Source organism: Reinekea blandensis MED297 (assembly GCF_000153185.1).
In the GTDB taxonomy this organism is placed as follows: Bacteria; Pseudomonadota; Gammaproteobacteria; order Pseudomonadales; family Natronospirillaceae; genus Reinekea; species Reinekea blandensis.
This window is the reverse complement of record NZ_CH724150.1, coordinates 1-80769: the sequence shown is the minus strand read 5'-3', so window position 1 is coordinate 80769 and position 80769 is coordinate 1. Positions and strand designations below refer to the sequence as shown.

Genomic DNA, 80769 nt, shown 5'->3' with positions numbered 1-80769 from the left:
GAAAAAAGAACCACGCTAAACCAAAATCTAAACTCAGCCAACTAAACACTCGTGAACTTGCTAGAAAAGCTATCACTAGCAAAAACACTGAGACTACAACCGAGATTAGAAGGCTGCCCTTCAATAAAGTAGTTGCTTCTTGATTTGTACTTGGCAATGGTATTGCGAGCGGTAAGGAAAGAGCGGCCAACGGAAACAATACAAGCGCAATAGAAGAAAAGGTACTGAAATTTCCATATACTTCTGGTGAAAACAGTCTCGTTATAATTGGGGAGCTTAGCAATGTTATTATCTGAGCAAATGCGCTACCTGAAGCCAGTTTCATTATGCTTTTAATAAACACACTCTTGATTTCCATTCACTAAGACCCTTCCGTTGGAAAACAACCTTCACTACTCAAGCTCATTTGCTTCACTTGTTAATTTTATGTTAGCCCGTCACTTTTGAAGCTAATTGTCGAAACCCAGCTTTAGAAAAATCTCATATATACGATCAATCGCAGGTATTTGAGTTTCTGGAACTCACAAAATCCGGGAATATAATCAAGAAAAAATCTATATCTGAAACCCAGAAATGGTAATTAGATGGAGCTTACAAGAATTTCACACAGGAACTTTGAGACCCACTAAGCAGCCGCATGCAGTGTAATTGGGAGCTCTAATGATGGCAATACCGGTTGATTAAAGGTCACAATTTCTAGCTCAACGAAACACTGCAAAAGACTACGTTCAATGTTGCTACCTTTTGACCTCAGGCTAATGGATGCTTAGTTCACGATGAGTTTTACTTGATGATGCTGGAAAAATTGTCATCTTTATCGAGATTTAATGTATTTACCGCAGTTCTTTCCGCCGGAGATACCATTGCCAACTCGAGTGAGTAAAGAGATTAACACTGTGAAATCGCCCCCATAGAACGCCAGACCATCTGGTCTACTCTCTATGAGGTAGGAGGTAAAACACCGGTTTACTCTACTTTGAGTTACTTGAACACCAGTCTTTACTTGATAACAATGTCAGTAAGACCATGTCTCTTGGGTTTACTTACTCATGTGACGGGTTCAAGCGGTTTTTAATAACCACGCCTGTAGTTTTTTACGGGTTGCCTCAATGTAGGGGTGGTAGCCTAATGACTCTTGATTAGTTCAGTTGATGGGCGAGCAGGGTTTATAGATCGGCGTTTGCGTTTTAACGGCAGGCACGACTTGTAGTATCGGTAACCATGAAAACGGTCCCTGTAGGCGACCCTAGCTTCTACTTCGGCATTTTGGGAGTTAAGTATAGATTGAGCCGCCTAATGGGTTACCATAAGTATACTTAGATAATTTAAATTCCAAATATCGAGTCCTATTAATAACCTTCCTGCCCTTTAAAAGTAGTATGCGTGTTTATCGTGAGTTTCTCGACATTCATTTATACTTACAAAGGAAGAAAAGGTGTATAAGGATCTGGCTTCTACTCAACTGGCCTAGTGACACTCCCCTACCCGTTATTCTAGATTCTCCCTTGGCAGCCGAACTCACGTCTGCGTATCGATCATTGAATGCCTATTGGCCGGAATGGCTGCAGCATCGCAAAGCGAAAGGTCGGCTGCCCTTAGCTTTCGATTCGTTAATCACGGTAACCGATCATCGCGAGCATATACGCTTGGTGAAACGTTTAGCACAGAAAGCTCAACCCGACATTGTCATCGCTGCCAATGGGATGTGTCAGGGTGGGCGGATAGTGAATTATCTGCAGACGTTAGCGCCATTACCGACAACCGATGTTCTGTTTGTGGGGCATCAGGCTCGGGGAACGCTAGGGCGGCTTTGCAGCAGCGGGATGCGGTGGCAACAGGGATTAATGATTTAAAAGCGCAGGTTCATACAGTGTCCGGGTTTTCGGCACTTGTCGATCAGGAGGATTTGTTAGCGTTTGTTGCGGGTATTGAATCGAAGCCCGGTGAGGTTCGACTGGTGCATGGCGATGCATCAGCGAAGCGGGCTTTGCAGCAGGAGTTGATGTCTCAGCTGGCGTTGGAGCGGGTTTTGGTGGTTAAGTGATCAGGTTGGTAGGCTAGGCGCTATTAATGCCACCTTCGCGCAGGGTTAGCGCTTGGTACGAGAACCGGCTAGCCGGTTTGTCGCGACTCCGCTGTGCTTCGTCACTCCTACGCAGTGGCTGGAACGACTCTTGTGGAGGTATCGCAGCGGAGCAAGGACGACTAACCGCCAGTATTGCCCGGCAGATATTTGTCAAACAATGGCTTTAATTGCGGATCTTCTTTCAGATTTGTCACCGGCTTCATTCGTTTTTCTTTCCAACCGGTGGTGGTGCCATGGCAATGCAGGTAATGAAAGTCGTCCGTCTCTGTCATTAAGAAAAAGCCACCGCCAAACCGGTGAACGGCCCAGCCAAAGCGATTCATAAATCCGTTTGTGTCCACGCACCATTTGGTGTTACCGGGTTTAAAATCGGCCTTTTTCATAATATGCGCCTGATGCGGATAAGGGGTACCCAACCGGCCCTCCGGGAAAACCCGGTGCTCCCGAAAGGAAAGACACCCGAGCCGAGAGTAAACGGCCGCATCAAAAATCGACTCGGCCCTGCCACTGACCACCAGTTCATCTATATCGACACTCAAGGTTGCTCTCGCCTGTCGGAATGCATCCTGCCGTGCCAAATTAAACATAGATGTCTGTAAGAAACGCGGACTGATGATGGCTTTGCCGCTGTTATCGACCGGCCCATAGGGAAAGCCGGCTTCAATCACCAGAATGGCTTCCAGTCCATTGACGGTTTGCAACGTCGCCTCGATGTCCTCCGGACGATAGTCGGTAGAGCCGTTATCAAAAATCACCACGCCCTGGAGGCCATGCGCGTTTACGTGGTACTGAGCCCAGTCGCGAATCCATTCCAGTTTATTATTTTTGTTCATGGCATGAGCAGTATTCATGCCTTTGAACCGATCCTGTTCGCTATGGCGCACTGGCACTGTGGCCTGAAAATCATCATGTTTGATTTCCAACGTGGCGCCTGCGGGAGCTTTCAGAACCGTCTGTTCGGAACGCTGCCAAACCATGCGTTTAAGACGACCCGTGTGTTTTTTGCCATTCACATAGAGGTGCCGACGCATCAAAAACCACAGATTTAATGAGCGCGGCCCGGTGAAAACATACTCCTGCGTATCGGGGCGAAAGAAGCAATCGTAAATCAGCGTTTTGCGATCGTACCGTTCCAGGTAATGCTGAGTCAGACGTTTCCCTTTACGGACGTGACGACGCTTTAAATCACAGCTGTCCGGAATGACGACGCCTTCCAGTTTAACAATCTGACTGTTCATATTGCCCTTAACTTAACGGTTATAATAACTGCGGTACCATTGCACAACGGAATTAACGCCATCTTGAATGGCGGTGTTGGGCTGATAACCCGTTTTCTGTTGCAGCAATGAAGTATCGGCATAAGTCACCGGGACATCGCCCGGCTGCATGTCCATAAACACTTTTTCGGCGGTTTTGCCGGAGGCGTTTTCGATGGCTTCGATAAAATCCATCAGTTTTACCGGTTCTGAATTACCGATATTAAGTACTTGGTAAGGTGCATCGCTGTCAGCCGGCGTATCTGTTTTTGGCTTGTCGGTTTTCACCGGCGGCACTTGGGAGCTTTTGATCACGCCGTCAACAATGTCGTCGATGTAGGTGAAATCACGCATCATATTGCCGTGGTTAAACACCTTGATCGGGCGACCGGCTAATATGGCATCGGTGAACAGGAACGGCGCCATATCCGGGCGCCCCCAGGGGCCATAAACGGTAAAAAAGCGCAGACCGGTCGTTGGAATGCTATAAAGGTGACTGTACGAATGCGCCATCACTTCATTGGATTTTTTCGTTGCGGCATACAGTGAAACCGGGTGATCAACGGGGTCGTCCTCACTGAACGGTTGCTTTTCGTTTTCACCGTAAACAGAACTGGAAGACGCATAAATCAGGTGTTGAACGGTTTGCTGGCGTGCCAGTTCCAAGATATTCCCGAAGCCAACGAGGTTGGAGTCAATGTAGGCGTTGGGGTTTTCCAGTGAATAACGGACACCGGCTTGGGCGGCCATGTGGAAGATTTGATCGAAGGTGTGCTGGCTTGCCAAATCAGCCATGGCCTGACGATCTTCGACGCCCATTTTAATAAAGGTAAAGCGTGGGTTATTGTCGAGTCGTTTGAGCCGGTCTTTTTTTAGCTGTACGTCGTAATAGTCGTTGAGGTTATCGATGCCGATGACGTCGTGGCCGGCATCGGTCAGTTTCAGGGCCAGCTCATTGCCGATAAAGCCGGCCGCGCCGGTAACGAGTAATTTCATATGTGTTCCTGTTTATCAAGTCCGTTTGATTCAGTTTGTTACGGTTTCGCTTGCAGGCAAGCTCTTACAAAAGTGGTGCCCTGTATAAACGAACCTTCTCGGGTGCTTTTATAGCCAAAACCAGAAGACGAAGATGCAGAGATCTACTCACCCCCGGGATCGCGAGCAGGCTCGCTCCTGCAGATACGTGGGTACTTTAATCACTGCCGAAAAGATCGCGCGTATAGACTTTATCCATCACATCGGCTAGCTCGTCCGATGGCCGGTTGGCCACAATTACATCCGATACTTGCTTGAATTTTTCCAGATCATTGATCACCAGCGACCGGAAGAACTCATGCTCAGTCAGCACTGGTTCATAAACTACGACCTCAATACCCTTCGCTTTCAGTCTTTTCATGATGCCCTGAATAGCGGACGCGCGGAAATTGTCGGAGCCAGACTTCATAACCAAGCGATAGATGCCAACGCGTTTCGGGCCGCGTTTGATGATTGAGTCTGCAATGAAGTCTTTGCGCGTGGTATTGGCATCGACAATCGCTTTAATCAGATTGTTCGGCACTTCTTCGAAGTTTGCCAGCAGTTGCTTGGTATCTTTTGGCAAGCAGTAACCGCCATAACCAAAACTTGGGTTGTTGTAGTGGTTACCAATGCGCGGATCGAGCCCAACCCCTTCAATAATCTGGCGGGTATTCAAGTCATGTGTTTCGGCATAAGTGTCCAGTTCGTTGAAGTACGCCACCCGCATCGCCAGGTAGGTGTTGGCAAACAGTTTAATCGCTTCAGCTTCGGTGGCGTCGACGAACAGCGTCGGGACGTCTTTCTTGACCGCGCCTTCCTGCAGCAGGGCGGCGAAACGTTCAGCTCGCTCACTGCGCTCGCCCACGATGATCCGGCTGGGGTACAGGTTGTCATACAGCGCCTTGCCTTCACGCAGAAACTCAGGGCTGAAGATGAGGTTATCGGTGCCCATTTCCGCTTTCAACTTAGCGGTATAGCCTACCGGGATGGTTGATTTAATGACCATCACCGCTTCTGGGTTCACCGCCATCACCTGCTTGATCACGGCTTCCACGCTGCCGGTATTAAAGTAATTGGTGTCCGGGTCGTAATCGGTCGGGGTCGCAATGATGACAAACTCAGCACCCTGATAGGCCGCTTCGGCATCCAGCGTCGCACTGAAGTTCAGGGTTTTATTGGCCAGAAAATCTTCAATCTCCGTATCTTCAATCGGAGACTGTCCCTGATTTAACTGTTCAACTTTTTCCGGAACGATATCAACGGCTACGACCTCATGGTTCTGCGCCAACAACATGGCATTAGAAAGGCCAACGTATCCAGTACCGGCAACGGCTATTTTCATCTGTGTTTCCCTTGTACAAATGGAGGACCTGCTGAGTACTGGCAAGCCCTGGAAAATTCAAAGGCGGAAGTGTACCCCCCGCACTGAAAGGCCGCAATAAGAGGGGCCTTGATACCGGTCAGCGAAACAACTCGCGAGACTGGGATCGTCGTCCCAGCCACCAGCGCATCCCACTGATAGGCAAACCTAAAAGATAGGCCAACGCAAAGGGTAAGCCAACGAGATACAACCAGCTGTTATAGGTACCATAAATATTAAATGCCAGGGCGATAGCAACGACCAGCATCAGCACAGCCCCAGCCAAGGAACGAAACATCAACGCGATCACAAAAAACAGGGCCAGAACGACCATCGAGATGGCTTCTTGCCCCCAAAGGTAGACCACTTCCCAACCAGAAAACCAGAACGCTAACTGAACACAGGAAACTAAACCGCCCAGATGCCACAGGGCTCTTAAACTCGAATCGGCCGGCCAGAACAGACGACTCATCAACAAACCAACAAATAAGACCGATGGTAAGTCAGCCACACCAAAGGCCCAGGATGCCAGGCTTGCGCCCTGCCAAACTGGGACAGACACCACCACAATGCTAATTAACAGCACCAACGTCATTAGTCCGGGTGACTTGAATAGCTGTCGACTTACCCAGGCAACGGGATATGCCAACAGCAATGCCCAACTAAACAGTCCTAACAACTCGGGACTGATCATTCACCCACCTCCCCGTTCAACAGTTCTGCCAGCGAGGTTCGCAACCATTGCACCCGATTGCCGCCTTCAATCCAAATGAGATGTATTACCCCATCGGCCGACAGACTCATGTGTGGCGGAGATACCGGCAATTGGCTCACATCGAGGGCTCTGACAGTCCGCCCCTCCAATGCCTGCGGTTCGCTATTAAGCATGAGCCTCATTATCTCCTGTGTTTGATCGACCTGTGTTGTGAGCCAGACATCTTGGGCGACTTGCAAGGCATTGCCGGTTAAAGTTGATGGTGCGGCTCCCATGGACAATCTCGAAACCCGGATGATTTCTCCCTGAGTATTAACTTCAGCACGAAGCGCCAAATAGCCAATCTGATCATGAGAAATCATAAACTCAGATCCGCTATTTTGGCTGATCGGGGCCCCCTGAGCGCGTGCACCTAGGTTAAGAACCGGGTTCGTTCGCAGAGTCGACAGATGTTCGAAAGACAGCCCTTCATCATCAGAAACTAAAAGATCGACTCGACTAGCATCCGCTATTGTCGAAGACGATACCGCCATGAACAACTGGTCACCCTGAGTCCAGCTCACCAAACTCTGCAGATTCAGAGTCTTTCGCCCGGTCATTTTGCTGAGCGCGTCAGGCGTCAGGACGGTCACGGGCTCATAGGAAAGTCCCTCCTCAGTAAGAACGGCACGTTTCAGGACAGGAGATAAGCCGGCACTTGGTGCTTCAATCCAAAAAAGGATTGGTGCCTGAGATACAAGCTCGACCAGGAATGGCGACGTCACGAAGCGACTCTCGGCTTCGTAAACAGTAGAAAGCGTCCATAAAGGATCTGTTTCGATGATGGGCAGTTCTTGAAAGGCGGAGTCTTCGGTTCGCTGCGGCCATTGCAACCAGGCAAACCCAAGGGCGGAAATGAACAGAAAGGTTAAGAAGAGTTTCTCGGTTGCCTGTCTCACAGCTACGGGAAAGTCATGGATTTAACACCATGGTAAAGAACTCCGACGGGCTTGACCATGGTGGGCGGTTTTTCTTAGGAACGACGTCGCATGGCATGCAGCAGGGATAGATCAGCACTGTGCATGTGTAAGCCGATTTGCGTCGGGTGAGTTTCTGGTCGCCTGCAGGCAGGCTCCTACAACAGCGGCTCCCTGTAGGAGCGAGCCTGCTCGCGACCATCATACTCTGCCAATGGTACTCCAAGTTGCTTCATGGCTCGCACCGCGGCTCAGCCTGCAATAGTCAACTAAAACTGAGGGTCGGCCCGTCGCCACCCTGTTCTTCTACTCTGGTTACCACGCCATTTGCTAACGCTTCGTAACTGGCCGTCAAGGAATTTTGGGCATCGCCGACCATGGTCGGCTGACCGCCATCCGTCCCTTCGCGAATCGCCATGTCTAAAGGCAGGCTGGCGAGAATGTCGACATGGTATTGTTCAGCGAGTCGCTGACCGCCCTTTTCGCCAAAAATGTGTTCTTCGTGACCGCAGTTCGAACAAACATGAACCGCCATGTTTTCGACCACACCCAACACCGGTACATTGACCTTCTGGAACATTTCAATGCCTTTTTTCGCATCCAGTAACGCCAGATCCTGCGGTGTGGTCACAATCACGGCACCATCGATGTTGGCTTTTTGCGCCAAGGTCAGCTGGATATCACCAGTGCCCGGTGGCATGTCGACAACCAGGTAATCGAGCTTATCCCAAAGCGTCTGCGTGAGAATCTGTTGCAGCGCACCGGATGCCATTGGGCCGCGCCAAACCATAGGCGTCTTATCGGTGACCAGGTAGGCCATGCTCATGGTTTGCAGGCCGTGCGCCAGAATCGGGACAAAGCTGTTACCGTCTTTGACCTCCGGCTTGGTGCCTTCTTTAACCCCCAGCATCAAACCAACCGAGGGCCCATAGATATCGGCATCTAACAAACCGACATTGTGCCCCAGACGCTTAAGTGCCAATGCCAGATTGACGGCGGTGGTGGACTTGCCGACGCCGCCTTTACCGGAAGCGACCGCGATGATTTTTTTCACGTTATCCATGATGGACTCTTTAAAGAAGGGTTTGACGGGTTATATGGGGATGGATTTGGGGGAGTCAATTATAAAGAAGGATTCAACTCCCCTCTGATGAGGGGAGTAACAGTTCACTGAGCGCCGCCCTTCGTTATGGAAGGCAAAGTGATGGGGTCACCCCTTAAGAACGCCCATAGCGGTCGGTAAACCGGACGATGTCGTCTTCACCCAGATAAGAACCCGTCTGGACTTCAATCAGTTCCAGCGGGATTTTGCCGGGGTTTTCAAGCGCGTGTACTTCGCCTAACGGGATGTACACCGATTCGTTCTCACCCACCAGCTGCGTTGTTTCACCAATGGTCACATTGGCCGTGCCGGATACCACAATCCAATGTTCCGCTCGGTGGTGATGCATCTGAACTGACAGCTTTTCACCCGGTTTCACCATAATGTTTTTCACCTGGTGCCGCTTACCGTGATCCACCCCTTCGTAAGCGCCCCACGGCCGATACACTTTAGTGTGCACCTCATGCTCCGTCCGCCCCAATGCTTTTAACTGGTTGACGATGAACTTCACATCCTGGGCACGTTCTCTCGGTACCACGACTACGGCGTCTTTGGTCTCCACAATGGCCAGGTTATCCACACCAACTGCGGCGACCAGCCGGCTCTCGGACCGGATAAAGTTATCTTTCGCATCATGAACCAGCACATCGCCCTGGTGGACATTGCCGTTTTCATCTTTGTCGTTCAGGTCATACAGGGCAGCCCAGGCACCAATGTCGTTCCAGTCACCCGCATATGGCACCATCACGGCCTTACCGGTTTTCTCCATGATCGCGTAATCGATGGAGTCAGAGGGTGATTCAGCAAAAGCCGCCGTATCCACACGTATAAAGTCTAAATCCGTCGATACCCCAGCCATCGCCGCGCGAACCGCTTCGTACATCGCCGGTTGCAGTGCCTTGAGCTCATCAAGGTACGTTTGGGCTCTGAACACGAACATACCACTGTTCCAGTAGTAGCCACCGTCTTTGACGTATTTTTCAGCCGTTGCCAAATCAGGCTTTTCTTTGAAAGACTGAATAGGCAACGCCTCGCCTTCATCGGAAGCGGTCTGAATATAGCCATAGCCGGTTTCGGGATACCCGGGTTGAATACCGAAGGTCACAATCCGCCCGGACTCGGCCTGTTTGACGGCCGTTGCCACGGCTTTGGCAAAGCGGTCATGATCCTGAATAACGTGATCGGCCGGTAACACAACTAAAACCGCGTTTTCATCACGACTGATTGCCTGAAACGCCGCCAATGCGATGGCCGGTGCGGTATTGCGACCTTCCGGTTCCAGAATGATATCGGCCTGAACGCCAGACTCTGCCATCTGTTGGGCGATCAGGAAGCGATGTTCATCGTTACAGACCACAATGGGCGACTCGGTCATCCCGGCAGCCTGGCTGCGTTCAGCTGTCTGCTGAATCAGGCTTTTCTCAGCATCCACCAAATTGATGCATTGTTTGGGGTACAGTTCACGAGACATGGGCCACAGACGCGATCCTACGCCACCAGCCAGCAAAACGGGAATGATCAAAATTCGCTCCTTGATTGACTACATACAGACAGTGAAATTACCGCGCATTGTCGTTCAATGCCCTGTTGAACACAAGACGGCAACCTTGACCTCCGACAACCTGTATGCCCGTAAAAGAAGCTTGCCCCGCTCCGCGCAAATAGAGACAATTACCCGTTCAGGTTGCGAATCATCGGCGACTGCCGTGAACCGCGTTCTACATCCGTCACCATCGATTTAAAGGAACGAGTTACCCTATGTCTGCGAAACGCAAAATTCTTGTCACCAGCGCGCTGCCCTATGCCAACGGCCAATTGCACCTTGGGCACCTGATGGAACAGATCCAAACCGACATCTGGGTTCGCTTCCAAAAAAGCATGGGACACGAGTGCATGTATGTGTGCGCAGACGACACACATGGTACCGCCGTTATGCTGCGTGCCGAGAAAGAAGGTAAATCGCCCGAAGCCTGGATCGAGAAAATGAATGCCGATCACAAGGCGGACTCCGAAGGCTTCCTGATCGGACACGACAACTACTACAGCACGCATTCCAATGAAAACCAGCATTACGCGGAGTTAATCTATTCCCGCCTGAAAGAAAACGGCCACATTAAGGTCAAAACCATTCGGCAGCTGTACGATCCGGAAAAAGAGATCTTTCTGGCGGATCGCTTTGTTAAAGGCACCTGCCCTAAGTGCAAATCTGAAGATCAGTACGGCGATGCCTGTGAAGTCTGTTCAGCGACCTACGAGCCTAACGAGCTGATCAACCCCAAATCGGCTTACACCGGTGCCACCCCGATTGAGAAAGAGTCTGAGCACTTTTTCTTCGACCTGCCACAGTTCCAAACCATGCTGCAGGAGTGGACACGTTCCGGCACTCTGCAAGACAGTGTCGCTAACAAACTGTCTGAATGGCTCGACTCCGGGTTGCAAGCCTGGGACATTTCCCGTGATGCCCCTTACTTTGGTTTTGAAATCCCTGGCGCACCAGGTAAGTACTTCTATGTCTGGCTGGATGCTCCGATCGGCTACATGGCCAGTTTTAAGAATCTGTGCGATCGCACTGACGGTCTGAACTTTGACGATTATTGGTCGAAGGACTCAGACGCCGAGCTCTATCACTTCATCGGTAAAGACATCATCAACTTCCACGCGTTGTTCTGGCCAGCCATGCTGACCAGCGCCGAGTTCAAAACACCCGATGGCGTTTTTGCCCACGGCTACATCACCGTCAATGGTGAAAAAATGTCCAAGTCGCGCGGCACCTTTATTATGGCCAGTACCTATCTTAAACACCTGAGCCCGGAATACCTGCGTTACTACTACGCGGCCAAGCTGGGCTATGGCGTTGAAGACATCGACCTGAACCTCACCGATTTTGCGCAGCGCGTGAATACCGATCTGGTGAACAAGTTTGTCAACATCGCCAGTCGTTGCGCCGGCTTCATCAAGAAAGGTGGCGGCAAACTGTCAGATAACATTGCTGAACCTGAGCTGCTAGACGAAGTGCTGGGATCGAAAAATCTGATTGCCAGCCTCTATGAGTCTCGCGAGTTCAGTAAAGCCGTCCGTGAAATCATGCGCCTAGTCGACAAGGCTAATGAATATATTCAGGCCAAAGAACCCTGGGCACTGGCGAAAGATGAAAGCAAAGCCCAAGAGGTACAGGACATTTGCTCCATGGGGATTCACCTGTTCCGCGCCCTGTCGATTTACCTCGGTCCTGTACTGCCAGCACTGAACGAAAAAGTTCGGGCATTCCTGAATGTCGACAGCCTGGACTTTACCGATCTGGACACCACGCTGACCGGTCACGCCATCAACAAGTTTAAGCCGTTGCTCACGCGCATCGACATGAAACAGATCGACGCTCTGTTAGAAGAAAGCAAAGGCGACGCGGCGCGTGAGAGCGGCAAAAAGGCGCCCGCGGCTAAACCCGAAAAGCCGTCAAAGTCAGCTAAAACGACAAAGTCGGAATCAGAAACCATCGAATTTGGCGACTTCGCCAAGGTTGATTTACGGATCGCTCGCGTGATCAAAGCCGATCACGTCGAAGGCGCGGATAAACTACTGCAACTTCAACTGGATGTCGGCAATGGCGAAACCCGCCAGGTGTTCAGTGGCATTAAAAGCCACTACCAACCGGAAGACCTGATCGGTAAAAACCTGGTTCTGGTATACAATCTGGCGCCGCGCAAGATGCGCTTTGGGCTTTCCGAAGGCATGGTGTTAGCCGCGGGCGAAGGTAAAAACCTGTGGATCATGGAAGGCGCCGACGACATTCCGCCGGGTACAAAGATCAGTTAAGACTGCCTGACCAAAAGCCAACTTCGCGACCTCGCTCCTGCAAACATCAGCTATTTGTCGGAGCGAGTTAGCTGGCAATTGTTAAGTTGAAACCGATCTTTATCGCTTGCAGGCAAGCTCTTACAACCAAGCTTCCGGTACAAACGAGCCTGCTCGCGACTGCCAAACCAACCCATTCAACCTAAAGATTCCCAAACCAAACACACTCCATAGTCATCAAACACCGGTATCCATTCCAAAAGGCAATAAAAATCTTCGCTCTATCACCTTGTTAGCTATAACAAAACTCACGATAATACCGCCTCAGTTTTCTGGCCCTGTGTTTTATTCATGAGCGAATACATTCTGCTGCTGATCGGCACCGTTTTAGTCAATAACTTTGTGCTCGTGCAGTTTTTGGGTTTATGCCCGTTTATGGGCGTGTCGAATAAGCTTGAAACTGCGGTCGGTATGTCCGCGGCGACCACCTTTGTTTTGACCATTTCTTCCGTGGCCAGTTATGTGGTTTACAGTTTTCTGCTGGAACCGTTGGGCCTGACGTATCTGAAGACAATCAGCTTCATTCTGGTCATCGCGTTTGTCGTTCAGTTCACCGAGATGCTGGTGCGCAAAACCAGCCCGCTGCTTTACCGGGTACTGGGTATTTTTCTCCCGCTGATTACCACCAACTGCGCCGTTCTCGGGGTCGCCTTGCTGAACATCAGTCGCCAAAACACCCTGATTGAAAGTTTTCTGTTCGGTTTTGGCGCCGCGATCGGTTTCTCTTTGGTTTTGGTTTTGTTTGCAGCCATGCGTGAACGGATCAACCTTGCGGATGTCCCTAAGCCCTTTAAAGGCGCCGCCATCGGCCTGATCGCCGCGGGCATTATGTCGTTGGCCTTTATGGGTTTTTCAGGTCTGGTTTCGGTATAAGGACACCTCATGATCACCGCCATTCTTACTCTGCTTGTTCTTGCGGCAATCTTCGGGGCTTTACTCGGCTTCGCATCGATCCGTTTCAAACCCGAGGGCAACCCGATTGTCGAGGACATCAATAACATCCTGCCGCAAACCCAATGCGGTCAGTGTGGCCATCCCGGTTGCCGGCCTTATGCCCAGGCTATTGCGGACGGGGAAGACATCAATAAGTGCCCTCCCGGCGGCGAAGCCACCATTCAGGCACTGGCCGATTTACTGGATGTGGAACCAAAGCCGCTGGACGCGGAGCATGGCGAAGAAAAAACACCGCAGGTAGCCATCATCCGCGAAGATGAATGCATTGGCTGCACAAAATGCATCCAGGCCTGTCCGGTCGATGCCATTCTCGGCGCCGCGAAACAGATGCACACGGTCATAGAATCCGAATGCACAGGGTGTGACCTCTGTGTCGAACCCTGCCCGGTCGATTGCATTGATATGGTGCCCATTGAAGACACGCTGGCCACCTGGCATCAGAACCGCCCGCTCAGCAATATTGAGCTGATCGCAACGGACCGGCCAACACCTGCCGTCAATAAAGAGGACGCGGCATGACTGTAGCTTCATCCCTGATCACCCGATCTCGTGTCTGGTCTATTTCCGGCGGCATTCATCCCGCTGAGCACAAACAGGAATCGAACACCGCACCGATCGAAGCCATCCCGTTACCATCGACGTTATGGCTGCCTCTGAACATGCACATCGGCGCGCCAGCCACGCCCGTGGTGTCGGTGGGCCAGATGGTCCGAAAAGGGCAGATCATTGCACAGTCTGGCGGCGGAATTTCAGCATCGGTCCACGCGCCGACTTCCGGTCGTATTACTGCGATTGAAGACCATGCCTACGCTCACGAGTCCGGCCTGAAACAGCCCGCCATTGCGATTGAAGCGGACGGTCTGGACGATTGGCGCAAACAGACGCCCTGGGAAGACTGGGCGTCCAAAACCCATGAAGAGCTGCTGCAACGAATCCACGATGGCGGCATCACCGGTTTGGGTGGCGCCGGGTTCCCAACCGATATCAAATACCGAAACCGACATGCGCCGATCGATACGCTGCTCATCAATGCGGCCGAATGCGAACCTTACATTACCGCTGACGATCGGCTGATGCGCGAACGCGCGGAAGATATACTGCGCGGCGCACAGATTTGTTTGCACCTGCTGGGTGCCCGTCGAATTCTGATCGGCATTGAAGATAACAAGCCGGAAGCGGCCACGGCTCTGGAACAGGCCGCCGAGACACTGCAACAGCGCATTGAGCTGGCCGTCGTCCCCACCAAATACCCTTCTGGTGGCGAAAAGCAGTTGATCCAGCTAGTCACCGGAAAAGAAGTACCGAAAGGCGGATTACCCAGCGATCTCGGCATCGTCTGCCAGAACGTGGGCACCCTGTATCAGATATATCGAACCGTGGTTCACGATGAACCACTGATCAGCCGGATCACAACGGTCACCGGTGCGGCGGTCAGCAACCCGGGCAACTATGAGGTGCTGATCGGCACCAGCATGGAAACCGTACTCAACCATGCCGGTGCGCACCTTAAAAAAGCGGATCGGGTCATTATGGGTGGCCCGATGATGGGCTTTGCCGTGCCTGACATCGCCGCTCCGATCATGAAATCAACCAACTGTCTGTTGGCACCGACCAAGAAAGAGCTGCCTCCGGCCATCGAAGACAGCCCCTGTATTCGTTGTGGTTTGTGTGAACAGGCTTGCCCGGTCGACTTATTACCTCAGCAGATGCATTGGGCGTCCAAGCACCGGGAGCTGGAGTCCGCAGAGCTGCACAGTCTTGAAGACTGCATTGAATGCGGCGCCTGTGCTTATGTCTGCCCGAGCCGAATCCCGCTGGTTCAATATTTCCGATATGCCAAAGGTGAGCTCAAACAGGAACGTCAACAGCACGAAGAGTCCGAACGCGCCCGCATTCGTTTCGAAAACCGCCAGGCTCGGCTAGAGAGGGAAAAACAGGAAAAAGAAGCTCGACGTAAAGCTCGGGCAGAAGCGGCCGCCAAAGCCCAGGCAGAGAAAAAGGCCCGAGAAGGCGCACCTTCTTCAGGCAGCAACGACGATGACCCAGTTAAGGCTGCACTTGCTCGTGCAGCCGCAAAAAAACAAGCCAGAGCAGAGTCGGCCGCCGCTGTTGAACAGTCTCCCGCGGAACTGAAAGAAGCGCTAGACAAAGCCAAAGCCAAGTTTGACAAGGCATCGACCCGGTTGCAGGAAGCCGAAGCGAATGGTGATGCCATGGTCGCCGCGCTGAAAAAAGCGGCTGATAAACTGGAAGAAAAGTACCTGAGTGCCGAAAAAGCTTATCAGGCCGCGACCCAATCGCAGGAAACCGACCCATCATGATGACTCTTTCCTCCCCGCACACAACCGGTAGCAATACGGTCAGCCGCTTGATGCTGACCCTCTGTGCTGCCCTCATACCCGGCCTGCTGGCGTTAATCGTGTTTTTCAGCTGGGGTTACCTGATCAATGCCATACTTGCCACCGTCACCGCTCTGGCAGTGGAGGCCCTGATACTGAAGATCCGCAAGCGACCGGTCCTCTTTTTCCTGAAAGACGGATCCGCCTTGGTCACCGCCTTATTGCTCGCCTGTGCCCTGCCCCCGTTGGCGCCCTGGTGGCTGATCGTGCTCGGGACGACCCTGGCCATCCTGTTCGGAAAGCATCTGTTTGGCGGTCTGGGACAAAACCCTTTTAATCCGGCGATGGTGGCCTATGCGCTTCTGCTGGTGTCGTTGCCGCTGTTGATGACCACCCGCTGGGCTGCCGTCGATCAATCCGCTGATTTCGGGCAAACCGTGACCATCATTTTTCAGGGAGGACAAACGGTCCTTGACGGCCTCACCGGTGCCACGCCGTTGGATGATTACAAACAAAGCATCAGCCGCCTGACGGCCGAGGATGTTCTGGTCAATCCGATCTATCAGACGATTGGTGCGGTGGGTTGGACTCCGGTTAACCTGGCGTTTTTGCTCGGTGGATTGGTATTGCTGGGACTGCGCATCATCACCTGGCACATCCCGGTATCGCTGCTCGGCAGCTTAGCCCTCCTGTCCATCCTGATCGGTTCTGACGCTGATGCCTTTGTACCGCTCTCGCTCCATCTGTTATCGGGTTCAACCATGTTGGCCGCATTTTTTATTGCCACAGACCCGGTTTCAGCGGCGACCAGCAATCGCGGAAAGCTGATCTACGGCGCGGGTATCGGCGCTCTCATCTATATCATTCGAACCTGGGGTAACTACCCGGATGCGACCGCTTTTGCGGTTCTGTTGATGAACTTTGCAGCGCCATTGATCGATCACTACACCCGGCCACGAGTCTACGGCCATAAGGCGGCCGTTAAAGGATACAAAAATGAGCAAGACTGAGCAGCCGAATGTGACGCTTCCTGAGGCGATTCGTCGGTCGGCCATCGGCCTGGCGATCTTTGCGTTCTTCACCGCCGGCATCATCGCCGTCACGCAAACCTTGACCCGGGATACCATTACCCAGAACGAAGCCGCCTTTGAGGCTCGTCAGTTACTGTCCATTCTGCCTTCAGATTATACGGCAGATGATATTCTGGCCGGCGAAACTCGTTTTGACGCGCAAGCGTTAGTTGGGTTAGACCGACTCAACCTGTCTTCGGATACTCAGCACTTTTATCGAGTGCTCACCGCCGACGGACAAACAGAAGCTGTCATCCTTCCCGTTGTCGCGCCGCAAGGCTATACGGAAGCTATTCGCCTGATCGTCGGCATCAAAGCCAACGGTCAAATCCTTGGGGTTCGCGTAACGCGACACAAAGAAACCCCGGGCCTTGGCGACCAGGTTGAAACGTCCAAGTCGGATTGGATTTATGTCTTTAATGATCGCTCCCTGATGAATCCCCAACCCGATGATTGGGCCGTGGTAAAAGACGGCGGTGCCTTTGATCAACTGACCGGTGCGACCATCACCCCCCGGGCCATCGTCGGTGCCGTCAAAAACAGCCTGCTCTTCTTTGAAGATAACCAGGATGCCCTGTTAAATGAACCAGACTCCGTGGAGGACGGATCATGAGTGAGACCAAAACCCTGATTAACAATGGACTGTGGTCCAACAATGCGGCGCTGGTCCAATTGCTTGGCCTCTGCCCGATGCTGGCGGTCACCGGTACCGTGGTGAATGCCCTGGGACTGGGACTGGCCACTATGGTTGTTTTGGTCGGTTCAAACCTGGCCGTTTCTCTGATCCGCAACTACGTCTCAGACGCCATTCGCCTGCCCGCGTTTGTCATGATCATCGCCTCCTTTACCACCTGTGCTGAACTGCTGATGCAGGCCTATACCTTCGAGCTGTATCAGGTGTTGGGAATCTTTATTCCGTTGATTGTGACCAACTGTACGATTCTGGGTCGCGCCGATGCTTTCGCACGGAAAAACCCGGTCATCCCGTCCATCATCGATGGGGTGTTCATGTCGCTTGGTTTTCTCGCAGTCCTGCTCATTCTCGGCGCGCTGCGCGAACTCATTGGTCAGGGTACACTGTTCACGAACATGCACTTGATCTTTGGTGAGTCCGCCCGTCAATGGGAGTGGCAGGTCTTCAAGGATTACCCTGACTTTTTATTCGCCGTTCTCCCTCCGGGGGCTTTTGTCGGTCTGGGACTTCTGATTGCGCTGAAAAACAGCATTGATGACCGTCTAGAACAAGCCAAAGCGCGTAACACCGAAGCTGTGAAAGCCGGTGGAAAGCGAGTTCGGGTCACCGGCAATATCAGTTAACGAACCTGGCGAAGGCGGCGGACCATCCGTCGCCAACGCTCGATTTTAACGTTGAGACGCCCTACTATGGCGGCTTTGACTGACCAGTTGACCAGCCCTGATGAATAAAGAGAAACGCATCGAAATCTTCTCCCGTTTGCGCGCGGAGAACCCACACCCGGAAACCGAACTGAACTACAGCACGCCATTTGAGTTATTAGTTGCCGTTGTACTCTCCGCTCAAGCAACCGACAAAGGTGTCAACAAAGCCACTGACAAGCTGTTTCCAGTCGCAAACACGCCTGAAGCGATTTATGCACTGGGTGTCGATGGTCTGAAGGATTACATCAAGACCATCGGGCTGTTTAACTCAAAAGCTGAGAATGTCATCAAACTGTGCCGAATGCTCATCGATCAGCACAACAGCCAGGTTCCGCAGACCCGAGAAGCGCTCGAAGCCTTGCCCGGCGTAGGTCGAAAAACCGCGAACGTGGTCCTGAACACGGCCTTCGGCCAACCGACGATGGCCGTAGACACTCATATTTTCAGAGTCAGTAACCGAACCCGTATCGCTCCGGGAAAAGATGTTCTGGAAGTCGAGAAACGACTGCTTCGTCTGGTGCCCAAGGAGTTCTTACTGGACGCGCATCACTGGCTGATTCTGCATGGTCGATATACCTGTGTGGCACGCAAACCCAAGTGCGGTGCCTGCCTCATTGAAGACCTGTGTGAGTATCGACAGAAAACATCCTAGGCATGTTAGAGCGGTCTAATCTTGTTCAAAAACCGTTCGCGCTCTACACTGACCGTCCGCCCATACAGAATGAAGAACCTCGATGCGCATCGGCCTGGTCGTTGACTCAACCTGCGATATTCCAGAATCGTTTCTGAAAAGGAATCACGTACAGATCCTTCCATTAACGATGACTGGCACAAGCAGCGAAAGGCCATTGATCGACCAGCGACATAAAAGCGATGCGCTCAGTTTTTATCAGCATTGGGCAAATCAAAAAGGATTCAAACCCAAACTGTCGTCTCTGGCGGTCGATGACGTGGAAAAGGTTTTAACGGACCGGTGGATTTACGACTATGACCACCTGCTGATCATTGCCCCACACCAAAAGCTCAGTTCTACATTGCAGTCAGTTCGGGAAGCCCTGGTCACTCAACACCCCAACATAGATTTACTTCGGCAAAAAGCTCGCTTGACCATTCCCTTTAAAGTCAGGGTCATCGAATCTAATAGTGGTCTGGCCGGTTACGGGCTGACGCTATATGAAGCCTTTCGGCTGATTGGTGAAAAAGCCCGTTCGATCGATCAACTGAAGTCGCCGATACAATCGTTCAGTCATAGCCTGGAAACGTTTGTCCTGCCAGGCAACTCAGCCCAACAGCTGAAATCGCCCCCGTTTGACTTAGGCTGGTTAGCCGGTCAACAGTACCACCTAAAACGTCAAATGCCGATTTATCATATCAGCCCCGATGGCGTGACAACGATACGAAAATGCCATCAACCAACACGACTGTCCGAGTTTATCGGTCTGGTGACTCAGAGACTCGGCCATGCACAACTGCATAATCGGCTGGTCTCGATCAGTTACGCCGGGAATCCAGCCGACATTCGGGTCAACTCGGATTTCCGGGCTCTCCAGCGGGATATTGATGGTAAACAGGGGCGTTTGATTTCGTCCATTATGAGCCCGTCATCGGGCGCTTTACTGGGTCCAGGTGCGGTGTCTGTTGCATTCGCGCATCAACAAGCAAAGTGATCCGCAAGAATCAGTGCGATTCTGATAACTCGAGGGCTGTCTGCTCGCCGGATGGGGTAAGAAACCATCGGCCATGATCATCAAAAGCTATGGCATTGAGGGCGCGAAGGCGAATTTTCAGTTCATCAAAACTGCCTTGCTGGACTTTAATATCGGAAACCGCATGACTGCCCGGCCAGCGTGATTTTGCCTCTGCTAACACCGCCTCCTGTATACGGATAGCGATCACCGCGCGCAATCGGGCTTCGGTAACCGGTGACAGCAAAGTGGGAGCCAACCAATCGAACAACGCCTGTAGAGGCAAGCCCAACTGGCCATCAAGCTGCTTTAACCGCCCTTCACGAAACGCATTGCATTGGTATTTCAGGTTCAGAAGTCGCTGATCTTTGCTGAAGTCGACTTTCTCGGCTTTGCCATGCCCGGGCAAGCTTTGAACCTTGTGGGTCAGGTGCTGCACCTGCGTTTTTAACTTCTGTATGAGACTTTGATCATCAGCACTCACCGAAGCGACTAAGGGTTGCAAATCAGCCTTTATCCAACCGGTTGATGGATGATGCTCGAAAATAAACTCAAGACCACGTTCGGCACTGTCTCTGAGGCTGTCATCATCATGCCAGTAAAAGACACATCCGGTCTTCAGCTGTTCAACAAAGCCTTTGAGACGTTTTTGATCGAAGCTGTCGGTTGGCTGTGCCGCCTCGCCTTCGTATATCAGGCTCAGGATCGGTTTTCTGGCGGCCTGCGCCGCGGCAAAGGTTGCATGAACATAGCCGACACCCTTATCGGTCAAGGCACCGTATTCTGAGCCGATCAACAACACAACGTAATCGGCGTCATTGAGCGCTTGTTGATTCAGTTTATAGATGTAATTGGCGGGTATCGGGGGATAAGCCAGCCCGACCGGAATTGAGTTTTGGCCTGCGATGGCTTCCGTCAGAATTTTACGTTCTTTACTCAGGTGCCGCTCAAGCGAGGCCACCATAACCATCATACGACTATCAGACATGAACAATGACTTTCCGTAGCCCTCAGGCATGTTCCAACACAACTTCACTGTAACACAGCGGTGCATTATGAACCATATCTTATAGCCCCACGATTACGGCGTTTCCCCCGGTCGAGTCGCCAGCGTGAAGTCCGGCGTCGGCCAATCTGTTCCCTCAATCAGGTTGATTAACTCCAGCAGGATCATGGCGGTCATGCCCCATATATGGTGTCCTTCATAATGAAAATGCGGGATATGAAAAGACATGCCATGCCGGTCAATGGCTTGCAACTCAGGAGCCTGAGAGGCGAAAAACTGCCAGGGAACGTGAAAAATTTCGGCAATTTCATCGGGGCTGGCAACGCTCTGATACGGATCGGAGACGATTCCGACAAAGGGATAAACCAGAACTCCATCTTTGGAATAAGCGGTCGACAACTCGCCAATCACGTCGATTCCAGACGGTGATAAACCAACCTCTTCTTCCGTTTCGCGTAATGCGGTGTGCGCCAGGTTCGGGTCAATCGGCTCCATCATACCGCCGGGAAACGACACCTGTCCGGGGTGACTGTTCAGATGGCTGGCTCGAACAGTGAGCAACACAGACGGTTCTGGATCGGTATGAATAGGCACCAAGACGGCGGCTTTGGGTCGATCCAGTGAGAGTTTTTTTGGCTGATAAGTAACGAGCGCATGTCGCATGGCTGCGGTTAACGATGGTTCGATCATAGGGCCCCTGTCATTGTTTCCTGCGTTTAAGCATGGCACAGAATTCGAGTTGGGTCGCTTTCTTTGCACGATTTTGAATCTCAACACCCTTGCTTCAATGCCTTCTGGCTCTGTGTCTCCCGATTGCGGTACGAAGGTTACCTCGGGTAAAGAGTGTTCATCCCAGGCTTGTCTCTGGTAATCTACGCGGAGATTAAACTCATAAACAAACAACGTTGGTTTTTCCACACAGATGAACTTTTGCAGCGAATGTGGCCACCCGGTCACGGTAAAAACACCGCCAGGCGACCACCTCCCCCGCTTTGTCTGTGAGCATTGCGATGCCATCCATTACCGTAACCCCCGCATCATCACTGGCACGGTCCCCGTCGCACCGGACGGTCGCATCCTGCTCTGCCGGCGCAATATTGAGCCACGCAAAAACTTCTGGACACTGCCTGCGGGCTTTATGGAAAACGGAGAAACGACGGTTCAGGGCGCTCTTCGGGAAACCGATGAGGAGTCGATGGTGCGCGGTGAAAACCCTGTATTGATCAGTGTCATCAGCCTGCCGGCTTTCGATCAGGTGCATATGTTTTACCGAGTCGACATGCCTGATTTCAACTATGGGACCACCGCTGAAAGCAATGCCGTCGATCTCTATCACCTCGACGACATCCCCTGGCCAGACATCGCATTTCGGACGGTTGAACGGACGTTAAAACACTATCTCGAGCTTCAGACTCAACCCTTCTATGTATTGAACGATCACATTGACATCTGAGCGCCAGAATAATCATTACTGTTGATCTGGCGCAGTGGACAACGGCCCAGCTTTGACCACACTGAAAGCTACTTATTCAGAGCTGGCCGCCTTGTAAGCCAGGTTGGCTCACGGCTAAGGTGCGTTGATTTTATGGATAATTCAAGCCACCACACTCAATCCGACAGCCATCAACAAACCTTGATGGCGGGCGTCGACCATGCCTGGCTACGAATGGACTCTCCGGTCAACCCGATGGTCATCAACGCGGTCATGACTTTTCAATCGGCCATCCCTGAGTCCGTCGTTCACGAACGATTGCTTACTCAATTTGCTTCAATTAAACGCTTTCAATGCCGGCCATCTCCGGCACTGGTATCCGAGGCCTGGCAGGTTGCGCCGGTAGATCTAGATTATCACTTACCCACGGCGCAACAGTCGCCCGAGACGGATGCTGAACTGCAGCAGCTGGCAACCGATTTCATCAACTCGCCACTAGATACATCCCGCCCGTTATGGCGTATGTTGTTTGTCCCTCGATTCCGACACGGCTGCGCCATCATCATCCGGATTCATCATGCCTATGCAGATGGGATGGCACTGATGAAGGTGCTGTTGTCACTCATGGACGAAGGTGCTTCGATGCCACCGCTGGCGGCGTCTATACCGACACCGCACCCACCCTCACCTTCTCGCTGGTTAAAGCGCTTACAACCCTTTGTTCCTGGTCAGGGCAAATGGTCGGAAACGCTGATGCTGGTCGAAGAACTCACTACTGAACTGCTTAAGATGGGGCTCAGTCCGGGCGAGGCCAATATTTTCAAAACGCCGGGGTTGTGCGGTAAAAAACAGCTTGTCTGGAGCCAGCCTTTAGACCTGATGGAAGTAAAAACCATCGCGCAGACTCATCAAGCCAAGATCAACGACATTTTGTTGAGTTCAGCCGCCGGCGCATTTCGCCGGTACTTAAAGGATCTGAACCAACTCACCTCCTGGTCTGAAATGAGGACCGTCGTTCCTGTGGATTTGAGACCATTGCTGAAAGCACCGGAGTTGGGCAACTATTTTGGGATGGTATTTTTGTCACTGCCCTTGGGGATTGAAGACCCTATTGAAAGGGCTCAGGCCCTGCATCAGCGAATGGGCGCCTTAAAACAGAGCAAGCAGGCTTGGCTGGTCTTTCAGATTCTGCAGTTGGCGGGATACCTACCGGACATCGCCGAAAAAGAACTGGTGCGATTGTTCAGCAGTAAGGCCTCGGCCGTGATGACCAATGTTCCCGGCCCTGGCTTTCCTTTGCATTTTGCCGGGAGCGAGCTGGACCAGGTGCTGTTTTGGGTTCCACAATCCGGCAGTATTGGTACCGGAGTCAGCATTCTCACCTACAACAATCGCGTTCAGTTTGGTCTGATGACCGACCAGCAGCTGATTTCCAACCCTCAGGACATCATCGATTGTTTCAATGCGGAGTTTGAGTCGTTGCTTTTGGAAACCTTAATGACAGTCCCGTGGCCGTCTGGCTGAGAGTGTTCTTCGGTTATCCAGTCCAGCAATCGCTGATGCAATGACCCATCCAAAGAAGCACTTAAATGGCCTTGGCCGGATTGCGCCCAGTTATCGAAAGGTGCCCGACTGCGAATCGGCGGTATAACAATGGTATCGTGCCGGGTCCAAACGCCCAGCATCCGACGGAAAGCAATAGGATGACGTTTCAAGCCCGACAGCCATGGGTTGCCCGGACACATCTGGCGACCATTTGTGGCGCCTACCCACCGCGGAACATAGGCCATCAGAGTCCCGTAATGCGGAGTATAAAGAGTGATCAGTTCGCAACGCTGCTGCTGTTTACGCGGTAAACAACGCGCTGCCAATCCACCCATACTGAACCCGACCAGAGTAATGACGGCATCGGGGTTGATTGAACTGACACGTTCTATTTCAGCGCTAAGGCGCTGCTGAAACTCCTCTATGCTGGCGAAGGCACCGGGCATTTCAACTGATGAAACACTTAAACCCGCTTGACGAAGGCGAGGCACAAAACGCCACCAAAACCCGTCATTGCAGAGGAATCCGTGCGCCAGAATCACATGGTGGTTGGTTACCGGGTCATTGGGTTGCACCCAGCGCCGCGGCAGAGCCTGCATCACACTGTACAGAGATACAAAAGCCACGAACTCTTGCACCCAGTAGCGAACCCAACGCCAAGGCGATAGCGACTGATGGCTGAACTGTACCGTCACCACGATACAAATCACGCCGATCAACAGCGCCCGTAACGCAAGCATGGTCACGAAAGCTGCGAACAGACTCAGAAGAATCGGGCTGGATGACAGCCACTGCCAGAGCCCGAAAATCACCAGCAACTCGAGGCTTTGCCACCCCCATATGAACTGTCGTACGGTCATTACCTACCAGTGCACTCCTCTCATTAGCGTGGCAAACAGCACCTGTGCCGGTGAAACAGGCGGCGGTGCTTCGGTCTCCCCTTGCGGGTTCGCGGTATCGGCACGAGCTTGTTCCGGAAACAATCGAAACGCCGTGTTCAGGATCTGTCGCTGCAACGTCGGAGACAGAGCATGAACAATATCGGCAAACTTGCCAAGTTTAGTGGACAAGCGTTCCGGGCGTTTCAAAATTGCCTCACAAACCAACTCGGCCGCATCATCCGGCGTTAACGTCGGCACATGATCGTAAAGTGGTGTCGGCGCGATCATGGGGGTTCGCACCAGCGGCATATTGATGTTCGTGAAATAAATTTTGTGGTCAGCCATCTCGGCGGCGGCACAACGACTGAAAGCCTCAAGGGCGGCTTTCGAGGCCACATAGGCTGAGAACCGGGGCGAGTTACTCAGCACCCCAATGGATGAAATATTGATGACGTGCCCCTCCCGGCGACGGTCCATCATCGGTAATGCTTTCAAGGTAATGGCAACAGACGCCAGATAGTTCAGCTCAATGGTTCGTTGAAAATCATGCAAGCGATCTAACGATTGCATCACTGAGCGACGAATCGAATGCCCGGCATTATTGATCAGGATATCCAGACCGGCAAACTCCCGTTCAATCATGCCAAACAGACGATCGACGTCATCAGGCTGTGTAATATCCGCCTGATGACTGACCACCGTACCACCTGTTGACTCAATATCCAGATGAGCACGACGCAGCTTTTCAGCATCCCGGGCACAGATGATGACGGTCGCACCGGCTTTGCTTAAGCGCATGGCCGTTGCTTTGCCGATACCGGATGAGCCTCCGGTAATCAGGACCACCTTGCCATTCAGTCTTTCTTCCAGATTTTTTGCCACGAACAGAGCCGGATCCAGATGTCTTTCCCAGTAATCCCATAGGCGATCCGCGTAACTGGTTAATGGCGGTGGCCGGATGCCAGCTTCGTTTAACAGAGCCTCAGCCTTGCGATTATCGTAACGGGTTGGCCAGTTAATGAAGGCAAAAAAATCTTTAGGAATGCCAAGGCTTTGAATCAGTTCATCCACGATGTCGGCCACCCCTGGGGTAGCCATGACGCCATTTTTTAATACAGGCGGAACTAACTGAAATAACCGGGCATTCACCCGCATTTCAAACTCAGGAGCATGTGCCGCTCGGGCAAAGAGGTTTAAGAGATCACCAAACTTCCAATGCTCCATATCGGTCAGATGAAAAGTCTGGCCATCCTGTTCGGGTAAAAACGCCAAGTATGCGATGGCCTCTACGACGAAGTTGACCGGAACCAGATTAAACCGCCCTCCCTCAATACCCATCAATGGCACCCAGGGTGGTAAAGCTTCACGAATGGCTTTAATGAGATGAAACAGATAATAAGGCCCGTCGGTTTTATCCATCTCACCGGTTCTTGAGTCCCCAACTACAAAGGATGGCCGGTAGATCCGGTAAGAAGGTCCCCAGAGCTCGCGTACCAGACGTTCCGATTCGTGTTTGGTCGAAAAATAAGGATGACTGAGGTTCGTCGCTTCCGCGAACATATCCTCACGGAACACGCCGGGGTAAAGACCTGCTGCCGCAATCGAACTCATCAGATGAAAAGTCTGTACCTGTAATTGCTGGGCGAGCTGCACGGCAAACCGCGTTCCCTGCACGTTTACAGCCAGTTGCGCTTCCCGATCGGCGTTTAAGTCATAAATTGCCGCCAGATGAAAAAAGTGTTCGACCTTCCCGGTTAATGCCCCCACATCATCATCCGACAACCCCAAATCCGACTCGCGCAAATTCCCTGAAATGAACACCAATCGTTCACGATAACGACTGTCATTCATCTCGGCGGCAAATCGCTCATGCGCTTTTGGGAGGGAGGTTTCCCGTACGAGGAGATAGATATGTTGAATGGCTGTGTTCAATAAAAGCTGTTTGACTAACCGGGACCCGATGAACCCCGTACCACCAGTGACAAAAACGTTCATGTTCATGCCCTCTGACTGTTTTTTGTGCAGTCCAGATTGTCATTGCCGACCGGTCACTGTGCTGATCTGCATCAGTCCCTGACACCATTGTTGCGTTTTAATAGACTGAACTGAGCCGGACGCAGGAGGCGTTATGACTCACGCTCACGAATATCACAACCTTATCCTCAGTCATTTAGAAAAAGTCAAAAGAACCCGCCCGACTCCAGAGTTTAAAGCGCTGCAAGCTTGGCAGGCCAATCGCCTGTTGAACACGCATATGGCGTTATATGAGCAACCACGCTTTCGTCCGGCCATGGACTTTTTTAAGGATGAACTCTATAGCGCGGAACATTTTCATCGCCGAAATGATCAGCTTATCCGGGCACTTCCCCTGATGTGCCGAACGATGCCAGCGTCGGTACTGGACGTCGTTGTCAGTGCTGCAGAGTTGCACGGTTTGAGTTTGGAGCTGGACGCTTTGCTACTGCATTACCTTGGCAATGAGCCGAATCTGAATGAGCTGAGTTTGAAAAGCTGGGTTGCCGCCTATCGTGCCTGCCAAAACCCGGTCGACCGGGCCCGACAACTGGATCTGATCGAGCTGTTGGGAACTGAACTCAAAACCATCGTCCGTAAACCCATGATCCGTTCGCTGCTCAGTTGGGCCACCGTACCGGCTCGACTGGCTGGATATGACGACATTCATCAGTTTGTCTGTCGTGGCTATGACGCTTTTGATCAGCTGGACAATCCGGATGATTTTCTGATCCCGGTACTGACCGTCGAACGGCAGCTTTCGGACGAATGGTTCTCAGCGTCGACGTAGACCGTTTACAGACCGTCCAGTTCAGCCTTAGCCAACCTGAAGTCCAGCGCTTCCAAAGCATCCGCTGGAGTCACCGATACGGCCTCTTGATACAAAGAAATAGCCTGCTGACGTTGCTTTTTACCCGCCATCGACAGTAACCCATCGGCGTATTCGGTTTTGGCACTGACAGAATAAGGAGCCAGTTCAATCGCCAGCTGATAATGCTTAACAGCATCATCTACGCTCGCACCATAGGTCAGTCGAGCCGCCATTTTCCCGAGTTTGCCGATCAACTCGGCCTGATAAGTTGCAAACGCCGTATGGGCATCCGCGTGTTGAGGGTCCAGCTCAAGACAACGCTCCAAAGAAGCGGCAATCTGGCCGGCCAACCCTTCTGATAAGGCCCGGGTGATGGAAACACACTGACTGTAACGGCCCAGGCTGTAGGCAAGCTGATAATGCAGGTTCAAGGCATCGGGCTGAGTTTTCAGACCTTCCTTAGCTTCGCTGATGACCGACTGAAACATAGCCAGGCGTTGGGATTCATCGCTTTCCATATAGTGGGCATAGGTCGATAGCGACTTTAACCGAAGGCTTAACAGTGCTTCATCGCTCAACGCCTCGTCTGCGGCCTCCAAAAACCGCCCGGTATGAAACAACCACCAGCCATGCCGCGCGGTTTCGCTGTTCGGTAAAGGCTCGCGATCACCCGCATGTAATCGTTCCCACTGTTCCGGTATATCGGATACGTCCAGAGGTGAAAATAAGGTTGCCAGTGTCTGAATATTGATCTGTGTCATTTGAATCACCCACCCTGTTTCAGGATTAGTGTGTTTACTCTAAACCCCGGTCGTACAGTAAACATGGTGCTAAATCAATTAGCCCGCAACTTGGAGGAGAAGCCATGAGCAAACTATCCCAATCTCAATCAAAGTTCAGTGCGGCGACGCAAACCACGGTTGATACCGCACGTCAGATGTGGATGGCAGGACTGGGGGCATTCGTTAAAACCGGCCAGGAAGGTGGTCGGCTGTTTTCCAGCCTGGTCGAAGAAGGTGAAAAGTTTCAGGACAAAGTCTCTGAAAAAACCACCAATCAGGTGAATGATTCGGTCGATTCAGTGATGAATCGCGCCTCTAGTCAATGGGATAAACTTGAAGCCATTCTGGAAGATCGCGTCATTAAAGTTCTGGATAAACTGGGCGTTCCAACCAAAGACGATGTATCGCAATTGATTGAAAAAATCGATGCGCTGCAAGCGGCCGTTGAAGCCTCTGCTCAGAAACCAGCACCAAAAGCGGCCACCACTAAAGCCGCTCCGGCGAAAACGAAAAAGAGTGAAACCACCGCCTGACGTTCATCATGACGGTAATGGAGGTGTCTCATGGGTGTTCAACATCACATAGGCCAACCCACCATCGCGCTTGCTCTTGCCGGTGGTGGTCCCATGGGCGGGCTGTACGAGCTTGGTGCGCTGTTAGCGTTGCAACAGGCCCTGCCGAGTATTCGACTGCATCATTTACCGATGTATGTTGGAGTCAGTGCTGGGTCGGTCATCGCTTCGGCGCTTGCCAACCAGTTCAGCATCAGAGAAATTGCTGACAACTTGCTGCGGCCAGACGACGTTGAACACCCGATTCACCCGTCTCTGTTCTATTCCCCTGCGTGGGGAGAATATCGACACCGGATAACCAGCATTCCGGGACTGACCTGGCAAGCCATCTATGATTACCTGCGAAACCCGCGTGATGAGTCTCTGCTTGAGAGTTTTACACGGCTGAAACAGGTTCTGCCGGCCGGTTTTTTTGATAATCGACCGATCGAACGCTATTTGAGAAAACTCTTTCAGCAATACGGCATTACTAATGATTTCCGCAAGCTCGATACCCAACTGATGATCGTCGCTGCAGATCTGGACTGTGGCCGCTCCGTGGTCTTTGGTCATCCCGAGTGGGATGATGTGCCCATTTCCACGGCGGTTCAGGCATCCACCTGTGTTCCGGGCCTGTATGTTCCGGTGCGCATTCATGACCATTATTTTGTTGATGGGATTTTGTATAAAACCGTCCATGCTTCGGCCGCTCTGGACGCCGGCGCAGACCTGGTGTTCTGCTTCAATCCGATCGTTCCTTACTGCAACCGTCAGTTTCTTCCGGATGCACCCGAGCAAACATCGATCATACGCGAGGGTTCGGTCGGCATAATCAGTCAGGCCATTCGCGCGATGGTCCATTCCCGATCCGTTACCGGATTCCGTCAGTACCAACGCGATTACCCGGACAAAGATATCATTCTGTTTGAACCCAAACCCGATGACGCGGTCTGGTTTTTTGCCAACGAGTTCAGCTTCCGTAATCGGGTTCAGATGGTCGACAGTGCTTACCGTGCAACACTGGCTGACATTAGCCAGCGACAGGATGAGTTAAATGGCATGCTCGCGCCCTATGGTTTAGCTATTCAGCCCGAACACCTTAACGATGGCCCTTCTTTACCAGAATCCATCCGACAACGGCGACGTCTGAGCCCGCACATGAAACGTCTGAGAACGTCACTGGATCGACTGGAAAATCAGTATATGGACTGATTCGAGCCTTTACCTGTCTGGACGAATTCGATTTTGCAGTACCTGGTCAGCGTCCTTGATCAATTGTTCGAACTGCATCTGAGCGGACACACGCAAATAAGGTAACAACAGGCCCAGCATCTGCTTCAGGGCACTGCTCCATATTGAGCAATCCTGGACGGACTCTGGCCGGGGTTGCTTAAGCAGATAAAAATCAGGCCAAAACACCGCAATGAAGGTCATTTCGCAGCCCAGCCGCTGAAGGTCATCCTGTGTGGCGACTAATTGCCGGACTTCTTTAAGCTCGTCCAACATGCGTTTCTGAGCTTTTTCGATTTGTCCGGCCCATTGGTGATAATGAAATCGCAAATGCGAGTTGCTGGTCTGCAAATAATGTTGGTCATGAAACAGAAACGAGTAGGCCTGAACATGATCAAACCACTGAAGCCACCATTGCACCCAATCGTCTAATCCGGCCACTTTGGAATCTGAGGATAACAGAGGTTCGATAATGCCCTCGAACTGACGAAACAAGGCCAGCAAGACATCGTCTTTGTTCCGGAAATGATAGTAGAGATTGCCAACACTGATCCCAGCCTCATCCGCCATCGCATTGGTCGTCAACCGCGCTGCACCAGACTCATTCGCCAGTACCAGTGCGGCCTGTAAAATCCGTTCTACGGTTGCCATTCACGTCGCCTTCCGGTGCTGTTACAAGGGCCTAAATCATGCTGACACGAGCCCAGAGGTTAATTATTGATCAGAATCAAACCATTCTCCGGTCATCGGACTAGGCTGATATCAGAGCGTTCTCTCTGGAGGAAGACGGCATGGATACCCATTTACCCAGAACGATATGGCTGGCCGGCCTTGGTGCCCTTCATCGGGTCGAGACTGAAGGCGACGCATGGCTAACCCAGTTGATGCACGACGGTGAACACTATGAACAGGCGCATCAGGAGGAGCTGAATGAGTTGTTATCATCGCTCCACCCTGCTCAGTCGGATCAGACTTCTCATCATCGACATCGGTTCACCAATATAGAGGCAGCTTTTGAAGAAAAGGTAGCGCAGGCGCTTGGTCGATTAGGCATTGTCTCCAAATCTCAGTTGAAAGCTCTGGAAAGCCGATTGGGCGAGCTCGAAGCGGAGTTTTTTCGGGATGAATAGGCCCTGATTAAAGGTTCAGGAACCTTAGAAGCGGCCGATACAGTCTCCAGTTATGCGCGTTGAGCCGACACACTAAACCTTGGCTCGGTTCGAAAACGGCCCTAAACTGTTTAAAAGACTCGAGATTTCTGACTGTATGGACGCGAACACCACACTTTTTTCCGTAATCGGCGTTGCGGCTTTGGCCGCTATGATTATCGGTATGTTGGTGACGCAGAGCCGCCACAAGGCTCTGGAAGCCAGAAACAATCAAATTCGACTACTGACCCTGCAGCAGAAACGACTGAACAACCTTCTGCGAACATTACCCTCGAGTTACCTATCCGTTGAACTCAGGGATTTTCTCTATCAGGCCATGCTGCAAAACCTGAAAACGCACATTGATCTGGTGCCCGATAAAAACGACCTGCTCAAAGAAGATTATCAACAGCTCATGCAGGAGCGCGAAAATGCGCGCGCCAATCCGCCTAAACCCAGTAAGGACATGTTGACCGCAGATCAGGCCAGCATCTATCGGGGGCTGCTTAAATCACTATACGAGTTTATTAAGCGTAACTATGAAACCGGGCGGATGAAAAAGGAACACGCTGAAAAACTGTTAAAACAGGTTCAGATCAAACTCATTGAAACGGCCGTTGATTACTTTACGTTAATCGCTGACGAGAACCGCCGTCAGGATAACTTTCGCCAAACGCGAAATGCCTACCAAAAAGCATTGGATACCATCGCAGAGTCGCCCTATGAAAGTCAGTTTCGCCAGGAAACGGTCAATATTCGTTCAAAACTGAATCAGGTTGTCGAGGACTGGCGCCAAAGCCGAGAAAGCTTGAGCAAGGCGGCCTCGGAAAAACTGGCAGGAGAGATGGAAAGCCTGGTCGATGATCAGGAAAGCTGGAAGAAGAAGCAGACTTACGAATAGGCCTGCTTCAGTTTCAAACCCGCTGGAGCAACGATTTATTTACGCTCATTGCGTGGCTGTAACGAGAACGATAAAGGAGCCGACAATGACATGGTTACCTGAACATCGCCATCCACTGACCAGCTCGTACAGTCATCCACACAGGCACCAAAGGGCTCGATAACACCTTGCGGTGTGGCCTCCAAAACTTCCTGTTGCGGACCAACGCAGATCATTTTTCCAGGTTTAAGGTCCACAGGATCGGTCCCCGGCGTGACAATCACTGACCACAGGCACTGATTCAGCACCCCGACGTCACCGGTTGCCGTTGTCGACAACTGCGGTTTAACGGTCACAGCCGTCGATTCCGTCAGTACTTGTTCAAACAGCGTTAATCCATTTAATTCGGCAGATTCAATCTGATACAGGGTTTCCGCTGCTGCAGCACCTGACAGCAACGCGATCAACGACACACCGGTAGCCAGCCGGGACACGACCTTCATACTCTTCTCCTGAAAATGGATAGTTGAAATATACAATAGATTAGATAAGTCTAAACGACATTGGCCCGAATCCCAATGCTTTTGTGCTCTGATCCTGAAATGCCCGAGCTCCCTTTTACCCGATTGCACAAGGGCAATCCTTTTCAATCAGAACACTGAACGGTATGCTTAGAAGAACCGTTCAGGACGACACTGTAAGTGGTGATATGTCTGACTCTGACTACAGCCGGTGAACTGATTTCATGAATACCCGATTCTTACTGTTTCTGCTCATTGTTGTTGCCATCGTTGCGTTGCTGGTAATCATTGAACGGAACCGAGCCAATCCCTGGGATTCCGATGTCTTTTTCGGACAGCAGGATTCGTTTGCTCCTGCTCCCACCGTATTAGTTAGCAAAACCCATGATGAATACGACCAATGGACCGGGGAGGCAGCCCTGTACGGTCTGAACACCCAGCTCTGAAACGCCTATGATGTCTTGGCAGCGCCGTCACAGCTTTGAACTATGCTGACAAAGATCAGCAAAAAGAAAACAACGATCACTGACAATTCAACGCTCAACCAGACAAAACAATAAAGGTATACAGATATGTCCGGAATACTCTCCATGATTCTGGCCGGCGGCGAAGGAACACGCCTGGCGCCCTTGACGTCCGTACGAGCCAAGCCTGCAGTACCCTTTGGTGGCAACTATCGTATCATCGACTTTGTTCTGAACAATTTCGTCAACTCCGATCTGCTGCAAATCTTTGTGCTGACCCAGTTCAAGTCACATTCTTTGAACAAACACATGAGCCGGCGCTGGCAAATATCCGGTTTGACCAATCGCTTTATCGATACCATCCCTGCGCAAATGCAAATGGGAAAACACTGGTATCAGGGCACCGCTGACGCTATCTATCAGAATATTTCATTGGTTGAGGGGCTCGACCCGGAGATAGTCTGCGTCTTTGGCGGCGATCACATCTATAAGATGGATGTCCGCCAGATGATCGAATTTCATCGCAGTTACCGGGGTGCCAAATTAACCGTTGCGGCCATTCCGGTGCCCGTCGATCAGGCCGATCAATTCGGCATCATTGAAATCGATGAAAACAATCGGATGATCGGCTTCCAGGAAAAACCCAAAAAAGACGTAAAAACCATACCGGGCCGCCCGGACTATGTTCTGGCGTCTATGGGGAACTATGTGTTCACCGCCAGTACCCTGGTTGAGAGTCTCAAGGTTGACGCCGAAGAGCGCGATTCGCTGCACGATTTTGGACACAACATCATTCCGAAGCTTTATCCAACCGGTGATGTCTACGTCTACGACTTCTCAACCAATGCAATTCGTGGTGAGCCTGAAGGCACAAACGGTTATTGGCGTGATGTGGGCACCATCGATTCACTCTATGATGCGAACATGGACCTGTTGGAAGTAATTCCGCCGATTGATCTGTACAACCGCCATTGGCCAATGCGAAGTTACCACCCGGCTGTACCTCCGGCAAAATTCGTCCATGATCAGGAAAACCGAAAAGGACAGGCCATCGGGTCGATCGTGTCCGCTGGCTCCATTGTGTCCGGCAGTGGTGTGTACCACTCCATTCTGGGTTACAACAGCCATGTGCACAGCCACGCCCACATTGAAAACAGTGTGCTGTTGGGCAATGTCGATATCGGGCGCGGAAGCCGCATCCACAAGGCCATCATCGACAAAGATGTAACCATTGCGCCAGGCACTGTCATCGGTGAAGACCTGGAGAAAGACAAAGAACGCTTCCATGTTTCACCTGGTGGGATTGTAGTCATCCCGAAAGGTGCCCATGTCGGCTTTGACTGAGAACCTCTATGAAATTGTTGTTTATTGCCTCTGAAGTTGATGGGCTGGTAAAAACCGGCGGCTTAGCCGATGTCGCTTACGCGCTGCCTAAAGCGCTCCAGGAAATGGGCCATGATGTCCGTATCGTCATGCCCGCCTATCGGCAGATACAGGATCTCTGGCAGGAATGGCCAGCGCAGTCTTTAGACTGCAAACTCAGCTTTTTTAATACGGTCACCGTACATTGTCGACGCGGAAGTCACGAGTCCTTACCTGTCATTGCCGTTGAACACCCTGCGAGTTTTGATCGTCCGGGAATCTACGACGACGGCAACTTTGCCTACCCGGATAACGCCCTGCGTTTTGGCATTCTCTCAAAAGCAGCCCTTGACTGGTGCCAACAGGAAGGCTGGGTACCCGACATCGTTCACGGCAATGATTGGCAATCCGCCCTGACCGGCTTTTATCTTGCTGAACACTTCGGACAAGATCCGTTTTTTGAAAAAACCCGATCCGTACTGTCGATTCACAACGGCGCGTATCAGATGCATTGTGATGCCGGCTGGCTGGCACAACTTGGCATCGACCAGCGCTTCTATCGTCCAGCCGATTTTGAAGATTCGGGACATTTAAACCTGCTCAAGGGCAGCCTGGGTTTCGCCGACGGTGTCACAACCGTCAGTCCGGGATATGCCTCAGAACTGATCACCCCGATGGGCGGCCATGGCCTGGACCATAAGTACAGAGCGCTGCCAGAACCTCTGGTCGGCATTCTCAACGGCTGCGACTACGACCAATGGAACCCGGAAACGGATCCGTGGATAGCGGCGAAGTACGCCACAATCGAGGAAGACGGCAAAGCAAAATGCAAGCAATCATTGCAGAAAGAACTGAACCTGGAACCGAACCCGGACACACCGTTACTGGGCAGTATCTGTCGCCTGGTCGATCAGAAAGGTATTCACCTGATGATCCCGGTGATCCTGAAACTCATGCAATCGCACGACTGCCAATTTGTCATGCTTGGCTCGGGCGATGAGAATCTGGCCAATCAACTGACCTACATACAGCGCCAATACCCACACCGTTTCCATTTCTTTAACGGGTACGATATCGGCCTGTCTCATCGTATTGAAGCCGGGCTGGATGCCTTCCTGATGCCTTCGGTGTTTGAACCTTGCGGTTTGAATCAAATCTACAGCTTGCGTTATGGAACACTGCCTCTGGTTCGGGAAGTGGGTGGATTGCAGGACACGGTGGTCCGTTTGAGCCAGTCTCAACGCAACCTGAAAACTGCAACCGGGTTTATGTTTCAGGAACTGACGGAAGAGGCGTTATTGGCCGAAACAGAACGCTTACTGGATGTCTATAAAAACAAACCGAGCCAGTGGCGAAGCATGCAACACAATGCCATGCAACAGCGGTTCAGTTGGAAAAAATCGGCCACGGCGTATGAACGCTTTTATCGTCGATTGTTGAAATCAGCCCCGAACCAGCATCCTCTGCTCACGCGAATGGCCACTGAGGCCGAAGCAACTGGCTAGCCGGTACTGGCAGTGTGCCGATTACTCCTGCTTAAGAGTGATCGGCCTCCGCCGCTTCCAAGGGTTCGCGAAAACCAAACAGCGCAATCAGTAAGGCCAGCAGTGACCAACCGGCCGCCTGGAGAAAAACCAAACCGCTGCCATCCCAGAGAACACCAGCCAACAGATTGCCGACCAACAGGCCCAGACCCATACCCAGTGCCACATAAAGTCCCTGACCAAAACTGGCCCGGCGTTCGGGGAACAATCTTCCTATACGATGTACAGCGACGGAATGCACGACACCAAAAGTGGCTGCGTGGAGACTCTGAGTAAACAGAACCAACCAGAATGAATCAGCAAATGCATTCAAAAGCAGCCAACGCCCGACGGTCAATGCCAAAGCAGCGACAATCAGGAAGCGTTCGCTGTAGCGTCGGAACAGCGCGGCGACAGCAACAAAAACAGCGACTTCAGCCAGCGCACCAAAGCTGATCAGAAACCCGTTTGTGGATGCTGAAAAACCCTGCTCCCGAAGATATAAATCGAAGAAGGTATTGTATGGAGCCATACTAAACTGCCAAAACAAAACGACCACCAATAACACGCTGATCTGCCCCCAGGGCAGCGCCCTGATGGGTTCACCCGATCCCTCAACGGTAGTTTCGGCCGCTGCCGAATTTGAACGCGACTGTTCCGGGATTAAAAACGTCGAAGCAAACATCAACAGCGAGAGAATGACACCCATAACCGGCAGGATGTTCACACTGAAATAATCAAGCAGGATACCGACAATCCAAACGACTACGACAAAGCCAACGGATCCCCATAAACGAACCTGGCCATATCGAGACTTTTCCTTACCAAGTACGTGCAATGTTACGGTTTCCATCTGCGGTAACACCGCAGACAAAAAGACCCCAAACAGACCAAAAACCGTCAGATAAAACCAAAAACCGCTGCCAAACAAACTCAGACAGTAAAAGAAACCAATCGCCAGATAACCAGCGCGGATAAAACGCATCCGCTGACCACTTCGATCCGCCAGATAGCTGAACAAAAACGGCGCAAACATGTTCACACCATTCACAATCGCTACGATAACACTCGCTTCTTGTGCGCTCAGGCCATTTTCAGTCAGAAAACGGGCAATATAGGGCACGAACACGCCAAAGAGCGTGAAGTAAACCAGATACATTGGAGACAATCGCATCGCTTTCTGAGCGAAGGTCATGTGAGACATTGGCATGAAGTCACCCTTACGGACAGAGTTGTTTTTTTAAGGCTTTCTGACGCAATCGCCGCTCGCGAAAGAAGCGACTCATCGTACCGGAACAATCTTCAGCAAGAACTCCGGAACGGATTTCAAACTCATGGTTAAAGTGTGCTTGTTCATGGACACAACTTGCTGAACGGATCGCGCCGGCTTTGGGTTCAGGAGCGCCAAAAACCAGACAATCAATACGACTGTGCACAAGCAAACCGACGCACATAGTACAGGGTTCGATGGTGACATATAGCGTGCACCCTACCAGTCGATAGTTTCCGATCGCCTGAGCGGCCGCTCGAATGGCGAGCATTTCAGCATGCGCGCTCGGATCTAACTGAGTGATCGTCTGGTTATACCCTTCACCGATGATGCGGTCCTGATAAGTCACAACCGCACCGATCGGTACTTCACCGGCACGATAAGCCTGTTCAGCCTGTTGTAAGGCCGCTCGCATATAATCTTCGTCGCTCCTGATCATGCCCGGCACCTCTTAAAAAATCTGCAACAAGCCTACGGCGACAAACGCCGTCGCAGCCAACCAGCGGGTTACATTCAGCGGGATTCGATTCATCAGATGATGACCGGCAAAGACCACCGGGATATTCGCAATCAACATGCCGAGCGTGGTCCCAGCGGTCACCCATAAAACACTTTCAAACTGAGCGCCTAAAAGTACGGTTGCGATCTGGGTTTTATCGCCGATTTCTGCCAGGAAAAACAATACAACCGACGCCGTAAAAGCACCAAACTGCAGAAACCGGGAATCGTCACTGTCGTCTTTATCAGGAATCAGCAACCATAAGCCCAGAGCTATGAAACTGCCCCCGATGAGCCACTGTCCAAGCTGGCTGGTTAAGAACTGACCCAGCCAATCACCCAACCAGGCAGACACGGCATGGTTAGCCAAAGTTGCCACTAAAATGCCGGCCACAATCCCCCACTTATTACGGAATCGTGCCGCCAAAAACAAAGATAATAATTGAGTTTTGTCGCCGATCTCGGCTAGGGCCACCGTCAACGTCGAGGTAAAAAAAGCATCCATCATCGTATTTTTTCCGGCGGGATGAGTGAAAGACTCAGGCAATACGACACCCTCCCGCCATTGGAGAGCCGCATTGCCTCAGGTCTTGTCACTACGGCGAAACGCTGCAGGAAACTGCCATGAACCATTGTGGGTTCAAGTATGTTGACAGTTTCTCTCAGAAATCAGAGAAGACTACTCCCCTAAGGGCTCGCGCATATTACTCAAAACCACGGCCGCATTCAATTCTGAAATCCAACACTGACATACACCACAAATAAAACAATGGTTTATTTTTATAAAATACTTGTTTCATTTAATTGACTCTGCATTTAATCACTTTATAGTTACTGAGCTACGACTGGCTTTTGCGACGACTGAAATGGCCACGGTCCTTCCGACTACGCCATTTCCCTGGAACGGTTCAGATGTTTAGAGACTCGTTAATACTCAGCGAGCCATCAGCGCGAAAACCAGAACGCACAATAAAAACAACAAAACTAGGTTGAACGATGATTCTGCGAAAACTGAAACATTTTGTGCTTTTGGGTACCTTATCTCTGTGCGTCACCCATACTCACGCTGCCACCATTGAGGTCCTGCATTCTTGGACAACCAGTTCCGATCTGAATGCTATCGAGCTGCTCGAAAAGCGGATGCTCGAGGAAGGGGTTACGTGGCTACCAACGCCGCCGTACTCGACATCAGACTTTGAATCGCTCAATACCCGGGTCTTCCATGGTGACGCACCGGCCGCCGTTGAGGTGAAAGACCTGGATTATAAACAATGGGCTCGACTCGGTTTCCTCGCGAACTTGAATGCCATTGCGGCCGCTCAGGAATGGGACCTAAAGATCCCACAAGCCGTTGCCGATGTAGCGCGCTACGACGGCAAATATGTTTCTGTCCCGGTCAGCATTCACCGGACGAACTGGATGTGGGTCAATCCATTCATTTTAAAACGCATCAATCAACCCGTGCCACGCACCTGGGCAGACTTTGACCGCGTCGCGGGCGCGCTGAAGGCCGCCAATTATCCGGTGATCAGCTTGTCCCGGGATCCTGAAAAATTGGCCCAACTGTTCGAAGCCGTGGTTTTGTCCATTGGCGGGCAAACGCTGTATCAAGACGTCTTTGTTCATCATGATGTGTCCGCTTTCAAACAAGAAGCCTTTAAACAGGCGGTCAGGCGCTTCTATACCCTGCTCTCTTTGAGCGAAGACAACACCGGAATTGACTTCTTAGCAACGGAATCCGCCTTTGTCTTCGCCGGCGATTGGCTCTCGCAAACCATTGATGATTCTGGCCAGCCCTTTCATCAAACGTATCAATGTGAACCCATGCCCGGTGCACCTGCTCAGTTTATTTTTAAGTCGGACAGTTTCGTCTTCTTTAACCTGCCTAACATTTTTGAAATGGTTAATGCTCAAACGTTGTTGGCCGAACAGATGTTGGATGAGCGTTTCCAGCGGGCATTGAACATTCCACGGGGCTCCATTTCTGTTCGAACGGACGCTTCACCGAATGGTTATGATCGCTGCGCAAGAAAAGCCATGGCCGAACTTGCCATTGCCAGCGATCGCAACACCTTACTGCCGAGTGTTGTGCATGGCATGGCGACCAATGCCAGCGTCACCGACCGATTCATTGAACAGATACAGGCGTTAGCCAATAATCCAATGTCAGTTGATGAATCTGCGAAAGCCTTATCGCGCAGTATTCGTCTAGGTAACTACCTGCTCCGATAACCCCGATTCTATGTCGCGTGTTCGCGAAACTGAACACCCGCCAGACAAAAAAAGCCCGGCAAGTTGCCGGGCTCGTTGAGTAATTTTAACTCACTCCCACTCGATGGTGGCCGGAGGCTTCCCGGATATATCGTACACAACCCGGGAGACACCACTGATTTCATTAATAATACGGTTACTGACTTTACCCAGTAACTCATACGGCAAATGCGCCCAGTGAGCTGTCATGAAGTCGACCGTTTCAACAGCACGAATAGAAATAACCCACTCGTAGCGACGTCCATCACCAACGACCCCAACCGATTTTACCGGCAGGAAAACCGCAAAGGCTTGAGAAGTTTTGTGGTACCAGTCTGCTTTGCGTAACTCTTCGATAAAGATGGCATCGGCTTCACGTAAAATGTCTGCGTATTCTTTTTTCACTTCACCGAGAATCCGCACACCCAAGCCCGGCCCCGGGAAAGGATGACGATAAACCATGTCATAAGGCAGACCCAGCTCCAAACCAATCTTGCGAACTTCGTCCTTAAACAGTTCCCGCAACGGCTCAACGAGGGATAACTTCATTTCTTCAGGTAAGCCACCTACATTGTGGTGCGACTTAATAACATGAGCTTTTCCGGTTTTTGATGCGGCTGACTCAATCACATCGGGGTAAATGGTTCCCTGTGCCAGGAAATCCACGTCTTGAATACTGTGGGCTTGCTCATCGAACACTTCGATAAACTGATGACCGATAATTTTTCGTTTTTCTTCTGGATCAGAGACGCCTTTCAATGCGTTTAAAAAACGATCTTCCGCATCGGCGCGGATCACCCGGACGCCCATGTTTTCGGCAAACATAGCCATCACCTGATCGCCTTCGTCTTTGCGCAGCAAGCCGTTGTCTACGAAGACGCAGGTTAACTGATCGCCAATGGCTTTGTGCAGCAAAGCAGCCACTACGGAAGAGTCCACCCCACCGGAAAGCCCCAACAACACATTGCGATCTCCGACTTGTTCACGAACACGGTCGACCTGATCGTCAATGATGTTTTCCGGTGTCCATAAAGCCTCACAGTTCGCCATCGTGCGTACAAAACGCTCGAGCAGATCCAGCCCTTTCAGCGTGTGAGTGACTTCCGGGTGGAACTGAATACCGTATAATTTCTTGTCGTCGTTAGCCATGGCCGCAATGGGACAGCTTGGTGTTGACCCCATCAGCGTGAACCCTTCCGGAAGCCGGCTGACTTTATCGCCGTGGCTCATCCACACTTCCAACAGGTCACCTTCCGCGGTGGATCGATCTGCCAGTCCGTTCAACAGCGCACCATCGCCTTCAACCTTCACTTCGGCGTAGCCAAACTCCTGTTCTTTTGAGGCCGAAACGTCACCACCAAACTGAACGGCCATGGTTTGCATGCCATAGCAAATACCCAGTACAGGGATATCCAGATTAAAGACAACTTCGGGCGCCCGGGGACTGTTGGCCGCGGTGACCGATTCTGGCCCACCCGACAGAATGATACCGTTCGGTGAAAACTCACGAACCTCGTCTTCGGTCATATCGAAAGCACGGATTTCACAGTACACGCCAAGCTCCCGGACGCGTCGGGCAATTAACTGAGTATATTGTGATCCGAAATCCAAGATCAGGATCTTGTGACTGTGAATATTTACATGGGACATAGTTGTGTCTGCTCTTCCAATTAGGATCAAATGAGCGCTCTGTGTGAGCGCTCGATGGTCAATGGCAAGTCGATTCTGACGGTTTAAGACAGAACCGCTACAGCCACACTTAGCTCAGGCGATAGTTCGGTGCTTCTTTGGTGATCTGCACGTCATGCACGTGAGACTCTTTAATACCCGCCCCGGTGATTTGTACGAACTGAGGCTTGGTACGCATTTCGTCGATGGTTTTACAACCGGTGTAACCCATCGCCGCGCGAACCCCACCCATCAGCTGATGAACAACGGCAGACATCGGTCCCTTCACGGCAATCCGGCCTTCAATACCTTCTGGCACCAGTTTTTCGACACCGCTTTCGACGGTCTGGAAATAACGATCACTGGAGCCTTGGGATTGAGACATCGCACCCAGCGAGCCCATGCCACGGTAACTTTTATAAGCACGACCTTGGAACAGTTCAATTTCACCCGGCGATTCATCGGTACCGGCAAACATGCTACCCGCCATAATAACCGATGCTCCAGCAGCAATAGCTTTTGCTACATCACCGGAAAAACGAATACCGCCATCGGCAATCAACGGAATGTCGAGATCTTTCAGCGCTTCGGCGACATTCGCCACCGCGCTGACCTGAGGCACACCCACACCAGCGACGATTCGAGTGGTACAGATCGACCCCGGACCAATACCGACTTTCACACCGTCGGCACCGGCTTCGGCCAAATCGCGGGCGGCTTCCGCGGTGGCAATGTTACCGCCAACCACATCCACTTCGGGGAAGTTCTGTTTTACCCAGCGAACGCGTTCGATAACGCCTTTGCTGTGCCCATGGGCAGTGTCCACAATAATGACATCCACTCCGGCTTTAACCAGCGCTTCAACACGGTCCGGGGTATCTGCCCCAGTACCAACGGCAGCCCCCACACGCAACCGCCCTTCGGCATCTTTGGCTGCATTCGGATAGGATTTAGCCTTTTCGATGTCTTTAACGGTCATCATTCCGGTCAAACGGAAATCAGCATCAACAACCAATACTTTCTCAATTCGATGGACGTGCAGCAGTTCACGAACCTTATCCTTGGACTCACCTTCATTCACGGTGACCAGTTTTTCACGAGGGGTCATGATGGCGGAGACTTTGGCATTTTGATTGGTTTCGAAACGCACATCCCGGCTGGTGACAATACCGACAAGGTCACCACCATCGAGCACCGGTACTCCGGAAATACTGTTTTCACTGGTCAGTGCGATCAGCTCGGCCACGGTTGCATCGGCATCGATGGTAATCGGGTTCCGTACCACACCCGACTCATATTTTTTCACTTTACGAACTTCGCGGGCTTGCTCTTCAATAGTCAGGTTTTTATGAACGATACCGATGCCACCTTCCTGTGCCATCGCAATGGCCAGACGGGCTTCAGTTACGGTATCCATCGCAGCTGAAACCAGCGGGATGTTCAGTTCTATGTTGCGGGAAATCCGGGTTTTCAGCGACACTTCTTTAGGAAGAACTTCAGAGTGGCCGGGGACAAGCAATACATCATCGAAAGTGAGGGCGGTTTGAGCAATGCGCAACATAGTCAATTTCCTTCGTAAGTGGCGTGGAAAATGAAGAAACCGACTGGGAGTATAGCTTCCCACCCGGGATCGAGTTGCGGCGGCATTATAACCAGATTTGCTAAAAGTCAAAGCTTTATGGCAAAATTCGGTTTTCGTATAAGTTGCCTTTTTGCGGGTCAGAATTAGGCCCGCCCCGCCTGATAAGAAGATTCATGCAGACTCTACAGCCCAAGGCACCTCTCACGGTGTCCCAACTGAACCGTCAGGTCAAACAGCTCCTCGAAACCCAATATCCAGCGGTCCCTGTGCAAGGGGAAATATCAACGCTGAGTCGACCAGCGTCCGGACATCTGTATTTCACCCTGAAAGACGCCCAGGGCCAATTGCGCTGTGCCATGTTTAAAGGTTCGCTGGCTAAAAATGCCTACAAACCGAAACAAGGTGACGAGGTCATCGCTTACGGTCGCGTCAGCTTGTACGAAGGACGCGGTGACTACCAACTGATTGTGAACCAGATGCAGCCGGTCGGTGAAGGTGAGCTGCAGGCTGCGTTTTTTCGTCTGAAAGAAAAACTGGCCGCCGAAGGGCTTTTCTCTGAAGAGCATAAAAAATCCCTACCCGACCCGATTCAAACCATCGGCATCGTAACCTCTTCGACCGGGGCGGCATTGCACGATATTCTGACCGTGTTAAACCGACGGTTTCCGGCCACCCGAGTCATCCTTTACCCGACTCAGGTTCAGGGGAACGAGGCGACCGCGACCATTGTGAATGCCATTACCACGGCAAATCGTCGACGGGAAGTGGATGCATTAATCGTCGGCCGGGGCGGCGGATCACTAGAAGATCTCTGGTGTTTCAACACTGAGCCTGTCGCCCGGGCGATTTACGCGTCCGAAATCCCTGTCATTTCCGCCGTGGGTCATGAAGTGGATGTGTCCATATCCGACTTTGTCGCTGACCTTCGCGCAGCTACGCCCTCACAGGCCGCGGAAATGATCAGTCCAGATCAGTTTGAACTGATGCAGCGCTTTGACGTCGCCGAAAAGCAGCTGCTCCGAAGCATACAACAGACGTTAAAGCGATCGCACACCACATTAACTCACCTAAAACAGCGATTGCGCAGTCCCGACGCCATTGTTCAGCAATGGCATCAACAATTACGACAGCTGCGAACCCGATTTACTCAGGCAACTCAACGCCAATTAAAAATGCCTTCCGATCGACTGCAGCAGCTGTCGAATCGATTATTGCAGCGCAGCCCACAACGCCAACTGGCCCAGGATCGCACCCAAATTGAAAAACTAGAAGCTCGACTGCAACGTGCAAAACTGGCGTTATTGCATCGCAAACGTGAGCATTTCCAGGGACAGGTGGCAACGCTGAACGCCCTGTCCCCTCTGGGCACACTGCAACGCGGATACTCAATCTCGCGAACTGAGGACGGCACCGTTTTGCAATCTGCCGATCAGATGAAACCAGGCGATCGGCTCATCACCTTGCTTCGTCATGGTCAGCTCTCCTCGCGTATCGAAACGGTTTCTGTTCCAGATGACGATGCTGATTAAAGCCACTACAGAAGTATAAAACAGACACAAAAAAGCCCGGATAACCGGGCTTTTTCAGTTCTAACGGCGATTTCCGCGCCGATCTTTGGGTTTGTTAGAACGGCGACCCTTCGCGGCATCATCATAAGGGTTGTCACCGGTCCGGAACTCAAAACGAATAGGCGTACCACGCACACCCATCGCTTTACGAAATGCGTTTTCCAGATACCGCTTGTAACTGCCCGGCAGTTTATTCAACTGGTTACCATGTATCACGACGATAGGCGGATTTGAGCCGCCCTGGTGCGCATAGCGCAACTTAATGCGTCGACCGCCGACCATCGGTGGCTGGTGCATTTCGACCACACCCTGCATCAGGTTCGTCAGATGGTTGGTGCTCCATTTGCTGCGCGCACCGTCATAAGCTTCTTCAACGGACTCATACAGGTGACCCACATTGGTACCGTGCAGCGCTGAGATAAAATGCATGTCAGCCCAATCCAGAAACGGCATTCGGCGGTCAATGGCCGTTTTAATGCTGTCTTTCTTTTCTTCTGACAGGCCGTCCCATTTATTGATGGCAATAACCAACGCCCGGCCCGATTCCAACGCAAAACCCAGCATATGCATGTCCTGATCGACCAGTCCATCCTGGGCGTCGATGACTAAAACCACAACATTGGCGTCCTGAATGGCCTGAAGCGTTTTCACGATCGAGAACTTTTCGACGGCTTCGGTGATGTTCTTACGACGTCGGACACCCGCCGTATCAATCAGGGTGTAAGCTTTGCCGTGGCGTTCGTAAGGAATGTAAATACTGTCCATGGTGGTACCGGGATGGTCATAAACCACGACCCGATCTTCTCCGAGCATTCGATTGACCAAGGTCGACTTACCCACATTAGGCCGACCAATAATCGCCAGACGAATGGAATCGTCTTCCATTGGGTCGATCTGTTCAATAGGCTCAGGGAACTGCTCTAACACATCTTCCAGCAGCGAGCGGACACCACGATTCTGAGAAGCAGCAATGGCGACGGGTTCACCCAGACCAAGCTCATAAAAGTCAGCGACAGCAACATCGGGGTCTCGACCATCGGTTTTGTTCACCACCAGAGTGACCGACTTTTGCGTTTTTCGCAGATGTTCAGCTAAGAACGAGTCAGCCGACGTAATACCACTTTGCCCATCAACCAAAAACAGCACCGCATCCGCTTCATCAATGGCGGCAAAACTCTGACGCGCCATGGCTTCATCAAGCCCTTCTTCAAAGCCACTGACACCACCGGTATCAATCACAATAAAAGGACGCTCGCCAAGCTTGCCATCACCGTACTTTCGATCCCGGGTGAGACCAGACCAATCAGCCACCAGCGCGTCTCGCGTGCGGGTAAAACGATTGAAGAGTGTTGATTTGCCCACATTTGGGCGCCCGACCAGGGCAATTACCGGTGTCATAGTCTGGAACGTTTCCCGTGATTAATGCATTCAGTGTAGCTGGATTTTAAATTGAGTGGTTTCTTCCACCTGCCCCGGTCCAGTTCCAAACCGGGGCAGATGATCAGCGAATTTTGATAAACTTGAGACGGGTACTGTCGCCCTGTACCAGGACACCGTCGGAGAATGGCACTGGCTCCCGCTGAACCCCTTGCCAATCGATGTGTCTAGCCCCGAGATAGTCCCCACTGTGCACATCAAGCACATGCAACCAGCCTTCCCGGTCAGTCATCACCAGCACGTCACCGAGACGCACCAGTTCACTGACCTGACGAAACTCAAGGTCATCATTGACCCAGCGCTCTTCGAGCGTCGCCGGATCCATCGCCACAACATGTGAGTTCGCTTTGACGCCAAACCAGACCTCGTCTTCGGCCAGAATGGACCGATAGGTAGAAAACGGTCTCGCCTGAAGTACCCGTCCAGTCGCAGCATCGATCACGACCAGGTCACCCTGGTAACTGGATGCGATTAAACGGCTACCCAAAAGTGTGGTTTGTGCGTCGACATCGACCAACCGGCTGACTTCGGTCTTGCCGCTTGCTCGGGTAATGCGGTATTCCCAGATAACGGAACCATCGACGACACTGATGGCCACCAGCTTGCCATTCGCCAGTCCGGAGACCAAAGCATCGCCCTGAGCTGTGGACACCAACACCGGGCGACTGGTTCCGGTCAGGGTCAAGTCCGGCTCAGCATCCTGAAAGCTCCACAATAAACGTCCGGTAATACGCTCAATGGCACTGATGCGCCCATCAATCGATTGCACAAACACACGTTCATCTGTGACCAGCGGCGCTTCAGTGACCAGAGCATTCAAGGCCAGGGTCCATACCGGGGTCAGATCTTCGGTGACGACACGCACATTCCCCTGTTCATCGGCCAGGATCAGTTGATTACTGTCGAGTGTCACCGGCGAAGTAATGCTGACACCGAGATCTCCAAGCCGAGTCACTTTTCCTTGCGCATCAATCGCCAACAGCTCACCACTCGCTAACGCGGTGATTATACGATCACCGGATTCTGCGACGGTGGGTTTCAAACCGGCAATGGATTTATCGGCGTACTGGTCACCCAGAATGTGCCACCACTCGATAGCTACCTCAGCCTCTTGCGGCAACGGGTCCGGCAAGGCTTTCGGCGTCTCACGCAGACCACCGCTGGCGCAGGCCGTCAGCCAGACAGACAGCGCAACTGTTATAGCGCGAGCCACAGGAGATTTATTCAGCAACGGCCAGGTCATCCAGTTTAATCTTCAGGTAAGGGTTATTAATGCTTTGATCCGAGCTCAGATCCAGTGCCGCCTGATACGCCGACCGGGCATCATCGATATTTCCCTGAGCCAACAAGATGTCGCCTTTCAGTTCAAAGGTTACAGCCTGATGGCCTTCGCCTTTGATCTTATCCAAAGTGGCCAGCGCGGTATCCAATTGGTCGAGCTGGTATTGAACCATCGCGGTACGATAGTGAATCACCGGTAACAAAGCGCTGTCGGCATGGTCAGCCGCCCAGTTCAACTCAGTCAACGCGGCGTCATAATCTTCTGATTCCACAGCAGCTTCCGCCGCCAGCAGTGCCGCCATCGAGGCATAACTGAGATCGCTGTAATCGGTTTTCAGCAAACGAGTCAGACGATCCTGCTCCTCTGAGTTGCCCTGTTCCGCCGTGACCGCTTCCAACAGCTGCTCATAAGTCGTTGAAGCCTCCAGTCGGTGCTGTTCCGTTGATGAAACATACCAGTTGTAACCGACATAGCTGGCGAAGAACAACACGATCGCGCCAATAACCCAATTTGCATTCTGACTCCACCAACGCTTAATGGCTTCAATCTGTTCCTGATCGGTATCGTACACGCTTTGTTACTCCCAATAACACAGTGGACCGTCAATCGCGGTCTGATTCAATTTCCGACAGGCCAATAGTGGCCTAACGTCTTGATTATCAACAGTTTCGATCGCCGATTATAAACCCAGCCGGGTTAAAACTTCAGCCACCTCAGCCCAGCTAACCGACTGTTGCTCGTGATTTCCTTGTAAATCTTTGATCTGAACGCGGGATTCGGCCGCTTCATCATCACCTAAAATCAGGGCGAAACGGGCACCTGACTTATCAGCCTTTTTCATCTGGCTTTTAAAGCTGCCACCGCCGCAGTTCAACTGCAGCCGGACACCTTCACAGTCCGTGCGTACCTGTTCAGCCAGGGCCATCGCTTTACGGGTCGCCAGTTCCCCGGCGGCAACCAGATAAACATCGACCGTCTGATAAATACTCTCCGGAATCACATCCAACGTCTGCAACAATAGCAACAGCCGCTCCATGCCCATGGCAAATCCGGACGCGGGTGTCTCTTTGCCGCCCAGCATCGGCACCAGACCATCATAACGACCACCGCCACACACGGTCCCCTGCGCACCCAGTGCATCCGTCATCCATTCGAAGACCGTTTTTGTGTAATAGTCCAAGCCTCGGACCAAGCGAGGATTGACCACATAAGGCAATCCGTTTTCATCCAGCAATCGGCACAGTTCCTCGAAATGAGCTTTAGACTCATTATCGATGTAGTCTTCAAAACGAGGCGCATCGTTCAACAACGCCTGAGTCGATGCCGACTTACTGTCCAGAATGCGTAACGGATTGACGTATAGACGACGCTGACTGTCTTCGTCCAACTGATCTTTAACGCCCTCGAGATAGTCGACCAATGCTTTGCGATATCGCGAACGCGCTTCTGCGCTGCCCAACGTATTCAAATGCAGAGTCAGAGAGTCAGAAATTCCCAACTGACGGAACAATCGATGCGTGAGCAAAATCAGTTCAGCGTCGATATCGGCGCCTGCCATGCCAAAAGTTTCCACGCCGATTTGGTAAAACTGACGATAACGGCCTTTCTGAGGTCGTTCATATCGGAACATCGGACCCTGATACCAAAGCCGCTGTACCTGATTGTGAAGCAAGCCGTGCTGAAGAGCCGCCCGGACACACCCGGCCGTACCTTCCGGACGCAGCGTCAGGCTGTCGTCGTTACGGTCGCGAAAGGTATACATTTCTTTTTCGACAATGTCAGTATGTTCCCCCACACCGCGGGCAAACAGTTCCGTCACTTCAACAATCGGCATACGGACTTCACGATATCCGTACTGATTTAAAACGGCCTTTACCTGAGATTCCAGATACTGCCACATTGGGCTATCGGACGGCAGAATGTCATTCATGCCGCGGATGGATTGCAGAGTTGACAACCGATGGTCTCCTTAGTCCTTTGCAATAATTGCTTGATCTTGTTCAGCTTTCTCTTTGACTTTCTCGCGGATCAGCTTCTCGAAATGATCCACCAACGCCTCATTGTCCACTTTATGGTCCGGAGCACCGCCAACATACACCAGATTATTTGGGCTACCGCCGGTAATGCCAAGGTCGGCTTCTTTCGCTTCACCCGGACCGTTGACCACACAGCCAATGACAGCGACATCCAGTGGTGTCAGTACATCATCCAGCCGACCTTCAAGTTGGTTCATGGTGTTAATGACATCGAAATTCTGTCGCGAGCAACTCGGACAGGCGATGAAGTTAATCCCTTTATTGCGCAGGCGAAGACTTTTGAGGATGTCGAAACCAACTTTGATTTCTTCGACCGGATCTGCCGCTAACGATACCCGGATCGTGTCACCGATGCCGTCCATCAGCAACATTCCCAAGCCGACTGACGATTTGACCGTACCACTGCGCAAGCCGCCGGCTTCGGTAATCCCCAAATGCAGTGGTTGCTCAATCTGGTCGGCGATCAGACGATAGGCTGCAACGGTCATAAAGACGTCCGAGGCCTTCAGGCTCAGTTTAAAGTTTGGGTAATCCAGGCGATCGAGAATATCGATGTGACGCATGGCCGACTCGACCAATGCTTCGGGCGTCGGTTCGCCATATTTTTTTTGCAGATCTTTTTCCAGTGAACCGGCATTGACTCCGATACGAATCGGGATATTTTTATCTCGTGCGGCATCTACGACTGCCCGGACGCGGTCTTCACGGCCGATGTTGCCCGGATTAATACGCAGACAATCCACGCCGAGCTCTGCCACCCGCAAGGCAATGCGATAATCAAAATGAATGTCGGAGATCAGCGGAATATTCACCTGCGACCGAATCTTACCAAAGGCTTCAGCGGCTTCCATGGTCGGCACGGAAACGCGTACCAAATCTGCACCTGCTTTTTCCAGTGCCTGGATCTGAGCGACGGTCGCTGCTACATCCGTGGTTTCGGTGTTGGTCATAGATTGTACGGATATCGGCGCATCACCACCGACGGGAACGTCCCCAACCCAAATCTTACGAGACTTTCGTCGTTTAATCGGGCTCTCGTGCTGTTTATTCATGCCGCATCCTGTTCGGCTTTCCAGGCCTGATAAAGCTGATACTCATTAGAGTCGGAAAAGCGGTTTCGCAACTGCAACTCAAGTGATGACAAGACATTGGCATCCCCCAACTCAGAAGCGAGTTGAATGCCTAACCAGAGGCTGGCGGCGTTATGACGCGACAGCTGCGACCGCACCAGATCAAGAAAACCCGTGTAATAATTATACGCCAACCGATAATCATCCCGGTTGTGGTAAATGCGCGCTAATCCCAGATAACTGTTTGACATCATCTTGTTCAGAGCGATGGCGCGTTGATAGTACTCGATCGCTTCTTCGGTTTTCGCCAGCCGTGCTGAGACCACCGCCTGGTATTCAAAGGCCTGTGCCCGACGAACATAGAGGGTATCTTTCAGCACATCGCGGAACTGACGATAAGAATCTTTGTATTCACCTCGGTTATAAAGATAGACGCCGTACTGGAACATAATTTCAGTATCGTCTGAGTAACGCAGGGCCTTGCCGAAATGATCATCCGCCAGATCGTACTCCAGCTCCCGTTCAAAGACCCGGGCCAGCCCCAGATGCGCACCCGATGAGCGGCTGTTCAAATCCAGCGCCCGGGTCAGTGCCTTTTTGGCCTCAAGCATGTTGCCTTTCTGGAAATAGTCATAGCCAATCTGGATGTAGGTCTGCTCGGCTTTTTCCAGATCTTTTTTATCGTCATAAGGGCTGATCGTTGTTGTGATACAGCCGGTAAGTACCGTGGTCAGCAACACCACCAGCCCAAAGAGTCTGACACCTGAACGCATTACGAAAGTCTCCGTTGATTTTTCGTTGAGGCAACAACAGCAGCCGTCTGGCCCAGTTCAACGGCTTCAATGAACCGCACGGATCGTCGGGTTTTGTCCGCCACCTGTCCGACTAACTGCCCGCAGGCGGCATCAATATCATCACCCCGGGTTTTACGAACTGTTACATTGTATCCAGCCTGATGCAAAATGTCCTTAAACCGGTGAATACGATTGTTACTGGGGCGCTCATAGCCTGAGTTCGGGAACGGATTAAACGGAATGAGGTTGATTTTACAAGGTGTTTCACGGAGCAAATCCACCAGCTCGTGTGCATGTTCAGGCTTATCATTCACCTCATTAATCAAGGTATACTCAATGGTCGGAACTCGCTTATCCGGCAATCGCGCGAAATAGGTGTTCACTGCGTCAAGTGTTTGCTTCAAACCGTAGCGTTTGTTCAGCGGCACCAGCTCGTTACGCAGGGCATCGTTAGGTGCATGCAGTGACAGTGCCATTGAAACATCGGTTTCTTCGGCCAGATCCAGAATTCTCGGCACGACGCCTGACGTTGACAGCGTCACCCGGCGCTTGGACAAGCCATAGGCATTATCTTCCATCATCAGGTTCATGGCTTCGACGACGTTATCGTAATTCAACAGCGGTTCGCCCATGCCCATCATGACAACGTTCGTCACATGACGCTCGCGCTTTTTCCCCGGCTCATCCCAGGACCGCGCAGCAACCCACAGCTGGCCGATAATCTCGGCAGCACTGAGGTCCCGGTTAAAGCCCTGTTTACCCGTTGAGCAAAAAGAGCAATCCAAAGCGCAACCAATCTGCGAGGAAACACACAGCGTGCCGCGATCATCTTCCGGGATATAGACGGTTTCAACCGCACTGCCGCCGGGCATTTTCATAACCCATTTCCGGGTGCCGTCTTTTGAAAACTTTTTAAAGGTGACTTCCGGCGCATCAATGACAGCAACGGCTTTCAGTTTTTCGCGCAATGACTTACTGACATCCGTCATATCGTCGAAATCATCCACGCCACGCTGATGAATCCACTTCAGCACCTGAGTCGCGCGGAAACGTTTCTCACCCAGTTCTTCTGTGAAAAAGCGTTCCATCGCGGCCATGCCCATGCCGAGCAGATTCACTTTCGCCGTTGATTCGGTCATACCTGTATACCTGATTTGTTGCATTGTCGGCCGCTGATAAGCGATTCAACCGCCGGTTCCAAGACTCAAAAGGGAGGCCTGTGTCATCACGGGCCTCCCTTTCTGAATCAAGCTGAGGCAGCCATGGTGGCTGCCGGTACTTTAGCGCGAGAAAATCTCACTTTCTTCGAAAAAGTACGCAATTTCACGAGCGGCAGACGCTGGCGCATCCGAGCCATGAACGGAGTTCGCATCAATGCTCTTGGCAAAATCGTGACGGATCGTTCCCGCTGCGGCTTCTGCAGGGTTGGTCGCGCCCATAATTTCACGGTTTTTAGCAATCGCATTGTCGCCTTCAAGCACCTGCACCATCACCGGGCCTGAAGTCATGAATTCTACCAGATTCGGGAAGAAAGGGCGCTCTTTGTGCTCGCCATAGAAGCCTTCCGCCTGTTCTTTGGTCATGTGAATCATTTTAGATGCCACGATCTTCAGACCGGCAGATTCAAAGCGTGAGTACACTTTGCCAATCAGATCACGGGCTACGGCATCGGGTTTTACAATTGAAAATGTACGTTCAATCGCCATTCGGGTCCTCTCTGGATAGTCTTTGTTCTAGTCGGGCGCGGATTATACGCACAGAGCACCAAGGATGCCATCGTCGCACCGCCGGGTTTTTACGACTTCGCGACCAATTTCCACCATTTACAGGAACAATAAGGGAACACTACCGCAAAGATGTCATGCTACTGCGCGTCAGGAAAGCTCATCCCAGATTGATTCACTCAGATTCAATAACCCGGACTGACTGAGAAAACGAGCTTCAGCCTCCCGGGCAGACACCGGCTTACTGTAGTAATAGCCCTGAAGCGCATCCGCAGAGAGTTCACGCAGAACATGAACCTGTTGCGGTGTCTCGACGCCTTCAACGACCACTTCCATAGACAAACGGTGAGCGATCGAAATGATGGCCATTACCATGGCCTGATCCTTGTCGTTGTTTTCGAGACCATCAACAAAGGACTTGTCGATTTTCAACACGTCAAACGGCAGCTGATTCAGGTATGACAAAGATGAGAAACCGGTACCGAAGTCGTCCAGAGCTAACCGGATACCCGACGACTTCAGTAGTCGAATATTGTTCAGCGTACGCTCAGAAGCGCTCAAAAAGAGCCCTTCCGTCACCTCTAGCTGTAACGACGCCGGAGGCAAACCTGTCTTACTGATCACCCCTTTTACGGCCGGAAGGATAGATTCATCATGAAACTGTCTCGGTGACACATTAATGGACATCACAATGGCCTGATCATACCTGGACTGCCAAAGCTTCAACTGCTCAGCAGATTCCCTCAGCACCCACAACCCGATTTCAGAGATCAGTCCGATTTGCTCAGCAATCGGAATAAAGACGGAGGGTGACACCTGACCCAGCTCAGGACTGCTCCAGCGAATCAGGGCCTCAAACCCCTTCAGTCGCGTCCCCTGCTCGCTGACAATGGCCTGATAGACGATTGAAAACTCGTTGCGCTCTAATGCACCACGTAGCAACTGGTCCATTTTCAGCCGCTCGGACGCTGACTGATTCAGACTCTGACTGTAAAACGAGTAAGCATTACGGCCTTTGGATTTACTGTCTTTCAAAGCGCTTTCAGCACGTCGCAACAGCGACTCACTGTCAGTAGCATCGACCGGTCCCATGGCGATGCCGATACTGAGGGACACCTGAAGCTGATGATGGTCAATCAAGATCGGATTCGTCATGGCATTAAAAATACGACGCGCGACCATTTCTGCGGCCATCATGTCGTGTAAAACCGGCAGCACAATGATGAACTCGTCACCGCCGTAGTAACCCAGTAAATCGCCCTTCTTGAGCAGTGAATTAAGTCGCTGCGCCATTTGAGTCAATATGCGGTTGCCCAGCGTATGGCCCAGAGCTTCATTGAACTCTTTAAAGTAATCGATATCGAGGTAAAGCACGGCCAGAGAATGGCCTCGATTGGTAGCTACAGACAGCAGCTCATCCAGTCGCTCCCGAACATAATGGCGACTGTTAAGACCGGTGAGAGGGTCTTTATTGGCACTCAGCCGAACGTTCTGAATTTCTCGCCGGGCTTCGACGGCGTCGTGCTCAGCGACTCTCCGAGCACTGACACTCTGTTCATAGAGCTTCCGGGTCAGGAAAAACACCAGCACAGGCGTCAACAACAGAGGCAGCACCATAACCGGGGACAGCCCGCTCAAAACCAAGCCTGCACCGATAATGCCCTGAGCGATCAAGGCGAGAATGAATATTCCGACTGGCGTAATCACCGTTGAACCCTGCTCCCCCTTCGCAATGGGCTTCTGCTCAGGATTGAGACTGCGCCGCCGTATCCCGAATGGTCTGAACCATGGCACGCAAACCGTTGCCACGAGTTGGACTTAAATGTCGAATCAGATCGAGTTGAGAGAAGTAAGCGTCAACGTCGAAGTCCAAAATGTCCTGAGGCAGCTTACCATTAAAAGCGGCCATGACGACAGCAAGCAGCCCTTTAACAATATGCGCATCCGAGTCTACCTGAAAATAAAGCCGACCATCGGACGGTTCTGATGCCAACCAGACCTGACTCTGACAGCCTCTGACCAGTCGATCATCGGTCTTCAGGGCGGCATCCATCGCCGGCAACTCTTTACCCAGATCGATGATGTATTTATAGCGATCTTCCCAGGAATCAAAAAAAGACAATGTTTCCAGGATATCGTCTGTGGTTAAGTCTACTCCGAACGTCTGACTCATAGGTAACCTCAGAAAACCGAACCGATCCCCCGGCCCGGGTAAGCAATTAAAAAAACAGCCCGGTTTCCAATTGGGCCTCTTCGGACATTTTATCCCGAGTCCAGGGAGGGTCAAAGACCAGCTCAACGTGCACGTCGGTAACGTTTGGCACCATGGCAACGCGATAACGAACATCGTCAACCAGCACCGGCCCCATACCGCATCCAGGGGCCGTTAACGTCATCTTAATTGATACAACCGAGCCGGAAATGGATACGTCATATACCAATCCAAGCGCTACGATACTGACGGGAATTTCCGGGTCGAAAATGGTGTCCAGCGCCTGCCAAACCTGATGTTCAAGAACAGCGTCGCCATCCGGCTCGTCAAACGAGAGCTGCAATGGTTCCATACCCAGCGCATCGGCATCGGTGCCATCGATTCTGGCCATATTTCCTTGGTAAACGACGGTATAGTTACCGCCTAATGACTGGGTTAAGGTGACAAAGGTGTCTGCCGGAATCGACATTGGCGTACCCACAGGGACTAGCCGCGCTTCCACATCACGGGTTGTCACGACGACGCGTCGCTCCATCAATCGTTCTCCACTACGAAACTTTCGCCACAACCACACTCAGCAGTTACATTCGGATTGTTAAACTTAATCAGCTCATTCAACCCATCTTTTTTAAAGTCGATCTCAGTACCCTGAATAATCGCCCGTGCATCATCGGCCACAAACAACGTCAGGTCATCACGAACCGGGACCGTGACATCGCCTGGTGAAGCTTCGTCCACGAGTTCGACCCGATACATGTATCCGGAACAGCCGCTTTCTTCCAAAAAAAGGCGCACGGATGAAAGGCCGGCGGTTTGCAGCTGTTTTTGAAAATGGCGAACCGCAGCATCCGTCATCGTTACGTTAAGATCACTCAATGCGCTTTGCGGATCAAACGAGTTCACAGTCATAGTGTCACCTCAGACGTTTACCTGATGTTCTGCTGATCAGTACAGAAACATCTTAACTTTTTCCAGAGCCGTGAACAGAGCGTCCACATCCTCTTTCGTGTTGTACAGTGCAAAGCTGGCTCGAACCGTCCCGGGAACACCATAGCGATCCATAATCGGCATTGCACAATGATTTCCAGTCCGAACGGCGACACCCTGCTGGTCAAGCAACGTGCCGACATCGTTCGGGTGTGTGCCTTCGAGGACGAAACTGATCACACCGGCACGGTGGTCGGATTGCCCGATAAGTCGCAATCCTTCAACCGCTTTTGCGCGCTCAACCGCATATGCCAATACCGATTCTTCATGGGCTTGAATGTCAGCACGTTCAAATTGCGACAGGTACCGGATGGCCGCCGCCAAACCAATCACACCGGCAATATTGGGGGTGCCGGGTTCAAATTTATAGGGCAACCGATTGTAAGTTGTTTTTTCGAACGCCACGGTTTCGATCATTTCACCTCCACCCATGAATGGCGTCATGCCCTGCAGTAGGGATTGGCGACCATAGAGCACACCGATCCCCGTTGGCCCATAGAGCTTATGACCGGAAAACACATAAAAATCGCAATCAAGCGCCTGCACGTCTACCGCCCAATGCGCCACGGCTTGAGCGCCATCAATGAGGACTCGAGCCCCGACGGAATGAGCCTTACGAATCACCTCTTCAATCGGGTTAACGGTTCCCAGCGCATTCGACACATGCGCCATGCTGACAAACTTTACCCGCTCGTCCAACAACGCATCAAACGCGGTCATGTCGACGTCACCCAGTTCAGTCACAGGTACCGGAACCAGCTCGGCACCGGTGCGTTGGCACACCATCTGCCACGGAACGATATTCGCATGATGCTCCATGTGACTGACCAGAACCCGGTCACCAGCCGACAGGTTTTCCAACCCCCAGCTAAAGGCGACCAGATTGACGCCTTCGGTTGTACCTTTGGTCCAGATGATTTCCTCAGTCAACGAGGCGTTGATAAACTCACGCACCGTTTCCCGAGCCTGTTCAAACTGACCGGTCGCGCGATCACTGAGCGTATGCGCGCCACGATGAACATTTGAGTTGTCATGGCGGTAATAGTCCGCAATGGCATTAATAACCATCTCAGGCTTCTGAGTAGTTGCTCCATTGTCCAAATACACCAACGGCTTGTCATTTACCTGCTGATGCAAAATCGGAAAATCCTGACGGATTTTTTGAATGTCCAACGTCATAGCAGGTGTCTCGTCAGTTCAGATCGCTGATGCGCAAACAGCGTCGCCAACAGAGGACGCAACAGATTTTGTACGGCTTCATCCTGCAGACTGTCGAGCAACTCATTGATAAATCCGAAGCTCAGCATCACCTCAGCTTCCGCCCGGCTGATGCCGCGTGCCTGAAAATAAAACAGCTGTGTATCGTCCAATCGCGCGATAGTCGCACCGTGCGCGCACTTCACATCATCGGCATAAATTTCCAGTTCCGGCTTAGTGTCGATTTCAGCCTGGTCACTCAATAGCAGGTTTCGGTTATTCATCTCCGCCAAAGACTTCTGCGCATCTTTGTGAATATGAATGCGACCGTTAAACACGGCCTTGGCCGAATCACTGATAATGCCCCGGAAAATCTCTTCGGAGGTGCAATGAGGCACTTCATGTTCAATGCAGGTGTGATAATCGATAATTTCAGCGCCTTTGGGCAGATAGACGCCGTTCAACCGAAGCTCCGCCCCTTCACCACAATGACGCACCCGAATGTCTTTTCGCTTTAACACCCCACCGATACCCACATGGAATGAGTCTAGATAGGCGCTTCGTTGTAACTCAGCGGTTACCCGGCCTATATGGTGCGCATCGCCTTCTTCCAGCATCAGATGGTAATGCGTCATCCGAGCGTTATCCGCCAGCGTGATCGCCGTGTTTGCATTAACCAGGCAACGCCCTTGCTCACCAGCGCTGAACGTTTCAACGACGGTAACTTGTGCGCCCACGCCAAGATTAATCCAGATCTGACTACTGCTTAAAACATCGTCGCCGTCGGTGACATAGTTCAGGTGCAACGCTTGTTGTACTTGGGTATTAGGGTCGACGTTCAGCCAATACGCATCTTGTATGAACGCCTGATTAGCGGTATCAAACAAAAAGTCGTTCCGTGAGGCTTCCAATGCAGCCAGAAAACGCTCGGCCTGCTCCTGGTTACATTCACTCAGACGAACTAACGATACCCCTGTTGGCAGGTCGCCTGGGTTTTGCAGTTCGCCATTAACGATGTTGAGCCGGATAGCATTCCAGTCGTCAAACCGGATGCCATCAGCCACGCTCGTTTTCGGCTCAGGCAACGACCAATCTATACCCGTCAACGACTTCAGCGGCGTATATTTCCAGTGCTCAGTTTTCCGAGTCGGCCAGGGCGTCTCACGAAACCGATCCAAGCCAGCCTGCTGCCATTGTTGCAACCATTGCGGGCGAGACCAGGCTTCCTGTTTCGAGACAGCCTTAGCAATGTTCATTGCATCAGACACTTAAGCACTCTCCCCGGCTATCCAGCGATAACCGTCCTTTTCCAGTTCCAGTGCTAACTCTTTGCCACCAGACTTCACAATTTTGCCATCAGCAAGGACGTGCACGTAATCCGGCACAATGTAATCGAGCAAGCGCTGATAATGGGTGACAACGATGAACGAACGCTCTGGACTGCGTAACGCATTCACGCCATCGGCAACGACCTGAAGGGCGTCAATATCCAAACCGGAGTCCGTTTCATCTAAAATGCACAACGTCGGTTCCAACAGCATCATTTGCAGCAACTCGTTGCGCTTCTTTTCACCGCCGGAAAAACCTTCATTAACACCGCGCTTCAAGAAGTCTGCAGGCAAGTTCACGGCTTTACACTTTTCCCGCGCCAGCTTAATAAAATCGACCGAGCTGTATGGCTCTTGCCCGTTCGCCTCACGCACCGCATCAACAGAAGCCTTCAAAAACTCCATGTTCGACACACCGGGAATTTCCACCGGGTACTGGAATGCCAGAAACAACCCTTTGCGAGCGCGCTCTTCCGCATCCAGATCAAGCAGCGCCTCATTATTAAACTGAACGCTTCCGCCGGTGACGCTGTAGCCCTCTCGGCCAGCCAGCACATTACCCAACGTACTTTTACCAGCTCCGTTAGGACCCATAATGGCGTGTACCTCGCCTGGCTTAATATCAAGCGATAAGCCTTTGAGGATGCTTTTTTCCTCGACGTTAGCGTGTAAATCTTTAATGCTTAGCATGTGCAGATGAACCTTTTGTTCAATTCCTGATTCGTTTAACCGGTGCGACCTGATATCAGCCGACCGCACCCTCTAAGGAAACCTCAAGCAGCTTCCCGGCTTCGACTGCAAACTCCATTGGCAGCTCTTTAAACACCTCTTTGCAGAAACCGTTCACAATCATTGAAACTGCCTTTTCCGGGTCAATCCCCCGCTGCTGACAGAGAAACATCTGATCATCACTGACTTTTGAGGTCGTGGCTTCATGCTCAACAACGGCACTCGGGTTTTTGCTTTCGATATATGGGAAGGTATGAGCACCACTCTGATCTCCGATCAGCAATGAGTCGCATTGGGTGAAGTTGCGCGCGCCGGAAGCACCCGGGTTCATCCTGACCAGTCCGCGATAGGTGTTTTCGCTTTTCATGGCACTGATCCCTTTGGAGATGATGGTTGAGCGCGTATTCTTCCCCAGATGAATCATCTTTGTGCCGGTATCAGCTTGCTGGTGATTACTGGTCAATGCGACCGAGTAAAATTCACCAATGCTGTCGTCCCCTTTTAAAATGCAAGACGGATACTTCCAGGTTACCGCAGATCCGGTTTCGACCTGAGTCCAACTGATTTTTGACCGGGTGTGCGCAATGCCACGCTTGGTCACAAAATTATAGATACCGCCTTTGCCTTCAGCATCGCCCGGATACCAGTTCTGAACAGTGGAATATTTAATTTCAGCGTCGTCCAAAGCCACCAGTTCGACGACCGCCGCATGCAACTGGTTTTCATCACGCATTGGCGCTGTACAGCCTTCCAGATAGCTGACGTGACTGCTTTCATCAGCGATGATCAGAGTGCGTTCGAACTGCCCGGTTTTCGCCTCGTTAATCCGAAAATAAGTCGACAACTCCATAGGACAACGAACGCCTTTCGGAATGTAAACAAAGGAACCATCCGAGAACACAGCAGAGTTTAAGGCCGCATAATAATTATCGCGCTGAGGGACTACGGAACCCAGATACTTCTTAACCAGCTCCGGGTATTCGTGAACCGCTTCGGAGATCGGGCAGAAAATAACGCCGGCGTCTTTCAGCTTTTGGCGAAAGGTGGTGCCAACCGATACAGAGTCAAAAACCATGTCGACGGCCACACCGGCGAGCACTTCCTGTTCATGCACCGGAATACCGAGTTTTTCATAAGTCGCCAACAACTCAGGGTCCACCTCATCAAGCGACTTGGGACGATTCTCCTCCATGCTTTTTGGCGAGGAGTAATAGGACAGCGCCTGAAAATCCGGCTTTGGATAAGTCACGTGAGCCCAATCAGGTTCTTCCATCTGCTCCCACGCGCGATAGGCTTTGAGACGCCATTCCAGCAGCCATTCCGGCTCCTGTTTTTTGGCAGAGATGAGACGGATAACGTCTTCATTCAAGCCCGGTGGGATGGTGGCTGATTCCACATTCGTGGTAAAGCCGGCTTCGTACTCCGACTTAATGTACTGTTTGACTTCTTCACTCATTGGTTTAACCCCGTTGCTGTTCCGGTGCGCTTCGCAAACCGGTCACAGCCTCTGTAAAACTACTGATTGCGCGTTCAATATCGTCTTCTGTGGTATATCGACCCAGACTGATACGCAATGAACTGTGTGCATCCTGATCACTGAGCCCCATAGACTTCAGTACAAAAGAGGGTTCAACCGTGGCCGAAGTGCAGGCTGAACCACTGGAAATGGCCAGGTTACGGACAGCCATCATCAAGGCTTCTCCGTCAACATGATGAAAACAAACATTCAGATGACTGGGGGAGCGATGTGTCGGATCGCCATTCAGGCTGACTTCGCCAATACGCTCTAAACCCAGCCAGAGATGATCACGCAATCTGCCAATACGTGTCGTTTCTTCGTCAAAGTTCTGACCAACCAATCGAGCCGCTTCGCCCATACCAACTAACTGGTGGGCGGCTAATGTACCGGAGCGCATGCCCCGTTCGTGGCCTCCACCGTGAATCTGCGCTTTAAGCTGCAGCGGACTGCGTCGACGTACATAGAGCGCGCCAACACCTTTTGGCCCATAAAACTTATGGGCAGACAACGACACCAGTGTCGCCTGCCAATCATTGATATCCACATGGATTTTGCCGATTGCCTGCGCGGCATCGACATGAAAATAGACATTCCGCTCCGCGCACAACGCACCAACCTCGGCGACCGGATGACAGACGCCGGTCTCGTTATTAACCGCCATTAAGCTGACCAGACGGGTTTTCTCGGTCATCGCATCGGCGACTTGTGCCCGGGTGATACGACCATCACGCCCCGGCTGCAAAATGGTAACCAAATAACCTTTACTTTTCAGGTAAGCCACCGGGTCAAGGACCGCCTTATGTTCAGTAGCGCCGGTGATAATGTGGCAATCCTCAGGGGCATAATTTTCAGCCACGCCCTTAATGGCCAGATTATTCGATTCAGTAGCACCACTGGTCCAGACGATTTCTCTGCTGTCTGCCCCGATCAAATCAGCAACATCATTACGCGCTTCTTCAGCCGCCTCTTCAGCCAACCAACCGAGCATGTGAGACCGCGACGCTGGGTTTCCGTAGTCGCCATCCACCGTCAGGTAGTCAGCCATTTTTTTAGCGACCTGCCGATCAACCGGTGTTGTCGCTGCATAATCCAGATAAATAGGACGCATATCGGGTTCAGATAACCTGTTTGGTTTCGATGGTTAAATTCGGGTCTTGGTTCATTTCTGCCAGTTGTCGATTCTGACGGTCATTAACCGAGCGTATTTCACTGCGATCAACCAGATCCTGCAAACTGATGTCTTCGAGAAAATCATGGATCTGTTCACTGAGGTCCTGCCACAAATGATGAGTCAGGCAAATCTCACCCCCCTGACACCCCGACTTACCCTGGCATTTCGTTGCATCCATCGACTCAGACACCGCATCGACCACGGCCGCAACGCTGATTGCTGATCGCTCATCGCCAAGACGATAGCCGCCTCCCGGGCCCCGAACTGAAGACACCAGCCCCTGCTTACGCAGCTTGGAAAACAGCTGTTCCAGATACGACAGAGAAATTCCCTGACGATGCGATATATCCGCCAGATTGATGGGGCCACTCTGTTCATTCAATGCTAAATCCAGCATTGCAGTGACCGCGTATCGCCCTTTTGTGGTCAGTTTCATACCCAGATGCCCGGAGTTTCCCGTGAATTGACGGCGATTATAAATACCTGAGCAAAACAGTCAACTATATACCTGAGCAGAGTGTAGGGTTTTTATTCACAGTCCCCAAACGCAAAAAGCCCCGGCATTATCCGGGGCTTGTTCATTGAGTCAACCGGGTATCACCTAGATGGCTTCATGATCCGGCTGATGGGCTTTCGCTGACTGACTGGCGAACAACCGACCAACCCGCTTGCCGAAGCTGTCGACATAGGTCAACACCACCGGCACCACAATCAGCGTCAACAGCGTGGAGCTGATCAACCCGCCAATAACAGCATGCGCCATCGGAGCGTTTTCTCCGGACCCACCGTGAAGGTTAAGGGCCATCGGTAACATACCGAAGATCATGGCCAATGTTGTCATGATAATCGGGCGGAAACGGGTCTGCCCGGCCACGACGAGAGCGTCGAACAGGTGCATACCCCGCTCTCTCTGCTGCTGATTGGCATTATCCACCAACAAAATGGCGTTCTTAACCACCAAGCCCATCAACATGATAAATCCGATCATCGAATACATGTTCAACGTGCTGCCACCAACCAACAGACCGAGCATGACACCGATGACCGCCATGGGTAGTGCGACCATGATCGCCAGCGGCTGCAGGAAACTGCCAAACTGGGAGGCCAGAACCAGGTAGATGAAAATCACCGCCAGCAACAATGCATTACCTGCTGCTGCAGCGGTTTCCGCCAACTGTTCGGAGTCCGCGCCCATCTGAACCCGGTAGCCAACCGGCAGGTCCAGTTGATCAATGACCGTCTGCAGTTGCGACATCACCGGTCTTAAGCCGACACCGTCCAGGTTTGCCGAGACACTGACCTGACGATCGAGATCCACCCGATCAATCTGGGAAGGCCCGAATGACTCAACAATATCTGCGACCTGATCAAGACGCACGGTCGCCGCACTGCCGGTCACGCCGGACTGACTGATCGGAAGCTGTCGAAGCTGCTCGACCGTTGCCCGCGAGTCAGCATCCAGCCGGACATTGACATTAAAGGTTTCGCCATCAGCACTGGTCCATTCGGCAACATTCTCGCCACTGACCATGGGCCGAACCGCGGCTGCAATCTGCATCATCGAGACGCCAAGTTCATTTGCAGCGTCCGAGTTCACTTCGATCCCGATCACCGGCGTGGCGGCTTCATAGCTGGACTCAATGTCCGTCAACCCGTCAATATCAGACATCTCCGACATCAGCACCTGAGCCAGACGGTTGAGCGTCCGGAAATCTTCACCATAAAGATTCAGCTGCACCGGCTTGGATATCTGACCAACGCCGTCGGCCTGACCAATGTTGTACTCAATACCCGGTATGCGTTGCAGATCATCCCGGATTTCACTGACAAACTCCTGTGTGCTGAGTGGTCGGTTTTGCGGCGAGACCAAAGACACGACCATGGTCGCCGTATTCTGCGCCCCGCTGTTAACCCCCTGGCCACCACCAACGGTTGAGTAGGTACTGACCACTTCCGGATACTCGCGCATCAACGCATCGACCTGGCGTGCTTTTGTCAGGGTATAGTCCAGCGCTGAACCTTCCGGGGTCTCCAGGCTGATCTGAAACTCACTGTTATCGACGGCCGGTACAAACTCCGCGCCGATTCTGGGCACCAACGCCAGACAACCCACCAGCGACAGCAGCGCAATCATCAAGGTAGTTTTACGATGACGCAGACACCACTTGAGCAGGTTTTGATAAACACCCGATAACCAAACGAAGAAACGATCGAATCGTTCTACCTGACGGCCAAGGAAGCCACGCTTAGCATTCTCAGCAGCCGACGGGTCATACCAGACGCTCGACAACATCGGGTCCAGTGTGAAGGCCACAAACAGGGATATCAGCACTGCTACCGAGACGGTGACGCCAAACTGCAGGAAAAAACGACCGATTATGCCTTCCATAAAGGCGACCGGCAGGAATACCGCCACAATGGACAAGGTAGTGGCCAGTACCGCCAGCCCGATCTCATTAGTACCATCAAACGCGGCCTGAATGTGGCCTTTACCCATTTGCAGGTGCCGCATAATGTTTTCACGCACTACGATCGCATCGTCGATGAGCAGACCTACCGCCAATGACAAAGCCATTAACGACATCATGTTCAGGGTAAAGCCCAGTGCGTAAAGCGCGATCATGGTACCGATGATTGAAATCGGCAACGTCAGACCGGTAATGACGGTTGATCGCCAGGAGTTCAAAAACAGGAAGACAATCAGCACGGTCAGCATCGCCCCTTCGATCAGCATATTAATGACCGAATCAAACGAATGCTGAACTTCACGCGCCATGTTTCTGACCACATCGATCTGAACATGATCAGGCAGCTCTTGCGCCATCAGCTTGTCGATCTCAGCTTGAATGTCGTCGACGACACCCACGGTGTTAGCGCCCTGCACTTTAATAATATCGACCGCTAATGCCGACTGACCATTCAGCAGTGCGGCACTTGCCGGCTCCGCTTCGCCATCGGCCAGAGTCGCTACATCTCGCACGAACACTGGTTGCCCACCCTGATAGGCCACAATCACATCCAGAAACTCTTCCGGATGGGCGAACTCACCATTGATCTGCAAGGTCTGCTTAGAATAGCTGTCCGTTAATGCACCGGCTGGCAGGTTCTGATTCACCTGAGACAGTGCATTAATCACCTGACCCATGCTGACGTTGTAGGCAATGAGACGCTCAGGAACGACGTTAAGATTGTACTGACGCGGAATGCCGCCAACGGCTGTTGCGCTGCCGACACCCTGAATAATCGAAAGGCGCTTAACAATGACGTCTTCTGTCAACTGTGTCAGTTCTCGCGTTGAGAGTTCATCTGAACTTACCGCTAATGACAGCACCGGAAACTGGTTCGGGTCGAAACGCAGAATCATCGGATCGTTTGCGCCATCCGGCAACGCTCCGGACAGCGTGGAGATGCGATCACGAACGTCCTGAACAGCGACATCCGACTGCACATCCATATCAAATAACAGGATGACCATAGCCTGATTGGCCTGGGCGATAGACTGGATTGAATCGATACCGGAAATGGTATTCACCGAGTTTTCAATCGGCTCAATCACCCCATTTTCCACCGCCTCCGGAGATGCACCCGGATAGGATACGACAACGGCGACAACCGGCAGGTCAACATTGGGAATGCTTTCAATCGGTAAGCGCTGGTAGGAGTAAAGACCAATGACCAGGATGGCCACCATGATCATGGTGGCGAATACCGGTTGTTTAATACTGATTCGGGTCAGAAACATCTCAACCTCCGATCAATGAAATGGTATCGCCGTCGCTGAGCCCATCCAGCGGTAACCGTACAATGACGTCACCGGAGTTCAGACCGGACACCACTTCCCGAACCTGACCGCTTTGCCAGACAGCCCCAAGCTCAACCGGCTGTCGGATCACCTGATCGTCGCTCACCGTTAACACATAAGGCTGTTCTGATTGCGCGTCGTGTATGGCATTTACCGGCACACCGATCCGGTCATCGACCTGAGCCAAGGTCAGCTCCGCACGGGCAAAAACGCCGGCACGAAGCGCGCCATCGCTGTTATCTAATGAGATGAACACCGGAATGGTTTGCGTCCCCTGAGAAACCACTGGGCTGATACGCTCAACCTGACCATTAAAGACGCGCTCATGGCCGTCAACAAAGACCTGGACTTTCATTCCCGGCTGCAAGGCCGGTGCCTTCGCCGCAGGTAAGCTGGCCTGCATTTCCAACCGGTTCAGACTGACAATCTCAAACATCGGGGTTCCTGCTGAGACAAACTGTCCAGAGTCCACATTGCGCGCAGAGACTTCGCCCGATATCGGTGAGTTAACCACCGCGTCGCTGAGTTGCTGCTCGACCAACTTAAGCTGCCCTTGCTGGGCTTTTAGGTTCGCCTGCATCGCTTTCACACTGCTTTGTTGCTGTTCTAACTGCGTTGTCGGAGCGATGCCTTTGGCAACCAGGTCATCGGTTCGCCGTAACTGGCTTTCAGCCAGCTCAAGGTTAGCCTGAGTCGCTTCAATGCTGCTGATTTGTTGATTGCGCTGCAGCTCCAGCGTCGTGGTATCCATCCGAACCAGTTCACTGCCTCGAGTCACGGAATCACCGATACGAACATTCACCTGAAGCAAGGGAGCAGACACCAGTGAAGGTACCTGCTCCTTTACGACGGGCTGCAACGTACCGGTTAAGCGCACGGTTTCACGCAACGTCTGTTCGGTTACTGTCAGCAGCTCATTGGCCGATACGTACTTTGACGATGCTCGGGTTTCCACCGGCGTCGACGCCTCCGGCAATGTTGGTGGCGTCTGCATAGCCCGGACGCCCAGGAACAATCCGATCCCGATGACGGTCCCGATAGCAATAAAAAGAGGAGCCTTTGAACGCTTTTCTCCCCGTTCACGACGCAGGTCAGCCTTCGTCTTAGCCCAATCCGGTTTACCAGGGGCCTGTTCTGCATTACTCATATCGTTCCTCAAATTCTTAAAGTCGCTCATTAACCTGATTTACTTGCGAAGTTTGTTGGCAATGTCACCTAAGACTTCTGCACTGATCCGATAAAACTCTTCCAGCCGCTCAACCCGCTCGATGATGACGGAATCCTCACCCTCCAGTTGTTCACGGGCCTCAGCAATCTGCCCCGCCATATCCAACATATCCTTTCGGATCAGGTCGTACATCTGGTCGTAAGGGGACGAGACGAGCTCGTAGTAATCCTGACGATCTCCCGGGGAGGATGTCAGTCGGATCAACCCTTTTTCTTTTAGATGCCGGGCATTGGTGCTGACACTTGCCTTACTAACCTGTAGCCGATCAGCCATTTGCTGGAGGGAAAGTCCCTTCTTCTCCATCAAAAGCAGCCCAAAAAGTCGGCCATGAATGCGAGATTGACCATCGTGTTGATGGATTCTTCCCATGAGTTCAATAAAGTTTTCCCGACTGTCTGACATGCGCAATCCATTCATAATGTAATTATTGTTCAATACATATTGAACGATAAAAATAAAAAATCCAGCGACCGCCTAAAAGTCATGACTAATGGCCAATCCGGATCAGATTAAGAAAAGCCGGAACAGAGTGGTTCCGGCCAGAGGGGGTTGAAAAGGTTAACGCAGCAGCAGTAACGGCTTCTGCGTATTGCTCAGCATTTTGACGGTAAAACTGCCGAACACCATTTCACGAAGACGATTGTGGCTGAAAGCACCCATGACGGTGAGATCGATATCCTGATCCTGCTGGTACCGACACAGCATTTCAGAAGGTTCACCGGTCAACACCTTTGTTTGTACCTGCCGGTTCGCCGCTTCCAGTTCGGCTTTCGCCTCTGCAACCAGGGCTTCACCTTGTTCGGCCTCTTTGGCCACGTGAACGACATGTACGGGGATCTGCTCAAACAACGGACTGGTTTTGACCATCTCAAGCGCTTTGCGGCAACAGCTGCTGCCATCGTAGGCCAGCATCGCCGTTTGAGGCTTGGAAAACTCACTGTTGACGACAAAAATTGGTCGCTGCACAGCTCGCACCAGGGATTCCAGATGAGTACCGATGTGCGATTGATCGTTATCGTCGTGTGCTTCTCCGCGAATGCCCATCACGACGACACGCGCTTCAGACTCCAGCTCAATTAACGACTCGACCAGCGTTCCGTGTCTCTGCACGGTCACAGGATGCTCAATGCCAGCTTCCAGAGCCCGGCCTTTAACGGCTTCGAGCATCTGACGACCTTTCTGGATCTCCAGCCGATTTCGCTGTTGTTCCAACTCGGTAAGTTCCGATAACAGGTGCTCCTGCGCGCCCAGTCCGATTGCGCCGGTCAAATCGGCAACCGCCGCGCCAGTAGTATGCTCAATCGCATGCAACGCTTTAAATGGCGATGCCAACACCTGACTGAGCCATACGGAATAGTCACACACCGCCGATGAATACTTTGAACCATCGATGCAGGCTATGGTCCAGACTCGCTGGTTGTTATTGTTGTTCTCTTGCTCTGCCATTAATGGCCTCCCAGTACTTTTTCAATCTCTTCGGGCTTATCGTGCTTACCAAATCGGTCCACAATGGTCTCGCTGGCGTCATTAAGACCCACAACGTTGACATCGGTACCCTCGCGCCGGAATTTTATGACGACTTTATCCAACGCTTCAACGGCGGTAATGTCCCAGAAATGTGCCCGGGACAGGTCAATATCGACACGACTGAGCGCTTCTTTGAAATCAAAAGCCGCCGTGAACTTATCCGCTGAATTAAAAAAGACCTGACCGACAACCCGGTATTGACGAACATCGGCATCATCGTCTTTTTCTGACTCAACGTACATGAAGTGACTGATTTTGTTGGCAAAAAACAAAGCCGCCAACAACACCCCGGCAAAAACACCATAGGCCAGGTTATGTGTCCAGACCACCACGACCACGGTGACTATCATGACCAGATTTGTCGACAATGGGTATTGTTTCAGGTCACGGATACTGGCCCAATTGAACGTACCGATCGAGACCATGATCATGACGGCGACCAGAGCTGCCATTGGAATCTGAGCCACCCAATCGCTCAGAAACACAACCATGATCAACAGAACCGCACCGGCGATAAAGGTCGACAAGCGCCCGCGACCACCGGATTTCACGTTTATAACCGACTGACCGATCATGGCACAACCGGCCATACCGCCCATCAGGCCGGCACCGATGTTGGCGATACCCTGCCCCTTACATTCCCGGTTTTTATCACTCGGGGTATCGGTGAGATCGTCAACAATGGTCGCGGTCATCAAGGATTCAAGCAGACCCACAACCGCCAGCGGTGCGGCGTACGGTAAGATAATCTTCAAGGTCTCCAGGTTGAATGGAACCTCTGGCCACAGGAAAACAGGCAACGTATCCGGCAATTCGCCCATATCACCAACGGTCCGGATATCCAGACCCAAAACCATGGAAACGGCGGTCAACAATAAAATACAGACCAGAGGCGAAGGAATGGTTTTGTTGAGCAACGGGAACAGATAAATAATGCCCAACCCAGCGGCGGTCATGGCGTAAACAACCCACGTCACATCGGTGAGCTCCGGTAACTGAGCCATAAAGATCAGTATCGCCAGCGCATTAACGAAGCCGGTGACGACAGAACGTGAGACAAAACGCATCAGCTCGCCGAGCTTCAGATAACCGGCAATCAACTGCAGGACACCGGTCAGTAAGGTGGCAGCCAGGAGATACTCCAGACCATGGTTTTTCACCAGCGTCACCATTAATAACGCCATGGCCCCGGTCGCAGCAGAAATCATACCGGGCCTTCCGCCGACAAACGCGATAATCACCGCAATGCAGAAGGAGGCATAAAGCCCTACTTTAGGGTCGACACCGGCAATAATGGAAAAGGCAATCGCCTCGGGAATCAGAGCCAGCGCGACCACCAGCCCGGCCAAGACATCCCCGCGCACATTACCCAACCAATCGGCTTTTTTCTGAGCCAGAATCATTTATAAAACCCTCATTTTCCGTGCAACAGCACACGCCAACCAAAAAGCGCGCGAGCATACACACTGCTTACGGACAATTCAATTGCGCTGGCGAATGGATGAGATTTGAACAATTTTGAGCAGGAATCATTGACTGGATGGTCAAATCATTGTCATAGTCTTTTGTTACAAGCATCACACAGATGATGCCGGCAGCCGTATCGTCGATCATAACTGGAGCAGTCGATCCTGCCCTACGAGAGTACAGGGTCAGTCCATTGGAAGGTAACTACAACTGAGGGAATCTCAAATGTCCAAGTATCACCTATTGGTGGCCGGACTGACGCTCGCCGTCAGCCAGGCGTCCGCCGATATCCTGTTTTCCGAATACATCGAAGGCTCAAGCAACAACAAAGCTATCGAACTGTTAAACACCGGATCAAGCGCTGTTGATCTGTCTACCATCACCATTGAACTCTACAGCAACGGCAATCTGACCGTTCAGAATCAACAAACCCTGTCGGGATCTCTGCCAGCCGGAGAGGTATACGTCATCGCCAACAGCGGCGCTGCCGGTGACATCCTGGCTGTCGCTGACATCACGTCATCGGTCACATATTTCAATGGCAATGATGTTCTGCTGCTTCGTCAAAACGGTCAGGTTGTTGATCGACTGGGCGAACTCGGCAATGACGAATACTGGGGTGGCGAAGTCACGCTGGTCCGTCATGACGACATCGTCAGCGGCGACCCGGCCTTTGACTCACCGTTTGATCCGTCGACCGAATGGACAGCTTATGATCGCGACACCTTTACCTATCTTGGTAATGGCGATTCGGACGGGGGTGACGATCCGACCCCACCTACCGACCTCACTTGTCTGAACCCTGCAACGCTGATCTCAAGCGTTCAAGGCTCCGGCAGCAGTTCAGACATGGAAGGCCAAGCGGTCATCGTTGAAGGTATTGTCGTCGCAGATCTGCAGGACAACAGTCAGATGAGCGGCTTCTTCCTGCAGGAAGAAGATTCCGATGCAGACAACAACCCGATGACGTCTGAAGGCATCTTCGTCTACCACACCGATGATGACGTCAATGTCGGCGACCAGGTTCGTTTGCTCGGTACCGTCGATGAATACTACAGCCTGACTCAGATTAATCAGGTGCAGGACCTTGTCATCTGTAATCAGGGCGTTGCATTGCCGACCGCAGCACCCGCCAATCTTCCGCTTGGTGAAGGTGAAAGCTTTGAAGCCGTCGAAGGTATGCACATCCACTTCGCCGACACACTCACCGTCAATGAGGTCTACAATCTCGGTCGTTATGGCGAGTTTATGGTCGCGGACGGACGGCGTGCGATTCCAACCGACGTCGCGGCACCGGGTCCTGAAGCCGATGCGGTGCGGGCCGCCAATGACCGCAATGTTCTGATCGTCGAAGACGGCATCCGTTACCAAAACCCAGATCCGATGCCTTTCCCTGCGCCGGGATTGTCAGCAGACAATACTTTGCGGGTGGGTTATGAACTGACCGGACTGACCGGGGTCGTAAACTATGCGTATGGCGCCTATAAGCTGATTCCAACCGTTACGCCCGTTTTTGAGCCCGCTAATCCACGCACAGAAGCACCTGAAGCTGTAGCTGAGAGTGAGTTACGTGTCGCCAGTTTCAATGTTCTGAACTTCTTCAATGGCGACGGCCAGGGCGGTGACTTCCCAACACCTCGTGGTGCCAATGACGTTTACGAACTGGAAAGACAGACTGCCAAGCTGGTTTCAGCCATCACCGCCATTAATGCCGACGTGATCGGGCTCATGGAAATCGAAAACGATGGTTTTGGTGAGCTCAGCGCCATTGCCGAACTGACTGCGGCGATCAATGCGGAACTGCCCGTCGAAGACGCTTACCAGTACGTCATTCCCAATGTGGATCTGATCGGTGACGATGACATCGCCGTAGGCATGCTCTATCGCCCATCGGTGGTTTCACCGGTCGGTCAGGCGACCATTCTCGACTCTCAATCGTCACCATTGGACGATCAGGGTGAACCGCTGTTCATTGACGATCTGAATCGCCCTGCACTGGCACAAAGCGTCCAGCTGACTAACAGCGATACAGTGATGACTGTTGTCGTTAACCACTTCAAATCGAAGGGTAACAGCAACTGCGACGACTATAGCGACTGCGATCAGGGACAGGGTGCCTACAACGTGGCACGAACCAAAGCAGCCCAGGCGTTGGCACAGTGGCTCGCTTCCGGCCCGACCGGTGTCGAAACCGACCACGTCATGATCCTTGGCGATCTGAATGCCTACAGTCAGGAAGATCCGCTGACCACTCTGATGGAGAACGGTTATCAGCGTCTGCAAACTGAAGACGGTTATACTTATGTGTACAGCGGTGAAACCGGAACACTGGATCACGCTCTGGCAACCGGACCGCTAAGCAGCAATGTCGTCGGAGTTCAGCAGTGGCACATCAATACCGATGAGCCACGCGTTTTGGACTACAACACGGAGTACAAAACCGAATCGCAGATCCTAGGCTTCTATGCGCCAGACGCCTATCGCTCTTCTGATCACGATCCGGTGATCGTCGACTTTGCCTTCAACCAGGCTCCTGTCGCTCGCATCGGGTCGTTCCCATTGCTGTTTTGGTATGTATTTTACAGTAACAGCTATGACCCGGATGGTTACCTGACCTATCAGGAATGGACCGTTGATGATGATCGCTACGTATCACCATGGCTGTTCATACCGCGCTGGGAAATCCGTCGCGGCGACATCAGCTCCATTACGCTGACTGTCGAAGATGATCAGGGTGCAACGGACAGTACGACTCAGCATTTTAAGCGCGGTCGTCGATAAGTCGTAAATAGCACTGCCGTCCGATCTTCCGGACGAGTTACCGACGGTTGAACTGTTCAGCCGTCGGCTTTTCTTTCTCACTACAGGGCACCTCGGCTTGTCATAATTATTTCACTCTCGTTTCATGCCGCTGTCACAAGACAACCCTACTTTCAAGGGCATATCCAGCTCATTGAGTGAGACCCGTCATGCAGAAACGTAAGGTTCGTTCCCTGTTTTTATCCGACATCCATTTGGCTAATCCCAACAGTCAGGTTCGCCGGCTCAGTGAGTTTCTCGATCACATTGAAGCCGATCATATTTTTCTGCTTGGGGACATTGTCGATCTCTGGAAACTCAGCAATCGTAAAGGCCGTTGGTACAAAGCCCATGAAGCTGTACTGCAAAAAATCATTCAGCGAGCAAACACCGGTACCCGTGTTGTCTATGTGCCAGGCAACCATGATCCGTTTTTCCGACACTTCAGTGGCCGAGCCCTGGGCCCGGTTGAGGTTCATCACGAACACCTCCACACGCTGGCGAATGGCGATACCTTTTTGTTAATGCACGGTGACCGGTTTGACGACGAGTTACACGTCGGCGCCTTATTGCACAATATTGCCGATACCCTGTACGAGAGCATCGTGGCGGCCAATCGTCATTTAAATCAGGTACGGAGCTGGCTCGGAAAACCTTACTGGTCACTCTCCGTCGCCCTGAAGATGACCAGCAAGAAAGCCCGCGCTTACATTGAAGCCTTTGAGCATCTTGCTGTGGACTATGCTCGGCAACAGGGTGCTAAGGGTGTTATTTGCGGACACATCCATCAGGCTAAACTGACGACGGTAGACGGCATCGTCTATGCAAACGACGGCGACTGGGTCGAATCTTGCACTGCGTTAATCGAAACACAGGATGGTCAACTGGAAATCCTGAATGCTCAAGGGGAAACCCAGACAACGGTTGACGAAGTGGAGGCATCAGCAGCCCCCGTACTGATTCGAAACAGTGCATCGTCATAAAAATGAGTGATCAGTCGGAAAGGAGATGACGATCTGATCACAGTCTAAACAACTGCCACTGGCGCATCGCCACACACTGTCCAAAATAGGCCTACCTGTCTGATGGAGAGACTGATATGGCTTGGATGCTAACGGTGTTAACGACGGTCTTTGTAGTGTATTTAATCGGGTTCTGGTCGACCCGAAGTTTTCCAACTCTGCGCCCCTACCGATTCAATCAAAGCTCGGATGTTCAATTACCCGAGGCACGTCAAACCACACTGCATACGACCTTTGCCTCACGTAATGGACTGAATGCTGTGGTCGCTTCAGCCCTGTCAGAAGCCGATCGTATTGAAGCACTGCTGGCCTGGGCTCATGCGCTCTGGACGCCACTGCCGGGTCGGCACGCGAACAGCACGAACCCTCAGACCATTGTCAGTCGGGCTCTGAACGGGGAGCGTTTCTCACGCTCGGACTTCAATACCGTACTAGCACATGCCATGATGGCCGTCGGCATCCCTACCCGTCTGGTCACACTCAAAACCCGTGACTGCACCTGGCGACCTTTGGCCAGCCATTATACGGGTATTGAGTACTTCGATCAGGATCACTTCAAGTGGGTTTGGCTCGATGGCAGCCTCGGTGTGCGACTGCTGGATGATTTCCTGCCACTGAATGCCTTGGAGATTAAGAATGCGCTGCTTGATCAGAAACTGCTGATAACGTCGCCGGACCGAGCGAATGTTGATGTCGATGACTATCTGGAAGGGTTGAGCCCCTATCTCGACATCGTGGTTGCCCAACCTATTGGCCAAAGCCGGCACTATGCGCTCATACCACCACAACTGAAATTGCACCGTCGCAAATGGTTTATCGGTGCACGTCAGTATGACGTCAGCTGTTATTCGGCTCAGGCTTTTTACGCAAGTCATCCGGTCCATCAACTGACGCACCCGGAACGCACGCGAGCCATTCCGATACAACGGGTTCGCACGGTTTCCGGGCAGCCGGTCAGCCTGGCAAACAGATCAAGCTGAGTTCTGTTGATCGGACTCCTCAATCGGAGCGAAATCCTCTTCTTTTAATTCGGGGATATCGAGCGATTTAAAGGTTTTATCAATCTTCTGCAGGGCACCGCACATGCGTTCCATGCGCTGATCCTGAGCGTTAACATGATCGAGCAGAGCTTTAATGGCGTGAGCGGTAACGTCTGGCATTTCCGCCACACCATAGGCGTCGAACCCCATCTTCTTCGCCAGTTCCTGTTGCTGATCACTGAAGGGTAAAACCCGTTCACCATTCTGTCGCACAACTCGACCCGGAATACCAACCACAGTAGCGCCTTCCGGTACTTCTTTGGTGACCACCGCATTAGAACCGACACGAGCATTTTTACCCACCGTAAACGGTCCCAGAACCTTGGCCCCGGCACCGACAATGACGCCATCTTCCAGCGTTGGATGTCGTTTGCCTTTTTTCCAGCTGGTTCCGCCCAACGTCACGCCCTGATAAATCGTGACATCATCGCCGATTTCTGCGGTTTCACCGATCACAACGCCCATACCATGATCGATAAAAAACCGACGACCGATGGTCGCGCCAGGATGAATTTCGATGCCGGTCAGCCACCGCGAGATCTGCGACACCCAACGCGCCAGAACTTTCAGGTTCCAGCGCCAAAGACGATGTGACAACCGATGGGTAATCACTGCATGCAGCCCCGGGTAGTTCAACAGTACTTCAAACCAGGTTCGTGCAGCCGGGTCGCGATCGAATACGCTGCGAATGTCTTCTTTGATGCCTGCGAACATATCAGGGTTTCCTCAGGTGCTTCTGCACATGGCTGAGCATACCCCGCAGGATATTTGCCTCAACCTCGTCCGGTTGAGCCTTTGCCATGAGCCGACGTATTTTACTCATCAGTGTACGCGGGTTAGTGGGGTCGAGAAAGTCGATATCAACCAGAACCCGCTCCCAGTGTGCAAACAGGCTCTCCATTGCCCCGGCGGTTGCCGGCGGCTGATCCCATTCCACGCCCCACAGGGGTGTCTCTTCTCCGGTTGACAGCACAGCCGACATGCGCAGCTCATAACAGAGGACCTGCACCGCAGCAGCCACATTGAGAGAACTGTAATCCGGGTTCGCCGGGATATTCACGTGGCAATGACAGCGAGCCAGTTCATCATTGGTCAACCCGCTGCGCTCACGCCCGAGAACCAGAGCAACGCGTGTGTTATCTGGTAAAGCCAATGCCTGTTCCGCCATTTGCCGGGGGTGTACCAGTGGCCAGGGTAAGTTCCGTGACCGGGCTGAGGCACCGACGACAAACCCACAGTCTGCAACAGCTTCTTCCAGAGTTTCCACCACGACAGCCTGCTCAAGGATATCGGTGGCGCCGGAGGCCATCGCAATCGCGTCGTCACTGGGGAAAGTTTTCGGCGCTACCAATACCAGATTATGAAATCCCATGGTTTTCATTGCCCGAGCGGCCGAACCAATGTTTCCGGAATGAGAAGTATGGACTAAGACAACTTTGGTCTGAGCGATGTCGTCAGGTAAAACGTAGTTTTCGAACAATGATCTGGCCTTTTCAAGTCACGGGCAATGGCGGCATTTTACGTGCACCGGGTCGACAGTACCAATCCTGCGTGGGACATCCGTATTCTGTTCGGCGAACTGAACAGAAATTAACCTTTCTTTCTGTGACGTCTTTCGTGTATCATCCGCGCCCGATCGGAATCCAGCCCTACTGCCGTGATTCCTGCAAACCTCGCCAACAGCTGCGTGGTTGAAGTGTTGTTTAACAAGTCCCTGTGGACATACGTTCCTGTGATCCGGCGCGCCGGATCTGTGTGATATTCCTGTGTGAGAGAAACCATGCAACCAATTCTGACCATTGCCCTACGTGCGGCACAAAGTGCGGCCGACAAACTGAATTACACCGTCACCAATATCGCCCAGCTGACTGCTGAAGGAGCGTCCCGCAAGGACGTGTTTGACAAAGCGATTGAAGATGCCGCCTGGCGCGCTCGCAAAACCATTCGTACCGCACATACCCGCCACCACATTGATTCCGTACAAATCGGCATGGACGAAAGCCGCGAATGGGACGGTCAGTCCAGTTGGATGATCGATGTCGCTGTGGGTGAAACCAACCTGCGTAACGGCTATCCAATATTTTTGGTGAACGTTTCACTGTACACCAAAGGCAAGATCGACTGTGCGGTTGTCGTCAATCCCATGACTGAAGAGTTTCTGACTGCATCTAAAGGCCGCGGCGTCCAGCTTGGCACTCGTCGGGTTCGCACCGAATACACACCATTGACCCATGCTGTCGCCGGCGTCGAAAGTACCGAAACCGAAGTTGTCACCCATTGGCTGGAAAAAGCCGGCGGCCTGCGTATGACCGGCTGCTCCCTGCAGGCATTTGTTGACCTCGCGGCTGGTCGGGTTAATATCGCCGTTGCTGACGAACTGTCTGAATCCGATATGCACACCGCCATGCTGATTGCACAGGAAAGTGGCGCTCTGACCGGAGATCTGAACGCTCGTCCGGTTAAAATTTCTCAGGGTGCGCTACTGGCAGCACCACCAAAACTGTTCAAACAATTACTTAGTCGTTAAGGACACTCGATGCGCCCGATTCAGATATTTGCCGGCGAACATGCCCTGTCTCACATCAAGCGACATGGCCTGAAACCGACGGATATCCGAGTCATTATGGGCGCATCAGGCGGCCCTAAGTGGTTTGTACTCAGCCACCTGGACAGATACCTGGTACAACATTGGCTTCCGGAAGCGACCCATCAGGTCGATCTGATCGGCAGCTCGATCGGCGCCTGGCGAATGTCGGCTTATGCCGGTGCAGACCCGTTGAAAGCGATCGAACACCTGGAAGATCATTATCTGAACCAACGCTACGATGGTAAGCCCACGGTTCGGGAAGTCTCTCAGTCAGTACACGACGTGCTTGATGGTTTCATGCGCCTGGACGACATTGAGCATCATGCTCAACGCAAACTGCACATCGTGTCCGCGCGTTCAAAAGGACCGTCTGCACTTGAACAGAAACATATGCAAACCGCCGTGTTCACCGCCGTTGCAACCGGAAACCTAATATCCCGACACTCGTTACCACTGTGGTTTGACCGCACCATCTTTCATTCAGACGGTGGTCAACTCCCCGTTGCAAACTGGGATAGGTTCCGAACTCATCAGGTGACGTTAACCCGCGAGAACTATCGCGATGCACTGCTGTCGAGCGGTGCGATACCTGTTGTCATTGAAGGGGTGCGCTCGCCTGCCGGAGCACCCTCAGGGTTATACCGAGACGGCGGCATGGTCGACTATCACTTCGACCTGCCTATAAAACCGGACAATGGTTTGGTGCTGTACCCGCACTTTATGCCTATGTTGAAGCCTGGCTGGTTTGACAAACCGCTCTCCTGGCGCAAAGTTTCGGCGGATCATTATTCTCACACCGTGGTGGTGACCCCCAGCCGCGAGTTTGTCGACGCGCTGCCCTATCATAAAATCCCGGACCGGAAGGATTTTGAAAAACTGGATAACGACACGCGTATCCGCTACTGGCGCACCGTCATTGATCGCAACCAGGCCATTGCCGATGCGTTTCACGATTGGACCAGTCAGGGCGCTCCGATCGATGACGTCGAGCCGATAACGGCCATCGCACGATAACCATTCAGATTCCATTCAGTCACCGTGGTGCATAGTAATCCCATACAAGGAGATTGCTATGAACACTTTGACTGAACGCCGCTCATCCCTGACTCGCCTTTTCGCGTCACCCGTTGTGATTGCGACGACACTTGTTCTGTCGGGTTGCTACGTTGACATCAGTCATGAGCTGGAGGCCGGAGGCGACACGGACAGTCACACTTACGCAGAGCTCGACGACTATTCCACGCGCTTTCTGGTTGACGCGGCCATTGTACCCGTTGCGCTCTCAACCGAAAGTGGCGGCATGGTCAGCGACCCGGATCAATACACCACTCCGCAAAACCGAATTGCGACACGGGCTGTGATCATTGAAACCACCTACGCCTATTTGTTTGAAGACCGCGCCTGCGATCTGGGTGGCGTCACCGAAACCGAAGCCCAGGCCGATACCACCAGCTACAGCGATGGCTACACCTATGTTGACCTGTGGTTAAACGCCTCGGCATACCAGTGCGAAACGGTTTCACAGGGCACCGTTCATCGCATCAACAGTGATCTGTCTTACGATGTAACAGGATGGTATGACGACTGGGGACACCAGATCAGTTCGCTGGATGCCGATCTCAACGGTTGGGTCAATGTTCACTTTAACGGTCGTTTTATCGAACATAAGAATCTCACCATGCAGACCTACAGTGTGAATGGTGACGATCTGGCCAGCCGGGGATCATCCCGAATCGAACTGGACGATGGCTACCGAGCCATGACCGCCTATTTTCAAACAGAAACCGACGTACATCTGCGACTCGGTGAAACCTTACCGCATGCCGGTACCGTTGAGTTCCGAAACTCAAGAGGCTGGGTTGAACTGACGTTTGAATCAGATGGTGTCTGGCGCCGGGACAGCTTGGGTCGAGACCGTTTCATTTATTGGTCAACCCTTTATTGAGCGAAACGTTACTGACAAACGCAAAAAGCCCGGAACCAGTCCGGGCTTTATAACCTGCTTACGTCCAGGGGTAATGCTGGGCTTTTTATCGCCCGTTTCGAGGTCCAGCCAATCCCAGAAACTAATCAGTGATTGACCGGTTACCTCAAACCTTAAAGCGCGTTTAACGGAACCTTGATATATGACGTTCCGTTGTCCTCTTTCGGAGGCATCTCACCTGCGCGCATATTCACCTGTACCGATGGCAAAATCAATACAGGCATATCCAGAGTGGCATCACGCTCGCTGCGCATCTGCACAAACTCATCGACGCTCACGCCTTCATTGACATGAATGTTGCGTTCGCGCTCTTCTTTTACGGTCGTCAGGTACTGGTAGTCGCGACCATTCGGACCGTAGTCATGACACATGTACAGTTTAGTCGAATCCGGAAGACTCAGGATACGTTTTACAGAATTAAACAATACGGTTGCATCTCCACCTGGGAAATCGCAACGCGCGGTTCCCTGATCGGGCATAAAGATCGTGTCGCCAACAAAGGCGTGTTCTTCATCGATCACATAGGTTGAACAGGCTGGCGTATGTCCGGGTGTATGCATCACATAACCGTTCAGCTCACCGACCTGGAAGGTATCACCTTCGTCAAACTGAATGTCAAACTGAGAACCATCGGTTTTAAACGTGTCTTCCGCATTAAAAATGGACTTAAACACCTTCTGTACCGTACCTATTTGTTTGCCGATGCCGGTCTTGCCGCCCAGGTGAGATTTCAGATAAGGGGCAGCAGACAGGTGATCTGCATGGACATGAGTTTCCAGGATCCACTCAACTTTCAGATCCTCAGCTTTAACGTAGGCAATCACCTCATCTGCCGACGCCGTCGACGTACGGCCGGACTTCGGATCGTAATCGAGGACAGAATCGATAATTGCGGTGGCTTTGGTCGCCGGATCAGTCACGACATGCGTGTATGTGAAAGTTGCCGGGTCAAAGAAGGTTTTAACCTGTGCTGTTGAAGCCATAATTTTCTCTCCGTTTCCGATACTTAATTTATATTAGCATCTTCTAATTTAGATTTGCCTAGCATATAA

Annotated in this window: 74 protein-coding genes and 1 pseudogene; 29 read left to right on the top strand and 46 right to left on the bottom strand. The window is 52.0% G+C overall.

Annotated features, from left to right (window positions below; translation table 11 throughout):
* Positions 1 to 358, bottom strand: a pseudogene (locus tag MED297_RS22495) (lipopolysaccharide biosynthesis protein); the annotation flags it as partial.
* Positions 359 to 1379: 1021 nt separating this feature from the next.
* On the opposite strand from MED297_RS22495, the gene MED297_RS21775 reads away from it, so the two are divergent.
* Both MED297_RS21775 and MED297_RS22280 read left to right on the top strand, forming a co-directional pair.
* Positions 1380 to 1853 carry a hypothetical protein gene (locus tag MED297_RS21775; RefSeq protein WP_083779356.1) on the top strand — a complete coding sequence of 158 codons (474 nt, stop codon included), beginning with the start codon at positions 1380 to 1382 and terminating at the stop codon, positions 1851 to 1853.
* Complete coding sequence (locus MED297_RS22280) at positions 1829 to 2044, top strand: MBL fold metallo-hydrolase RNA specificity domain-containing protein (protein WP_161599274.1); 216 nt, start codon at positions 1829 to 1831, stop codon at positions 2042 to 2044. Before MED297_RS21775 ends, MED297_RS22280 begins: the two co-directional genes overlap by 25 nt.
* Before the next feature lie 161 nt (positions 2045 to 2205).
* Here MED297_RS22280 and MED297_RS05760 read toward each other — a convergent pair whose 3' ends face one another.
* From MED297_RS05760 to MED297_RS05730, 7 genes are all read right to left on the bottom strand, one after another.
* Complete coding sequence (locus MED297_RS05760; protein WP_008043138.1) at positions 2206 to 3324, bottom strand: hypothetical protein; 1119 nt, start codon at positions 3322 to 3324, stop codon at positions 2206 to 2208.
* A gap of 12 nt (positions 3325 to 3336) precedes the next feature.
* Positions 3337 to 4338: an NAD-dependent epimerase gene (locus MED297_RS05755; protein ID WP_008043136.1), complete on the bottom strand. Its 1002-nt coding sequence runs from the start codon at positions 4336 to 4338 to the stop codon at positions 3337 to 3339.
* A 196-nt stretch (positions 4339 to 4534) separates the two neighbouring features.
* Positions 4535 to 5701, bottom strand: coding sequence for a nucleotide sugar dehydrogenase (locus MED297_RS05750; RefSeq protein WP_008043134.1), 1167 nt, complete (start codon positions 5699 to 5701; stop codon positions 4535 to 4537).
* A gap of 118 nt (positions 5702 to 5819) precedes the next feature.
* The gene (locus tag MED297_RS05745; RefSeq protein ID WP_008043133.1) at positions 5820 to 6413 is read right to left on the bottom strand and encodes a hypothetical protein; all 594 of its coding nucleotides are present in this window, start codon (positions 6411 to 6413) and stop codon (positions 5820 to 5822) included.
* Entirely contained in the window at positions 6410 to 7306 is an 897-nt protein-coding gene (locus MED297_RS05740) for a hypothetical protein (RefSeq protein ID WP_154650856.1), read from the bottom strand. Before MED297_RS05740 ends, MED297_RS05745 begins: the two co-directional genes overlap by 4 nt.
* 349 nt (positions 7307 to 7655) lie before the next feature.
* Positions 7656 to 8453 (bottom strand): iron-sulfur cluster carrier protein ApbC, encoded by a 798-nt coding sequence (gene apbC, locus MED297_RS05735; protein WP_008043130.1) that lies wholly within the window; start codon positions 8451 to 8453, stop codon positions 7656 to 7658.
* 154 nt (positions 8454 to 8607) lie between these two features.
* Positions 8608 to 10014, bottom strand: coding sequence for a mannose-1-phosphate guanylyltransferase/mannose-6-phosphate isomerase (locus MED297_RS05730; RefSeq protein ID WP_008043128.1), 1407 nt, complete (start codon positions 10012 to 10014; stop codon positions 8608 to 8610).
* 236 nt (positions 10015 to 10250) lie between these two features.
* Between MED297_RS05730 and metG the strand changes: the two genes are divergently transcribed.
* The 9 genes from metG (at position 10251) to MED297_RS05685 (ending at position 19772) form a co-directional block, all read left to right on the top strand.
* Positions 10251 to 12305, top strand: coding sequence for a methionine--tRNA ligase (gene metG / locus MED297_RS05725; protein ID WP_008043127.1), 2055 nt, complete (start codon positions 10251 to 10253; stop codon positions 12303 to 12305).
* A 330-nt stretch (positions 12306 to 12635) separates the two neighbouring features.
* Positions 12636 to 13217, top strand: a complete 582-nt coding sequence (gene rsxA / locus MED297_RS05720) for an electron transport complex subunit RsxA (protein WP_008043126.1) — start codon at positions 12636 to 12638, stop codon at positions 13215 to 13217.
* 9 nt (positions 13218 to 13226) lie between these two features.
* Positions 13227 to 13817 carry an electron transport complex subunit RsxB gene (gene rsxB, locus MED297_RS05715; protein ID WP_008043125.1) on the top strand — a complete coding sequence of 197 codons (591 nt, stop codon included), beginning with the start codon at positions 13227 to 13229 and terminating at the stop codon, positions 13815 to 13817.
* The gene (rsxC, locus tag MED297_RS05710) at positions 13814 to 15619 is read left to right on the top strand and encodes an electron transport complex subunit RsxC (RefSeq protein ID WP_008043123.1); all 1806 of its coding nucleotides are present in this window, start codon (positions 13814 to 13816) and stop codon (positions 15617 to 15619) included. Before rsxB ends, rsxC begins: the two co-directional genes overlap by 4 nt.
* A complete protein-coding gene (gene rsxD, locus MED297_RS05705) occupies positions 15616 to 16647 on the top strand; it encodes an electron transport complex subunit RsxD (protein ID WP_008043121.1) in 1032 nt (343 codons plus the stop codon). The genes rsxC and rsxD overlap by 4 nt, the downstream gene beginning before the upstream one ends.
* Positions 16634 to 17320: an electron transport complex subunit RsxG gene (gene rsxG / locus MED297_RS05700; protein WP_008043117.1), complete on the top strand. Its 687-nt coding sequence runs from the start codon at positions 16634 to 16636 to the stop codon at positions 17318 to 17320. Before rsxD ends, rsxG begins: the two co-directional genes overlap by 14 nt.
* Positions 17317 to 18024 carry an electron transport complex subunit E gene (locus tag MED297_RS05695; protein WP_008043115.1) on the top strand — a complete coding sequence of 236 codons (708 nt, stop codon included), beginning with the start codon at positions 17317 to 17319 and terminating at the stop codon, positions 18022 to 18024. The genes rsxG and MED297_RS05695 overlap by 4 nt, the downstream gene beginning before the upstream one ends.
* 100 nt (positions 18025 to 18124) lie before the next feature.
* A complete protein-coding gene (nth, locus tag MED297_RS05690) occupies positions 18125 to 18757 on the top strand; it encodes an endonuclease III (protein WP_008043113.1) in 633 nt (210 codons plus the stop codon).
* An 82-nt stretch (positions 18758 to 18839) separates the two neighbouring features.
* Complete coding sequence (locus tag MED297_RS05685) at positions 18840 to 19772, top strand: DegV family protein (RefSeq protein ID WP_008043111.1); 933 nt, start codon at positions 18840 to 18842, stop codon at positions 19770 to 19772.
* A gap of 10 nt (positions 19773 to 19782) precedes the next feature.
* On the opposite strand, the gene MED297_RS05680 is transcribed toward MED297_RS05685, so the two are convergent.
* Together MED297_RS05680 and MED297_RS05675 are read right to left on the bottom strand one after the other, a co-directional pair.
* A complete protein-coding gene (locus tag MED297_RS05680; protein WP_161599273.1) occupies positions 19783 to 20778 on the bottom strand; it encodes a DUF4062 domain-containing protein in 996 nt (331 codons plus the stop codon).
* 93 nt (positions 20779 to 20871) lie between these two features.
* Positions 20872 to 21486, bottom strand: coding sequence for a CoA pyrophosphatase (locus tag MED297_RS05675; RefSeq protein WP_008043109.1), 615 nt, complete (start codon positions 21484 to 21486; stop codon positions 20872 to 20874).
* A gap of 232 nt (positions 21487 to 21718) precedes the next feature.
* Here MED297_RS05675 and MED297_RS05670 point away from each other — a divergent pair, with 232 nt between their 5' ends.
* The gene (locus MED297_RS05670; protein WP_008043108.1) at positions 21719 to 22249 is read left to right on the top strand and encodes an NUDIX hydrolase; all 531 of its coding nucleotides are present in this window, start codon (positions 21719 to 21721) and stop codon (positions 22247 to 22249) included.
* A 132-nt stretch (positions 22250 to 22381) separates the two neighbouring features.
* Positions 22382 to 23752: a WS/DGAT domain-containing protein gene (locus tag MED297_RS05665; RefSeq protein ID WP_040556688.1), complete on the top strand. Its 1371-nt coding sequence runs from the start codon at positions 22382 to 22384 to the stop codon at positions 23750 to 23752.
* Here the strand turns inward: MED297_RS05665 and MED297_RS05660 are convergent.
* Both MED297_RS05660 and MED297_RS05655 read right to left on the bottom strand, forming a co-directional pair.
* Positions 23668 to 24633 (bottom strand): alpha/beta fold hydrolase, encoded by a 966-nt coding sequence (locus MED297_RS05660; RefSeq protein WP_040556687.1) that lies wholly within the window; start codon positions 24631 to 24633, stop codon positions 23668 to 23670. The two genes, MED297_RS05665 and MED297_RS05660, sit on opposite strands and share 85 nt — an antisense overlap.
* 3 nt (positions 24634 to 24636) lie before the next feature.
* Positions 24637 to 26655, bottom strand: a complete 2019-nt coding sequence (locus tag MED297_RS05655) for an SDR family oxidoreductase (protein ID WP_008043105.1) — start codon at positions 26653 to 26655, stop codon at positions 24637 to 24639.
* 127 nt (positions 26656 to 26782) lie between these two features.
* Here MED297_RS05655 and MED297_RS05650 point away from each other — a divergent pair, with 127 nt between their 5' ends.
* A complete protein-coding gene (locus tag MED297_RS05650; RefSeq protein WP_008043104.1) occupies positions 26783 to 27457 on the top strand; it encodes an FFLEELY motif protein in 675 nt (224 codons plus the stop codon).
* Positions 27458 to 27462: 5 nt separating this feature from the next.
* On the opposite strand, the gene MED297_RS05645 is transcribed toward MED297_RS05650, so the two are convergent.
* Positions 27463 to 28239 (bottom strand): tetratricopeptide repeat protein, encoded by a 777-nt coding sequence (locus MED297_RS05645; protein ID WP_008043102.1) that lies wholly within the window; start codon positions 28237 to 28239, stop codon positions 27463 to 27465.
* A 104-nt stretch (positions 28240 to 28343) separates the two neighbouring features.
* On the opposite strand from MED297_RS05645, the gene MED297_RS05640 reads away from it, so the two are divergent.
* Together MED297_RS05640 and MED297_RS05635 are read left to right on the top strand one after the other, a co-directional pair.
* A complete protein-coding gene (locus MED297_RS05640; protein ID WP_008043093.1) occupies positions 28344 to 28793 on the top strand; it encodes a phasin family protein in 450 nt (149 codons plus the stop codon).
* A 30-nt stretch (positions 28794 to 28823) separates the two neighbouring features.
* Positions 28824 to 30023, top strand: a complete 1200-nt coding sequence (locus MED297_RS05635) for a patatin-like phospholipase family protein (protein ID WP_008043092.1) — start codon at positions 28824 to 28826, stop codon at positions 30021 to 30023.
* Positions 30024 to 30032: 9 nt separating this feature from the next.
* On the opposite strand, the gene MED297_RS05630 is transcribed toward MED297_RS05635, so the two are convergent.
* A complete protein-coding gene (locus MED297_RS05630; protein WP_008043091.1) occupies positions 30033 to 30692 on the bottom strand; it encodes a TetR/AcrR family transcriptional regulator in 660 nt (219 codons plus the stop codon).
* Positions 30693 to 30832: 140 nt separating this feature from the next.
* Here MED297_RS05630 and MED297_RS05625 point away from each other — a divergent pair, with 140 nt between their 5' ends.
* Together MED297_RS05625 and MED297_RS05620 are read left to right on the top strand one after the other, a co-directional pair.
* Complete coding sequence (locus tag MED297_RS05625) at positions 30833 to 31171, top strand: phasin family protein (protein ID WP_008043090.1); 339 nt, start codon at positions 30833 to 30835, stop codon at positions 31169 to 31171.
* A gap of 136 nt (positions 31172 to 31307) precedes the next feature.
* Positions 31308 to 32090, top strand: a complete 783-nt coding sequence (locus MED297_RS05620; protein WP_008043089.1) for a hypothetical protein — start codon at positions 31308 to 31310, stop codon at positions 32088 to 32090.
* A gap of 35 nt (positions 32091 to 32125) precedes the next feature.
* Here MED297_RS05620 and MED297_RS05615 read toward each other — a convergent pair whose 3' ends face one another.
* Positions 32126 to 32572, bottom strand: a complete 447-nt coding sequence (locus MED297_RS05615; RefSeq protein ID WP_008043088.1) for a hypothetical protein — start codon at positions 32570 to 32572, stop codon at positions 32126 to 32128.
* Between the two features lie 242 nt (positions 32573 to 32814).
* Here MED297_RS05615 and MED297_RS05610 point away from each other — a divergent pair, with 242 nt between their 5' ends.
* The 3 genes from MED297_RS05610 (at position 32815) to MED297_RS05600 (ending at position 35921) form a co-directional block, all read left to right on the top strand.
* Positions 32815 to 33036: a hypothetical protein gene (locus tag MED297_RS05610; RefSeq protein ID WP_008043087.1), complete on the top strand. Its 222-nt coding sequence runs from the start codon at positions 32815 to 32817 to the stop codon at positions 33034 to 33036.
* A 126-nt stretch (positions 33037 to 33162) separates the two neighbouring features.
* Positions 33163 to 34398 (top strand): glucose-1-phosphate adenylyltransferase, encoded by a 1236-nt coding sequence (glgC, locus tag MED297_RS05605; RefSeq protein ID WP_040556686.1) that lies wholly within the window; start codon positions 33163 to 33165, stop codon positions 34396 to 34398.
* 8 nt (positions 34399 to 34406) lie between these two features.
* Positions 34407 to 35921, top strand: a complete 1515-nt coding sequence (locus MED297_RS05600) for a glycogen synthase (RefSeq protein ID WP_008043083.1) — start codon at positions 34407 to 34409, stop codon at positions 35919 to 35921.
* A gap of 31 nt (positions 35922 to 35952) precedes the next feature.
* On the opposite strand, the gene MED297_RS05595 is transcribed toward MED297_RS05600, so the two are convergent.
* Genes MED297_RS05595 through MED297_RS05585 form a run of 3 tightly spaced genes read right to left on the bottom strand, consistent with a single transcriptional unit; the run spans position 35953 to position 38212 of the window.
* Positions 35953 to 37149, bottom strand: a complete 1197-nt coding sequence (locus MED297_RS05595) for an MFS transporter (protein WP_050762878.1) — start codon at positions 37147 to 37149, stop codon at positions 35953 to 35955.
* Positions 37150 to 37159: 10 nt separating this feature from the next.
* Positions 37160 to 37648, bottom strand: a complete 489-nt coding sequence (tadA, locus tag MED297_RS05590; protein ID WP_008043080.1) for a tRNA adenosine(34) deaminase TadA — start codon at positions 37646 to 37648, stop codon at positions 37160 to 37162.
* 12 nt (positions 37649 to 37660) lie between these two features.
* Positions 37661 to 38212, bottom strand: coding sequence for a TMEM165/GDT1 family protein (locus MED297_RS05585; RefSeq protein ID WP_008043079.1), 552 nt, complete (start codon positions 38210 to 38212; stop codon positions 37661 to 37663).
* Positions 38213 to 38703: 491 nt separating this feature from the next.
* Here MED297_RS05585 and MED297_RS05580 point away from each other — a divergent pair, with 491 nt between their 5' ends.
* The gene (locus tag MED297_RS05580; protein WP_008043077.1) at positions 38704 to 39939 is read left to right on the top strand and encodes an ABC transporter substrate-binding protein; all 1236 of its coding nucleotides are present in this window, start codon (positions 38704 to 38706) and stop codon (positions 39937 to 39939) included.
* A gap of 90 nt (positions 39940 to 40029) precedes the next feature.
* Here MED297_RS05580 and guaA read toward each other — a convergent pair whose 3' ends face one another.
* Both guaA and guaB read right to left on the bottom strand, forming a co-directional pair.
* The gene (guaA, locus tag MED297_RS05575; RefSeq protein WP_008043076.1) at positions 40030 to 41607 is read right to left on the bottom strand and encodes a glutamine-hydrolyzing GMP synthase; all 1578 of its coding nucleotides are present in this window, start codon (positions 41605 to 41607) and stop codon (positions 40030 to 40032) included.
* 109 nt (positions 41608 to 41716) lie between these two features.
* Positions 41717 to 43186, bottom strand: a complete 1470-nt coding sequence (gene guaB / locus MED297_RS05570; RefSeq protein WP_008043074.1) for an IMP dehydrogenase — start codon at positions 43184 to 43186, stop codon at positions 41717 to 41719.
* Between the two features lie 194 nt (positions 43187 to 43380).
* On the opposite strand from guaB, the gene xseA reads away from it, so the two are divergent.
* The gene (gene xseA / locus MED297_RS05565) at positions 43381 to 44736 is read left to right on the top strand and encodes an exodeoxyribonuclease VII large subunit (RefSeq protein WP_008043072.1); all 1356 of its coding nucleotides are present in this window, start codon (positions 43381 to 43383) and stop codon (positions 44734 to 44736) included.
* Between the two features lie 60 nt (positions 44737 to 44796).
* Here xseA and der read toward each other — a convergent pair whose 3' ends face one another.
* The 23 genes from der to MED297_RS05450 all read right to left on the bottom strand — a co-directional run bounded on the left by der (position 44797) and on the right by MED297_RS05450 (position 70221).
* A complete protein-coding gene (gene der, locus MED297_RS05560; protein ID WP_008043071.1) occupies positions 44797 to 46173 on the bottom strand; it encodes a ribosome biogenesis GTPase Der in 1377 nt (458 codons plus the stop codon).
* Positions 46174 to 46276: 103 nt separating this feature from the next.
* Positions 46277 to 47455: an outer membrane protein assembly factor BamB gene (locus MED297_RS05555; protein ID WP_008043070.1), complete on the bottom strand. Its 1179-nt coding sequence runs from the start codon at positions 47453 to 47455 to the stop codon at positions 46277 to 46279.
* A complete protein-coding gene (locus MED297_RS05550; RefSeq protein WP_008043069.1) occupies positions 47433 to 48065 on the bottom strand; it encodes a YfgM family protein in 633 nt (210 codons plus the stop codon). The genes MED297_RS05555 and MED297_RS05550 overlap by 23 nt, the downstream gene beginning before the upstream one ends.
* A 108-nt stretch (positions 48066 to 48173) precedes the next feature.
* Positions 48174 to 49451, bottom strand: a complete 1278-nt coding sequence (gene hisS / locus MED297_RS05545) for a histidine--tRNA ligase (protein WP_083779353.1) — start codon at positions 49449 to 49451, stop codon at positions 48174 to 48176.
* Between the two features lie 12 nt (positions 49452 to 49463).
* On the bottom strand, positions 49464 to 50582 hold the full coding sequence (gene ispG, locus MED297_RS05540) for a flavodoxin-dependent (E)-4-hydroxy-3-methylbut-2-enyl-diphosphate synthase (RefSeq protein WP_008043067.1): 1119 nt from the start codon (positions 50580 to 50582) through the stop codon (positions 49464 to 49466).
* Positions 50579 to 51373 carry a type IV pilus biogenesis/stability protein PilW gene (gene pilW / locus MED297_RS05535; RefSeq protein ID WP_008043066.1) on the bottom strand — a complete coding sequence of 265 codons (795 nt, stop codon included), beginning with the start codon at positions 51371 to 51373 and terminating at the stop codon, positions 50579 to 50581. Before pilW ends, ispG begins: the two co-directional genes overlap by 4 nt.
* Positions 51373 to 52533 (bottom strand): dual-specificity RNA methyltransferase RlmN, encoded by a 1161-nt coding sequence (gene rlmN, locus MED297_RS05530; RefSeq protein ID WP_008043065.1) that lies wholly within the window; start codon positions 52531 to 52533, stop codon positions 51373 to 51375. Before rlmN ends, pilW begins: the two co-directional genes overlap by 1 nt.
* 141 nt (positions 52534 to 52674) lie before the next feature.
* The gene (gene ndk / locus MED297_RS05525; RefSeq protein WP_008043064.1) at positions 52675 to 53100 is read right to left on the bottom strand and encodes a nucleoside-diphosphate kinase; all 426 of its coding nucleotides are present in this window, start codon (positions 53098 to 53100) and stop codon (positions 52675 to 52677) included.
* Between the two features lie 168 nt (positions 53101 to 53268).
* Positions 53269 to 54825: a putative bifunctional diguanylate cyclase/phosphodiesterase gene (locus MED297_RS05520; protein WP_008043063.1), complete on the bottom strand. Its 1557-nt coding sequence runs from the start codon at positions 54823 to 54825 to the stop codon at positions 53269 to 53271.
* 37 nt (positions 54826 to 54862) lie between these two features.
* Complete coding sequence (locus MED297_RS05515) at positions 54863 to 55291, bottom strand: SufE family protein (RefSeq protein WP_008043062.1); 429 nt, start codon at positions 55289 to 55291, stop codon at positions 54863 to 54865.
* 46 nt (positions 55292 to 55337) lie between these two features.
* Positions 55338 to 55865: a putative Fe-S cluster assembly protein SufT gene (gene sufT, locus MED297_RS05510; RefSeq protein ID WP_008043061.1), complete on the bottom strand. Its 528-nt coding sequence runs from the start codon at positions 55863 to 55865 to the stop codon at positions 55338 to 55340.
* On the bottom strand, positions 55865 to 56239 hold the full coding sequence (locus MED297_RS05505) for a HesB/IscA family protein (protein WP_008043060.1): 375 nt from the start codon (positions 56237 to 56239) through the stop codon (positions 55865 to 55867). The genes sufT and MED297_RS05505 overlap by 1 nt, the downstream gene beginning before the upstream one ends.
* A gap of 36 nt (positions 56240 to 56275) precedes the next feature.
* On the bottom strand, positions 56276 to 57496 hold the full coding sequence (locus MED297_RS05500; RefSeq protein ID WP_008043059.1) for an aminotransferase class V-fold PLP-dependent enzyme: 1221 nt from the start codon (positions 57494 to 57496) through the stop codon (positions 56276 to 56278).
* Entirely contained in the window at positions 57493 to 58782 is a 1290-nt protein-coding gene (sufD, locus tag MED297_RS05495) for a Fe-S cluster assembly protein SufD (RefSeq protein WP_008043058.1), read from the bottom strand. Before sufD ends, MED297_RS05500 begins: the two co-directional genes overlap by 4 nt.
* Positions 58783 to 59532, bottom strand: coding sequence for a Fe-S cluster assembly ATPase SufC (gene sufC / locus MED297_RS05490; RefSeq protein WP_008043057.1), 750 nt, complete (start codon positions 59530 to 59532; stop codon positions 58783 to 58785). It abuts the gene before it with no gap.
* Between the two features lie 55 nt (positions 59533 to 59587).
* A complete protein-coding gene (gene sufB / locus MED297_RS05485) occupies positions 59588 to 61027 on the bottom strand; it encodes a Fe-S cluster assembly protein SufB (RefSeq protein ID WP_008043056.1) in 1440 nt (479 codons plus the stop codon).
* A gap of 4 nt (positions 61028 to 61031) precedes the next feature.
* Entirely contained in the window at positions 61032 to 62198 is a 1167-nt protein-coding gene (locus tag MED297_RS05480) for an aminotransferase class V-fold PLP-dependent enzyme (RefSeq protein WP_008043055.1), read from the bottom strand.
* Positions 62199 to 62205: 7 nt separating this feature from the next.
* Positions 62206 to 62697: a Fe-S cluster assembly transcriptional regulator IscR gene (gene iscR, locus MED297_RS05475; protein ID WP_040556684.1), complete on the bottom strand. Its 492-nt coding sequence runs from the start codon at positions 62695 to 62697 to the stop codon at positions 62206 to 62208.
* A gap of 165 nt (positions 62698 to 62862) precedes the next feature.
* Complete coding sequence (locus MED297_RS05470; RefSeq protein WP_008043053.1) at positions 62863 to 66003, bottom strand: efflux RND transporter permease subunit; 3141 nt, start codon at positions 66001 to 66003, stop codon at positions 62863 to 62865.
* Position 66004: 1 nt separating this feature from the next.
* Complete coding sequence (locus MED297_RS05465) at positions 66005 to 67210, bottom strand: efflux RND transporter periplasmic adaptor subunit (RefSeq protein ID WP_008043052.1); 1206 nt, start codon at positions 67208 to 67210, stop codon at positions 66005 to 66007.
* Positions 67211 to 67249: 39 nt separating this feature from the next.
* On the bottom strand, positions 67250 to 67693 hold the full coding sequence (locus tag MED297_RS21080; protein ID WP_050762877.1) for a GbsR/MarR family transcriptional regulator: 444 nt from the start codon (positions 67691 to 67693) through the stop codon (positions 67250 to 67252).
* A gap of 156 nt (positions 67694 to 67849) precedes the next feature.
* A complete protein-coding gene (locus MED297_RS05455; protein WP_008043050.1) occupies positions 67850 to 68737 on the bottom strand; it encodes a universal stress protein in 888 nt (295 codons plus the stop codon).
* A complete protein-coding gene (locus MED297_RS05450; RefSeq protein WP_008043049.1) occupies positions 68737 to 70221 on the bottom strand; it encodes a SulP family inorganic anion transporter in 1485 nt (494 codons plus the stop codon). Before MED297_RS05450 ends, MED297_RS05455 begins: the two co-directional genes overlap by 1 nt.
* A gap of 289 nt (positions 70222 to 70510) precedes the next feature.
* Between MED297_RS05450 and MED297_RS05445 the strand changes: the two genes are divergently transcribed.
* The 3 genes from MED297_RS05445 to MED297_RS05435 all read left to right on the top strand — a co-directional run bounded on the left by MED297_RS05445 (position 70511) and on the right by MED297_RS05435 (position 75086).
* Entirely contained in the window at positions 70511 to 73066 is a 2556-nt protein-coding gene (locus MED297_RS05445; protein ID WP_008043048.1) for an ExeM/NucH family extracellular endonuclease, read from the top strand.
* A gap of 188 nt (positions 73067 to 73254) precedes the next feature.
* Positions 73255 to 74067: a UDP-2,3-diacylglucosamine diphosphatase gene (locus MED297_RS05440; protein ID WP_008043047.1), complete on the top strand. Its 813-nt coding sequence runs from the start codon at positions 73255 to 73257 to the stop codon at positions 74065 to 74067.
* 116 nt (positions 74068 to 74183) lie between these two features.
* A complete protein-coding gene (locus MED297_RS05435) occupies positions 74184 to 75086 on the top strand; it encodes a hypothetical protein (protein ID WP_008043046.1) in 903 nt (300 codons plus the stop codon).
* On the opposite strand, the gene cysE is transcribed toward MED297_RS05435, so the two are convergent.
* Together cysE and MED297_RS05425 are read right to left on the bottom strand one after the other, a co-directional pair.
* Entirely contained in the window at positions 75078 to 75860 is a 783-nt protein-coding gene (cysE, locus tag MED297_RS05430; protein ID WP_008043045.1) for a serine O-acetyltransferase, read from the bottom strand. The two genes, MED297_RS05435 and cysE, sit on opposite strands and share 9 nt — an antisense overlap.
* 1 nt (position 75861) lies before the next feature.
* Positions 75862 to 76626 (bottom strand): RNA methyltransferase, encoded by a 765-nt coding sequence (locus tag MED297_RS05425; protein WP_008043044.1) that lies wholly within the window; start codon positions 76624 to 76626, stop codon positions 75862 to 75864.
* A 300-nt stretch (positions 76627 to 76926) separates the two neighbouring features.
* Between MED297_RS05425 and MED297_RS05415 the strand changes: the two genes are divergently transcribed.
* Genes MED297_RS05415 through MED297_RS05405 form a run of 3 tightly spaced genes read left to right on the top strand, consistent with a single transcriptional unit; the run spans position 76927 to position 79678 of the window.
* A complete protein-coding gene (locus MED297_RS05415) occupies positions 76927 to 77673 on the top strand; it encodes an inositol monophosphatase family protein (RefSeq protein ID WP_008043043.1) in 747 nt (248 codons plus the stop codon).
* A gap of 9 nt (positions 77674 to 77682) precedes the next feature.
* Positions 77683 to 78747, top strand: a complete 1065-nt coding sequence (locus tag MED297_RS05410; protein ID WP_008043042.1) for a hypothetical protein — start codon at positions 77683 to 77685, stop codon at positions 78745 to 78747.
* Positions 78748 to 78805: 58 nt separating this feature from the next.
* Positions 78806 to 79678, top strand: coding sequence for a hypothetical protein (locus tag MED297_RS05405; protein WP_008043041.1), 873 nt, complete (start codon positions 78806 to 78808; stop codon positions 79676 to 79678).
* A gap of 152 nt (positions 79679 to 79830) precedes the next feature.
* On the opposite strand, the gene MED297_RS05400 is transcribed toward MED297_RS05405, so the two are convergent.
* Complete coding sequence (locus MED297_RS05400; RefSeq protein ID WP_008043040.1) at positions 79831 to 80700, bottom strand: MBL fold metallo-hydrolase; 870 nt, start codon at positions 80698 to 80700, stop codon at positions 79831 to 79833.
* Positions 80701 to 80769: the final 69 nt, after the last annotated feature.

Bases quoted from the DNA above. Each gene is read 5' to 3' on its own strand.
- MED297_RS21775 (WP_083779356.1), top strand. From the start codon at position 1,380: ATGCGTGTTTATCGTGAGTTTCTCGACATTCATTTATACTTACAAAGG.
- MED297_RS05760 (WP_008043138.1), bottom strand. From the start codon at position 3,324: ATGAACAGTCAGATTGTTAAACTGGAAGGCGTCGTCATTCCGGACAGC.
- MED297_RS05755 (WP_008043136.1), bottom strand. From the start codon at position 4,338: ATGAAATTACTCGTTACCGGCGCGGCCGGCTTTATCGGCAATGAGCTG.
- MED297_RS05750 (WP_008043134.1), bottom strand. From the start codon at position 5,701: ATGAAAATAGCCGTTGCCGGTACTGGATACGTTGGCCTTTCTAATGCC.
- MED297_RS05745 (WP_008043133.1), bottom strand. From the start codon at position 6,413: ATGATCAGTCCCGAGTTGTTAGGACTGTTTAGTTGGGCATTGCTGTTG.
- apbC (WP_008043130.1), bottom strand. From the start codon at position 8,453: ATGGATAACGTGAAAAAAATCATCGCGGTCGCTTCCGGTAAAGGCGGC.
- metG (WP_008043127.1), top strand. From the start codon at position 10,251: ATGTCTGCGAAACGCAAAATTCTTGTCACCAGCGCGCTGCCCTATGCC.
- rsxA (WP_008043126.1), top strand. From the start codon at position 12,636: ATGAGCGAATACATTCTGCTGCTGATCGGCACCGTTTTAGTCAATAAC.
- rsxB (WP_008043125.1), top strand. From the start codon at position 13,227: ATGATCACCGCCATTCTTACTCTGCTTGTTCTTGCGGCAATCTTCGGG.
- rsxC (WP_008043123.1), top strand. From the start codon at position 13,814: ATGACTGTAGCTTCATCCCTGATCACCCGATCTCGTGTCTGGTCTATT.
- rsxD (WP_008043121.1), top strand. From the start codon at position 15,616: ATGATGACTCTTTCCTCCCCGCACACAACCGGTAGCAATACGGTCAGC.
- rsxG (WP_008043117.1), top strand. From the start codon at position 16,634: ATGAGCAAGACTGAGCAGCCGAATGTGACGCTTCCTGAGGCGATTCGT.
- MED297_RS05695 (WP_008043115.1), top strand. From the start codon at position 17,317: ATGAGTGAGACCAAAACCCTGATTAACAATGGACTGTGGTCCAACAAT.
- nth (WP_008043113.1), top strand. From the start codon at position 18,125: ATGAATAAAGAGAAACGCATCGAAATCTTCTCCCGTTTGCGCGCGGAG.
- MED297_RS05685 (WP_008043111.1), top strand. From the start codon at position 18,840: ATGCGCATCGGCCTGGTCGTTGACTCAACCTGCGATATTCCAGAATCG.
- MED297_RS05680 (WP_161599273.1), bottom strand. From the start codon at position 20,778: ATGTCTGATAGTCGTATGATGGTTATGGTGGCCTCGCTTGAGCGGCAC.
- MED297_RS05675 (WP_008043109.1), bottom strand. From the start codon at position 21,486: ATGATCGAACCATCGTTAACCGCAGCCATGCGACATGCGCTCGTTACT.
- MED297_RS05670 (WP_008043108.1), top strand. From the start codon at position 21,719: ATGAACTTTTGCAGCGAATGTGGCCACCCGGTCACGGTAAAAACACCG.
- MED297_RS05665 (WP_040556688.1), top strand. From the start codon at position 22,382: ATGGATAATTCAAGCCACCACACTCAATCCGACAGCCATCAACAAACC.
- MED297_RS05660 (WP_040556687.1), bottom strand. From the start codon at position 24,633: ATGACCGTACGACAGTTCATATGGGGGTGGCAAAGCCTCGAGTTGCTG.
- MED297_RS05655 (WP_008043105.1), bottom strand. From the start codon at position 26,655: ATGAACATGAACGTTTTTGTCACTGGTGGTACGGGGTTCATCGGGTCC.
- MED297_RS05650 (WP_008043104.1), top strand. From the start codon at position 26,783: ATGACTCACGCTCACGAATATCACAACCTTATCCTCAGTCATTTAGAA.
- MED297_RS05645 (WP_008043102.1), bottom strand. From the start codon at position 28,239: ATGACACAGATCAATATTCAGACACTGGCAACCTTATTTTCACCTCTG.
- MED297_RS05640 (WP_008043093.1), top strand. From the start codon at position 28,344: ATGAGCAAACTATCCCAATCTCAATCAAAGTTCAGTGCGGCGACGCAA.
- MED297_RS05635 (WP_008043092.1), top strand. From the start codon at position 28,824: ATGGGTGTTCAACATCACATAGGCCAACCCACCATCGCGCTTGCTCTT.
- MED297_RS05630 (WP_008043091.1), bottom strand. From the start codon at position 30,692: ATGGCAACCGTAGAACGGATTTTACAGGCCGCACTGGTACTGGCGAAT.
- MED297_RS05625 (WP_008043090.1), top strand. From the start codon at position 30,833: ATGGATACCCATTTACCCAGAACGATATGGCTGGCCGGCCTTGGTGCC.
- MED297_RS05620 (WP_008043089.1), top strand. From the start codon at position 31,308: ATGGACGCGAACACCACACTTTTTTCCGTAATCGGCGTTGCGGCTTTG.
- MED297_RS05615 (WP_008043088.1), bottom strand. From the start codon at position 32,572: ATGAAGGTCGTGTCCCGGCTGGCTACCGGTGTGTCGTTGATCGCGTTG.
- MED297_RS05610 (WP_008043087.1), top strand. From the start codon at position 32,815: ATGAATACCCGATTCTTACTGTTTCTGCTCATTGTTGTTGCCATCGTT.
- glgC (WP_040556686.1), top strand. From the start codon at position 33,163: ATGTCCGGAATACTCTCCATGATTCTGGCCGGCGGCGAAGGAACACGC.
- MED297_RS05600 (WP_008043083.1), top strand. From the start codon at position 34,407: ATGAAATTGTTGTTTATTGCCTCTGAAGTTGATGGGCTGGTAAAAACC.
- MED297_RS05595 (WP_050762878.1), bottom strand. From the start codon at position 37,149: ATGCCAATGTCTCACATGACCTTCGCTCAGAAAGCGATGCGATTGTCT.
- tadA (WP_008043080.1), bottom strand. From the start codon at position 37,648: ATGATCAGGAGCGACGAAGATTATATGCGAGCGGCCTTACAACAGGCT.
- MED297_RS05585 (WP_008043079.1), bottom strand. From the start codon at position 38,212: ATGGATGCTTTTTTTACCTCGACGTTGACGGTGGCCCTAGCCGAGATC.
- MED297_RS05580 (WP_008043077.1), top strand. From the start codon at position 38,704: ATGATTCTGCGAAAACTGAAACATTTTGTGCTTTTGGGTACCTTATCT.
- guaA (WP_008043076.1), bottom strand. From the start codon at position 41,607: ATGTCCCATGTAAATATTCACAGTCACAAGATCCTGATCTTGGATTTC.
- guaB (WP_008043074.1), bottom strand. From the start codon at position 43,186: ATGTTGCGCATTGCTCAAACCGCCCTCACTTTCGATGATGTATTGCTT.
- xseA (WP_008043072.1), top strand. From the start codon at position 43,381: ATGCAGACTCTACAGCCCAAGGCACCTCTCACGGTGTCCCAACTGAAC.
- der (WP_008043071.1), bottom strand. From the start codon at position 46,173: ATGACACCGGTAATTGCCCTGGTCGGGCGCCCAAATGTGGGCAAATCA.
- MED297_RS05555 (WP_008043070.1), bottom strand. From the start codon at position 47,455: ATGACCTGGCCGTTGCTGAATAAATCTCCTGTGGCTCGCGCTATAACA.
- ispG (WP_008043067.1), bottom strand. From the start codon at position 50,582: ATGAATAAACAGCACGAGAGCCCGATTAAACGACGAAAGTCTCGTAAG.
- pilW (WP_008043066.1), bottom strand. From the start codon at position 51,373: ATGCGTTCAGGTGTCAGACTCTTTGGGCTGGTGGTGTTGCTGACCACG.
- rlmN (WP_008043065.1), bottom strand. From the start codon at position 52,533: ATGACCGAATCAACGGCGAAAGTGAATCTGCTCGGCATGGGCATGGCC.
- ndk (WP_008043064.1), bottom strand. From the start codon at position 53,100: ATGGCGATTGAACGTACATTTTCAATTGTAAAACCCGATGCCGTAGCC.
- MED297_RS05515 (WP_008043062.1), bottom strand. From the start codon at position 55,291: ATGAGTCAGACGTTCGGAGTAGACTTAACCACAGACGATATCCTGGAA.
- sufT (WP_008043061.1), bottom strand. From the start codon at position 55,865: ATGGAGCGACGCGTCGTCGTGACAACCCGTGATGTGGAAGCGCGGCTA.
- MED297_RS05505 (WP_008043060.1), bottom strand. From the start codon at position 56,239: ATGACTGTGAACTCGTTTGATCCGCAAAGCGCATTGAGTGATCTTAAC.
- MED297_RS05500 (WP_008043059.1), bottom strand. From the start codon at position 57,496: ATGACGTTGGACATTCAAAAAATCCGTCAGGATTTTCCGATTTTGCAT.
- sufC (WP_008043057.1), bottom strand. From the start codon at position 59,532: ATGCTAAGCATTAAAGATTTACACGCTAACGTCGAGGAAAAAAGCATC.
- sufB (WP_008043056.1), bottom strand. From the start codon at position 61,027: ATGAGTGAAGAAGTCAAACAGTACATTAAGTCGGAGTACGAAGCCGGC.
- MED297_RS05480 (WP_008043055.1), bottom strand. From the start codon at position 62,198: ATGCGTCCTATTTATCTGGATTATGCAGCGACAACACCGGTTGATCGG.
- iscR (WP_040556684.1), bottom strand. From the start codon at position 62,697: ATGAAACTGACCACAAAAGGGCGATACGCGGTCACTGCAATGCTGGAT.
- MED297_RS05470 (WP_008043053.1), bottom strand. From the start codon at position 66,003: ATGTTTCTGACCCGAATCAGTATTAAACAACCGGTATTCGCCACCATG.
- MED297_RS05465 (WP_008043052.1), bottom strand. From the start codon at position 67,210: ATGAGTAATGCAGAACAGGCCCCTGGTAAACCGGATTGGGCTAAGACG.
- MED297_RS21080 (WP_050762877.1), bottom strand. From the start codon at position 67,693: ATGTCAGACAGTCGGGAAAACTTTATTGAACTCATGGGAAGAATCCAT.
- MED297_RS05455 (WP_008043050.1), bottom strand. From the start codon at position 68,737: ATGGCAGAGCAAGAGAACAACAATAACAACCAGCGAGTCTGGACCATA.
- MED297_RS05450 (WP_008043049.1), bottom strand. From the start codon at position 70,221: ATGATTCTGGCTCAGAAAAAAGCCGATTGGTTGGGTAATGTGCGCGGG.
- MED297_RS05445 (WP_008043048.1), top strand. From the start codon at position 70,511: ATGTCCAAGTATCACCTATTGGTGGCCGGACTGACGCTCGCCGTCAGC.
- MED297_RS05440 (WP_008043047.1), top strand. From the start codon at position 73,255: ATGCAGAAACGTAAGGTTCGTTCCCTGTTTTTATCCGACATCCATTTG.
- MED297_RS05435 (WP_008043046.1), top strand. From the start codon at position 74,184: ATGGCTTGGATGCTAACGGTGTTAACGACGGTCTTTGTAGTGTATTTA.
- cysE (WP_008043045.1), bottom strand. From the start codon at position 75,860: ATGTTCGCAGGCATCAAAGAAGACATTCGCAGCGTATTCGATCGCGAC.
- MED297_RS05415 (WP_008043043.1), top strand. From the start codon at position 76,927: ATGCAACCAATTCTGACCATTGCCCTACGTGCGGCACAAAGTGCGGCC.
- MED297_RS05410 (WP_008043042.1), top strand. From the start codon at position 77,683: ATGCGCCCGATTCAGATATTTGCCGGCGAACATGCCCTGTCTCACATC.
- MED297_RS05405 (WP_008043041.1), top strand. From the start codon at position 78,806: ATGAACACTTTGACTGAACGCCGCTCATCCCTGACTCGCCTTTTCGCG.
- MED297_RS05400 (WP_008043040.1), bottom strand. From the start codon at position 80,700: ATGGCTTCAACAGCACAGGTTAAAACCTTCTTTGACCCGGCAACTTTC.